At 43.8% G+C, this 115343-nt stretch carries 88 protein-coding genes and 3 pseudogenes (2 of these 91 running past the window's edge); 60 read left to right on the top strand and 31 right to left on the bottom strand.

Annotation, left to right across the window (positions count from 1 at the left end; translation table 11 throughout):
* The 7 genes and pseudogenes from spoVK to HWY38_RS09915 all read left to right on the top strand — a co-directional run.
* On the top strand, positions 1 to 155 hold the final stretch of the coding sequence (gene spoVK / locus HWY38_RS09885) for a stage V sporulation protein K (RefSeq protein WP_015417523.1). The gene continues 814 nt to the left of window position 1, outside the view; 155 of the gene's 969 nt are visible here — the last part of the coding sequence; its start codon lies off the left edge, out of view; the stop codon is at positions 153 to 155.
* Positions 156 to 284: 129 nt separating this feature from the next.
* On the top strand, positions 285 to 1547 hold the full coding sequence (gene hflX, locus HWY38_RS09890; RefSeq protein ID WP_224181734.1) for a GTPase HflX: 1263 nt from the start codon (positions 285 to 287) through the stop codon (positions 1545 to 1547).
* A 16-nt stretch (positions 1548 to 1563) separates the two neighbouring features.
* On the top strand, positions 1564 to 2829 hold the full coding sequence (locus tag HWY38_RS09895) for an aminotransferase class I/II-fold pyridoxal phosphate-dependent enzyme (protein WP_007410367.1): 1266 nt from the start codon (positions 1564 to 1566) through the stop codon (positions 2827 to 2829).
* A 109-nt stretch (positions 2830 to 2938) separates the two neighbouring features.
* Complete coding sequence (glnR, locus tag HWY38_RS09900) at positions 2939 to 3343, top strand: transcriptional repressor GlnR (protein ID WP_007611631.1); 405 nt, start codon at positions 2939 to 2941, stop codon at positions 3341 to 3343.
* Positions 3344 to 3400: 57 nt separating this feature from the next.
* Complete coding sequence (glnA, locus tag HWY38_RS09905; protein ID WP_007410365.1) at positions 3401 to 4735, top strand: type I glutamate--ammonia ligase; 1335 nt, start codon at positions 3401 to 3403, stop codon at positions 4733 to 4735.
* A 316-nt stretch (positions 4736 to 5051) separates the two neighbouring features.
* A pseudogene (locus HWY38_RS09910) lies at positions 5052 to 5313 on the top strand (ArpU family phage packaging/lysis transcriptional regulator); the annotation flags it as partial.
* Positions 5314 to 5421: 108 nt separating this feature from the next.
* Positions 5422 to 6051: a hypothetical protein gene (locus tag HWY38_RS09915; RefSeq protein WP_224181736.1), complete on the top strand. Its 630-nt coding sequence runs from the start codon at positions 5422 to 5424 to the stop codon at positions 6049 to 6051.
* 759 nt (positions 6052 to 6810) lie between these two features.
* Here the strand turns inward: HWY38_RS09915 and HWY38_RS09920 are convergent.
* The gene (locus HWY38_RS09920; RefSeq protein ID WP_224181737.1) at positions 6811 to 7905 is read right to left on the bottom strand and encodes a major royal jelly family protein; all 1095 of its coding nucleotides are present in this window, start codon (positions 7903 to 7905) and stop codon (positions 6811 to 6813) included.
* Between the two features lie 562 nt (positions 7906 to 8467).
* Between HWY38_RS09920 and HWY38_RS09925 the strand changes: the two genes are divergently transcribed.
* Positions 8468 to 9859: an MFS transporter gene (locus HWY38_RS09925; RefSeq protein ID WP_224181738.1), complete on the top strand. Its 1392-nt coding sequence runs from the start codon at positions 8468 to 8470 to the stop codon at positions 9857 to 9859.
* Between the two features lie 42 nt (positions 9860 to 9901).
* Positions 9902 to 11503 carry a xylan 1,4-beta-xylosidase gene (gene xynB / locus HWY38_RS09930; RefSeq protein ID WP_224181739.1) on the top strand — a complete coding sequence of 534 codons (1602 nt, stop codon included), beginning with the start codon at positions 9902 to 9904 and terminating at the stop codon, positions 11501 to 11503.
* Positions 11504 to 11646: 143 nt separating this feature from the next.
* Here xynB and HWY38_RS09935 read toward each other — a convergent pair whose 3' ends face one another.
* Positions 11647 to 12801, bottom strand: a complete 1155-nt coding sequence (locus tag HWY38_RS09935; RefSeq protein ID WP_224181740.1) for an ROK family protein — start codon at positions 12799 to 12801, stop codon at positions 11647 to 11649.
* 263 nt (positions 12802 to 13064) lie between these two features.
* Here HWY38_RS09935 and xylA point away from each other — a divergent pair, with 263 nt between their 5' ends.
* From xylA to ppsA, 3 genes are all read left to right on the top strand, one after another.
* Positions 13065 to 14402 (top strand): xylose isomerase, encoded by a 1338-nt coding sequence (gene xylA, locus HWY38_RS09940; protein WP_039063143.1) that lies wholly within the window; start codon positions 13065 to 13067, stop codon positions 14400 to 14402.
* Between the two features lie 135 nt (positions 14403 to 14537).
* On the top strand, positions 14538 to 16037 hold the full coding sequence (gene xylB, locus HWY38_RS09945) for a xylulokinase (protein ID WP_224181741.1): 1500 nt from the start codon (positions 14538 to 14540) through the stop codon (positions 16035 to 16037).
* 174 nt (positions 16038 to 16211) lie between these two features.
* Entirely contained in the window at positions 16212 to 18809 is a 2598-nt protein-coding gene (gene ppsA, locus HWY38_RS09950; RefSeq protein ID WP_224181742.1) for a phosphoenolpyruvate synthase, read from the top strand.
* A 548-nt stretch (positions 18810 to 19357) separates the two neighbouring features.
* Here ppsA and HWY38_RS09955 read toward each other — a convergent pair.
* Together HWY38_RS09955 and HWY38_RS09960 are read right to left on the bottom strand one after the other, a co-directional pair.
* Entirely contained in the window at positions 19358 to 19456 is a 99-nt protein-coding gene (locus tag HWY38_RS09955; protein WP_003154037.1) for a YjcZ family sporulation protein, read from the bottom strand.
* A gap of 513 nt (positions 19457 to 19969) precedes the next feature.
* Entirely contained in the window at positions 19970 to 20392 is a 423-nt protein-coding gene (locus HWY38_RS09960) for a hypothetical protein (protein WP_224181743.1), read from the bottom strand.
* A 309-nt stretch (positions 20393 to 20701) separates the two neighbouring features.
* Here HWY38_RS09960 and HWY38_RS09965 point away from each other — a divergent pair, with 309 nt between their 5' ends.
* The 3 genes from HWY38_RS09965 to HWY38_RS09975 all read left to right on the top strand — a co-directional run bounded on the left by HWY38_RS09965 (position 20702) and on the right by HWY38_RS09975 (position 22944).
* A complete protein-coding gene (locus HWY38_RS09965; protein WP_003154035.1) occupies positions 20702 to 20887 on the top strand; it encodes a hypothetical protein in 186 nt (61 codons plus the stop codon).
* A 577-nt stretch (positions 20888 to 21464) separates the two neighbouring features.
* Positions 21465 to 22379: a helix-turn-helix transcriptional regulator gene (locus HWY38_RS09970; protein ID WP_224181744.1), complete on the top strand. Its 915-nt coding sequence runs from the start codon at positions 21465 to 21467 to the stop codon at positions 22377 to 22379.
* Between the two features lie 64 nt (positions 22380 to 22443).
* Positions 22444 to 22944 carry a DinB family protein gene (locus HWY38_RS09975; RefSeq protein WP_224181745.1) on the top strand — a complete coding sequence of 167 codons (501 nt, stop codon included), beginning with the start codon at positions 22444 to 22446 and terminating at the stop codon, positions 22942 to 22944.
* A gap of 137 nt (positions 22945 to 23081) precedes the next feature.
* Here the strand turns inward: HWY38_RS09975 and adhP are convergent, their stop codons facing one another.
* On the bottom strand, positions 23082 to 24098 hold the full coding sequence (adhP, locus tag HWY38_RS09980) for an alcohol dehydrogenase AdhP (protein WP_224181746.1): 1017 nt from the start codon (positions 24096 to 24098) through the stop codon (positions 23082 to 23084).
* A gap of 587 nt (positions 24099 to 24685) precedes the next feature.
* On the opposite strand from adhP, the gene HWY38_RS09985 reads away from it, so the two are divergent.
* The 6 genes and pseudogenes from HWY38_RS09985 (at position 24686) to HWY38_RS10010 (ending at position 30073) form a co-directional block, all read left to right on the top strand.
* Positions 24686 to 25102 carry a UPF0715 family protein gene (locus HWY38_RS09985; RefSeq protein WP_224181747.1) on the top strand — a complete coding sequence of 139 codons (417 nt, stop codon included), beginning with the start codon at positions 24686 to 24688 and terminating at the stop codon, positions 25100 to 25102.
* Positions 25103 to 25138: 36 nt separating this feature from the next.
* Positions 25139 to 25900, top strand: coding sequence for an N-acetyltransferase (locus HWY38_RS09990; RefSeq protein ID WP_224181748.1), 762 nt, complete (start codon positions 25139 to 25141; stop codon positions 25898 to 25900).
* Between the two features lie 218 nt (positions 25901 to 26118).
* Positions 26119 to 26660 (top strand): annotated as a pseudogene (locus HWY38_RS09995) (GNAT family N-acetyltransferase).
* Between the two features lie 665 nt (positions 26661 to 27325).
* On the top strand, positions 27326 to 27946 hold the full coding sequence (locus HWY38_RS10000; protein WP_224181749.1) for a DUF3885 domain-containing protein: 621 nt from the start codon (positions 27326 to 27328) through the stop codon (positions 27944 to 27946).
* Positions 27947 to 28171: 225 nt separating this feature from the next.
* Positions 28172 to 29245, top strand: a complete 1074-nt coding sequence (locus HWY38_RS10005; RefSeq protein WP_224181750.1) for an LLM class flavin-dependent oxidoreductase — start codon at positions 28172 to 28174, stop codon at positions 29243 to 29245.
* Positions 29246 to 29452: 207 nt separating this feature from the next.
* On the top strand, positions 29453 to 30073 hold the full coding sequence (locus tag HWY38_RS10010) for a lytic polysaccharide monooxygenase (protein ID WP_003154023.1): 621 nt from the start codon (positions 29453 to 29455) through the stop codon (positions 30071 to 30073).
* A 164-nt stretch (positions 30074 to 30237) separates the two neighbouring features.
* Here HWY38_RS10010 and HWY38_RS10015 read toward each other — a convergent pair whose 3' ends face one another.
* Complete coding sequence (locus tag HWY38_RS10015) at positions 30238 to 30336, bottom strand: YjcZ family sporulation protein (RefSeq protein ID WP_003154022.1); 99 nt, start codon at positions 30334 to 30336, stop codon at positions 30238 to 30240.
* Positions 30337 to 30477: 141 nt separating this feature from the next.
* On the opposite strand from HWY38_RS10015, the gene HWY38_RS10020 reads away from it, so the two are divergent.
* The gene (locus HWY38_RS10020) at positions 30478 to 31017 is read left to right on the top strand and encodes a GNAT family N-acetyltransferase (protein WP_224181751.1); all 540 of its coding nucleotides are present in this window, start codon (positions 30478 to 30480) and stop codon (positions 31015 to 31017) included.
* A 338-nt stretch (positions 31018 to 31355) separates the two neighbouring features.
* On the opposite strand, the gene HWY38_RS10025 is transcribed toward HWY38_RS10020, so the two are convergent.
* The 3 genes from HWY38_RS10025 to HWY38_RS10035 all read right to left on the bottom strand — a co-directional run bounded on the left by HWY38_RS10025 (position 31356) and on the right by HWY38_RS10035 (position 34954).
* Complete coding sequence (locus HWY38_RS10025) at positions 31356 to 31892, bottom strand: hypothetical protein (protein WP_007611706.1); 537 nt, start codon at positions 31890 to 31892, stop codon at positions 31356 to 31358.
* A gap of 285 nt (positions 31893 to 32177) precedes the next feature.
* Positions 32178 to 32369, bottom strand: coding sequence for a hypothetical protein (locus HWY38_RS10030; RefSeq protein WP_411908471.1), 192 nt, complete (start codon positions 32367 to 32369; stop codon positions 32178 to 32180).
* A 167-nt stretch (positions 32370 to 32536) separates the two neighbouring features.
* Positions 32537 to 34954 (bottom strand): peptidase G2 autoproteolytic cleavage domain-containing protein, encoded by a 2418-nt coding sequence (locus HWY38_RS10035; RefSeq protein WP_224181752.1) that lies wholly within the window; start codon positions 34952 to 34954, stop codon positions 32537 to 32539.
* Between the two features lie 379 nt (positions 34955 to 35333).
* On the opposite strand from HWY38_RS10035, the gene HWY38_RS10040 reads away from it, so the two are divergent.
* Positions 35334 to 35768: a dUTP diphosphatase gene (locus tag HWY38_RS10040; RefSeq protein WP_003154017.1), complete on the top strand. Its 435-nt coding sequence runs from the start codon at positions 35334 to 35336 to the stop codon at positions 35766 to 35768.
* Between the two features lie 88 nt (positions 35769 to 35856).
* Here the strand turns inward: HWY38_RS10040 and HWY38_RS10045 are convergent.
* Positions 35857 to 35964: pseudogene (locus tag HWY38_RS10045) on the bottom strand (DUF4177 domain-containing protein); the annotation flags it as partial.
* Positions 35965 to 36173: 209 nt separating this feature from the next.
* Between HWY38_RS10045 and HWY38_RS10050 the strand changes: the two are divergent.
* The 3 genes from HWY38_RS10050 to HWY38_RS10060 all read left to right on the top strand — a co-directional run bounded on the left by HWY38_RS10050 (position 36174) and on the right by HWY38_RS10060 (position 38070).
* Positions 36174 to 36995: a poly-gamma-glutamate hydrolase family protein gene (locus HWY38_RS10050; protein WP_224181753.1), complete on the top strand. Its 822-nt coding sequence runs from the start codon at positions 36174 to 36176 to the stop codon at positions 36993 to 36995.
* A gap of 108 nt (positions 36996 to 37103) precedes the next feature.
* Positions 37104 to 37253 (top strand): hypothetical protein, encoded by a 150-nt coding sequence (locus HWY38_RS10055; RefSeq protein ID WP_007410334.1) that lies wholly within the window; start codon positions 37104 to 37106, stop codon positions 37251 to 37253.
* Positions 37240 to 38070 (top strand): prohibitin family protein, encoded by an 831-nt coding sequence (locus HWY38_RS10060; protein ID WP_069007440.1) that lies wholly within the window; start codon positions 37240 to 37242, stop codon positions 38068 to 38070. The genes HWY38_RS10055 and HWY38_RS10060 overlap by 14 nt, the downstream gene beginning before the upstream one ends.
* Before the next feature lie 27 nt (positions 38071 to 38097).
* Here HWY38_RS10060 and HWY38_RS10065 read toward each other — a convergent pair whose 3' ends face one another.
* Complete coding sequence (locus tag HWY38_RS10065; protein ID WP_003154009.1) at positions 38098 to 38547, bottom strand: YndM family protein; 450 nt, start codon at positions 38545 to 38547, stop codon at positions 38098 to 38100.
* A 153-nt stretch (positions 38548 to 38700) separates the two neighbouring features.
* On the opposite strand from HWY38_RS10065, the gene HWY38_RS10070 reads away from it, so the two are divergent.
* Positions 38701 to 39129, top strand: coding sequence for a hypothetical protein (locus HWY38_RS10070; RefSeq protein WP_224181754.1), 429 nt, complete (start codon positions 38701 to 38703; stop codon positions 39127 to 39129).
* 338 nt (positions 39130 to 39467) lie between these two features.
* On the opposite strand, the gene lexA is transcribed toward HWY38_RS10070, so the two are convergent.
* Positions 39468 to 40088 (bottom strand): transcriptional repressor LexA, encoded by a 621-nt coding sequence (gene lexA, locus HWY38_RS10075; RefSeq protein ID WP_007611720.1) that lies wholly within the window; start codon positions 40086 to 40088, stop codon positions 39468 to 39470.
* A 156-nt stretch (positions 40089 to 40244) separates the two neighbouring features.
* Between lexA and yneA the strand changes: the two genes are divergently transcribed.
* The 6 genes from yneA to HWY38_RS10105 all read left to right on the top strand — a co-directional run bounded on the left by yneA (position 40245) and on the right by HWY38_RS10105 (position 44596).
* Positions 40245 to 40556 (top strand): cell division suppressor protein YneA, encoded by a 312-nt coding sequence (gene yneA / locus HWY38_RS10080; protein ID WP_003154001.1) that lies wholly within the window; start codon positions 40245 to 40247, stop codon positions 40554 to 40556.
* Positions 40557 to 40571: 15 nt separating this feature from the next.
* Positions 40572 to 41222, top strand: coding sequence for a recombinase family protein (locus tag HWY38_RS10085; protein WP_003153998.1), 651 nt, complete (start codon positions 40572 to 40574; stop codon positions 41220 to 41222).
* A 68-nt stretch (positions 41223 to 41290) separates the two neighbouring features.
* A complete protein-coding gene (locus tag HWY38_RS10090; RefSeq protein ID WP_003153997.1) occupies positions 41291 to 41524 on the top strand; it encodes a DUF896 domain-containing protein in 234 nt (77 codons plus the stop codon).
* A 166-nt stretch (positions 41525 to 41690) separates the two neighbouring features.
* On the top strand, positions 41691 to 43694 hold the full coding sequence (gene tkt, locus HWY38_RS10095) for a transketolase (protein WP_007611727.1): 2004 nt from the start codon (positions 41691 to 41693) through the stop codon (positions 43692 to 43694).
* A gap of 151 nt (positions 43695 to 43845) precedes the next feature.
* Positions 43846 to 44292, top strand: coding sequence for a sporulation inhibitor of replication protein SirA (gene sirA, locus HWY38_RS10100; protein ID WP_003153995.1), 447 nt, complete (start codon positions 43846 to 43848; stop codon positions 44290 to 44292).
* Positions 44293 to 44377: 85 nt separating this feature from the next.
* The gene (locus HWY38_RS10105) at positions 44378 to 44596 is read left to right on the top strand and encodes a YneF family protein (protein ID WP_003153994.1); all 219 of its coding nucleotides are present in this window, start codon (positions 44378 to 44380) and stop codon (positions 44594 to 44596) included.
* Positions 44597 to 44669: 73 nt separating this feature from the next.
* Here the strand turns inward: HWY38_RS10105 and HWY38_RS10110 are convergent, their stop codons facing one another.
* On the bottom strand, positions 44670 to 44843 hold the full coding sequence (locus HWY38_RS10110) for an aspartyl-phosphate phosphatase Spo0E family protein (RefSeq protein WP_012117647.1): 174 nt from the start codon (positions 44841 to 44843) through the stop codon (positions 44670 to 44672).
* A gap of 201 nt (positions 44844 to 45044) precedes the next feature.
* Between HWY38_RS10110 and HWY38_RS10115 the strand changes: the two genes are divergently transcribed.
* From HWY38_RS10115 to HWY38_RS10125, 3 genes are all read left to right on the top strand, one after another.
* Positions 45045 to 45752 (top strand): cytochrome c biogenesis protein CcdA, encoded by a 708-nt coding sequence (locus tag HWY38_RS10115; protein WP_087920767.1) that lies wholly within the window; start codon positions 45045 to 45047, stop codon positions 45750 to 45752.
* A gap of 84 nt (positions 45753 to 45836) precedes the next feature.
* Positions 45837 to 46199, top strand: coding sequence for a response regulator (locus tag HWY38_RS10120; RefSeq protein WP_224181755.1), 363 nt, complete (start codon positions 45837 to 45839; stop codon positions 46197 to 46199).
* A 79-nt stretch (positions 46200 to 46278) separates the two neighbouring features.
* Entirely contained in the window at positions 46279 to 46770 is a 492-nt protein-coding gene (locus tag HWY38_RS10125) for a CcdC family protein (protein WP_224181756.1), read from the top strand.
* Positions 46771 to 46797: 27 nt separating this feature from the next.
* Here the strand turns inward: HWY38_RS10125 and HWY38_RS10130 are convergent, their stop codons facing one another.
* From HWY38_RS10130 to sspO, 4 genes are all read right to left on the bottom strand, one after another.
* A complete protein-coding gene (locus HWY38_RS10130) occupies positions 46798 to 47226 on the bottom strand; it encodes a DUF2621 domain-containing protein (protein WP_007410325.1) in 429 nt (142 codons plus the stop codon).
* Between the two features lie 233 nt (positions 47227 to 47459).
* Positions 47460 to 47831: an Hsp20/alpha crystallin family protein gene (locus tag HWY38_RS10135; RefSeq protein ID WP_224181757.1), complete on the bottom strand. Its 372-nt coding sequence runs from the start codon at positions 47829 to 47831 to the stop codon at positions 47460 to 47462.
* 94 nt (positions 47832 to 47925) lie between these two features.
* Positions 47926 to 48072, bottom strand: a complete 147-nt coding sequence (locus HWY38_RS10140) for a small acid-soluble spore protein P (protein WP_003153984.1) — start codon at positions 48070 to 48072, stop codon at positions 47926 to 47928.
* Positions 48073 to 48101: 29 nt separating this feature from the next.
* On the bottom strand, positions 48102 to 48248 hold the full coding sequence (sspO, locus tag HWY38_RS10145) for an acid-soluble spore protein SspO (RefSeq protein ID WP_032875047.1): 147 nt from the start codon (positions 48246 to 48248) through the stop codon (positions 48102 to 48104).
* Between the two features lie 231 nt (positions 48249 to 48479).
* Between sspO and acnA the strand changes: the two genes are divergently transcribed.
* The 7 genes from acnA (at position 48480) to HWY38_RS10180 (ending at position 53276) form a co-directional block, all read left to right on the top strand.
* Entirely contained in the window at positions 48480 to 51206 is a 2727-nt protein-coding gene (acnA, locus tag HWY38_RS10150) for an aconitate hydratase AcnA (protein WP_032875049.1), read from the top strand.
* A 61-nt stretch (positions 51207 to 51267) separates the two neighbouring features.
* The gene (locus HWY38_RS10155; RefSeq protein ID WP_224181758.1) at positions 51268 to 51777 is read left to right on the top strand and encodes a TlpA family protein disulfide reductase; all 510 of its coding nucleotides are present in this window, start codon (positions 51268 to 51270) and stop codon (positions 51775 to 51777) included.
* Positions 51778 to 51855: 78 nt separating this feature from the next.
* Positions 51856 to 51981: an FbpB family small basic protein gene (locus tag HWY38_RS10160; protein ID WP_012117651.1), complete on the top strand. Its 126-nt coding sequence runs from the start codon at positions 51856 to 51858 to the stop codon at positions 51979 to 51981.
* A 63-nt stretch (positions 51982 to 52044) separates the two neighbouring features.
* Positions 52045 to 52191 (top strand): acid-soluble spore protein N, encoded by a 147-nt coding sequence (locus tag HWY38_RS10165; protein ID WP_003153977.1) that lies wholly within the window; start codon positions 52045 to 52047, stop codon positions 52189 to 52191.
* 24 nt (positions 52192 to 52215) lie between these two features.
* Positions 52216 to 52458: a small acid-soluble spore protein Tlp gene (gene tlp / locus HWY38_RS10170; protein ID WP_007410320.1), complete on the top strand. Its 243-nt coding sequence runs from the start codon at positions 52216 to 52218 to the stop codon at positions 52456 to 52458.
* Positions 52459 to 52544: 86 nt separating this feature from the next.
* Complete coding sequence (locus tag HWY38_RS10175) at positions 52545 to 52961, top strand: YbgC/FadM family acyl-CoA thioesterase (protein ID WP_003153973.1); 417 nt, start codon at positions 52545 to 52547, stop codon at positions 52959 to 52961.
* 15 nt (positions 52962 to 52976) lie between these two features.
* Complete coding sequence (locus tag HWY38_RS10180) at positions 52977 to 53276, top strand: hypothetical protein (protein ID WP_007611759.1); 300 nt, start codon at positions 52977 to 52979, stop codon at positions 53274 to 53276.
* Between the two features lie 31 nt (positions 53277 to 53307).
* Here the strand turns inward: HWY38_RS10180 and HWY38_RS10185 are convergent, their stop codons facing one another.
* Positions 53308 to 53595 carry a HesB/YadR/YfhF family protein gene (locus tag HWY38_RS10185; RefSeq protein ID WP_007410318.1) on the bottom strand — a complete coding sequence of 96 codons (288 nt, stop codon included), beginning with the start codon at positions 53593 to 53595 and terminating at the stop codon, positions 53308 to 53310.
* Positions 53596 to 53683: 88 nt separating this feature from the next.
* Positions 53684 to 54265 (bottom strand): glycerol-3-phosphate 1-O-acyltransferase PlsY, encoded by a 582-nt coding sequence (plsY, locus tag HWY38_RS10190; protein ID WP_014418024.1) that lies wholly within the window; start codon positions 54263 to 54265, stop codon positions 53684 to 53686.
* Between the two features lie 152 nt (positions 54266 to 54417).
* Here plsY and HWY38_RS10195 point away from each other — a divergent pair, with 152 nt between their 5' ends.
* The 3 genes from HWY38_RS10195 to parC all read left to right on the top strand — a co-directional run bounded on the left by HWY38_RS10195 (position 54418) and on the right by parC (position 59642).
* Entirely contained in the window at positions 54418 to 54825 is a 408-nt protein-coding gene (locus HWY38_RS10195) for a CoA-binding protein (RefSeq protein WP_007410316.1), read from the top strand.
* A 423-nt stretch (positions 54826 to 55248) separates the two neighbouring features.
* A complete protein-coding gene (gene parE, locus HWY38_RS10200) occupies positions 55249 to 57216 on the top strand; it encodes a DNA topoisomerase IV subunit B (protein WP_007611767.1) in 1968 nt (655 codons plus the stop codon).
* Between the two features lie 2 nt (positions 57217 to 57218).
* Positions 57219 to 59642, top strand: a complete 2424-nt coding sequence (gene parC, locus HWY38_RS10205) for a DNA topoisomerase IV subunit A (protein WP_224181759.1) — start codon at positions 57219 to 57221, stop codon at positions 59640 to 59642.
* Between the two features lie 53 nt (positions 59643 to 59695).
* On the opposite strand, the gene HWY38_RS19150 is transcribed toward parC, so the two are convergent.
* Together HWY38_RS19150 and HWY38_RS10210 are read right to left on the bottom strand one after the other, a co-directional pair.
* On the bottom strand, positions 59696 to 59821 hold the full coding sequence (locus tag HWY38_RS19150) for a hypothetical protein (protein WP_007410313.1): 126 nt from the start codon (positions 59819 to 59821) through the stop codon (positions 59696 to 59698).
* A gap of 24 nt (positions 59822 to 59845) precedes the next feature.
* Positions 59846 to 60199, bottom strand: coding sequence for a hypothetical protein (locus tag HWY38_RS10210; RefSeq protein ID WP_033574808.1), 354 nt, complete (start codon positions 60197 to 60199; stop codon positions 59846 to 59848).
* Between the two features lie 376 nt (positions 60200 to 60575).
* Between HWY38_RS10210 and HWY38_RS10215 the strand changes: the two genes are divergently transcribed.
* The 11 genes from HWY38_RS10215 (at position 60576) to HWY38_RS10265 (ending at position 72357) form a co-directional block, all read left to right on the top strand.
* Positions 60576 to 61994 (top strand): alanine/glycine:cation symporter family protein, encoded by a 1419-nt coding sequence (locus HWY38_RS10215; RefSeq protein WP_224181760.1) that lies wholly within the window; start codon positions 60576 to 60578, stop codon positions 61992 to 61994.
* Positions 61995 to 62196: 202 nt separating this feature from the next.
* Positions 62197 to 63153 (top strand): sugar kinase, encoded by a 957-nt coding sequence (locus HWY38_RS10220; protein ID WP_224181761.1) that lies wholly within the window; start codon positions 62197 to 62199, stop codon positions 63151 to 63153.
* A 29-nt stretch (positions 63154 to 63182) separates the two neighbouring features.
* Positions 63183 to 64202 carry a zinc-binding alcohol dehydrogenase family protein gene (locus tag HWY38_RS10225; RefSeq protein ID WP_224181762.1) on the top strand — a complete coding sequence of 340 codons (1020 nt, stop codon included), beginning with the start codon at positions 63183 to 63185 and terminating at the stop codon, positions 64200 to 64202.
* 13 nt (positions 64203 to 64215) lie between these two features.
* Positions 64216 to 64851: a bifunctional 2-keto-4-hydroxyglutarate aldolase/2-keto-3-deoxy-6-phosphogluconate aldolase gene (locus tag HWY38_RS10230; RefSeq protein WP_101670688.1), complete on the top strand. Its 636-nt coding sequence runs from the start codon at positions 64216 to 64218 to the stop codon at positions 64849 to 64851.
* A 1-nt stretch (position 64852) separates the two neighbouring features.
* On the top strand, positions 64853 to 65929 hold the full coding sequence (uxuA, locus tag HWY38_RS10235) for a mannonate dehydratase (RefSeq protein ID WP_224181763.1): 1077 nt from the start codon (positions 64853 to 64855) through the stop codon (positions 65927 to 65929).
* Positions 65926 to 66762, top strand: a complete 837-nt coding sequence (locus HWY38_RS10240; RefSeq protein ID WP_224181764.1) for an SDR family oxidoreductase — start codon at positions 65926 to 65928, stop codon at positions 66760 to 66762. Before uxuA ends, HWY38_RS10240 begins: the two co-directional genes overlap by 4 nt.
* Positions 66763 to 66845: 83 nt before the next feature.
* Positions 66846 to 67847 (top strand): substrate-binding domain-containing protein, encoded by a 1002-nt coding sequence (locus HWY38_RS10245; protein ID WP_224181765.1) that lies wholly within the window; start codon positions 66846 to 66848, stop codon positions 67845 to 67847.
* A gap of 77 nt (positions 67848 to 67924) precedes the next feature.
* Positions 67925 to 69196, top strand: coding sequence for an MFS transporter (locus HWY38_RS10250; RefSeq protein ID WP_224181766.1), 1272 nt, complete (start codon positions 67925 to 67927; stop codon positions 69194 to 69196).
* A 118-nt stretch (positions 69197 to 69314) separates the two neighbouring features.
* Positions 69315 to 70130, top strand: a complete 816-nt coding sequence (locus tag HWY38_RS10255) for a hypothetical protein (protein ID WP_224181767.1) — start codon at positions 69315 to 69317, stop codon at positions 70128 to 70130.
* Positions 70127 to 70735, top strand: coding sequence for a DUF4166 domain-containing protein (locus HWY38_RS10260; RefSeq protein WP_043867165.1), 609 nt, complete (start codon positions 70127 to 70129; stop codon positions 70733 to 70735). The genes HWY38_RS10255 and HWY38_RS10260 overlap by 4 nt, the downstream gene beginning before the upstream one ends.
* Positions 70729 to 72357: a YndJ family protein gene (locus HWY38_RS10265; RefSeq protein WP_224181768.1), complete on the top strand. Its 1629-nt coding sequence runs from the start codon at positions 70729 to 70731 to the stop codon at positions 72355 to 72357. The genes HWY38_RS10260 and HWY38_RS10265 overlap by 7 nt, the downstream gene beginning before the upstream one ends.
* Positions 72358 to 72530: 173 nt before the next feature.
* Here the strand turns inward: HWY38_RS10265 and HWY38_RS10270 are convergent, their stop codons facing one another.
* Positions 72531 to 72806 (bottom strand): hypothetical protein, encoded by a 276-nt coding sequence (locus HWY38_RS10270; RefSeq protein WP_155759321.1) that lies wholly within the window; start codon positions 72804 to 72806, stop codon positions 72531 to 72533.
* A 36-nt stretch (positions 72807 to 72842) separates the two neighbouring features.
* On the opposite strand from HWY38_RS10270, the gene HWY38_RS10275 reads away from it, so the two are divergent.
* Positions 72843 to 73157: a hypothetical protein gene (locus HWY38_RS10275; protein ID WP_224181769.1), complete on the top strand. Its 315-nt coding sequence runs from the start codon at positions 72843 to 72845 to the stop codon at positions 73155 to 73157.
* 144 nt (positions 73158 to 73301) lie between these two features.
* On the top strand, positions 73302 to 73571 hold the full coding sequence (locus HWY38_RS10280) for a hypothetical protein (protein ID WP_014418037.1): 270 nt from the start codon (positions 73302 to 73304) through the stop codon (positions 73569 to 73571).
* 269 nt (positions 73572 to 73840) lie between these two features.
* Here the strand turns inward: HWY38_RS10280 and HWY38_RS10285 are convergent, their stop codons facing one another.
* Complete coding sequence (locus HWY38_RS10285) at positions 73841 to 74977, bottom strand: choline esterase (RefSeq protein ID WP_224181770.1); 1137 nt, start codon at positions 74975 to 74977, stop codon at positions 73841 to 73843.
* 246 nt (positions 74978 to 75223) lie between these two features.
* Complete coding sequence (locus tag HWY38_RS10290; RefSeq protein ID WP_224181771.1) at positions 75224 to 76720, bottom strand: cellulase family glycosylhydrolase; 1497 nt, start codon at positions 76718 to 76720, stop codon at positions 75224 to 75226.
* 458 nt (positions 76721 to 77178) lie between these two features.
* On the opposite strand from HWY38_RS10290, the gene HWY38_RS10295 reads away from it, so the two are divergent.
* On the top strand, positions 77179 to 77490 hold the full coding sequence (locus tag HWY38_RS10295; RefSeq protein WP_014418041.1) for a DUF4870 domain-containing protein: 312 nt from the start codon (positions 77179 to 77181) through the stop codon (positions 77488 to 77490).
* 49 nt (positions 77491 to 77539) lie between these two features.
* On the opposite strand, the gene HWY38_RS10300 is transcribed toward HWY38_RS10295, so the two are convergent.
* From HWY38_RS10300 to bamA, 7 genes are all read right to left on the bottom strand, one after another.
* Positions 77540 to 78940 carry a sensor histidine kinase gene (locus HWY38_RS10300; RefSeq protein ID WP_222836061.1) on the bottom strand — a complete coding sequence of 467 codons (1401 nt, stop codon included), beginning with the start codon at positions 78938 to 78940 and terminating at the stop codon, positions 77540 to 77542.
* Positions 78941 to 78942: 2 nt separating this feature from the next.
* Entirely contained in the window at positions 78943 to 79650 is a 708-nt protein-coding gene (locus tag HWY38_RS10305; RefSeq protein WP_029325937.1) for a response regulator transcription factor, read from the bottom strand.
* A gap of 143 nt (positions 79651 to 79793) precedes the next feature.
* Entirely contained in the window at positions 79794 to 81065 is a 1272-nt protein-coding gene (locus HWY38_RS10310; RefSeq protein WP_224181772.1) for a glycoside hydrolase family 30 beta sandwich domain-containing protein, read from the bottom strand.
* 51 nt (positions 81066 to 81116) lie between these two features.
* Positions 81117 to 82655, bottom strand: coding sequence for a glycoside hydrolase family 43 protein (locus HWY38_RS10315; protein ID WP_224181773.1), 1539 nt, complete (start codon positions 82653 to 82655; stop codon positions 81117 to 81119).
* Between the two features lie 324 nt (positions 82656 to 82979).
* Positions 82980 to 90830, bottom strand: coding sequence for a non-ribosomal peptide synthetase (locus HWY38_RS10320; protein ID WP_224181774.1), 7851 nt, complete (start codon positions 90828 to 90830; stop codon positions 82980 to 82982).
* Positions 90831 to 90918: 88 nt separating this feature from the next.
* Positions 90919 to 107004, bottom strand: a complete 16086-nt coding sequence (locus HWY38_RS10325) for a non-ribosomal peptide synthase/polyketide synthase (RefSeq protein WP_224181775.1) — start codon at positions 107002 to 107004, stop codon at positions 90919 to 90921.
* 44 nt (positions 107005 to 107048) lie between these two features.
* Positions 107049 to 115343: the 3' portion of a bacillomycin D hybrid PKS/NRPS BamA gene (gene bamA / locus HWY38_RS10330; RefSeq protein WP_224181776.1), read on the bottom strand. Its footprint extends 3654 nt past the window's final position; 8295 of the gene's 11949 nt are visible here — the last part of the coding sequence; its start codon lies beyond the right edge, outside the window; the stop codon is at positions 107049 to 107051.

The raw sequence follows: 115343 nt of genomic DNA on the forward strand, positions 1-115343 counted from the left end.
TCAGCAACGGGCGCTTTGTCAGAAACGTGATTGAAAAATCGATCCGCGCTCAGGCTATGAGACTTTTAATGGGAGACCAATACTTAAAAAACGATTTAATGACGATCAAGAGCCAGGATTTACTTATAAAAGATGAGGCGGCAGCTCACGAATAGACCTCTCAGCCGGTCTGAGGGGTCTCTTTTTTATTTCTCTCTTTAAAACCCGCCGGATGTGTGGTATACGCCCTGCGGGTTTGGTATGATAGTACTACTGCCCAATACGACACAGAAAGGAACATCCATTTGAACGAACAGGAAGGAAAAAAAGAAACGGTCATTTTGGTCGGCTGCCAGCTTCCGCACATGACAGATGAGCACTTTGAACATTCCATGGAAGAGCTTGCTTCATTGACAATAACGGCTGACGGAACGGTGCTGACCCGGATTACGCAAAAACGGAACAGAGCGGATGCCGCTACATATATAGGCAAGGGGAAAGTAGACGAGCTGAAGGCGCTGTGTGAAGAGCTTGAAGCAGATCTGGTCATTTTTAATGATGAACTGTCACCGAGCCAGCTTAAATCACTCGCCACTGCAATTGAAGCGAAGATCATCGACCGCACGCAGCTTATTTTGGATATTTTCGCAAAAAGGGCGAAGACGAGAGAAGGAAAGCTTCAGATCGAATTGGCCCAGCTTCAATACGCGCTGCCGCGTCTGAGCGGACAAGGAATCAATCTCTCAAGACAAGGCGGCGGAATCGGGACGAGAGGGCCCGGTGAGACAAAGCTTGAAACAGACCGGCGCCACATTAGAAACCGCATACACGAAATTAACGTGCAGCTTTCAACGGTTATCCGCCACAGAAGCCGTTATCGGGAGAGACGAAAAAAGAACGGCGTGCTTCAGGCTGCGCTCGTCGGGTATACCAATGCCGGAAAATCAACATGGTTCAATCAATTAACGAGCTCAGACAGCTATGAAGAAGATCTGCTGTTTGCAACACTTGATCCGATGACGAGAAAGATGGCGCTCCCAAGCGGCTACAGCGTCCTTTTGTCTGATACGGTCGGCTTCATTCAGGATCTGCCGACGACGCTGATTGCCGCTTTCCGCTCAACGCTTGAGGAAGTGAAGGAAGCAGACTTGATCATTCATGTCATTGATTCATCCAATGAAGATTATGCCGGACATGAACAGACTGTCCTCGGTCTGTTAAAAGAGCTTGAGGCAGATGATATTCCGGTGCTGACCGCTTATAACAAACGTGATGAGACACTTCCTGACTTCATCCCGACAGCGGGAGAAGGCCACATCATGATCAGCGCCAGAATCGCCGGGGATGAAGCAAAACTAAAAGCGGAAATCGAAGCTTATTTGCGACGGGAGCTGATGACGCCGTATGAAGTTCATGTGCCTGCCGCCGAAGGCAAATTGATGTCACGCATCAAATCAGAGACCATGATCGACAGCCTTTATTTTAATGAAGAAAATGAACGCTACGAAGTCTCAGGTTATGTACAGGAAGAACAAAGCATACTCGGAGAACTGAAGAAATTCATGTAAGGAAGGTATACACAACATGTTTGACACACTGACCCATGGCGCTCTTTTACAAAAAACCGCCGAAGAAACAGAAGCGGAAATCTCCGCCGTTCATAAAAGAATAGAAGAAATCAGTGAACGGAATGAATGGAGAGTCCTGCAAAGCTACAGAAAACATAAAGTAAGCGATACGCATTTTACGCCTTCAACCGGATACGGTTATGATGATATCGGACGAGATACACTGGAGAAGATCTATGCGGATGTGTTCGGAGGAGAGGCGGGACTCGTGCGGCCGCAAATCATTTCCGGAACGCACGCGATTTCAATCGCGCTCTTCGGTGTGCTGAGACCCGGGGACGAATTGCTTTATATAACAGGCAAGCCTTACGATACACTCGAGGAAATCGTCGGAGTAAGAGGCGGGGAGTATTCAGGCTCGCTAAAGGAATTTCAAATCGGATATAATGCAGTCGATTTAACATCAGAAGGCAGAGTTGACTTTGAAGCGGTCCGGGCTGCAATCCGGCCGAATACAAAAGTGATCGGCATCCAGCGTTCAAAAGGATATGCGAATCGTCCGTCTTTCAGAATAAATGAAATTGAAGAGATGATTCGTTTCGTAAAGGAAATCAAAGAAGATGTCATTGTTTTTGTGGACAATTGCTACGGAGAATTTGCAGAAGAGCGGGAACCCTGCCACGTCGGAGCGGATCTTATGGCCGGCTCCCTGATTAAAAACCCGGGCGGCGGCCTTGCTAAAACGGGCGGCTATCTTGTAGGGAAAGCCAAGTGGATTGAGGCCTGCTCTTACCGGATGACCTCCCCGGGAATCGGAAGTGAAGCCGGGGCTTCGCTTTATTCGCTGCAGGAAATGTATCAAGGTTTCTTTCTCGCTCCGCATGTAGTGGCGCAAAGCTTGAAGGGAGCGGTATTTACCGCCCGTTTTCTTGAAAAGCTCGGCTTTACGTCAAACCCTGCTTGGAATGCGCCGAGAACGGATCTGATTCAATCAGTTGAGTTTCAGGACCCTGATAAGATGATCGCTTTTTGCCAGGCGATACAATATGCTTCCCCGATTAATGCGCATGTGACGCCTTATCCGAGCTATATGCCGGGATATGAAGACGATGTCATTATGGCAGCGGGCACTTTCGTACAGGGGGCAAGCATTGAATTATCAGCAGATGGACCTATCAGACCGCCTTATGTCGCTTATGTCCAAGGAGGATTAACCTACGCGCACGTGAAAAATGCGATTTGCAGCGCCGTAAATGCTTTAATGGAAAAAGAGCTGATCTAGGCCGTTTGCAATTTTCAAAGAATTCGATGTTAAGATTCCTTACATTGTGTTGACACAAAATATAACATCACCTATAATGAGACTAAGATAAGAAAAGGAGGAAATTGAGATGAGTGATAACATTCGCCGCTCAATGCCTTTATTTCCAATTGGGATTGTCATGCAGTTAACAGAACTTTCTGCCCGGCAAATTCGATATTATGAGGAAAATGGATTGATATTTCCAGCGAGAAGCGAAGGAAATAGACGATTATTTTCATTCCATGATGTAGATAAACTGTTAGAAATCAAAAATCTGATTGAACAAGGCGTTAATATGGCGGGGATCAAACAAATTCTGGATAAGGCATCTGCCGAACCGGAAGAAAAATCCGAAAAAACCGCCAAACCGATGAAGCACGATCTGTCTGATGACGAACTCAGAAAGCTTCTGAAAAACGAACTGATGCAGGCAGGCCGTTTCCAGCGGGGAAATACTTTCCGCCAAGGTGACATGTCCCGATTCTTTCATTAATCCGTTAGCAACTGTTTTGCTATATACATTTACCTTTTAGAGGAGGAGTTTTACGAAATGGCAAAGTACACAAGAGAAGACATCGTAAAATTAGTAAATGAGGAAAACGTAAAGTATATCCGCCTTCAATTCACAGACATTCTCGGAACGATTAAAAACGTGGAAATTCCTGTGAGCCAGCTTGAAAAAGCACTTGATAATAAATGCATGTTCGACGGTTCTTCCATCGAAGGTTTCGTCCGTATCGAAGAGTCTGATATGTACTTATATCCTGATCTGAACACATTTGTAATCTTCCCATGGACGGCTGAAAAAGGTAAAGTAGCTCGCTTCATCTGTGACATTTACAATCCGGACGGCACGCCGTTCGAAGGTGACCCGCGTAACAACCTCAAACGGATTCTGAAAGAAATGAAAGAACTCGGTTTCAGCGATTTCAATCTTGGACCTGAGCCTGAATTCTTCCTGTTTAAATTAGATGAAAAAGGCGAACCGACGCTTGAATTGAACGATAAAGGCGGATACTTCGACCTGGCTCCGACTGACTTGGGAGAAAACTGCCGCCGCGATATCGTGCTTGAGCTTGAAGAAATGGGCTTTGAAATCGAAGCATCTCACCATGAAGTTGCTCCGGGCCAGCACGAAATCGATTTTAAATATGCCGGTGCCATCCGTTCTTGTGACGACATCCAAACTTTCAAATTGGTTGTCAAAACGATCGCCCGCAAACACGGTCTGCATGCGACATTCATGCCAAAACCGCTGTTCGGCGTAAACGGTTCCGGTATGCACTGCAACCTATCACTCTTTAAAGATAGCGTTAACGCATTCTTTGATAAAGACGCTGATCTTCAGCTGAGTGAAACAGCAAAACATTTCATTGCCGGTATCGTAAAACACGCGACAAGCTTTACGGCTGTCACAAACCCGACAGTGAACTCTTACAAACGCCTTGTTCCGGGCTATGAAGCACCTTGCTACGTGGCATGGAGCGCGCAAAACAGAAGCCCGCTGATCCGTATCCCGGCTTCCCGCGGCATCAGCACGCGTGTTGAAGTCCGCAGCGTAGACCCGGCGGCAAACCCGTACCTGGCGTTAAGCGTATTGCTTGCAGCAGGCCTTGACGGAATCAAAAATAAACTTGAAGCACCGGCTCCGATTGACCGCAACATCTACGTCATGAGCAAAGAAGAGCGCATGGAAAACGGCATCGTAGACCTTCCGGCGACACTGGCAGAAGCTCTCGACGAATTCAAATCAAACGAAGTCATGGTTGCAGCGCTCGGCGAGCACCTGTTTGAACATTTCATCGAAGCAAAAGAAATCGAATGGGATATGTTCCGCACACAGGTTCATCCGTGGGAGCGCGAACAATACATGTCTCAGTATTAATCTCTCAATCCCTTGGCACTATTGGTGTCAGGGGATTTTTTGGTTTCTTAACAAGTTTAATAACTTAATATAAATCAAGTATCACCCACAAAACACCCAAAAAAAACAATAAAAAATCACTCCAAAATTGTAGAGATATAATCCTCATTCATATGCTACACGTAAAAAAAGATATGTCATCGCTATTGATAAACTCCATATTGTATTCACGTTTTTTATTTGTTTTGATGATCCATTCGTTTTTCTTTTTCAGCTACAGCCAATTGAACCTCTTTTTTGTGGAAAAACCACGCTTAGACTTTTCTTTAAATTTTTGAAGGAATCGGTTGACGCTGGTATCAGCCTGTTTCCTTCAATCAGAGATTCTATCATATTAAATGAACTGAAGGTTAAGCAGATGGAAAGGGCGTTAGAAAACAGCCTGGACGATGAAGAACGCATGATCATTGAGAAAAAATACTTAGCAGCCAGCCAAACGAAAGACATTCATATTTATATGGAACTCGGCATGAAGAAGGACACCTATTATGAAACAGCGTGCCATTTTACGCATTGCTACAGCACTCGGAATAATCTGAGTGCTTTTTTGTAGTAAGCAGTTGTGTAGGTGAGATTTCCTATTTTAACGTTATATGGTGTATTTTTCATTATGACTATGTTAGTCTCCTTAAAGGAGGGATAATAATTTGAAAACAAAAATAGTAAGCTTGCTTCTAGTATTGAGTTTAGTCTGCGGATTTGCACTTCCTTCTTATGCTAAGACATCGATGAATGAAAAGGTAAAAACCAATGTTTCTGGAATGAATGTTATAAGTCAGTCTGAAGGTGAAGCATCTTATACAATCGAATATGGCGGAAAACAGTATTTTATTGATCAAAAAACTCTAGATAAAGGAACCTCTAAAGAGTCGATTAAAGTTGATCAATATTTGTTAACTGATGGCCATCGAACACTAGTCGATTCTGCTACAGTTAATATTTCTGATGAATCAAGTGAGATGTCAACTCTAGCAAAATGTAGAGGGAAACAAGGTGTTTCGGTAGCAATTCCTATAGTCAAGGTGAGCATGAATTCGTGTGTAATTAAAAAATTCTTAGATATTGTTGAGGATGCTGACGGTATAGCAGGGGCTATCGCCGGGATAGCAGCATTGATAAAAAAAATACCTGGGATTTCAGTATATGCTGGAGCAATTGCAGGGGCAATGTTTGCTGGTAAGTATGCCATAAAAAAAGTATCCGATAATGGAAAGTACGGAATTTCTTATAATTGGATAATTGGTACCCCTGTTGTTGTACCTTGGAGAAATGGTTAATTATTAAGGTGGTAATGTCAAATGAATCGTATATTAGTCTCAATAGCTATTATTATATTCCTGATTGAATATATTGTAGCTCCACTCACAGATATAGATACCGGAAAATACGGCACGTTTATAGGCTTAATATTATTGAGTATTACGGTTCTAAGGCTATCTGATAATGACAAATCATAAACTTTTGAAGGGAGCAGACTTCGGTCTGCTCTTTTTTGTTTATTTTATTTGGGTTAAAACGAAAAATAAGCGACAAATTCCCGACAAAACAGGGGACTATATATTCTTCATAACAATCAACTGACGAATTTTCAAGTTTCTCTGAGATATGGGAGTACATGTCGGAGGTGATGGTTATTTTTTTATGTCCAAGTATTCCCTGGGTAAATTTCATTGTTGTCCCAGATTCAAAAAGAAGAAAAGCGTGACAAACTGTAAAATACAGACGGGTTACAGTGTTTTTCCCTTAATAAAAAGACCGGGGTATCACCCTGGCTCTGTAATAAAAGCTGCCCATCAAAGGGCTTGCTCATCTGATATTCATGATAGACCTATTCCTTCAGGTTCTGAGGTTCAAGGGAGGTCTGTTTTTTTCTTATATACGTCAACAGTGCGTTATAAACGGCTCGAATAAACCCTTTATATTTAAATGAGGGTATTATATGATTTCCTTCATTTTCATTTGAAATTTGATTTCTTTTAGGATGAAGGCTAAATGAAGCCAATTATGTTCTAAAATTGAACCGGCCATTTTTATTTTCAAAAAGCAGGAGCAGGAAATTCATCAATTTTGATACGAAGTAAACTATAAGGTTTCTGTCGTAAGTCCTTTCCATAATGAAATCTAGCCTGCCGATGTAATTGGTTCACGATGACATATAAGTATTCATCCGGACCAATCGAAAAAGTATCCGGCCATAAAATTCTCGGATCATGTGCGATGGTTTGCATTGTGCCATTCGGCAGTATTTTTCGAATACTATTGTTCTCGTAATCTCCGGCATAAATGGCTCCTTTTGCATCTGTAATCATTCCATCAGACGCACCTTTTTCTCCCCAATACGCCACATGATAAAGTAAATCCATGTCCGGTATATTTCTATCTCTCAGGGCTTCTGTTGAGATTGAGAACAGATGACGGCTGGTCAGTGGACAAAAAAATAATACCTTTCCGTCAGGAGAGATCGCAATACCGTCGGATGCCAGCCTAAACGGGGAAGTTGAACCATCCCTGTTACGATTCATCAAAATTTTGCCTTCTATTTTCGGTATAAAATAGGAATCCGGTGAAGTTGGATTTGCTCCATTTAACCGTCTAAATGCGTTTCCGGTTTCTAAATCAACGACGATAATAGCGCCTGGTCCTTTGGAAGAAGAATCCGTTATATAGGCATAACCTGCAGTTCCAACACGAAAATCAAATCGGACATCATTCAGGTAAGTTGTTGGAAGAACAACATCTTCTGTAAAGGTATAAACTCTTCTGATTGTATTGGTTTTTAAATCAACAGCGACTAATTTTGCCCCGCCTTTAATTGGTTCAGAAAAATTGGGTGCCGCTGTATCTAGTACCCAAAGGGTTCCTCTCCCATCATTAACTACACTTTGGACACTGATGAAAGTCATTTTGATATTCTCAGGGTTAACCAAATTGGTTTGTAAATCAGGATAAGGGTGCAATTTATCCCCAATTATCTCCGCCACCGTAAATTTAACATCGTCTCCCCATTTCGGAAAACAAATGAAAATACGACCAGTTTCTGAAACAGTAACACCGGTAGGCATAGCTCCATAAAATGTATAAACCAGTTCTAAATCCCCAAAATATTTTTCAAAAGGCAGCATAGGTTTCATCATATCCTCCTCAACCAATTAAACGGGATATCACTTATATATGATTCGCATTTTTTCTAGTGCATGTTTCTTAATAAGTTTTTCTAAACAAAAGATGATGAAAGTGCTTATCATTTAATAAGTCAGTCAGGTGACACAGGGGGTTTTTACTTAACGTCTGTCGAAGCAGCCGGCAATTACAACATGGTATGTCCTTTGTTCGGTTTTAAATTCTCTGAAAAAAGAGTTGAAAAAGCAGAAAAGATTTTATAATATGAAATCAAGTTAGTTTGTTCGGCCAACAAACTAATAAAACCACTTTAATTGTCCATCATGTAAAGGTCTTAAATGGGAGGGGGATAAGAGGCTCGATTTAATTGGAGGTATATAAAAAGCGAAAGCCAAGCTTTTATCCTGTTCACTGCTATCTGATCACCATTTGGATGATGAAAATGCTCTGTGAAAGTAAACCGCTGTCATTTTTGAAAGCGCTTTTATGCGCCGCTCACTGGCCGATAATTTTAAAGAAATGTTATACCATTCATCATGTTCCTTATGTAAAGGATCGAAAAGGGGAGAAATCATGCTCAGTGAAAATGTAAAGAAGATCAGCATGGTTGAAAAAGTTGGATATGCGTCTGGAGATTTTGCTTGTAATTTAATTTATGCAACAGTGTCTACGTATCTTTTGTTCTTCTATACAGATGTTTTTGGTTTATCGGCAGCAACAGCCGGTACGATGTTTTTAGTGGTTAGAATCATCGACGCTCTCGCTGATCCTTTTATCGGAACAATAGTTGACAGAACAAATAGCAGGTTTGGCCGCTTCAGACCGTATCTTTTATTCGGAGCTTTTCCCTTTGTCATATTGGCAATACTCTGTTTTACAACCCCGGATTTTTCGGATATGGGGAAATTAATATATGCCTATATCACCTATGTCGGCTTATCGCTTACATACACCATGATAAACGTGCCATATGGCGCGTTAACATCTGCTATGACCAGAAATAATCAAGAAGTTGTTAGTATAACGTCTGTCCGTATGTTATTTGCGAATCTTGGAGGACTTGTCGTTGCATTTTTTGTTCCCTTACTGGCTGCTTATTTAAGCGATACTTCCGGCAGCGAATCTCTTGGCTGGCAGCTAACCATGGGTATTATGGGAGTTATAGGCGGGTGTCTTTTAATCTTTTGTTTTAAAAGCACAAAAGAGCGTGTCACGCTTCAAAAATCCGAAGAAAAAATTAAATTTTCGGATATATTTGAGCAGTTTCGTGTTAATCGGCCTCTAGTTGTATTAAGTATTTTCTTTATTATTATTTTTGGAGTGAATTCAATCAGTAATTCGGTTGGCATCTATTACGTAACGTATAATTTAGAAAGAGCGGATTTAGTGAAGTGGTACGGTTTGTTGGGAAGTTTGCCTGCTTTGGTCATTTTACCGTTTATTCCAAAGCTTCATCAATTATTAGGGAAGAAGAAATTACTAAACTATGCATTATTACTGAATATGATCGGCCTCTTAGCTTTACTGTTTGTTCCGCCAAGTAATGTATTCCTGATACTTTCCTTTCGATTGCTGGCCGCTGCAGGAAGTCTCACTGCCGGGGGATATATGTGGGCGCTTATTCCTGAAACAATAGAATATGGAGAGTATAAGACCGGGAAAAGAATGGGCGGTCTCATATACGCTATTATCGGGTTTTTCTTTAAATTCGGCATGGCCTTGGGAGGGGTTGTACCGGGTCTGGTTCTTGATCAGTTTGGATATGTGGCAAATCAGGCACAAACCCCGGCGGCATTAACGGGAATTTTAATTACAGCAACCATTATTCCCGTGTTCCTACTGGTTCTGGCCATGATTGATATTAATTTCTATAACTTAGATGAGAAAAAATATAAAAGCATGGTTCGAGAATTAGAGAATAGAGACAAAGTTTATTTGGATCATATTGACGATTTCAAAGCTTAAAACATGATGGGTCAACAGAAAATAGCTGAGGAGGAGTTCAAAATGAAGATTATCAATCCAGTACTTAAAGGATTCAACCCCGATCCGAGTATTTGCAGGGTTGGAGAGGATTATTATATCGCTGTATCTACATTTGAGTGGTTTCCGGGAGTCCAGATACACCACTCAAAAGATTTAGTCAATTGGCACTTAGTTGCACATCCATTACAGAGAGTATCGCAATTAGACATGAAAGGAAATCCTAATTCAGGCGGGGTCTGGGCGCCATGTTTAAGTTACAGTGACGGAAAGTTTTGGCTGATCTATACGGATGTTAAGGTCGTAGATGGCGCCTGGAAAGATTGTCACAATTATTTAGTGACTTGTGACACGATTAATGGTGATTGGGGGGAGCCGATCACATTAAACAGCTCGGGATTTGATGCTTCTTTGTTCCATGATACGGATGGGAAAAAATATTTATTAAATATGTTATGGGATCAGCGTATTGATCGGCACTCCTTTGGAGGCATTGTCATGCAGGAATATTCTGATAAGGAGCAAAAATTAATTGGCAAACCGAAAGTGATATTTAAAGGAACTGAAAGAAAGTTGACAGAAGCGCCGCACCTTTACCGTATCGGGAACTATTATTATTTATTAACCGCAGAAGGAGGAACGCGGTTCGAACACGCTGCTACAATTGCCCGTTCTGCAAATATTGAAGGCCCATATGAAGTTCATCCTGATAATCCAATCTTAACGTCATGGCATGCGCCGGAAAATCCGCTGCAAAAATGCGGACATGCATCGATCGTACAAACACATACAGGCGAGTGGTATTTAGCTCATTTAACGGGACGTCCCATTCATCCGGACGATGATTCAATTTTTCAGCAGAGAGGATATTGTCCTCTGGGCAGAGAAACAGCTATTCAAAAGCTCTATTGGAAAGATGGCTGGCCTTATGTAGAAGGCGGAAAAGAAGGGAGCTTGGAAGTGGATGCGCCTTCTATACCAGAAACAATGTTTGAAGACACGTATCCGGAAGTTGATGAATTTGAGGATGCAACATTAAATATTAATTTTCAAACGTTAAGAATTCCGTTTACGGAGAAATTAGGATCATTAACTCAAGTGCCAAATCATTTACGATTATACGGCCATGAATCCTTAACTTCGACATTTACTCAGGCATTTGTAGCCAGACGCTGGCAAAGTCTCCATTTTGAAGCGGAGACGGCTGTTGCGTTTTATCCGGAAAATTTTCAGCAAGCCGCTGGTTTGGTGAACTATTACAATACAGAGAACTGGACGGCTCTTCAAGTCACGTATGATGAAGAACTTGGCCGTATTCTTGAATTAACGATATGTGATAACTTTTCTTTTTCACAGCCATTAAAAAATAAAATTGTGATTCCTCGTGAAGTCAAGTATGTCTATTTAAAAGTGAATATTGAAAACGAAAAATATTATTATTTGTATTCATTTAACAAAGAAGATTGGCACAAAATCGACATTGCATTGGAATCGAAAAAATTATCAGATGATTACATCCGCGGCGGGGGATTCTTTACAGGAGCTTTTGTAGGGATGCAATGCCAAGATACGAGCGGTCATCATATTCCGGCCGACTTCAGATATTTTCGTTATAAAGAAAAATAATTAGCACATGAAAAAGGAGATTTCTATTTTAGAACTCCTTTTTCATATTAGAAGGTGCCTATGTCAGTATTTATTCAGAAATACGCCTAGAATAAAAAAACCCATCTTTAAAGATGAGCGTAAAACATAGAAGTATGTACATTTCAGTTATGAACCATGTCGAGAAAATGATCAATAACAATGGAGGACATTCCTAGAGCAGGGGCATTTTTTCCTAAGATAGATGGTAATAATTCATAGCTATTGTCTAGTTGGGAATAAACCCTGGATGACACTTCACTTTTAATTGAATGTAAAACCATAGGATGCGATTCAATGATGCTGTTTCTTAAAATGATGGCTTGCGGATTAAATGTATTTAAAATATTGGTCAGGCCTATTCCTAAATAGAAACCAAAATTCTGTAATGCCTGTAAAGTTCCAACATCATTCAGATGGGCGAGGTCTATGATATCTTGGCTGGACACTTTTTTCTCTTTCGTCTGAAGAGATGTTAATAAAGCCTTCTCTGAAGCATACAATTCCCAGCAGCCTCGGTTTCCGCAGCTGCATTTAGGGCCCTTAAAGTCTATTGTCATATGTCCCATTTCTCCGGAGAATCCGCCAACCCCTCTATATAAATGATTGTTGATCATAACGCCGATCCCTATTCCTGTACCGATACTTGCATAAATAATGTTATCGTGATTTTTTGCAGCACCAAATACTTTTTCTCCATATGCGCCGGCATTTGCCTCATTTTCAATAAAAACGGGCACATTGAACTTTTCTTGAATGAAAGATTTTAAGTCAATATCTCTCCAGTTGGAGTTCGGAGCGAAAACAATTTTTTGATTTTTGTCAATCAGCCCGGGCGCGCATATCCCTATACCAATAAGACCGTATGGAGATTGCGGCATATTTGCAATAAAGTGATGAATCATCTCAATTAAAATATCTTTAGTGATTTCTGGAGAATTGCATTCCAAATGATGGTGTTGATCAAGGACGATCGTCCCTTCAAGATCTGTTAAAATGCCATTAACATAATCCACGCCAACATCTATTCCTACGGAGTATCCTGCTTTTTTATTAAAAACAAGCATGACGGGTCTTCTGCCGCCGCTTGATTGTCCCTGACCTATTTCAAATACGAGGTTTTCTTTCATTAATGTGTTTACCTGTGACGAAACAGTTGATTTATTTAATCCGGTCATTTCGGATAATTTTGCTCTTGAAATAGGAGAATTCTTAAGTATTTCGTTTAGTAATAACTTTTGGTTAACTTTTTTGACAAAGGCTTGATCAGCGATATCCACTTCATCCACTCCATTTGTATAATCTTTAAATTAAGTTGAACGTTCTGTGTTATCGTGCGAAACGCAGTACATAGCGAATCCAACCTTTATTATATCTAATGTGTTCGTAAAAAACTAAAAAAAATATTGAAAATACTGATGAGGTTATATAAGATGAAAATAAGTTAGTTTGTTTGGGCAACAAACTAATGTGCAACATGACATAAAAGCATCTGTATTTGAATGATCATGTTTAGAATTTATTTTTAAGGGGGAAATCACATATGGCTCACTCTCATTCCGGTTCAGTCAACTATTTTGAAAGCGCAAACAAAGTGATTTACGAAGGGAAAGAATCCACGAATCCTTTAGCATTTAAATACTATAATTCTCAAGAAGTAATTGGCGGAAAAACGATGAAAGAGCATTTGCGATTTTCTATTGCCTATTGGCACACATTTACCGCTGACGGAACAGACATTTTTGGCGCAGCTACGATGCAGAGACCGTGGGATCACTATAAAGGCATGGATCTGGCGAGAGCGAGGGTAGATGCAGCGTTTGAGCTGTTTGAAAAACTGGATGCGCCATTTTTTGCTTTTCATGACCGGGATATCGCACCGGAAGGAAGTACGTTAAAAGAGACAAATCAAAATCTGGATATAATCGTGGACATGATAAAAGACTACATGAGAACCAGCGGCGTTAAGCTATTATGGAATACTGCAAACATGTTTACGAATCCCCGTTTCGTCCATGGTGCGGCGACTTCTTGTAACGCAGATGTATTTGCGTATGCCGCAGCCCAAGTAAAAAAAGGATTAGAAACAGCAAAAGAGCTTGGCGCCGAGAACTATGTATTTTGGGGCGGACGTGAAGGGTACGAAACTTTGTTAAATACCGATTTAAAATTTGAGCTTGATAATATGGCCAGATTTATGCATATGGCAGTGGATTATGCGAAGGAAATCGGGTATACAGGGCAGTTTTTGATTGAACCAAAACCAAAAGAGCCGACCACCCATCAATATGATACGGATGCAGCAACAACCATTGCCTTTTTAAAGCAATATGGCTTAGACAATCATTTTAAATTAAATCTCGAAGCCAATCATGCCACATTAGCCGGGCATACATTCGAACATGAATTACGCATGGCGAGAGTGCATGGCCTTCTTGGCTCTGTTGACGCGAATCAGGGTGATCCGCTTTTAGGCTGGGATACAGATGAATTTCCGACAGATTTATATTCTGCGACATTAGCAATGTACGAAATTCTGCAAAATGGCGGTCTTGGAAGCGGAGGATTAAACTTTGACGCAAAGGTCAGGAGATCTTCTTTTGAGCCTGATGATTTACTATATGCCCATGTTGCAGGGATGGATACATTTGCAAGAGGGTTGAAAGCCGCCCACAAATTAATCGAAGATCGTGTGTTTGAAGATGTGATTCAACACCGTTACCGCAGCTTTACTGAAGGGATTGGTCTTGAAATTGCAGAAGGAAGAGCTGATTTTAAGACACTTGAGCAATATGCGCTGAACAATCAGCCAATTAAAAACGAATCAGGGAGACAGGAGCGGTTAAAAGCGATATTAAACCAATACATTTTAGAGGTATAACAAATGAAAAAAGAAGCTCCGGATCCCGCTGTAAAAAGATGCAGGCAGCCAAGTTCCCGGAATTGCCCGTCATGAAGTTACTGTTATGGCGGGTCATTTCAATGAGGATCTATTTAGAGAGGAAGGAGTGAAAAAATGAAGTATGTCATTGGAATAGACCTTGGAACGAGTGCCGTTAAAACCATTTTAGTCAATCAAAACGGCAAGGTTTGTGCAGAAACGTCCAAAAGTTACCCGCTCATCCAAGAAAAGGCGGGATATAGTGAGCAAAATCCTGAAGACTGGGTGCAGCAAACAATTGAAGCATTGGCTGAATTGATTTCGATATCCAACGTTCAAGCCGGGGATATTGACGGGATTAGCTATTCAGGACAAATGCATGGGTTAGTACTGCTTGACCAAGATCGGCGGGTGCTGCGTCATGCGATTCTTTGGAATGATACCAGAACGACGCCTCAATGTAACAGGATTACCGAGACATTTGGCGATCATCTGCTTGATATCACAAAAAACCGTGTCCTTGAAGGGTTTACATTACCTAAAATGTTATGGGTGAAGGAACATGAGCCTGAACTTTTTAACAAAACCGCTGTTTTTTTGCTTCCGAAAGACTATGTGAGATTCCGCATGACTGGCGCCATTCACACCGAATACTCCGATGCGGCGGGAACGTTACTGTTACATATGACCCGCAAAGAGTGGAGCGATGAGATTTGCAATCAATTTGGTATTTCAGCGGAAATTTGTCCTCCGCTTGTTGAATCCCATGACTGTGTAGGATCGCTGCTTCCGAGCGTTGCGGCGGAGACAGGGCTGTTGGAAAAAACAAAAGTGTACGCCGGGGGAGCAGACAATGCTTGCGGTGCTGTCGGAGCCGGTATTCTTTCTTCCGGAAAAACATTATGCAGTATCGGGACGTCAGGAGTCATACTTTCCTGTGAAGAAGACAAAGAAAGGGACTTTAAAGGGAAAGTGCACTTTTTTAATCATGGAAAGAAGGATTCTTTTTATACGATGGGAGTCACGCTCGCTGCAGGGTACAGCTTGGACTGGTTTAAAAGAACGTTTGCGCCAAACGAATCGTTTGAACAATTATTGCGGGGAGTGGAATCTGTTCCGATAGGAGCAAATGGACTGCTGTACACTCCTTATTTGGTCGGTGAAAGAACGCCACATGCTGATTCATCTATTCGGGGAAGCTTGATCGGAATGGACGGAGCCCATAAAAGAGAGCACTTTTTGAGGGCGATAATGGAAGGCATCACATTCTCTTTATATGAATCAATTGAGCTATTCCGTGAAGCGGGAAAATCAGTTGATACGGTTGTCTCTATTGGCGGGGGAGCTAAAAATGAAACGTGGCTACAAATGCAGGCTGATATTTTCAATACGAGGGTGGTTAAGTTAGAGAATGAACAAGGTCCCGCCATGGGGGCTGCGATGTTAGCTGCCTTCGGAAGCGGGTGGTTTGACTCTCTTGAAGAATGCGCAGAGCAGTTCATTCATGAAGCAGCTGCATTTTATCCAAAAGAACAAAATGTTCAAAAATATAAAACACTATTCAAGTTGTATAAGAACATTTACGTTCACACAAAAAATCTCAATACAGCTTTAAAGAGCTTTAGACAAAAATGAAGAAAGAACCTCGCCAAATTGGCCAGGTTCTTTTTATATTGCACAAAAACAGACACGGTGATATAATCAGAACACGCGCGCTTTCTTTGTGAAAAGTCATAGATATCCATCTTATATTATGATTATATCATGCTGAAAAGCTCTTGTCAAATTTTTTTGAAGGGGAGATATAGAATGAGTCCTTTGGTTCTCGGCATTCACGAAATTGAAAAAACACAGCCTTTGCTCGTTGGAGGAAAAGGGTTACATTTAGGGGAATTATCAAAAATTCAAGGAATACAAGTACCGGAAGGATTTTGTGTCACAACCGCAGGATATCAAAAAGCCATTGAACAAAACGAAACGTTACAAGCGCTGTTGGATCAACTGACCATGCTGAAAGCGGAGAATCGGGATCAAATTGGTGAAGTCAGCAAAAAAATCCGGCAAAACATTATGGAAGCAGAAATTCCTTCAGATGTAGTCAAAGCAGTTGCTTGCCATCTCTCCCGGTTCGGCGAAGAACATGCCTATGCCGTACGTTCCAGTGCGACAGCTGAGGATTTACCGCATGCCTCTTTTGCCGGTCAACAAGACACCTATTTAAATATTACCGGCGTCGATGCGATCTTGCAGCATATCAGTAAATGTTGGGCGTCCCTATTTACGGATCGCGCGGTCATTTACCGTATGCAAAATGGGTTTGATCACAGCCAAGTTTATTTATCCGTTATCATCCAAAGGATGGTGTTCCCTCAGGCTTCGGGAATTTTATTTACCGCTGATCCGATGACCGGAAATCGAAAGCTGCTGTCCATCGATGCCGGTTTTGGACTTGGTGAAGCACTGGTCTCCGGCTTAGTCTCTGCCGATTGTTATAAAGTACAGGACGGGCAAATCGTCGATAAGAGAATAGAACCCAAAAAATTGGCTATCTATGGACGAAAAGAAGGCGGAACGGAAACACAGGAGATCGCTCTTGATCAGCAAAAGATTCAAACACTGACTGATGAACAAATTTTACAGCTGGCACGTATCGGGAGACAGATCGAAGCTCATTTCGGCCAGCCGCAAGATATCGAATGGTGTTTGGACCGCGATACTTTTTATATTGTCCAAAGTCGTCCGATCACAACGTTATACCCCGTTCCTGAAGCGAACGATCAAGAAAATCACGTCTATATCTCTGTTGGTCATCAGCAAATGATGACGGATCCCATAAAACCCCTTGGGTTGTCTTTTTTTCTGTTGACGACTGCTGCACCCATGCGTAAAGCCGGCGGAAGGCTATTCGTTGATGTCACACATCAACTGGCATCTCCTACTGTCAGAGAAGTTTTCTTAAAAGGCATGGGGCAGCACGATCCGCTCTTAAAAGACGCACTTATGACCATAATAGAGCGAGATGATTTCATTAAGCCGATACCTGATAAAACGGCACCGAGTCCCGGCAAAGGCAATGCAGATATGCCGGAACAAGCTGAAAACGATCCGGCCATTGTTTCTGGTTTGATTAAGAGCAGTCAAGCATCGATAGAAGAATTAAAACAAAATATCCAGACGAAATCAGGATCTGATTTATTTCGTTTTATTTTGGAAGATATCCAGGAATTAAAGAAGATTCTATTTAACCCAAAAAGTTCGGTGTTGATTCGAACTGCAATGGATGCCTCATCATGGATTAACGAAAAAATGAACGAGTGGTTAGGTGAAAAAAACGCAGCAGATACGCTTTCTCAATCTGTATCCCATAATATTACTTCAGAAATGGGGCTTGCGCTATTGGACGTCGCCGATGTGATCCGCCCTTATCCAGAAGTAATTGCCTATTTAGAGAATGTAAAAGATGATCACTTTTTGGATGGGCTGGTGACGTTTGAAGGCGGGCAGGAAACCCGTGACGCGATCTATGCTTATCTCAACAAGTACGGAATGCGATGTGCCGGAGAAATTGATATGACAAGAACTCGATGGAGCGAAAAACCAACTGCACTTGTCCCTATGATTCTTAATAATCTCAAAAACTTTGAGCCAAATGCCAGCCAGCGGAAATTTGAGCAAGGGCGGCAGGAGGCGTTGAAGAAAGAACAAGAGTTATTAGACCGATTGAAGCAATTACCGGATGGTGAACAAAAAGCCAAAGAAACCAAACGAATGATCCGCATCATCCGGAACTTCAGCGGGTTTAGGGAATATCCAAAATACGGCATGATCAGCCGCTACTTCGTTTATAAGCAGGCTTTACTGAAAGAAGCCGAACAACTCGCAGAAGCGGGCGTTATTCATGAAAAAGAGGACATATACTATCTCACTTTTGAAGAACTTCAGGAAGTCGTACGCACACATAAATTGGATTACCAAATCATCAGCACACGAAAAGGCGAGTACCAAGTATATGAAAAACTATCTCCGCCGCGTGTTATCACATCTGACGGTGAAATCGTTACAGGCAAGTACAAACGAGAAAATCTCCCGGCCGGAGCGATTGCAGGGCTGCCCGTTTCCTCGGGAGTCATAGAGGGGCGGGCACGGGTTATTTTAAACATGGAAGATGCCGATTTGGAAGATGGGGATATATTAGTTACCCCTTATACTGATCCCAGCTGGACACCATTGTTTGTATCCATAAAAGGCCTGGTCACTGAAGTTGGCGGACTGATGACCCATGGAGCGGTTATCGCGCGTGAATACGGCTTACCTGCAGTTGTCGGAGTTGAAAATGCAACCCAATTGATAAAAGATGGGCAGCGAATACGCGTTCATGGAACAGAAGGCTCTATTGAAATATTATAATAGCGGGGGTGTGCAGCACGTCACCAGATATTTCCCGCATTTTAACTAAAAAAGACCGGAACCTCTTAAAGGAGGAATCCGGTTTTTTTTATGTGAAAATGACTTGATGTGTGAACACCGTATTTTGTGGGCGGACCCTTTTTACGGACCCTTTTTAAATGAGTGTAGAAGGCCGCTAAGATACCAAACAAAAAAGATTCAGTGACTAAATCTAACGAATGACAATTTTATAAGGGTGAGTAATATCCTTTTTAAGTTCACAACATCTGTAATCCTGATGAATTAAAAACGCCTTAGTTTTTTAACAACTATTTAGGGGTTTTGTTCATGAACAAGTTTTTATTCCGAATTGGATTGTTCGCCTCATTCTTCATAGCGGCAATATTGGCGCAGGCAGGGGAGGAAACGCTCCCGCTTACCAGAGTAAAAATAAAAAATGGTTATCTTAGATTGATTTTTTAAAAGTAAAAACGCCATAAAACTTCTTATGGCGTCTGTCCGAACTAAGGGATGCAATGTTTGGGAGACGAATATAAATCGTCAATGTGCTAAAAAAGGAATGCAGCACCTACAATGATTAACAAAATGAACAGCACAACGATCAATACGAAAGAACTTCCACCGTAATTTCCACCGTAGTTCCCCATATTATTGCCACCTCCTGTTGTTAGGATAGTACATAATATGCCGGACGATAAATTTCGACATAGATTTAAGTCTAAATAAGAAAAAATGGATGTTATGTCTAAAATGAAGAGCTTCTAAGAATATAAAATAATGGAAAGTTAACTGAAAGAGAGAAATGGATTGGACGGTTTGCTATTTAAAGAGGAGGGATATGGCTAAACATGCAATGAAACTGTGTATGAAAGTGGTGAGCCATGAAGCTACTTCATCATGCAGAGCCACATACGAAGAGGTACAGGGAAATTACAGTTAACGAAAATATTCATCATTTCCCGGGCAAGCGCAGTATACGACAAATCAAAACAAATCACAAAGGGACGGAAGGTACGATACAAGGAGGCTGCTTGCGGGTTTGTGGTGCAGATAAAGTTTCCGTTTCAAAAAGGTCATATGTTTATTCCAAACTTTACGTTTATTCCTGCAGAATGCTTGTAAAAGAAAGTCGGCAAAACTGCCGACTTTCCTAACGAAATTTAGATCTCAACAGATCTAAAGAAACCATCGACACTATCACCGGTGCCGCTATCATATTTCAGGATGTATTCTCCTTTTTGGTTAACGCTGAATTCCTGAATGAACGTTTTCCCCGCATTTAATGTCGTAGAGGATAAGAGTGTATTCCCATTAGGATAATTAATGGTGAATTTGAAAGATTTGCTGCCGTCATTCGCAACAAAAACTCTGATTTTTCCTGGAGAGCTGCCTTGATAGTTGAATGAAACCTTACCGGTACCGCCAGAAAAAGGCTGACAGACAATATACGGAGCGTCACATGACCAACCAGCAGGTTTCATGATTTTATCTTGATTTGGCAAAGGTTTTGCAGAAACATCTGCAGTCCCCATTAGTGGAATTAACCCAAAAGCAAGAGCGCCGGCAATAAATTTCTTTTTCATTCGTATATCTCCTCTTAATAGTGAATGGGATACAGCTATAAATTTACAATATTAATTTTAAGAGGACAAATAAATGTCACAAATTTACAATCCATACACTGCAGTAAACTGGTCAAAGCATGAAGATGATTCCACTTAAAATGAAAAAGCGGCCTATTGGGTGGGGTATATTTGTAGACAACGATGACCGGGGCGGCTGCGGATCAATTGAAACGAAGTATATTCCCAGGCAAGGAGTATTTCTTTAACCTGAAACTTTTATAAAGCATTAACGTATTACTTTATAAAGGTAAATAAGGAGGCTTCTGAATGGGATTAAAAAATTTCTTTAATACTGAGTTAAAATGCTCTATCTGCGGAAAAACATTAAAATCAGGGGATGAGATAACAGCTTATCTTACACTTCCGAGTGAGAAGAAGATGCCTGTGGGGAGAATGGACAAAGTGTTAAGCAAACACTCTGATAAGGTCTGCTGTAAAAAGTGCAGTGAGTAGGTTTTTAGTGTTATGAGGAACCTCTGGCGGGTTTCCTCATAACAAATATCAACCAATTAAATTAGAAAAAAGCGAAATTGTGATGATTAAAGTAGATAAAGAACTGAGGGATACCAAAGGGATCATTTTTCGTTTACTTTGTTTTTTTGAAGGTTTGTTTAGCTCGTGGATCACTGCACCCCATAAAAGCATGGATGCTAAAATGATAAGACTCATATGTAACAACACTCCCTTGTTTTTATGAATTTTACCATATTTATCACAAGGATGTCGATAGAACGAACATCTCTATAAAAAGAAGATTTTTATCTTAAATTGGGCCTCAAATTACTCAGTGAAGATGAAGCTGTATACATAAGCAAAGGTTCAACAGGCGTTTTATTGAATATCAAATGAAGCGATAGAAGGGTTTATCGGGGTCGCAAAGTATAAAGTATATGGTAATTCGCGTATTAATGCGGTTAGGTGGAAAAATTAAGCTTTCTGCGTGGTTTCTTGAAGTGACAGGAGGTGAGCGGCATAAATGTGTCAGAGCCAAAAGAGCACTTCCAACCCTAATAAGGAAAGGAATTGAGAATTGAAATTAGAACGTTTGTTATCAATCATATTCAAGCTCTTACATAATGAAATTTTATCTGCTTCCAGTTTAGCTGATGAATTTCAAGTATCAACGCGGACAATTTATAGAGACATCGAAGCGATTTGTGCAGCTGGAATACCAGTCGTTTCATACCAAGGGGCTAACGGCGGTTTTGGGATAATGAGAGGATACAAATTTGATAAAAGTTTAATCGGTTCTCATGATGTATTGAATTTAATTACAGTATTAAGCAGTTTGTCGAGTGTTTTTGAAGATAAGGAAGTTGAACACACGATAGATAGATTAAAATCTCTGGATACAAGCGAAAGCAGCAGGACTTTGTATGTTAACTTGGAAAACCTTAGAACAGAACCGAATTCATTAATCCGGCTGCGAAAAGCTATACAGGAAAAAAAGGCAGTACGCTTTGATTATGTCAGTAATAAAAATGAATTTACCTCACGTGAAGTAGAACCTATCCACCTTCATTATAAGTTTCGTAATTGGTATGTATATGGCTTCTGCAGAGAACGTCAAGACGATAGAGAATTTAGAGTATCACGTATGATGAATATAACGCTTACTCAAGAAGAGTTTTTGCGCAGTCACAAAGTGAAAGATGAACCATCTTATTCAGAATCCAATGCGGAAGGGTTTGAGGATGTTGTCATTTGGGTTGATCCCAATTCTCTGGCAAAAGCTTTAGATCAATTTCAGAACGCGTCTAAAGTCATGAACAGTGATGGAAGTATGACGTTTACCATTTCTGTTTATCAGCCTCTTCATGCCGGATGGCTTATATCAATTCTCTTAAGTTTTGGCAGCGGAGCTAAAATGATAAAACCGGTGCAGCTGCAATCAAAATTAATCGCTGAAGCCAAAAAAATAATGAAAGTTTATCAAGATGTATGACGATCTGCTGTCATATATCTTTTTTTATAATCATAAGCATCAACTTTAAAGGAGAAGATGTTAAATGAACCATGCGAAAAATATGTATCAGTACCATGTTTGGGCGAATAAAGCGTTATTAGAAAGAATAAAGGAATTACCAAGTAACGTTCTTTATAAAGAGGTTCGCAGTTCATATCCTACAATTGCTCAAACGTTCAGTCACATCTTCGCGGTGGATGCTATGTGGCTGCAAGTACTTAAAGGAATAGACATGCAGGAAGCAGTGGAAGGTTCTGCGGCTTATGCAGAAAGGGCTCATTTATATTCTGCAGATGAATTTGCGGCGTCTTATGAAGAACTGGCTTCACAGTTTGAAGAATGGATGAATAGCCAAACAGATTTAGAACAAAAAATGAACTTAAATAATCCTTGGTTAGGTTACAGAGAAACTGCTTACTCAGAAATTTTATTCCATGTTGCCAATCACGGAACTTATCATCGGGGCAGCATAACAACTATGTTAAGACAGCAGGGCTACGCTTCGGCAATGAATGACCTTGTATTATATTGGTATCAGGATTAGTTCAGAGAATACTTGCAAAATGAATAACCGCTGAATGGTCTGTAAAGTTTCTTTTCTGAACTAAATGACATCTGGGTGGGGCGCTGAGCAAGAATAGAGATCAAAGGCTGCCGTATCATTCCCGGCAGCCTTAATGATTAGGAAGTAAAATCGATAACCATACGGCCGGTCACTTTGCCTTGCTCCATTTCTTCAAAAATATCATTCACATCTTCAATCGGGCGTTTTGTCACTTTAGGTACAACTTTACCGTCTGCAGCAAATTGAAAAGCTTCCTTCAGGTCTTCTCTGGTACCTACTAATGAACCTACTACCTGAATTCCATCTAACACGAGACGGGGAATATCTAAATCCATTTTGTCCACCGGTAAACCGACGGCGACTACGCGAGCTCCTGCTTTTACAACATCAATCGCTTGATTGAAAGGGGTTTTAGAGACAGCCGTGATGACCACTGCATCAAGCCCTAAATCGTTAGTCACTTCTTTTGCTTTAGCGACGGGGTCTTCGTTTAAACTGTTTACAACCGCATCAGCGCCTAAGCTCTTAGCAAAATTCAATTTTTCATCGCTAATGTCGAAAGCGATCACTTTAGCGTTAAAGACGTTTTTTGCATATTGAACAGCCAAGTTGCCTAAACCGCCGACTCCAAATACACCGATCCATTGACCTGGCTTAATTTCACTGACTTTAACGGCTTTATAAGTTGTTACACCTGCACAAGTAATGCTGCTTGCTGCTGCAGGATCTAAATTTTCCGGCACCTTTATTGCATAATCAACCGCTACGATTGCTTCTTCAGCCATTGCGCCGTCAACTGTATAGCCGGCATTTTTTACATCCCGGCACAAGGTTTCACGGCCAGTTAGGCAATATTCGCAGCGGCCGCAGCTTTCAAACATCCAGGCAATAGAGACGCGGTCTCCCTTTTTTAAATTTGTTACGCCTTCAGCAATCTCAGTTACAATGCCTATTCCCTCATGACCTAAAGTGACGCCAGTAACATCCCCGAAATCAGCATTTTTAACATGTAAGTCAGTATGACATACACCGCAGTATTCCATCTTAACTTTGGCTTCACCATGTCGCAAAGGACGTAATTCTTTTTGTACGATCGCTATACTTTTGTCTTTTGTTGCTACTACTGCTTTCACATCATACACCCCTTTTTATTATTCACAGAAAATTGTTACTTATCTTACAATTTAGCACATCGCTCTTGTTTTGAAAACCCTTACATTACTTTGCGGACAGGTGCTTGTGCAAAAATTGAGGGTGCTATTCAGGAAAGATCCTTTGGATGATTTGTCATCCGAATGGTGTTTAAATGGGGGATTGTCGTCTCCAAATGCACAGAATGCTTTGAATTTGTGGACATAATCTTTCTGTCGATATTTGACTTGCACTGCAGAGAATTACACTGGCAGGATATGATTTTATCCTTAGTGAAAAGAATTTCACGGATAATCATTTGAACTTGAGCGCGGCTGATAAGGTGAATGGTGATGCAAACAGGGATCATTTCTTAAAGATCACAAAAAGAGCCGGATGCAGATTGGTGAGCGATACACAGTCAAGGTATTTCCTTGACCTTTTTAATGATATAAAATTTGCAGATAGAATTGCTGATCTGCAAAAAAAGATCAAAAAACATAGATCTTTTAAAGTGATGGATATATACTGATTTTAAACAATAGGAAAAAAATGAGAAATGTATTTTTATATAAAGCAGGTGAAATATATGGGAGCGGCGACTTGGAGCAAAAGGCAAAGCTATACCTACACATTGGTTTTTTCAAGTTTGTCGTATGGTTTGATCTTCGGGCTATATATGTTTGTATACTCGGGTTTTGTGCCATTTGCATTGGTTACTGTGGTTATCATTGCTTTTTATGCATTTATTACTTACTTTTTGTTTGCTGTTCCTGTGCAACTATGGCTAAGAAAGAAGCCTAAAAAGTTTAGTTTGATTCATCTTTTCATTTATACAGCAGTCGCTTTTTTAGCCGTGTTCTTGTTCTGGCACATAGGCAATCCGTCAATTGATTTCACAGTTTTCAGAAGTTTCATTTATTACATAATGAGCTTTGTTGCTGCGTTCATATATTGGTTCTGGGACTCTATATTTCTGAGAAATTACAATGTTCACTGCAAGTAAAGCTGATGTTTCCAAAAGAAAGCGGGTGAGGAAAAAATGGAATACATTGAGTTGACTAGGGACAATATTGATGACAATCATATTTGCTGTGCATTAGGTGCGAAACAATATGAGGATGCGGTAAATGAAAAGAAGAGCTGGCTCAAAGATCGAATGATTGATGGCTTGGTGTTCTATCGCCTAAACGAACGGGCAAAAGTTTTTATTGAATATTTACCTGCAGAAGAAGCATGGGTTCCGGTAAGCGCACCTCATTTTATGTTTATTAATTGTCTTTGGGTCTCAGGTAAATATAAGAATAACGGGCATGCGAAACACTTGTTAGAAAAATGTGTGTCAGATGCAAAATCCCGCGGTATGGATGGGATAGTTCATATAGTGGGGAAGAAAAAACTCCCTTATTTAAGTGATAAGCATTTCTTTGAACATATGGGATTTGCTGTGCAAGATGAAGCGGAACCCTATTTTCAGTTGGTGTCACTGACGTGGAATGAACATGCATATCCTCCTGTATTTAAAAAACAGGTGAAAAGTAATTTCGTTAATGATGAGGGAATCACAATATTTTATACAGCTCAATGCCCGTTTGCAGTCGGATTGTTAAAGGATTTAAAGGAACTGACTGAAAAGAAAGGACTTCATTTTCAGGCCCGGCGAATAACGTCAAAAGATATGGCACAAAAATCCCCGGCAGTTTGGACGACTTTCAGCGTGTTTTATAATGGGACATTTCTCACTCATGAGATGATGAGCGTGAATAAGTTTGAAAAAATACTCAATAAGCTTTTAATGGCTTAACTTTGTTTTAATTACTATTGCTCGTTTCTATATTCGATACTGAGGGTTTTTCACGAAAATTGTTCAGTACTTTACATCGCGGGCGGCAAATGAATGATTACTGTTTTTGACAAAGATGATAACGTCTATCATTATATTAAAAATAGATTGAGATAAGTTCTTCAACAAACGAAGAAGATCTTTTCAATGATCGATAACAATGAAACAGGAGACTGCAAATGCAAAAAATTGAAACCCATCGCTTAATTTTAAGAAATTTCACCGAGAGAGATTCGCAAGGTCTGTGGAATATTCGGCACATCCGAGAGTGAATTGCTTTCTTGATGACAGAATGTCTACGTTAGAAGAAGCTGCCGTAAACGTTCAAAAAAGAAGCCGGGATGACTCTTATATTGCAGTTTGTTTAAAAGCCAGTAATGATCTAGTCGGAGAACTATTTTATTTAAAAGAAGAGCCAGATACCTATTCTGTTTGTTGGAATTTCAATGCCCGTTTTGAAGGGAAGGGATACGCAAGTGAAAGTGCGAACGCTTTCTTTGAGTATCTCTTTATGCAAAAAGAAGCAAGAAGGCTTTATGCATATGTTGAAGACGATAACTGCAGGTCACAAAAACTATGTGAAAGATTAGGAATGCGTAAAGAAGGTTATTTTCTTGAATTTATTTCATTTACTGCACACGAGGATGGAACACCTAAATATGAAAACACTTACCAATACGCATTGCTAAAGAAAGAATGGTTAAAACAAAAACATAGTTAATAGAATTTGTGGGGAGATAACCTCTCCTTTACCGAAAAAACCTTGCTAGAAGCAGGTTTTTTTGTATTTAAGTTAAATACTTCATTAGGTTACCTAGTAACGATCAAAAAGATTCAGCTTGAAGGTTGGGAAAAACATGAAAATCATTATAGCAATGTTGTAAAATTAGAGAGAGGATGATTGTGATGGACATTTTGCAGTTTAACGACAGAAGGAGCGGGAAGTAATCGAATCAGCAATGTTCAATTCTTTTTGATGAATTTAAAGAAGCGCTCGAGAATGGAAAAGTGGTTGATAATCAAAATGTTAAAAGCTGTTCAGAGTCAAGACCTATTTTACGGTGAGACTGAAAATATGCTCTTAATCTTCTGATGTTGTTCAAAGCTGACTCCTCTTGATGCTTATGTAAGAAAATAACACCATTGAAATATATGTAATATCAATGAATAGGGTTGGAAACGGAGGGGTTCAAAGTTGGGGCGATCTTGTGTAAAAGAAAGGATCAGGATGAATGTGACCAGCATCCACCCTGATCAATGGGGTTCACAGTGTTCTATTTCATTGTATTCCAATCGGAATAATATAACAAGGGTGAAAAAGAAATAAGCGGAATGTTTTCGGCTTCTTCTGCTTCTGGAGCGGGAAAAGGAAAGTGAGATGTTTGAATGAAAATAAATGATTATCTGAAGGAAAGGTTTCCGACTTTAAAATTAGTGCCCGGCATTTATCATCAATGGGACGTGGGAATTCATTTTTCTCTCGGCGGCAATATGTATCAATTTAATGAAAGCGGTGCTTTGAATCTTGAGTATTTTCAGCTTGTTCATCATCAAACCGCCGCACTTTTCAATGAGCTGTTTGAACATAGCGATGACATGTTCCTTGTTGCCAACGTGTATAAGCACAAATCTCAAGGTCATCACCCGAGAAAATTAAAGGTTTATCAGCCGTTTCTGAAGTGTAAGGATGATTTATATCGGATTCAAGTGAAGACCTGTCCATGCCCGTTCGAAGAAGAATATGAAATGCAGCAGTTTTCTTTATTATGTAAACGGAAAGATCTGCGTATCCCCCAATTACTTAAGGCAGCCGTCCACGAAGATTTTCCGCTGAAGCCAAGGTTCGGGGGCCGTTCCGTTGGGTATCCTGATGTTTTTTTTGTGAATATGACAAAGGATATTATTTTCTTTCTGTATGATGACAGAGGGGGTGAAGTCATTGCTCTTGATGCCGGAAGAATACGAAAGCTTTATGATCAATATCACGATTGGATTGAATTGGACTGAATATGCACACATGAATTCAATTCCGCTTGTGCCGGCTTTGTTCTTGCCTAGTCGGGCTGCATGAGTGTAATGGGCAGAATTGAAGGGCGCCGGAAACTTTTTTTCCTCTCATACCGACCTTCTGCATGTTAAGCTTCTGTATTTATTTTGAACGAATTCCTATTTGTAAAACGGCTGAATAGAATAACATAAAAGCTTTTTTATACAGTGCAGGAGGAGAGAAATGTGAGGGCTGAACACCGTGATTGTATGGAAATTGGAATTTATTCATTTGCAGAATTATATCCCGACCCTCTGACAGGGAAAACAGTCAGCGCAAAGCAGCGGATAGATGAATTGATGAAGCTGGCGAAACTGGCTGACGACGCAGGGCTTGATGTATTCGGTGTAGGCGAGCATCATCGTCTTGATTATGCGGTATCTTCGCCGCCGGCCATCTTATCAGCGATTTCACAGATCACTGAAAATATTAAGCTGACCAGTGCCACGACTGTATTATCCACCGCAGATCCCGTCCGTTTATTTGAGGATTTTGCAACGCTTGATCTGATTTCAGACGGCCGGGCGGAAATCATTGCGGGACGGGGCGCATTTTTAGACTCGTTTCCTCTTTTCGGTTATGACGTAGGCCATTATAAAGAACTGTTTGAAGAACACATTGACCTCTTTTTAAAATTAAATTCCGGGGAAGAATCGGTTACCTGGAAAGGACGTTACCGGCCGCCGCTGCGCGAGGCAGAAATTTCTCCTCGGCCTTTTCGCGGAAGCATTCCGCTATGGTTAGGTGTTTCGGGGACTCCGGAAAGCGCAGAACGGGCCGGGCGTGCAGGCGCGGGGTTGGCATTAGCTGTACTGAGCGGTGATCCGGTGTCATCTAAGCCGCTTGTTGACAAATACCGGGAAGCGGCTTCTAAAGCCGGTCATCCTCCGGAAAATGTGAAGGTTGCGGTAACCGGACATATGTTCATTTCAAAAACGAATGAACAGGCAATACAAGAATTTTACCGGTATCATTCAAATTACTGGTCTCACGTTCATTCATATCACGGGATCGATGAGCCTTTAACGAAGGAAGATTTTGAGCGGGCGTCCGGAAAAGAAACAGCTTTATTTGTGGGAAGCTCACAGCAGATCATTGAAAAAATCATGCATCAATACGAGTTATTCGGACATCAGCGATTTCTCGCGCAAATCGATATAGGAGGTATGCCGTTTAAAAAAGCCGCGGAAAACATCGAACGATTAGCAGCGGAAGTAGCACCGGTTATCCGAAAAGAAACCGGCAAATCCAGCGAATGAAGTTCTGAGCAAAAGGGGCGGGCCGGTCAATCGCGGATTCGACAACAGAATCGGCCCGGCTTTTTCTTTATGATTATAAAAAACAAAGGGGAAAGCGCCAACCTCATTGCTTTTTCCTATCAAGAAAAGGAAGGTCATTTCATCCTCCATCGTGAAGTGTATATACCGAAAGGTTTTTATTATCAAAAGAGGGAGGATGATGCAGTAATGAAGGGTTTAGTCAAAGCTGCAGTTTTAACTGTTACTCTTGGTATTGGAGGCGCTTTCTATTCAAGTGATGCATCTGCGCACGGGTATATAAAAGAGCCCGTCAGCAGAGCGTACATGGGAGCATTAGAGAAACAAACATTGGGCTGGACGGCCGCTGCGCAGAAATATGGCTCCGTCATTGATAATCCTCAGTCTGTAGAAGGGCCGAAAGGATTTCCGGCTGCAGGTCCGCCGGATGGAAGAATTGCGTCTGCAAATGGAGGATCGGGACAAATTGACTTCGGTTTAGACAAGCAGACTGCAGATTATTGGGTAAAACAAAACATTCGCGGCGGTTTTAACACCTTTACTTGGTACTACACGGCCCCTCATGCGACATCAAAGTGGCACTATTATATCACCAAGAAAAACTGGAATCCGAATAAACCTTTGTCAAGAGATGAATTCGAATTAATCGGAACGGTAAACCACGACGGCTCCAAGGCAGATACGAATCTGACTCATAAGATTTTTGTGCCGACTGATCGAAGCGGGTATCATGTCATTTTAGGGGTATGGGACGTTGCGGATACTTCCAATGCCTTCTATAACGTCATCGATGTAAACCTTACACAATAATCTATGAATTACTGATCGGCTGCATGTTGATACATCGGCCGATCTTTTTAGTTTTAATGTGTGAATGAAAAGGGGAAAAACAGCAGAGCGCCATAAACATTTCATTTATGGCGCCGTACGATCATGGAGGTGGTGCTGACATGGATGCGGAGGTAAGAGGATTCTTAATAACCGCCGAGGAAAGAAGCCCCGACGATGATTAATAAAATGAATAGCACCACGATTAACGCAAAGGAGCTACCATAACCACCTGAGAATCCCATATAATCTCACCTCCTAAAGAGGATTAATACATATTATGCTGAAATGTAAAGTTTGATAGGGATGCTAGTTTACTTTTTAAAAAAAGGGTTTTAGTCTGCATATATTTTCTTTTCACATTTCTTTTAAAGGGGGGACCGTAAATGCTTCCTGTAATAGAAACGGACAGACTTATTCTTAGAGAAGTTGAAAAGACAGATGCAAAGCAAATATTTGCTTGTTTTTCAAATGCAAATGTAACACGCTATTATGGTTTGGAACCTTTTGATTCAATGGAACAGGCTGAAAAAATGATTGGCTGGTTTAAAGACCAATATCATGATAAAAAGGGAATGCGATGGGGAATCGAGAGAAAAGATGATAAGGGAATAATTGGAACTATTGGTTTTAACTCTTGGGTGCCCAAGCATAAGCGGGCGGAGATCGGTTATGAGATTCATCCGAATTATTGGAGGAATGGCTATGCTTTTGAAGCGTTGGAGAATGTTCTTTCTTTTGGGTTTGAAAAGCTTGGGCTGTATCGTATAGGCGCTGTTGTTTTCATTGAGAATGCAGGGTCTCATCAATTACTGATAAAGGCGGGGTTTCAATCTGAAGGAATTTTGAGAAGATATATGTATCAAAACGGGCTGCCCCATGATACACGTGTATATTCTATACTGAATGAGATCGTTAACGAATAAATTGAAAATTCGTCGTTTTGTCAAGTGTTCTGCGGTAAATAAAAAAAGCCGATGAAGGCTTAACATTGATTAGAAGCCATAAAGCATTTTTTTGCTGCGCTTTCTGCAGACGGAGTTTGATTGTAAGAAACGATTCCGAGAATCACTAACAAGATGATGAACACCAATATGCTCCACAACATTATTTTTAAAGACTTTGACATGGCATACCCTCACTTTGAAAGACTTTACCGGGGCTGCGTTCGGAGCCCGCACTTCAAGTATAGTCGTTATAACGGTGAAAAATGTGCAGTCCAGTTAAAAAAAACTTGCGGGCGCTGCCGCAAGTTTTCTCCGTATTAAGGTCTGTGGAATTCAATATGCTGATTATCACGATCGAACCACCCTCTGAATGCCCAATTGATCCAGCCCCCGTCTCCTTTGTTATCGAAGGACCCGTCTTCGAAGACCCAGATTCCGTAAGTAATACCGTCATAAACGGCTGATCCGTAAAACTGAACGCCGTTAAAGCGGTCTTCATATTCTTGATTTAAATTGAACACCATGACGTTGTACTTCTGTCCTGATGCGTAAAATGTTGTTTCCATGACATTTTTTACCCAGCCGGTTCGGTTTTGATCTGACTTAACCGCTTCAGCAATGCGATCTGAGATTCCGAGAACATCTACGTTTACGTTCAGCCCGGCATCAACACCTGCTGCTTTTACGTTTTGGTCTGCTGTTTGGGATAATTTACTTTCTAGCGGATTTGCAACGGGTGAAACGTGAGGCGCGTTTGCGTGTTCAGACTGACTGGCTGCTGAGGCACTGGCTGTGAAAGGAATTGTTAGAGATAAAGCTAAGCATGATCCGACTACCGTTCTGGCGATTTTCATGGCTATGACCTCCTGAGGAAATTTTTAAAAAATGTTGCAAATTCATGGTATCGCAGAAAAATTGACCAAGCAAAGAGTAGATTTTCTCAAAAGTCATGTCATTCTATTTGTGTTGTTTTCTGTAAATGAAATACTTTTAATTAGGCGAAAAGGGAAGAAAATAATAGAGTCTTTTTATGTATTGTGATAGGATGACCGGATTTTGGGTGAAAATAGCCCGGAGAAACGCCATAATAAGAAAAACACCCGGAGTTTACCGGGTGTAAAAAGTGTTGATATGTCAAGTTAGCAGCATTTTTTACATTTTTTGCATTTTCTTTTATAAACAACGATGTAATCATAATCAAGATGCTTTTTATCTTGTTTCTTCTTTTTTTGTTTAGGCTGCTTTGGGTGGTGATCATAATGTCCGTTCATATCCATGTCCATATCCATATCCATATCCATATCCATATCCATTTCCATACCCATATCCATACTCATATTCCTCCTTTTTCATCTGACGGTAGTATTCTATGACAGAAAGCATGGATGGCTTGGACAAATGAAACGGTATGTTGAAAAAGAGGCATCTCATTCGGTATAAAAAACAGGATCATATCCGCCAGATAGAAAAGAGAGAAGATGATCCTGATATTGAGACCCTATTTGATAACCGCAATTGCAATGCCGTACCCTTTTTCAGAACTGTATAAGGCTGTCAGTTTCAATACCTTCCAGCCTTCCGCGGCTTTAGTCCCGATTCCGTTATGGGCTGTGATATAATCTCCCGGGCTGACCGTACTGTCGACCCGTACGTAATGCCGGCCGTTGAGTCCGACAATGTGCCATTCGTCTCTGGCCGCGCGTGCTTCATAGTCAGCTTCAAGAGCCGGACTGCAGTCCGGATTTTGTTTCGGCACGCGTACCGTTTCTCCTGTTTCTTCGTCAGTCACATTTTCGTATATGAAACCGCCGAACTCGTTTGTCAAAAAGCGGCTTTGCCATCCGAAGCTTGCGGCTCCTGAGATAAAAGCGGCTGTTTCTGAAATGACGCCGAGCATGTAATCTCCGACGTGAGCCGATTCAATTTTTTCGCCTTTCACTGTGACAATCGTCCCGACGGGAATTGTCTGGCCGGTTACACTTTCAAAATATTCTCCGTACCCAGACAGGGAAGAGGTGACAGCTCCGGCGAACGTACCGTGGCCGCCCGCTGAATCCAGTTTCCATTTGATGGACTGATGCCCTCCGGCAACCGTGTATGGTTCTTCCAATGTAATGCTTTCTGATGACAGAATCGTTCTGGAGACTTTGCTGCCCGTAATATGGACATTGTTTGAAGCGGCGATAAAGGCCCTTGAACCTTCAGAACTTGAACCTCCGGAAGAGCTGATGATCGCATTTCTGTCACCTCTGGCCGTAATATCGCCTGTTCCCGCAATAACAGCGCTTGTCGGGTTGAATGCAAAACCGGAGCTGGTCGCGAGCTGTGCGCCTCCCTTTAAATTGACGGGGATCTGCTCATAAGTCTGTCCTTTTATAGATGCGGCCGCGCTGTAACCTTCCGCTTGCACCCCGAGAATGACGGCCTGACTGTTAGGGGACGTAATTCCGACGGAACCGCCGTCTCCGATCATCGTACCGTTCATAATATTTACGTTATATTGGCCTCCGCCGATGGAGATGCCTTTAGGAGAAGACTTGTATATATCAAAATTTAAAATTTTAACATAATCGGTTTTATTTGATCCGCCGGATATATTGATGTCAACACCTGCTTGTGTAAAGCCGCGTATTTTAATGCCGTTGATCGTAATATTTTGACTGCGGTATTGAAGAGCCACGACTGGATTCCCGCCATAGTCGTATGAGGGATCACCGATAGCTGTGAATCCGTTTACATTAACGTTTTTATAGGCAGAGATGACCAGCGCCCTCGGGGTCACACCGTCATAGAGAGCATTAAACACCGGTTCAATCGCGGTGCAATCGGTTAAAGTAACATCATAAGCCGTCGTGCTTTCGGGGTCTGATGCCTGATGATGGCCGATATGACGAATATCAAATGAACGTACATCACGATACGAAACATGACCGATAATATGAACATTTTGAGAAGCCGGCCACAGGCTGTGCGCCTTTACCTCAATCCCGCGGATATTTCCGCTCGTATAGTTATTTAAAAGCCACACATGTTTAGAGCCGTCGTCAATTTCAATGCCGTTCGAGTTTGCGCTGCCCTCAGCATGCTCTGTGCCGCGGGGGTTTCCGGAATGGCAGTTCGAGATGAAAATATACTCGCTGTAATGGGTGGTAATGCCGTCGTCTCCGGCGCCGTATGCCACACAGTTATCAATCCATATATATCGGCATCCGTCTTTCGTCCATTCTGTTTCAGGCAAATGATCGTAAGTCGGAGATGTAATATCAATACCATGGAGACCCGCGTTAACCGTTTCAACATTCTTAATCCAGCCGTATTGCACATTAGCAAACGTTAAACAGCTGGAAAACTGTCCTCCGGGGTTCCTGACCCCGCATTGACGATCAGGATTCCAGTCTAAAGTCATGTTCTGGACAAAAATATTACGGTTTCCATTTTCGTAATCATCGTTAGTAATGACCCATTCGTATGCGGGAGTGTCCTCATGAAGCTTTAGCACGGTAATCCCTTGTCCCTCACCGGAAATAGTGGTCCATGAGGGGAGTTTTATCCCTTGAACCAAAAATTCTCCTGCGGGAACATTTACTTTGACCCGGCCGTTCCCGATCGCTCTCCGAAAGGCTTCCGTATTGTCCCGGCCGTCAGGGATCGCTCCGTAGTCCTCCACATTCACTTCCCGGGTGATTTTATTCTTAAGCATTTCGTATTCTGTATCAAGCCGTTCTTTTAAAAGTGAGGTGACCATTCCTTCCGCCGTCACCCGGGCATCTGCGATCTCAAGATTATCATCCGTTGCGGAATGCTTAATAAAATTCTGCATCCTTGCTTTGAGATGCTCCAATTCAGAGGGCTGTGCAGGGCGAGACTGCAATGGGGCGTTTAAAGACGGATCAGGAAAGTTTTTAAATTGAACCATTCTAAAGACACCTCTTTCTTTTGATATAAGCGCCTGAGGCAGGGGACAGAAAAGAGTCGCACGCCCTTTAAGCGCTTATTCTTCAAATTCTTTATTCAGAACGAAATTCCTTTTGAAACCAAGGTGAAATTTTAAAAAAGCTCTGTTGAAACAACGGATATAAAGCTTTGCATTATTGTAATTGAAGCTGTCATGTGAAAATGAAGGAAAAAACTGATAGGAGGGGCCCTCATTTTAGGTTTATTCTCATGGACCTCGCAGTGCTTCTTCTTCGGCTGCATATACACCAAAAACAACATTCTTATCAGTTAAATGGTATAATGGGGCACGGATTGGTCATCAATACGACTGAAATAGGGAAGCAAAAGGAGCAGCGAAAATGACTTTACAAATCAAAATTAAATATTCAGATGATACCCAAACGAGAATCAGTAAAATTGAACAGGGCGATTGGATTGATCTGCGGGCAGCTGAAGATATAACAATCAAAAAAGGTGAATTCAAACTTATCCCGCTTGGAGTTGCGATGGAACTGCCGGAAGGATATGAGGCCCATGTCGTACCGCGTTCAAGTACATATAAGCATTTCGGTATCATTCAGACAAATTCAATGGGAGTCATTGATGAATCATATAAAGGCGACAATGACTTTTGGTTTTTTCCTGCATTCGCGCTTCGGGATACCGACATATCCAAGGGGGAGCGGATCTGCCAATTCAGAATCATGAAGAAAATGCCTGAAGTGGAGCTGATCGAAGTAGACAAGCTCGGGAACAATGACCGCGGCGGACTGGGATCAACAGGCACGAAATAAAACGAAAAAAGACTGCTTAACAGCAGTCTTTTTTTTATGGAAACAGCAGTTACATTCAATTTGTTTCGGTGATTCTTGAATTGGGAAATCATACGTCACGTTCGAATTTGACTTCGAAATAAGCGGCCGCTCCGTAACCGTTTATGCCGGGAGCAAATATTTGAGCCGGACGCCAGCCCAGCTCAGCATATTGATAAAATGATTTCCCAGCAGTCTTCACTCTCCTCCAAAACTAAGGAGAAGGGTTTCATTATCATTTAAGCTTTCCGTCTCTTTGACAGAAAGACTTTTTTAAGTTAAAGGATAGAGGTTGTTTTGATGTTTTTATTCTCCAAGATGAACGGAGGTTTTGTCCAACGTATATAATATTGTGACAAAAGTGTAAACAAAAGAAAGGATGATGTTATGGCAAAAAGGGTTAAAAGAGTAGAGCGTAAAGCAGCTGGCAAAGAGGCAGAGCAGAAGAAACCGTCCAAAGTCACCCTGTTCTGCCGTTCGCTTCAAAGGCTGAAGCATTTGTATTGTAACATAAACATACAAATGCCATCAATAACCAAAAAAGGAATTTTAGTTTTGATTTTACCGTTTTTGCTCCTGCCGTTCTTTCAGGCTAATGCCGCTTCAGATATTTACGGCGGTTTCGAGGAATTAAAGCTGAATGAAGATCCTTCCGATTTTTCCATTTCAACGCGAGAGCATAACCCTTCTGTCCTCATATTAGCTATACACGGCGGAGGCATAGAGCCGGGGACCAGTGAGTTAGCCAGAGAAATTGCCGAAAACCGGAGTTTATATTTATTTGAAGGGTTAAAATCAGCCGGTAATGCGGCTCTGCATTTGACAAGTTCGCATTTCGATGAACCGAAGGCCGTGCAAATGGTGAAAGAGCACTCTAATGTCATTTCATTGCACGGTTACGGCAGTGACGATAAAAAGATAAAAATCGGCGGTACAGACAGAGAGCGGGCCGAACTTTTGACCGATGTGCTGAAACGGCACGGGTATCCTGCCGTTCTTCTTGGCATAAATGATAAATATGCAGGCGTCAGTCCGAACAACCTTGCCAATCAATCTTCATCCGGATTGAGTATTCAAATCGAAATGAGCACCGGCTTCAGAAAATCACTATTTGACACTTTTACGCTGAAAAGCAGAGCATCCACACAAAATGGGACCTTTTATCAATTCACAAAAACGATTTCTGATTTTATCAGTGACAATTATTAATAAGCACGCCTATTTTGTTGGCGGGGCTTTTTCTTTTGAAATTTATGAAACTTTAAGTTCTTAAGATCGTATACATAATTGACAGGATGAAAGAAAAGAGGTGGGCAAATGAAAGTGATGATCGGGTCTATCATTCTTCTTGTCATCATCGGATTCGGTTTATGGCTGATGCTTAGTCCAATCTTTAAACAAGTGGGAAGCGGAGCCAAAAAATTCAAAAAGTCATGGGAGGAAGAAGATCAGCATGAGCGAAAATAAGCGCGGAAACACAAAAAAAATTATCGGCGGTGTGATTATAGGTGCAGCCCTTTTAATTGCGGGCGTTACAGCGTCACTATTCATTGAAAAAATACCGAACGGTTATGTCGGGGTTGTATACTCACCGAATGGCGGGGTAAAATCCGACACATTGGACCAAGGCTGGCACTTAGTCGGATTATTTAATAAAGTAACGGAATATCCGGTGCGTATGCAGACAGTGAATAATGAAAATATAAAAGTGGCAACCTCAGACGGTAAAAATATAGAAATGGATATCGCTTACAACTATGTCGTGCAGCCTGATAAAGTAGTCGATCTGTTTAACAAATTCGGCGCGGTAGACGTTGAAACGATCGAAAATACATATTTAAAAACAAGGCTGTGGGATGCGGCGCGAAAATCAATCAGCAAATACTCGGTTATTGACACATACGGGCAAAAATCTGCAGAAGCCGCTGCCGATGTTCAAAAGAGATTTGCTGATGATATGAAGAGTCTTGGATTTTTAATTGATGATCTGACGCTTGGCGTACCGAAGCCGGATAAAGCCACACAGGAAGCTATTGATGCAAGGGTGAAGTCTTCACAGGAACTTGAACGGACACAAACTGAAATTAAAATAGCCGAAGCCGAAGCGAAAAAGAAAAAAATTGAAGCGGAAGGGATCGCTGATTACAACCAAATCATAAAGAAATCAATGTCAGATGAAATGATCAAATATAAATGGATTGAAAAATGGGACGGAAAAACGCCGAAAGCGACAGGCACAGACTCACTGCTGCAGCTGCCGCTAGACGATCAGAAGCAAAAATAAAAAGAGAAGGAGGCGATTGCCTCCTTTTTATGTTTTTTCCTGTGGGTCTTTTTCCGGCACTAATTCTTCAGACGCCTCGGTTTGATAGCTCCATAGCGTGCTATCCGTCTCTGTTGTGTCCTGATAATCTTCGGGAAGTACATATTGCTGCAAATACCGGTGAAAAAATGCCTCAAAAACAGAAATGCAAAGTGCAGAGATAACCGATGCCGCGGCAGGCGAGACATTAAATCCGCCAATATTCATAAGGAATATCCATAATATAATGAATGAAATTCCGAAATCAGCTGCAACGGCTGTGAAATTGCTTGTTCTCGGCAGAATCATGCAATCACCCGCAAAATAAGTGATTAAACTTAAGATCACTGTAATAAACAGAACGTTTAAAAAGGTTACTTGGTACATAAGATCCAGAACAATGTACAGTAAAGCAAGTGTGAGCGCCGTTTTGGAAGCGAAAGCAATTACGTGTTTCATTTGAACCACCTTCGTTATTTCGTTTAGTCTTCATTGTAAGCAATCCGCAAATTTTTAAACTGGTATATAGTGGTTATAAAGGATACGTTTTAATAAAATGTGAATAGACATCACAGGATTCACAAGTTAAAATATGTAAAAAGGGGGATGCAAATGAAAAAATACTGGATATGTATTGCTGTTTTTTTATTATGTTTTAGCGGAATACACTCAGCTAAAGCGGCTACCATTGAATTCGGATCAAAAACAAGCTTCACTTTGGAGGGAAATGCAAAAGAGTTTCATATTGAAAATCCGGGGGCTGTAGCTGCCGACGATTACTTTTTAGGATATAAGTTCACCATAATGAACAACTCTTCGTGCGGTTTAAGCATGAAACTCCAACGGATGGCGCTGAACGGAAATTTTTATACATTAAGTTCTAAAAACTACAGCGGCAGCTGGTTAAACCTCAGTGCCCAGGATAAAAAATCAATTGATCCGTATCACAAATACAGGATTCTGGTCGAAAGTTCTTCAAACGTCTGTGGCCCCGTCTATATTAAAGGGTTATACGGTGTAGAATATTATCATTTTGATTGAAAATAGATACTCGCTAAAGGCAGCGGGTTTTTTTATATTTAAATATAACTTATCGTACTATGTACTAAATATTCATATATAAATTTTGATGCACCCGCCCAAAGAAAAGATAAACAAAAGCAAATTCATCACGCACAAATATACAAAGTTGAAAAGTGGATGAAAAGTTTCTTGAGGGAAACATTATTAGTTGACTTCAAAAGTGTGATGTCGGATAATAAGAATGTAAGTTTTTCCTCCTTAGCAGATTCGTTTCTTAAGCCAGGGCGAATCTGCTTTTTTTATGCAAAAAAACCCCTTACAGAGGGGTTTTTTACGATAAATGAAGTTTAATAGAATTAATGTACGGCTCTGAATACGCCGATAACTTTCCCCAAAATGCTTACGTTTTGCAGGATAATCGGCTCCATCGTCGGATTTTCCGGCTGCAGTCGCACATAATTGTCTTCTTTATAGAAGCGCTTGACCGTCGCTTCATCATCTTCGGTCATAGCTACGACGATTTCTCCGTTATTAGCCGTGTTCTGCTGTTTGACAATGACGTAATCTTTGTCAAAAATGCCGGCGTCAATCATACTTTCTCCCATGATTTCTAACATAAAGACATGTTCGCCCGGAGGAACCATCCGGTCAGGAAGCGGAAAATACTCGTCGATATTTTCAACAGCCGTAATCGGAATACCCGCCGTCACTTTCCCGATGACCGGAACGTTTACGACCTGGCTTTTCGGAATTTGGACTTCTTCTTCATCCAATACTTCAATCGCCCTCGGTTTAGTAGGGTCCCGTCTGATCAGGCCTTTTGTCTCCAGCCGCGCCAAATGGCCGTGCACGGTTGAACTGGAAGCCAGTCCTACTGCTTCTCCTATCTCTCTTACAGAAGGCGGATATCCTTTCGTTTTTACCTCTTCTTTAATAAAACGCAGGATATCAAGCTGCCTTTTTGATAGCTTCGTCATATTTCGCACCTCAAAACGTCGATTTTAAGTAGATTATAGCATGATTTTCCTGACAGTACAAACATAGGTTCGAAAAAAACGATTGACAGAAACGTTTGTTCGTATATACTGAAAGGTATAAAAAGCGAACAAACATTCTTATCGGAGGTTGTTTACATGGCGAAAGAATCTATTATATTTGTCGGGCTGTTTACTGCGATTTTAAGTGCCGCTATTTTACTTGTCTCATGTGCGGGGAATGATCAGTCCCTCAGCCAATATGTTAAAATAAAGGTTCAGGACGGCGATACACTCTGGTCACTTGCGGATCATGTAGCAGAAAAGAAACACATTAATAAAGAAGATTTCATTGAGTGGGTGACGGAGAATAATCATCTCCAAACTGCTGATATAAAGCCCGGAGACGAGCTTATTCTTCCGGTTAAGAAAAAGCATCCGGCCGTATATCAGCTGGCCATTGTCAATTAGAGAGGAAAGAGAGAAATGAAGGCGCTCATTTATGCCCGCGTAAGCACAAACAAAGAACAGCAGCAAACATCATTAAAAAGACAGGAAGAGGAGCTCAGTGAGATCGCTGCTGCAAACGGCATGGAAGTCGTGAAAGTCATTTCTGAGAAAGCCAGCGGTTACGAAATGGACCGCGACGGAGTATTTGAAATGCTTGATGAAATTAAAAAATCACATATTGACGCGATATTGGTGCAGGACGAAACGAGATTGGGAAGAGGAAACGCCAAGATTGCGCTTTTGCATTGTATTTACAGGGAGAATGTGAAAATATATACGACGGCTCATAAAGGTGAACTGGAGCTTTCTGAAGCTGATTCGATGGTACTCGAAATCGTCAGTATTGTTGAGGAATATCAAAGGAAAATTCACAATATGAAAATCCGGCGGGGAATGAAAAGAGCCGTGAAAAACGGCTACAAACCTGAACGGAATCTGAAAAACAGGCATGAAAACAGCGGAAAAGAAAAAAAAGAGGTTCCGGTTTCGGAAATTATCAGGCTGAGAGCCAACAAGCTTACCTTTGCAGAAATCGCAGCGACCTTAAGGGGATTCGGCTACGATGTGTCCAAAGCCACGGTTCACCGGCGGTTTCAGGAATATACCGCAGACACAGAAGGCAGCTGACGCGCATCAGTTGTAAAAAAGACTGCGTTTTAGTAGTATATAATCAACACGCACCAAAGGAGCTTATTATGATTTCTAAAGAAAAAATCGCAAGAATTAACGAATTGGCTCAAAAAGCTAAATCAAACACGATAACGGATGAGGAAAAAGCTGAACAGCAAAAGCTTCGCCAGGAGTATTTGAAAGGATTCCGCTCCTCAATGAAAAATACGTTAAAGAGCGTAAAAGTGATTGATCCGGAAGGCAACGATGTCACCCCTGAAAAATTAAAAAGAGAACAACAGAAAAATAATCTTCATTAAACAGAAAGAATACGGCAATACGTATTCTTTTTTCGTATATACTAATATCAGGATGTGCTTTACGACAATTTTCAACAAGTTTATCTCAAATTTAAGCTGAAAGAGTTGAGAAAAAGTCAGCATCGCTTTATGATGAAAAGGTACAACAATATGGAAGGGGATTATAATGGATACAATTGAAAAGAAATCAGTTGCCACCATTCGTACACTATCTATAGACGCAATTGAAAAAGCGAATTCCGGACATCCGGGCATGCCGATGGGAGCTGCTCCGATGGCATACACGCTGTGGACGAAATTTATGAATGTAAATCCGCAGAATCCGGGCTGGTTTAACCGCGACCGCTTTGTTTTATCAGCAGGCCACGGTTCAATGCTTTTATACAGCATGCTGCATTTAAGCGGATATGACCTCAGCATTGAAGACTTGAAACAGTTCCGTCAATGGGGAAGCAAAACACCGGGACATCCGGAGTTCGGACACACAGCCGGAGTAGACGCAACGACCGGGCCGCTTGGACAGGGTATTGCAATGGCAGTGGGAATGGCAATTGCAGAACGCCATCTGGCTGAGACATATAACCGTGATTCTTTCAACGTAGTTGATCATTATACATACAGTATTTGCGGAGACGGTGATTTAATGGAAGGCATTTCTTCCGAAGCCGCTTCTCTTGCAGGCCATCTTGAATTAGGCCGCCTGATCGTATTATACGATTCTAATGACATTTCTTTAGACGGCGATTTAGACCGTTCTTTCTCTGAAAATGTAAAGCAGCGTTTTGAAGCAATGAACTGGGAAGTTCTTTATGTTGAGGACGGAAACAACATCGCTGAATTGACGGCTGCAATTGAAAAAGCGCGCCAGAATGATAAAAAACCGACTTTGATTGAAGTGAAAACCACGATCGGTTTCGGTTCTCCAAACCGCGCGGGCACATCCGGCGTTCACGGCGCTCCGTTAGGACTAGAAGAGAGCAAGCTGACAAAAGAAGCGTATGCTTGGACGTTTGAAGAAGATTTTTATGTTCCGGAAGAAGTATACGGGCATTTCAATCAAGCTGTAAAAGAAGCCGGTTCGAAAAAAGAACAGGAATGGAATGAACTGTTCGCGGCTTATAAAGAAAAATATCCTGAGCTTGCTGAACAGCTGTCACTCGGCATGAAAGGCGAGCTTCCTAAAGACTGGGATCAGGAAGTTCCCGTTTATGAAAAAGGCAGCAGCCTTGCTTCCCGCGCATCTTCAGGTGAGGTGCTGAACGGGATCGCTAAGAAAATTCCTTTCTTTGTCGGGGGATCTGCTGACCTTGCGGGTTCAAATAAAACGACAATCAAAAATGGAGGAGACTTCACGGCCAAAGACTACGCCGGGAAAAACTTCTGGTTCGGTGTCCGTGAATTTGCGATGGGCGCTGCATTAAACGGAATGGCGCTTCACGGCGGCCTTCGCGTATTCGGCGGCACATTCTTTGTGTTCTCTGATTATTTAAGACCTGCCATTCGTCTGGCGTCATTGATGGGTCTTCCCGTCACTTATGTATTCACACATGACAGTATTGCCGTAGGAGAGGACGGGCCGACTCACGAACCGATTGAGCAGCTTGCTTCTTTACGCGCACTTCCTAACCTTTCTGTGATCAGACCTGCTGACGGAAATGAAACCGCAGCTGCATGGAAGGTTGCCGTTCAAAGCCAAGATCATCCGACAGCTCTTGTATTGACACGCCAAAACCTGCCGACGATTGATCAGCAGGCTGAAGAAGCGTATGCGGGCGTGGAAAAAGGGGCTTATATCGTTTCCAAAGCCCAAACGGAATCACCGGCCGCTCTTCTTTTAGCGACAGGTTCTGAAGTCGGACTTGCGATCGAAGCTCAAGCGAAACTGGCTGAAGAAAACATTCACGTATCTGTAGTCAGCATGCCGAGCTGGGACCGCTTTGAAAAACAATCGGCCGAGTACAAAAACAGCGTGCTTCCTCCGAATGTGACGAAACGTCTTGCGATCGAAATGGGTTCAAGCTTCGGATGGGGTAAATTTACCGGTCTTGAAGGAGACGTTCTCGCAATTGACCGTTTCGGTGCTTCAGCTCCGGGAGAAACAATTATGAAAGAATACGGGTTTACTGCAGAAAACGTGGTTGACCGTGTGAAAAAACTTTTAAACAAATAACGAGACAAAAGAGGATGAGTCAAATCATCCTCTTTTTCCTGTTTATGCGACAAAAATAGAAGGGGCGGCGTAACAGTAATAGACAATTCTTTCTTTTCTCCTTTTGTATAATAGAAAGCAATAACGAAGCGCTGTAAAAGGGGATGAGGAAATGGAACGTCATTACTATACGCACCTGATAAAGGATGAGTTTGCGAACCACTACTTCGGGCGGGAAACGGCTATGTTTGAGTTGTTTCGAGACTATCATTGGACAGACCTGACACCCCAGGAATATCAAATGACAGAAAAGCAAGTTCAATATATAACGGAACCGATTCCGGTGATACATATGCATCAGCGTCTCCAGCTGCATTTAAACCGAATGAGTTACAGCCGTTTGGATTCCATTTACCGGCTTACACTGCCCGGAGAAAAGGGCCGCGCCACCTTCATGATGAAAGACAGTTTAATTGAGATTGCAGCTTCGGGAGATTATGAGGCGGAAACGATTTTCTTTGAGATTCTGCGTAAAATCAGCCCCTGTTTTCTTGCAATGGATTTCAAGACACGGCGCTACGGGTGGTTAAATCCGGTCAGAGAAAGAAATTTTGTCTAAAAACGAGGAAAAAGAGATGTAAATGTTGTATAATAGCCTTTGGTTTAGTACACTTTAAACTAGACAACATGAAGGAGGAAATAAAATGACTTTATGGGTTGGCATCCTAGTGGGCGTTGTCGCATTGCTCATAGGTGTTGCACTCGGGTTTTTTATTGCTCGTAAATATATGATGAGCTATTTGAAAAAGAATCCGCCTATTAATGAACAAATGTTACGCATGATGATGATGCAAATGGGAATGAAACCTTCTCAAAAGAAAATTAATCAAATGATGAAAGCCATGAATAATCAAGCGAAATAATACGTACAGATTATGATATAGAGATACATGGTTATAAAAATAAAAAACCCGGAGAGGGTTTTTTATTTTGACGTCATGTTTCACCCCAACTGCCGGTGTGCAGTTCTTTTTGGTATTGTATGAGAAGGTGGTCAAGCTCCTGGCTGAGTTCTATCGTAATGTTTGATGTCATTCCGTTTGTCATGACGATTTTAAGCAGCTCTGCCCGTTTTTTTTCAATTTCATTTAATAGATGCTCTCTAATCACAGGGATATATCCTTTCATACATAAATCTTTCACCTGAGTCGCTATTATTATATCCACATTTATACTGTTTTTCAAATAAGAAGGAGTATAATATCTCGATGTCAAATTAAATTATATAAGCTTTTTCTATAAAAAGTAATCCTTCTCGGGAAAGTGTTAAAAAAATGAAATGATTTTGTCATAACTCGAAGGGAGTGTGTCATCGTGAGTTTTAATTACTTTCTGACGTTTGGGGCCGGATTTCTGTCTTTCATTTCTCCATGCTGTCTGCCGTTGTATCCCGCTTTTTTGTCTTACATAACTGGTGTCAGTATGGACGAGGTGAAAACAGAAAAGGTGATGCTGCAAAAGCGCGGCCTCGTGCATACACTTTGTTTTTTGCTTGGTTTCTCCGTGATTTTTATCGCATTGGGATATGGAACTTCGTTTATCGGCAGTTTTTTTACCCAATATCATGAAGCGATCCGCCAGTTTGGCGCTATCATGCTGATCCTTTTCGGGCTGGTTACTGCCGGTGTGTTTCAGCCGAAATTCATGATGAAAGAGCGGCGCATTCACTTTAAGCGCCGTCCGGAGGGGTTTATCGGTTCGGTTCTGATCGGTCTTGCGTTTGCAGCCGGCTGGTCGCCGTGCAGCGGGCCTATTTTAGGAGCCGTGTTTTCGCTGGCCAATACAAATCCTTCTTCAGCAGTGCCGTATATGTTTTTATATGTTCTCGGATTTGCGATTCCTTTTCTTGTTCTTTCATTTTTTATTACCAGAATGAATTGGATTCGCAAGCATCAGCTGCTTATCATGAAAATCGGCGGCATTCTTATGATTCTGATCGGAGTTATGCTGTTTTTTAACTGGATGAGCTACATTCTGATCGTTCTGTCAAATCTTTTCGGAGGATTTACGGGTCTGTAACGGATTAATAACTTTTGAACTATTATATACCCTTTTGTTTTTGGTACAATAAGACTAGTTAATGTTAAATATGTGGAGGGGAATATGACACGAGTTTTAGTTGTAGATGACGCCAAGTTCATGAGGGTGAAAATCAGAGAGATTCTGGAATCGGCGAATTACACAGTGGCCGGGGAAGCGGCTGACGGTGAGGAAGCTCTGGCAGTATATCAAAGAATCCGTCCCGACCTGGTGACTATGGATATTACCATGCCGGTCAAAAACGGTATACAGGCGCTGCAGGATATTTTAGCTTTTGACCCGAAAGCCCGGATCATCATGTGCACCGCCATGCGGCAGCAGCGGATCGTTCTGGAAGCGATTGAATTAGGCGCTAAAGACTTTATCGTTAAACCGTTTGAAGCATCTAAAGTGCTGGAGGCCGTAGGGCGGGTAACGGGAACGTAAACGTGTTCTCTTTTCAAATTGGTTTTTTTTATGTTTTTGGAGTATAGTATATAGTATCAAACTCCGTGCAAGCAAAGGAATGATAAAGATGATGATTATAATTTCATCCGTTATTGCAGCGGCCATGGCAATTTCCGTGATGATCGTCAGGATTAAATCCTCCGACAAGCCCGCTTCATCTAAAAAAATAATTCTCCCGCCGATTTTCATGAGTACGGGAGCGCTTATGTTCCTTTTTCCGATTTTCAGAGTGACGGGCGAAGAATTTTTGGAGGCCATTACGCTGGGCGTGATCTTCTCTATTTTTCTGATTAAAACATCTAAATTTGAGATTAAAAATAATGAAATCTACTTAAAACGGTCAAAAGCGTTTGTGTTTATCCTGATTGGTTTGCTGGTTATCAGAATCGCTATGAAATCCATTTTGAGCACGACGATTGATTACGGAGCTTTAAGCGGAATGTTTTGGATTCTTGCTTTCGGAATGATTGTCCCGTGGCGCATCGCGATGTTTTTGTCTTACCGCAAACTTTCGAATGAACTGAAGACCGCTGATATTCAGATGAATTAAAACCTTTCCGTCCGCCGGAAAGGTTTTTTATTTGAGCAGTGCTTGATAAGGAGTAAGATCAATCTGTTTTTCACGGAGATGCTTTTTTAAAAATTGATGATCACGCTTAGGAGTGGCCAGTATGTAACCCCTGATGATTAAATCACGGTTTATTTGTTCAGCTTCCTCCGCTAAGGAAAGTTCACCGATTTTTCCGGCGATTTTCGCTTTGGCTACATCCCGAAAGAGCTCCGGCACGGGGGCGACCAATTCATCCAAAAACGCCTTGTCACCCTCATTCCATAAGTGCCTGCTTTTTTCAATATAATAGTCCTGCCAATCCAGTTCTGACCGGCCGTCTTCTTTCGGTAAACGTTTTAAAAATTTTCGAAACATAAAAAATCCGCCGATAGACAGCAATCCGATCATCACGATGACCCAAAATAAAATAAACCACATAAACCAGCCTTCCAGCATTGTTCTATCTCCTCCTTACTTTAACCATATTGTAAACGAAGACAGAATAGAAGAACACATGAAAAAAAGAATAGAAAAAATGATAGATGTCCAGTCATTCCGGTTGCTAGAACATATTCTATCGTATAGTGATTCTGCTATTTGGCCATGGGAGATTCACTTTGAGGGTATATGACTGATATGACCGGACAAAAAAGCCGCTTCCATTGAGGGATGAAAGCGGCTTTTTTATGTTATAGAGGAAATTGAAAGGAAAAAGAGGCAGGAGTCTCATTTGGCTCCTTGTTCATGGAGACGGTCAGAATATGGTTGGTGAAATCAGTGAAAATATGTTTGTCATTCAGATAAAAAGGAAGCACCATTTGTTTGTTTAACGTCCGTTCAAGCGTTTTAACAGAGAGCATAAACTCATTTCCCGAAAGAGTGACGGTTATCGCTTGCACCTGTTTCAGCGCCGTCAGGTCGGCTTCAATGATATATTCACGGCTTGTTTCATATAGATCGATCGGCAGCGTCTCATCATACCAAGCATACGGATCCTCGTAAAACTGCCGCAGCCATTCTTCCGTATCATCAAATTCTTCAGCGTTTTTTGAGTGATTCATGGAAGCATCCCTCCATATTAAAAAGCCTTGCTATAACGTATGCAGAAGCTTTGAATGGGTGAATGGCACAAAAAAACAGACACCGGGGTCTGTTTTACATATCGTGGCTTGTATTATGTTTTTGTCTTGTATGGTTGCGGTTTTTCACTTTTTTGCTTCCGCTCAGCGGTTCCGGCTGGCCGGGGTTATGGCCCTTCGGAGCATTTTTATGCATATCTTTACTCGTATTTTTATTTGTCATGTTAAAGCCTCCTTTTTAAGGTGTTCCGGCTATTGGTTTGTTTTTCTTTTTTTATTGTTCTGCCGTTCCTCTTCCGTCAAAACGAGCTGGTCATTTTCTATATAGCCCGCGCCTTTGCCTTGGCTTTTCGCATCATTCATGCCGTTCATTACATGATTGGCTTTCCGTTTTACCATGATCATCACCTCAACATTAATATGGCTCTTTACAGCCCGTTGTATGAGGCGGAAAATCGGACAAAATTTACCGAAAATCATGCTGATAAGACGATCTTATTGTATTTAATAAAAACATTGATATTTACTTATGTATGATTTTATACTAAGATGAAATTGTGAGAAAATTGTGATGGAATGTGAACATTCATCTAAAGAACGATCTTGATCATTGAAGGGGGATTTTGGAGAATGACAAATCAGCAAAAAGTCGCAACACAAGACGTTTTCCAAGCAAGAAAAACATTTTCTTCAAATGGGAAAACATACAACTACTATTCATTAAAAGCATTGGAAGACGCAGGGGTCGGCAATGTTTCAAAACTTCCTTATTCTATTAAGGTTCTTTTGGAATCCGTTTTGCGTCAGGTAGACGGACGCGTCATTACAAAAGAACATGTTGAAAATTTAGCAAGATGGGGTACTGCTGAATTAAAAGATATCGATGTGCCGTTTAAACCGTCACGGGTTATTCTACAGGACTTTACCGGCGTTCCGGCCGTAGTTGACCTGGCATCTTTAAGAAAAGCCATGGCCTCTGTCGGCGGAGACCCTGATAAAATTAATCCTGAAATTCCGGTTGACCTGGTCATTGACCACTCCGTACAAGTCGACAAAGCCGGTACGGAAGACGCGTTAGCCATTAATATGGACTTAGAATTCGAAAGAAATGCAGAACGTTATAAATTTTTAAGCTGGGCAAAGAAAGCGTTTAACAATTATCAGGCGGTTCCGCCTGCAACAGGTATCGTTCACCAGGTAAACCTTGAGTTTTTGGCAAGTGTCGTTCATACGAAAGAGGAAGACGGAGAACTTGTGACATATCCTGATACATTGGTGGGAACAGATTCCCATACAACGATGATTAACGGAATCGGCGTCCTCGGCTGGGGTGTCGGCGGTATTGAGGCGGAAGCGGGAATGCTCGGCCAGCCTTCATATTTCCCTGTTCCTGAGGTCATCGGCGCGAAACTTGTCGGAAAATTGCCTAATGGAACGACGGCGACTGACTTGGCGCTGAAAGTCACTCAAGTGCTGCGCGAAAAAGGTGTAGTCAATAAATTTGTTGAATTCTTCGGTCCTGGTGTTGCTGAGCTTCCGCTTGCGGATCGTGCGACTATTGCCAATATGGCGCCGGAATACGGAGCGACTTGCGGATTCTTCCCGGTTGACGAGGAAGCACTTTCTTACCTGCGTCTGACCGGCCGTGAAGAAGAGCAGATCGATATTGTGGAAGCATACTGCCGCAACAACGGTTTATTCTATACGCCTGACGCGGAAGAGCCGATTTTTACAGACGTTGTGGAAATTGATCTGTCAAAAATCGAAGCGAACCTTTCAGGACCGAAACGTCCGCAGGATTTAATCCCGCTTTCCGTTATGCAGGAAACGTTTAAAAAACATCTTGTCAGCCCGGCCGGCAACCAAGGATTCGGAGCGGATGCTGCTGAAGAGAACAAAGAAATTTCATTTAAACTTAACAGCGGTGAAGATGCGGTTATGAAAACAGGGGCGATTGCAATCGCCGCTATTACAAGCTGTACGAATACATCAAACCCTTTTGTATTAATCGGTGCCGGATTGGTAGCCAAAAAAGCGGTAGAATTAGGCTTGAAAGTGCCGAATTATGTTAAAACATCACTTGCACCGGGGTCTAAGGTTGTTACTGGATACTTAGTCAACTCAGGCCTGCTTCCTTACATGAAGGAGCTCGGCTTTAACCTCGTAGGGTATGGCTGTACGACATGTATCGGGAACTCCGGCCCGCTTTCTCCAGAGATTGAAGAAGCGGTTGCTAAAAATGATCTCTTGATCACTTCTGTCTTGTCGGGTAACAGAAACTTTGAAGGCCGGATCCATCCGCTTGTCAAAGGAAACTACCTTGCGTCACCTCCGCTTGTTGTCGCATACGCATTAGCAGGCACTGTGAATATCAACCTGAAAACGGATCCGATCGGTGTCGGAAATGACGGACAAAATGTTTATTTCGATGACATCTGGCCGTCCATGGATGAAATCAATTCTCTCGTCAAACAGACTGTTACGCCGGAATTATTCCGCAAAGAGTATGAAACGGTATTTGACGACAACCAACGCTGGAATGAAATCGAAACGACGGATGAAGCGCTGTACAAGTGGGATCAGGATTCCACTTACATTCAAAACCCGCCGTTCTTTGAGGAAATGTCTGTAGAGCCGGGAAAAGTTGAGCCTTTAAGAGGACTTCGCGTTGTCGGCAAATTCGGCGATTCCGTGACGACTGACCACATTTCTCCGGCCGGAGCGATCGGAAAAGACACACCGGCGGGCAAATACCTGCAGGAAAAAGGCGTTTCTCCTCGTGACTTTAACTCTTACGGCTCACGCCGCGGAAACCATGAAGTCATGATGAGAGGAACATTCGCCAATATCCGCATTAAAAACCAAATCGCACCGGGTACAGAAGGCGGATACACAACACATTGGCCTACCGGGAAAGTGACATCTATTTATGATGCCTGCATGCGGTATAAAGAAGATAAAACGGGCCTTGTCGTCCTAGCTGGAAAAGATTACGGAATGGGCTCTTCACGTGACTGGGCTGCAAAAGGAACAAACCTGCTCGGCATTAGAACAGTCATTGCCGAAAGCTTTGAAAGAATTCACAGAAGCAACCTCGTCTTTATGGGTGTGCTGCCGCTCCAGTTCAAACAGGGTGAAAACGCGGATACACTCGGCTTAACCGGTAAGGAAGTCATCGAGGTGGATGTTGATGAATCTGTACGTCCGCGCGACTTGCTGACTGTCAGAGCAATCAGTGAAGATGGTACGGTAAAAACATTTGAAGTTGTTGTCCGTTTTGACAGTGAAGTGGAAATTGATTACTATCGCCACGGCGGCATTTTACAAATGGTGCTTCGCGATAAAATGAAACAGTAGCAGAATGAACAAAGGAGAGAAAGCAGTCTGCTTTCTCTCTTTTTATGCGGGAGGCCTTGAGATGCTTGCGAAATGGCTGGGCGGAATGTTACTTATCGGGTTGTTAGTGTATGCGGGCTGGAACATTTATTCTGTACAAAAAAGTCCGAAAGAAGGGACGGAAGAAGGGATGAAAGCCCCTGACTTTACACTTGATACATTGTCAGGAAAAAGCATCTCCCTTTCTGATTATAAAGGAAAAAAAGTGCTCCTCAATTTCTGGGCGACGTGGTGCAAGCCGTGCCGAATGGAAATGCCCGATATGCAGGAGCTGCAGAAAGAATATCCTGATATTGCGGTAGCAGCCGTTAATTTTACATCCTCTGAAAAAAATATACAGGCTGTGAAATCATTTGCTGATCATTATCAGCTGACCTTTCCTATTCTGATTGACAAAAGCGGAATTAACGGAGATTTCAACGTGCTTTCTTATCCGACAACATACATATTAGACGAAAAAGGAACCATTCAGCATATTCGCGTAGGCACGATGACAAAAAAAGAAATGAAAGAAAAACTGGATCTCGAATAGAGGTTCAGTTTTTTTATTGTGAAGGGCTTAGGTTTTAAAAAATTGGAAAAAATGAATGAAAACACGGAGGTGAGAAGATTGAAAAAAATGCGAAAACGTTCTTTTCATGAATTGGTTATGGAAAATAAACGTGAGCTGATGACCAATACGGAATATTTGAATCAGCTTGAAGAAAAGCTGGAGCAGCGGTTCAAACAAAAATAACCTTTAATTTGCAGTCATGTTTGCACCTCCTTTTGCAAAATATACTCTTAAGGAGGGATGAACATGGGCATAAACAAGAAAGACGGCCAGCCGCAATACGCTCCGAGCCACTTAGGGACAAAACCCGTTAAATATAAACGCAACAAAGGGGAAAAGTTTCATGACAAGTCAAACGGACATCCGATTGTCATGCAGACGAAAGGCGAATAACATCATCAAAGGAGAGCAGACATTATGACAAACAATTATCAAAAACCGAATCCGGATGACCGCTCCGATAACGTTGAAAAGCTGCAGGATATGGTGCAGAATACAATTGAAAATATAGAAGAAGCCAAAGAATCAATGGAATTTGCGACAGATGAGGAAAAACAGCGTATTCAAGAGAAGAATGCCAGACGCAATGAAAGCATTGAATCGTTCCGCAGTGAAATCCAGGATGAATCGGCTGCAAGAGAAAACGGCTATCAATCATAATAAAAACCAGGGAAACCTGGTTTTTTTCTCTTTCCGGCTCGTTGTGATAAAATGGGGCTAATCTGATAATAAGGGAGCAGAGAACGTTGCATGTGTCAAAAAAAGAAATAGAAGTGCGTTATGCGGAAACAGATCAAATGGGCATCGTCTATCATGCCAATTACTTAGTCTGGATGGAGGTCGGCAGAACGGCGCTGATTAAGGAACTCGGATTCCTTTACAAGGATATGGAAGATAGAGGAGTGCTGTCCCCTGTATTGGATATCAGCATTTCTTATAAAAAGCCGCTCCGCTACGGAGAAACGGCTGTCGTACATACTTGGATTGAAGAATATAACGGATTTAAAACCGTTTACGGCTACCACATCTATAATCCGGATCAAGAACTTGCCATCAAAGCGACATCCTCTCATATATGCGTTGATAAAGAGAGCTTCAAACCGATTCAGTTTCGCAAGGCTTTTCCTGATTGGCATGCCGCTTACGAAAAGGCAAAAAAATAAGGAGCGGCTGAAGTTATGGCATTTGGAATTACGCGTAAGGAACTGGAAAGATGGAAGCGGGATGTATCGGAAGGGAAAATCGCTTTTTTAACGCATTACTGGCTGGACGACCGCTTTCCGGAGGCTAAGACCGTGACGAAGGCCGGTTCAAGCGACCTCAATAAACTGATCAGATGGGGAGCGGAGTACGGGCTGAAGCCGGAGTGGATTCACCATAAAAATGAATTTCCCCACTTTGACCTGCTCGGTGATACGCAAAGAAGCATATTAGAAAAAGAACGTCTGACTGATCATCTCAAAAGGTTCAGGCTGTAAAAAAAAGAACGCATCTGCTGCGTTCTTTTTTTTACACGTAATCAAATACCGGCTCTTCCGCCTGATCTGAATATGTGACTGACAAATCATGATTATCAAAGTACCATAAGTCGCTTTCTTCAATAAAAAAGGTAATGCCTTCAACTTCCGTGCTGGTGCCGATGTTCATCGGCCGGTCTTTTAAAATGCCGAGAGAAAAGCCTTTCTGAACGTTGCTGCATCCCCCGTAACGGACAAAGAAACGGACATGGTCGCCTGTTTCCAGATCGAGCTCTTCTTTGTACCAATCCAGCGCGCCTTTCGTTACTTTCATGTTCATCCGGAACACTCCCTTTTTGTTTCTCATATAAAGAAATTATCTCTATTATAAACGCATATGGCATTTTGATGTCAAAATTGAAGTTTCATCAAAACCATTTGATCTTCGGTTCTGTTTTGTTTATAATCCGTTTGATGTTTGCCCTGTGTCTGTAGATAACAAACGCGGTCAAAAGCGTCACTACGATTAATAAATAAGGGTCTTTTACAAACAGACAGTAAATAATCGTATAAATCCCTGTTAACATTGAAGACAGAGAAACAAATTTCGTAAGGAATAAAAATACGAAAAATACTGCAACCATCGTAACGAATAACAGCGGAGCATAAAACAGCAGGACGCCCCCTGATGTGGCTACGGCTTTGCCTCCTTTAAACTTTGCGAACACGGGGAATACATGGCCGATCACTGCTGCCACCCCTGCGAGAAGAGGATGAATGGGGACGTGCAGTAAATATGGGAGCGCCGCGGCCAGGGTGCCTTTTAAAATATCAGCTGCGATGACAACAGATCCCGCTTTAACGCCAAGCGTGCGAAAAGCATTTGTAGCACCCAAATTGCCGCTTCCGTGTTCTCTAATATCGATCCCTTTCGCAAGTTTGCCTACGATTAAACCTGACGGGATGCTGCCTATTACATAGGCCAAAATAATCAATAAAGCAATCAACATCTACATTTCTCCTTTTCAATGTCCCTTCACTCTATTTTAACACGAGTTGTTACCGTCTGATGACAAGTTTTTTTGAGAATTAAGCTGACAAAGCGCTTTTTTTGATTCCGGCGAAGCGGTCATGTACAATATATCAAAAGGAGATGGTAAAGATGCAAAATCCTTCAAAATCAGAGATTAAAGAAATTCTGGACCGGAGCAAACGGATCGCAGTCGTCGGGCTGTCAGACCGTCCCGACCGGACTTCTTACATGGTTTCCAAAGCGATGCAGGATGAGGGGTATGAAATTATTCCCGTCAATCCAACGATTGATGAGGCGCTTGGCGTTAAAGCCGTCGCTTCATTAAAAGACGTGGAAGGACCGATTGATATCGTGAATGTGTTCAGACGCTCTGAGCAGCTTCCCGGCGTCGCAGAAGAATTTTTACAGACGGACGCTCCCGTTTTTTGGGCGCAGCAGGGTCTTGCAAATGAAGAAGCGTATCGCATGATTACAGACAAAGGACGGACGGCTGTTATGGATTTATGTATAAAAGTCGCCCGCGCTGTTATAAAATAGGAACAAAAAAGGCAAAAATCCTTGGCAAATCAGGGGTTTTTGCTTTTTTATTGAAAGAATACTCTTTGCGTATGATGATGAAACAGATACAATAAAGCATGAACAGCTTTTTTAGAAACCCCTTTATACAGGGGTTTACAGTCTGTTTGCGATGGCCCGCATAAAGCTATATAATAGAAAGCGAACTCATGTTCTTATCCGCCGAAAAGGGCACCAAAAAGATGAAAAGCCATTCGAATGTATGTCTTGCGGCCTAAAAAACGAGCCATCCACTTAAATATGTTGCGAAATCAAGCATATTGGTTATAATTGTGAGTCCGAGGAGAATTGGACCGAAGCTTGCGCATACTGAAAAACAAAGACATGAAAACATTTAAAAAAGAGAATGATTAAGAGCAGGTTTTTTGAAAGGGGTTTGTACGTTTGGCTAGAAAACAGCAATTTGATTACAACGAAGATGCCATACAGGTGCTTGAAGGCCTGGAAGCCGTCAGAAAACGACCGGGAATGTACATCGGTTCGACGGACGCACGCGGCCTGCACCATCTGGTATATGAGATCGTCGACAATTCCGTCGATGAAGTTCTTGCCGGCTACGGAGATCATATTATCGTAACGATACATAAGGACAACAGCATCTCTGTACAGGACAGAGGACGCGGAATGCCGACCGGGATGCATAAGCTCGGAAAGCCGACGCCGGAAGTTATTTTCACCGTGCTGCATGCCGGGGGGAAATTCGGACAGGGCGGCTATAAAACAAGCGGCGGTCTGCATGGTGTCGGCGCATCTGTCGTAAACGCATTATCGGAGTGGCTGACAGTTACTATTGAGCGTGACGGATATGTTTATAAACAGCGGTTTGAAAACGGCGGCAAGCCCGTGACTTCACTTGAAAAAATCGGAACGACCAAAAAAACGGGAACGCTCACCCATTTTAAACCTGATCCGTCAATGTTCAGTGCAACGGTTTATAATTTTGACACGCTGTCAGAACGTCTGCGCGAATCGGCTTTCTTGTTAAAAGGTTTGAAAATAGAATTAATTGATGAACGGAACGGCGTAAAAGAAGTATTTTATTATGAGAACGGAATTGAAGCATTTGTCGCTTATTTAAACGAGGAAAAAGACGCTTTATGCGAAGTGGTTTCCTTTGAAGGCGAGCATCATGACATTGAAGTCGATTTCGCGTTTCAGTTTAATGACGGGTATTCAGAAAATATGCTGTCATTCGTTAATAACGTCAGAACAAAGGACGGCGGCACCCACGAATCAGGAGCCAAAACGGCAATGACAAGAGCGTTTAACGAGTATGCGCGAAAGGTCGCCCTTTTAAAAGAGAAAGACAAGAACCTTGAAGGCGCCGATATCAGGGAAGGTTTGTCCGCAATCATTTCCGTGCGTATCCCGGAGGAACTGCTGCAATTTGAAGGCCAGACGAAAGGGAAGCTTGGCACAAGTGAGGCGAGATCCGCCGCGGACGCCGTCATTTCCGAGAATCTTGCTTATTTCTTGGAAGAAAACCGCGATACGGCGACCCTGCTTGTCAAAAAAGCGATTAAAGCCAGCCAAGCCCGTGAAGCGGCCCGTAAAGCGAGAGAAGAAGCGAGAAGCGGCAAAAAGCGCAAAAAATCAGAAGCGACGCTGAGCGGAAAACTCACACCGGCCGGTTCCAGAAATCCGGCGAAGAATGAATTGTATCTTGTGGAAGGAGACTCTGCGGGAGGTTCTGCAAAACAGGGAAGAGACCGGAAATTCCAAGCCGTGCTGCCCCTTCGCGGAAAGGTCATCAACACAGAGAAAGCAAAGCTTGCAGACATCTTCAAAAATGAAGAAATCAATACGATTATTCATGCGATCGGAGGCGGTGTCGGCGCAGATTTTGAGATAGACGACATCAACTATGACAAGATCATTATCATGACGGACGCGGATACCGACGGCGCACACATTCAAGTCTTGCTGTTAACGTTTTTCTACCGCTATATGAAACCTTTAATCGAGCACGGAAAAGTCTTCATCGCCCTTCCGCCTCTTTACAAAGTGAGCAAAGGAAGCGGTAAGAAAGAGATTATTGAATATGCTTGGTCCGACGAAGAAATGGACGGCGTTTTAAAGAAAGTCGGCAAAGGGTATACCATCCAGCGCTATAAAGGTCTGGGAGAAATGAACGCAGACCAGCTCTGGGAAACGACGATGAATCCCGAATCGCGAACGCTCGTCAGAGTCAAGATCGACGATGCGGCACGGGTAGAGCGCCGTGTAACGACATTAATGGGAGACAAAGTAGAACCGAGAAGAAAATGGATTGAAAAGAATGTTGCCTTCGGATTAGATGAGGAAAGCAATATTTTAGAAAATGAAAACTTGTCGGTCGCTGAGGAGGTTTAATAGTGGCACAGCCAGAATTATTTCATGATTTACCGTTAGAAGAAGTAATCGGCGACCGTTTCGGACGCTACAGTAAATACATTATTCAAGACAGGGCGCTGCCCGACGCTCGTGACGGTTTAAAGCCGGTGCAGCGGAGAATTTTATACGCCATGCACGCAGACGGAAATACATTCGATAAAAATTTCCGTAAAGCGGCGAAAACGGTCGGAAACGTTATCGGTAATTATCATCCGCACGGTGACAGTTCCGTTTATGAAGCGATGGTGCGGATGAGCCAGGATTGGAAAGTGCGGAATGTGCTGATTGAGATGCACGGCAACAATGGAAGCATTGACGGTGATCCGCCGGCTGCCATGCGTTATACGGAAGCGAGATTATCTTCTATCGCGTCAGAGCTTTTGCGTGATATTGATAAAAATACGGTTGAATTCGTTCCGAACTTTGATGACACTAGTAAAGAACCGGTTGTTTTGCCCGCCATGTTCCCTAACTTGCTTGTCAACGGATCAACCGGGATTTCGGCGGGCTATGCGACTGATATTCCCCCTCATCATCTGGGTGAGGTCATTGATGCCGTGATTAAACGGATTGAATCTCCGGATTGCACCGTCGATGACTTGATGCAGGTGATTAAAGGGCCTGACTTTCCGACAGGAGGCATTATTCAAGGAGTCGACGGCATTCGGAAGGCTTATGAAACCGGTAAAGGCAAGATTATTATCCGCGGCAAGGCTGAAGTGGAATCCGTAAGAGGCGGACGGGAGCAGATCGTCATTACAGAAATTCCGTTTGAAGTAAACAAAGCCAATCTCGTAAAGAAAATGGACGAATACCGCATAGACAAAAAAGTCGAAGGCATTTCTGAAGTCAGGGATGAAACTGACCGCACGGGGCTTCGGGTGGTCGTTGAGTTAAAGAAAGAAGCCGATGCAAAAGGCATCCTGAATTTCTTATATAAAAACACTGATCTGCAGACAACATATAACTTTAATATGGTCGCCATACATAATCGCCGGCCGATGCTGATGAGTCTTACGGCCATCCTGGATGCGTATATTTCCCATCAGAAGGAAGTGGTGACAAACCGCTCCGTTTTTGAATTGCAAAAAGCAAAAGAGCGGCATCACATCGTTGAAGGACTGATGAAGGCACTGTCTGTGTTAGATGAGGTCATAGCCGTCATCCGGGCAAGCAGCGACAAGAAAGATGCGAAGCAAAACTTAATGTCTAAATTCGCATTTACGGAGCCGCAGGCCGAAGCGATCGTATCCTTGCAGCTGTATCGTCTGACAAACACGGATATTACGGCGTTAAAAGAGGAAGCGGAAGAGCTCAGCAAGAAAATTCAGGAGCTCGAAGCCATTTTAAGTCATGATAAAAAGCTGTTAAAAGTCATTACAAGCAGCCTGAAAAAATTGAAAAAGACCTATGCTGACAGCAGACGGTCTGTCATTGAAGAAAAGATTGAGGAAATTAAAATCAATCTTGAAGTCATGGTTGCCTCTGAGGACGTATATGTGACAGTCACAAAAGACGGCTATGTAAAACGAACAAGCCAGCGGTCATTTGCCGCTTCTAACGGCCAGGATTTCGGTATGAAGGATACTGACAGGCTGATTCACCAATTTGAAATGAATACAACGGATGTTCTCCTGCTCTTTACCAATAAGGGAAGCTATGTTTATTGTCCGGTTCACCAGCTTCCTGATATCAGGTGGAAAGACATGGGGCAGCACGTAACGAACATCATCACGATTGACCGTGATGAAACCATCGTGAAAGCTATACCGGTAAAAGAATTTGATCCATCTTCATATTTATTGTTTATGACGAAAAACGGCATGGTGAAAAGAACTGAAATGACGCATTACAAAGCGCAGCGTTACTCGAAAGCGCTTGTTGCCCTTAACCTTAAAGGGGACGACGAGCTGATTGATGTTCATGTCACAGACGGCGGCAGCCAGCTGTTTATCTCCACCCGCCTCGGGTACGGCTTATGGTTCGGTGAAGATGAAGTAAATGTAGTCGGTGCCCGTGCGGCCGGCGTAAAGGGCATAAATTTAAAAGACGGTGATACCGTCGTATCAGGACAAATCCTGCATGAGACAGATTCGCTTATCCTCGTCACACAGCGGGGAGCAATCAAGCGGATGAACCTATCTGAATTCGAAAAAACATCCAGAGCGAAGCGCGGTGTCATCATGCTGCGTGAGCTTAAAAAGAACCCGCATCGCGCAGTCGGCGTATTCGCGTGCGCTTTGGCCGACATGATCGCTGCGGAAACAGAAAAAGGCGAGAGAATCGAAATCGCCGTGAAGTCCTTGCGGGCGAATGACCGATACAGCAACGGTTCCTTCTTTACCGATGAAGATGAGACAGGGCCGGTAACAGATGTATGGCGTATCCCCGCGTCTGATGTTTAAGAGTAAAAATAAAATAAAAAAAACCTCCGCTCATTGAGCGGAGGTTTTACTATTTAGCTTTCATGGTTGCCGAATAAGTCAGTGATAGCGTGAATGACTTCGATTCCCTGCCATACAAATAAATTCAATGCGGTGAATGAAAACAACCCTAAAATCACCATTCGTAAGATAAACAACATGTTTAACAACCTCCTCATTTTATGTTATATAGATAGGCGATGTTGAACATGAAGCTCATCGAAATACGAGGACTGATAAAATTTAGCGATTAAAAAGCTTTTCTTTCGCTGTCTTCTCCGAGAAGCGGGGCGTCTCCTGTCTGATATCACGATCAGTGAGACAGAAGCGGCAAAAAGCGCCGTCAAGATATATGAGCCCGTCAGCGATTTTTTCTCATCATCAGCATTTTGGCCGGCCTTCATTTCGTGCATTTCCTGCTGGTCGGCTACCGCTTTAAAATGATGAGCAGTATCAAACGCATGGGGAATGGAGAGCAAATGAAAGCTTGCAATCGCTAAAAATAAAATAGAAGCTTTTAAAAACAAGATTTTTTTCAAATGTTCTCCCCCCTTCATAAGTCTGAATATTTTTATTATAATACCCTAATTTAAATGTAAAGTAAACCTATTTATTAAATTTAAAAAATTATTATCCTGGTTAAGTATATACCATTCCATCCATCTTTTCATCTCTTTTTTCTTAAAGACCTATTTGTTATGATATGCACGCATTCCTTATGACGTGACAACATTTTTCGGGCTGTAAGATAAAAAACGGGGCATGACAGCAAAAGACGTGATGAAGAAACCGAAACATTTTCTTAAAAAAACTTCTCAACCACTGTTGTTGTGATATAATAATACTCGTTATGTTAAAAGATCTAACATATGCAGCAAAAATGACAGTAAAAGATATGTAAAAGGGAGGTTAAACATGGAGGCTTTCATCAGTGAAATCATAAATGTTCCAAATGATTTTATTTGGAAGTATCTTGTTTATATTTTAGTCGGGATCGGATTGTACTTTACGTTCCGTTTTCGCTTTATTCAATTCCAATACTTTATTGAAATGTTCAGAATTGTCGGGGAGAAGCCGCAAGGAAATAAAGGAGTGTCTTCAATGCAGGCATTCTTTATCTCGGCCGCTTCTCGTGTCGGAACCGGAAACTTGACCGGCGTCGCGCTGGCGATTGCAACAGGCGGTCCCGGCGCAGTATTTTGGATGTGGATCGTAGCGATTGTCGGTATGGCTTCCAGCTTTGTGGAAAGCACCTTGGCGCAGCTGTATAAAGTGCGTTCCGGTGACGAATTCCGCGGCGGTCCGGCATATTACATGGCAAAGGGACTGGGCGCCCGCTGGCTCGGTATTTTATTCGCCGTATTGATTACCGTTTCTTTCGGACTTATCTTTAACGCCGTGCAGTCAAATACGATTTCTGTCGCGTTTGACGAAGCATTCCATGTGAATAAAACAGTTATCGCAATCATTTTAGCTGTATTAACGGCTTTCATTATATTCGGCGGTCTGAAACGTGTTGTTTCCGTCTCGCAATTAATCGTTCCGGTTATGGCGGGACTGTATATTCTGCTTGCGCTGTATGTCGTGATTGTAAATATTACGGCGGTACCTGAGCTGTTTGCTGCGATTGTGAAAAATGCGTTCGGTCTTGAGCAGATCGTCGGCGGAAGCTTAGGAAGCATCATTATTATCGGAGCGCAGCGCGGCCTGTTTTCTAACGAAGCGGGTATGGGAAGCGCGCCGAATGCCGCAGCAGCTGCACATGTGACGCATCCGGCTAAGCAAGGATTAATTCAGACGCTCGGCGTGTTTTTTGATACATTTATCGTTTGTACATCGACTGCCTTTATCATTTTATTGTACAGCTTTACACCTAAAGGCGACGGCATCCAAGTGACGCAAGCCGCACTGCAGCACCACCTCGGCGGCTGGGCATCGACATTTATTGCAATTGCGATGTTTTTATTCGCATTCAGCTCTGTCGTCGGCAACTATTACTATGGTGAAACGAATATTGAATTTATTAAAACAAGCAAAACTTGGCTTAATATTTACCGCGTATTCGTCGTCGTGATGGTGGTATACGGATGTTTGGCTGACTTCCAGATCGTCTGGGATATGGCAAACTTGTTTATGGGACTCTTGGCTCTCATTAACTTAGTGGCAATCTTACTGCTGAGTAATGTAGCCTACAAGATCTATAAGGATTATGCCGCTCAGCGTAAAAAAGGTCTTGATCCCGTATTCAAAGCCGAGAATACTCCGGAGCTCAAGCATATTGAAACATGGGCGGAAGAAGAAGGTACAAGCCCCGAACGTAAGACTGCTAACTAAGGAAACATGCATACAATTTTCAAAAACCCCTTACATTTTGTTGTGAGGGGTTTTTTTATGTGAAAAACCGGGTTATTTTTACCGAAAATAGATTTTTTTGAATTTATTGTATTTTTCTCTTGATCGTGTAAGGGTTTTCATATAAAGTTTTACTAAACCGGTTTACCAAACCGATTTAGTCTTAAAAGAAAGGAGTATTGATGTGGCTTCTGATTATGGCATTTTTACGATCGGTGATGCGATGATCACCTTAAATCCCGCAAGCACAGGGCCTTTGCGTTTTGTTACCCATTTTGAACGAAAAGCAGGAGGAGCTGAACTGAATTTTGCGATTGCATGCGCCAGATTGAATCTGCACTCAAAGTGGGTCAGCAGACTGGGGAAGGATGAGTTCGGCAGAGTGATTTATCAGTTTGCCAGAGGAGAAGGAATTGATGTGACTGACGTCTCCTATGTTGAAGGCTTTCCTACATCTTTAAATGTCAAAGAGATCAGAAATGACGGTTCAGGCAAGACGTTTTATTACCGTTTCAATTCACCAATTCTGACTCTTGCACCGGAAGATATAACAGAGAATATGTTTGCCGGCATTCACATCGTTCATCTTACCGGTGTGTTCCTCGCGCTTGATAAGAAAAACCTTGAAATTGCTGAAAGGGTGCTTTCCATCGCCAAAGCAAGAAAGATTCCCGTATCTTTTGATCCGAATATCAGGCTGAAGCTGTGGACGATTGAGGAGGCGCGTGCGGCATTTCATCAAATCTTTCCGCATACTGATATTCTTCTGGCAGGCCGGGACGAAATGAAACAGCTGACAGGTATAGGGGAAAATGAAGCATTAGCCCGGTTTGCAGAGACCTATTCAATCAGTCAGCTCGTCATAAAAGACGGTGAAGCAGGTTCTGCGCTGTATCATGATCATAAGTGGGTTCACAAAGAGGCTTTCCCGGTTGCGCCTGTTGACACGGTAGGAGCGGGTGACGGCTTTAATGCAGGCTACCTGTACAGTTATCTGCATGGTTTTGAACCGGAAAAACGTCTGGAGTTTGCCAATGCGGTCGGTGCGCTCGTCACTACAGTTTCCGGTGACAATGAAGGGCTTCCCTATCTAGAAGAGGTTCTGTCATTTGTAAACAAAGAGACTGTGATTGAACGGTAGCAAGCACAACTTAAAAAGCGGGTGAGAAAATGAAAGCGGTTCAAGTACGGAAAGCATTTGATCTGGTGGTGACGGAATGTGAGAAACCGTCTGTTGTCCATGCGGATGATGTTCTTGTCAAGGTGAAGCGGGTCGGAATTTGCGGATCAGATTTGCATATTTATCATGGGACAAATCCGTTAGCGTCCCTGCCGAGAGTAATCGGACATGAAGTCACAGGGGAAGTCGCAAAGACCGGTTCTCATGTCCGGCGTTTCAAGCCGGGTGACCGCGTAGTGGTTGAACCGATATCTTATTGCGGAACATGCTATGCCTGCCGGAAAAGACGTCCGAACGTCTGCAAAGCGCTTTCGGTGTTCGGCGTTCATGAAGATGGCGGGATGCGGGAATATATCGTCGTTCCGGAAAAGCAGCTGCATGCCGTTTCGCCCGATCTGCCCTGGGAGGAAGCGGTCATGGCAGAACCATATACGATCGGCGCCCAGGCCGTTTGGAGAGGCCGTGTCGAGAAGGAAGATACCGTTTTGATTCAGGGAGCGGGACCGGTCGGAATCTGCATATTAAAAATGGCAAAGTTCAAAGGTGCTTCCGTCATGATAACCGACTTGAATGAGGAACGCTTGGCATTCGCTGAAAAAAACGGTGCGGACGTTACCGTCAACGCGCAAAAAGAAGATCCCGTTTTGCGGGTGAACGAATGGACAGAAAATGAAGGCGCCAATGTTGTCATTGATGCCGTCTGTCTCCCCTCAACGTTTGAAACGTCCATTGGTGCGGTTTCTCCGGCCGGTCATGTGGTTGTGCTTGGTTTTGATGAGAGGACTGCCGGCATTTCTCAGCTTCCGATCACAAAAAAGGAAGTCACGATAACCGGTTCAAGATTGCAGACGAATCAGTTTCCGTACATTACAGACTTACTGAATAAAGGCCTGTTAACGCACGGCGGTCTTATTACACATACATTTTCAGCAGATGACGTCCATCAAGCATTTCAGTTGATCGAACAGCACCCGGGCAAGGTGGGAAAAGCAATCATTACGTTTGATTAAAGGAGGAGCGAGAATGCTGCCTAAGTACGCCATTTACGAAAAACTTCTGCATGCACAAGTGGTGGCTGTCATAAGGGGACAAAACAGCCAAGAGGCGCTTGAAGTTTCAAAAGCGGCCATTTCAGGAGGTATCAGCGCCATTGAGCTTACATACACAACTCCTGAAGTGGAAGATGTCTTTAAGGAACTCCGGCATCAAGATATTCTTCTTGGAGCCGGCTCTGTAATGGATACAGAAACGGCGAGACACGCCATTTTATCAGGCGCCTCATTTATCGTCAGCTCTCATTTTGTAAAAGAGATAGCATCTCTATGCAACCAGTACAGCGTACCGTATCTCCCGGGATGCATGAGCGTGTCTGATATGGCTTTGGCGCTCGAAGCCGGATGTGATGTGGTAAAGCTGTTCCCCGCTAATTCGTTTGACCCTTCATTTATCAAGTCGGTCAACGGCCCTCTGCCGAATGTCCGCATTATGCCGACCGGGGGTATCTCATTACACAGCATGAATGACTGGCTCTCTGCCGGAGCGGTCGCGGTCGGTGTGGGAAGCGACTTGACAAAAGCATATCAAAAGGGCGGCTATGAAGCTGCCGTATCCCTCAGCAAAGAATACGTCTGCCGAAAAAACGAATATACAGGGGTGTAACATGAATATCACGTTTCGCTGGTACGGCCAAGGTAATGATACGGTGACTCTTGAACATGTCAGACAAATTCCCGGGGTCAAGGGCATCGTCTGGGCTCTTCACCAGAAACCCGCGGGCGAAGTATGGGAAAAGGAGGACATTGAAGCGGAAGTCAGATACATTCAATCCTATGGGTTTCATGCAGAGGTCGTGGAAAGCGTGAATGTTCATGAAGCCATTAAACTCGGTCATGAAGAACGCGGACAATATATTGAACACTATAAACAGACCATTCGCAATCTGTCCGAATTCGGCGTGAAAGTCATCTGTTACAATTTCATGCCGATATTTGACTGGACGCGTACCGATATGTTCCGCGCGCTGGAGGATGGGTCAACCGCTTTGTTTTTTGAAAAAGCGAAAGTGGAAAGTCTCCCTCCGGAGGAACTCATCCGCACGGTTGAAGAATCTTCTGATTTGACGCTTCCCGGGTGGGAGCCGGAGAAAATGGCCCGGATCAAGGAACTGTTTGAGGCCTATCAAACGGTCGGTGAAAAACAGCTTTGGGCCAATCTTGAGTTCTTTTTACATGAAATCCTTCCTGTAGCGGAGGAACACGGCATTCAAATGGCCATTCATCCGGATGATCCGCCCTGGTCAATTTTTGGCCTGCCCCGTATTATCACCGGTGAGAAAAGTTATGAAAAGCTGCGAGAGATTTCAGATTCACCCGCCAATTGTATTACGTTATGCACGGGTTCGATGGGGGCGGATCCCGCCAATGATATGGTGAAGATCGCCAAACACTATGCGGGAGCTGCGCCGTTTGCCCATATACGAAATGTGAAAATCTGCGGTAACGGTGATTTTACGGAAACTTCGCATCTTACCAGTGATGGGTCCATTGATATTACCGGTGTGGTAAAAGAATTGCACGGCCAAGACTATAAAGGATATGTACGGCCTGATCACGGCCGTCATATCTGGGGCGAACAATGCCGGCCGGGTTATGGTTTATATGATCGTGCCTTAGGAATTATGTACTTGAACGGACTGTGGGATGCGTTCTCGTCTCATAAGAAAGAGGTGAAGAGATGAGACCGATTCATGAACGTTTATCAGGAAGAACCGCTGTCATAACAGGCGGGAGCGGTGTTCTCTGTTCAGCAATGGCAAAGGAGCTTTCACGGCAGGGGATGAAAATTGCGATCGTCAGCCGGAATGCTGATAAAGCAGAGCGTGCGGCGGGCGAGATTGCTGACGCTGGAGGAACCGCGGTTTCTGTACCGGCTGATGTTTCAGCCCGTGATTCGCTCGAAAAGGCAAAAGACGAGATTATCAGCCGGTTCGGTTCTGTCAATCTTTTAATTAACGGAGCCGGGGGAAACCACCCTGATGCGATCACTGCCAGCGAGACGTATGAAGAGGATGAGCAGGGCACATCCTTTTTTGATATGGACGAAACGGGGTTTTCCAACGTATTTTCAACCAACTTTACCGGTGCATTTCTGGCATCGCAAGTGTTTGGAAAAGACCTTTTGAAGGCGGAATGTCCCGCGATTATTAATATTTCTTCTATGAGTGCGTATACACCGATGACAAAGGTGCCCGCCTACAGCGCGGCCAAGGCGGCGATTCAGAATTTTACGATGTGGATGGCTGTTCATTTCGCAAAAAAAGGGCTGCGGGTGAATGCCATCGCTCCGGGTTTCTTTTTGACTGCGCAAAACCGTGGGTTGTTATTACAGGAAGATGGAAGTCTGACAGACCGATCCAATAAGATTATGGCACATACACCGATGAAACGTTTCGGGAAACCGGAAGACCTTCTGGGAACGCTCTTGTGGCTTTCGGATGATTCATGCTCAGGCTTTGTCACCGGGGTCACAGTTCCCGTCGACGGAGGTTTTATGGCTTATTCCGGAGTGTGACAGAATCCATGTCCCTGTCAGATTGTAAACTATTTACTTCTGACTTATACTAGTGAAAAATGAAGACAGACGGGGATGAGTCTATGAAAACCATTACAATTTCTGATGTGGCGAAATATGCAAACGTATCTAAAAGCACCGTATCTCAATTTTTAAATCAGCGCTATGACTATATGAGCGAGAAAACGAAACAAAAAATAGAAGCGGCCATTCAAGAGCTGAACTATCAGCCGAATTTCGTCGCCCGCAGCTTAAAACAGAAATCAACATTTACGGTAGGTGTGGTGGTGGCTAATATTCTTCACACCTTTTCCACTCAGGTCATCAGGGCGGTTGAAGACTATTTTCATGAACAAGGATTTCATATTATTGTCTGCAATGCGGATGATGAACCGGAAAAAGAAAAGAAATATATTGAAATGCTGCGGGCCAAGCAGGTGGACGGAATTATTATTTTTCCGACGGGCGAAAATCTCTCTTTATATGAAAAGATGAAACGCGATACGTTTCCGGTCGTGTTTATGGACAGAACCATTGAAGAACTCGGGATTCCGACAGTGATGCTTGATAACCATCATGCAGCCGGTCTTGCCGTTGACCGGTTTATCGAGAGCGGCATTAAGAGAATCGCGATTATTACGACGTCCATTATTCGGGAAATCAGTCCGAGGGTAGAACGGATTGAAGGGTATAAAAAGGCGCTTGACCGCCACGGGATGATGGTGCGGAACGAATATATCAAAACAGCCGATGCGGCTGATATTTCCAATGTTTTGTCAGAGCTGTTCTCACTTCAGGAGCCTCCGAAAGCGATATTGGCGGCAAACGATATTGTTCTTGTTGAGGTGCTGAAATATATGAAGGAGCATGATATGACAATTCCGGATAAGGCTGCCGTCATCGGGATTGATGAAGTTCCTTTTGCGGGTTTTTTTACTCCTCCGATTACGACGATCGTCCAGCCTGCGGCAGAAATGGCGCGAAAAGCGGGAAGCATTCTTCTTCGCCAGATACAAGAAAAAGATGGCGGTGAAAAACGGATTCACCGCTATAAACCGGCGCTGCTCGCAAGGCAATCCGGATAACCGGTTTCATTGCATAAACCGGTTTACTCCGGCAATTTAAATGTCTGAATATTATGAAATGATGAGAGGGGGATTTTATGTTCTCAAAGGATAGATTCCCTATTATTCTTCTTTTATTTTCTGCCGGGGTGATTAACTATTTAGACCGCTCAGCGCTGTCTATTGCAGCGCCGTTCATACAGCAGGATCTCACATTGTCGGCAACCCAAATGGGGCTGATTTTCAGCAGTTTTTCTGTCGGATACGCTGTGTTTAACTTTCTCGGCGGTGTTGCATCTGACCGGTACGGGGCTAAATTGACATTGTGTACGGCGATGATCGTTTGGTCTCTTTTCAGCGGAGCGGTTGCGCTTGCTTTCGGATTTGTAAGTCTTTTGATTATCCGTGTTTTATTCGGTATGGGGGAGGGGCCGCTGTCGGCTGCCATAAGCAAAATGGTCAACAATTGGTTTCCTCCGTCTCAGCGCGCCACGGTCATCGGCCTGACAAACAGCGGCACGCCGCTCGGCGGAGCGATCTCCGGCCCGATTGTCGGGATGATTGCTGTGGCGTTCAGCTGGAAGGTTTCCTTTGTCCTGATCATGATCATCGGTTTAGTCTGGGCGATCATCTGGTTTAAATTTGTCAAAGAACGGCCGGCGCCGACGGAAGACGCCCCGGCAATGATTACGGAGATTCAGTCGCATGAGCAGCATATCCCGATGACCTTTTATTTGAAACAAAAAACGGTTCTCTTCACGGCTTTTGCCTTTTTCGCCTACAATTACATTTTATTTTTCTTCTTAACATGGTTTCCGAGCTATCTGGTGAAAGAACGCGGTTTAAGTGTTGAATTTATGAGCGTAGTGACTGTTATTCCCTGGATTCTTGGATTTATCGGTTTGGCGGCAGGCGGAATGATTTCTGATTATGTATTCAAAAAAACCGTCGGAAAAGGGGTTTTGTTCTCACGGAAAGTCATTCTTGTCACTTGTCTGTTCGCTTCCGCTGTACTGATCGGATTTGCCGGACTTGTTACCACTGCCGTAAGTGCCGTTATTCTCGTTGCTTTATCAGTTTTCTTTTTATATATAACGGGCTCTATCTATTGGGCGGTGATTCATGATGTGGTTGATCAAAGGAATGTCGGGTCAGTCGGCGGCTTTATGCATTTTCTTGCAAACACGGCCGGTATTATCGGGCCTGCTTTAACCGGCTTTATCGCGGATAAGAGCGGATCATTCTCGGGGGCGTTTTTACTTGCAGGCGGATTAGCCGTTTTGGCCTCGGCTGCGGTAATCCGTTTTGTGCGTCCGATTATCATTCAATCCGCTTCTGAAGATAAAAAAAACACGATACCTTATTCATAAGTCATCAAAGCCACTGAGGCTGTCCTGCCGATAACGGGATGGCCTTTTCGTTCTGCCGCTTGATCTGTTCCTATGATAATATAGGAATTGTTTACAAAAGAAGGGAAGAGGAGGGGGCATGAAACAGAAGCCGATATATGTCGAAATCAATATTGCATCTGATATAGAAACGCTTTGGGAATATACGCAAAACCCGCATCTTCATAAGGAATGGGATCTGCGTTTTTCTGACATTACATATCTTCATAGGCTGCCAGATGAACCGCAGAGATTTCTATATGAAACACGAATCGGTTTTGGGCTGAAGGTATCCGGCACGGGCGAATCAATAGGTGACATAAGGCCTCGCTCGTCAGAAAGAGTGTCTTCGCTCGCTTTTGCCTCTGATCATCCGCTGTCACTTATAAAAGAAGGCAGGGGCTACTGGAAGTATATAGAGCGGGATAACGGACAAACCGCATTTTTGACTCAATATCAATATGAAACGGCCCGCGGTCTGCCGGGAAGCTGGATAGACCGTTTTTTATTTCGTCCTCTGCTAAGCTGGGCTACCGCATGGAGCTTTGATGCGTTGCGGCTTTGGATAGAACAAAACAGACATCCGAAGATATCAGTCCGTTTCGGATTTGTCTATGTCTTTATGTGTCTCGTATTCAGTCTGTATTGGTTTTTTCAAGGCTTTCATGATGGCTGTGCCGATGCAGAGATCGTGAGGGGAGCGCTGGAGACAGGGTTAGGGGTATTATGGCTGATTCCCATGCGGAGAAAGTGGCTGATTCACGCCGGGCAGTCAGTCTTCTTTTGTGTAACGGCACTGTTATACTCCGGCGGCGGATTCTTGATCTCATTAGGAGTGCTTACGATAGCCGCAATGATTCTTAATCTCAAGCTGCCGAGCGCCTGGCATACAAAACGAAAGAGAGAAGTGAAATGACGGATTCAATGTATGAAAAAGCGATTACTCATTATCAATCACTGCACCCGATGCTGCAGAAACGGTACAGATTTGACGGATCACGCACGTTTTGCGGAGAAGGCGTTATGTCAGAAATAAAGGGAGGTTCTTTTCTTGTCAGAATGCTTTTAAAGACAGGTGTTTTTTTCAGATGTTTTTTCTCAGAGAGGGGAAACGATATCCCTTTCACTATCGAAAACAAAAACAGGCAAAATGGCGTGGAATGGAACCGTACCTTTTTCTTTAAAGGCAAAACGCGTTTTTTTGATGCGGTCATGGAATACGATGAGCGGGAAAACAGAATTCTTGATTACTTCGGAAAACCTCACATCCTACTGTCTGAACTGCATTTAGAAGCGTCTTCAGACGGAGGGCTTGTTATTACATCCGGAAGGCAGTGGCTCCTGATAGGCGGAAAGAAAATCCCGCTTCCGGCATGGCTGTGCGGCAGTTCAACCGTTTATGAGGCTTATGATGAGGAAATGAATTGCTTCAGCATAAAGGTTCATGTGAAAAACCGGATACTCGGCACTCTTTTCTCTTACCGGGGGACTTTCCGGGAAACAGAGGGAGAAACATGCTGAATCGTCATCTCATGGTCAGCGTGATTTGCTTTTTGGGATTTATGGCGGCTGAAGCTCCGCATATATCAGCTGCTGAGACGTTTGTTTTATTTTCCGTACTTTTTTTCGTTCCCGCTGTATTCGATTTTGCTTTTCGGCCGTCAAAGACCTTAGAGAATGTGTTATTACGGAGTTATCCTGTTGCCGCTTTATGTGCGGTGCTTGCGCTTGTCACAGACTTAAGTTTTTTTGCCTTTGTGTGGCTCATTTATACGCTTGGGCTGGCACTGTATGCTGTCCGGCGGCTGATGAAAACAAATATTCACAGAACAGAAGAGATGTCTGTTATGGCGGGTTTCATTTATTTGGCCGGGGGCGGATTCTGGTTCTTCGCATATGTCCTTGAGATTCCCGTCATGAATTTCGGCCCGCTTATCGTTCTGCTGACGGCGGTGCACTTTCACTATTCCGCTTTCCTCATTCCGATCTTTAACGGATTGCTCGGCAGGATCAGACGGGAGAAACGCGAACTTTACCAGTGGAGCACGGTCATTATTTTGATTTCGCCGATCCTTATTGCCTTGGGGATTACATTTTCAAAGACACTTGATGTGATTGCTGTCGCTCTGTATCTGGCGGGTCTGTATGTAAATGCATATCTCGTCTTTACGGCACCGTTTGTTACGAAAACAGGCAGGGTCTTGATCAGGAGTTCATCGGCTGTGTTAATGATCACAATTGCTTTTTCTTTGATATATTCGTACGGTGTCTACCGCGAGGAGGCAACGCTCACGATCAGCCAGATGATTTGGATTCACGGGGCCGTCAATGCATTCGGCGTTATCCTGCCAGCTTTGGCGGGGTGGAGGTTGGAAAATCCGAGACCGTTTGATGAGGGCAGCGAAAGAACGTTCAGCCGTATTTACGGGAAGAGAACGATAGGCAAAGAATTTTTGACTGATATTCATGCAGCAAATGACATCCATTATACCGGCCTTCTGGATCAGATGAGAGAACTGCATTCTGAAGACTTTTCAACTGAAAAACTGGCGCCGGCCGTTATTTCCTTTTATGAAGAGACAATTGATTATGACATCATGGCAAAAGTGACGTGGAGCAGATGGTTTCGTCCGTTCGCGCGCCTGTACGAGCCGTTCAGCAGAAGAGCGGGGCAGATTCACCTGTCCATGAATCCGGATTGGTATATCATGCACAGTGATATTATAGGAGTTGACTCTGACAAAGACGGCAGAAAAAATGTCCGTGCGTGGATCAGAACAAATGAAAAGCAGGAAACCGTTTTTACTGCGCTGTATTCAGCGTACAGGTCAAAAGGAGAAGGATACATGAATATCTCTCTTCCGCTGCCGTACGGCCAAATGACGGGCATTTTAAAACCTTATGCGCGTAAGCAGAATCTTGTTTTGACAAGCAGACGGCGAAAAAGCGGAGCGGGTGATGAAGGGATTTATCTGCAGACGAAATGGGGGGCGTGTCATCTTCCGCTGGCAGAGACATTTCTTATTTCAGCCCAGAGCGAAACAAGCCTGAAGGCCGTTCATCATATGTGGCTGTTCGGACTGAAATTTTTAACTGTGCATTATCGGATCACTCATGCTTCCGCAGGTAACCGAAGCAAATAACAAGCTGCAGAGCCGTCTGTTCATCAGGCGGCTTTTTCTCATCTACATGGGTTATATTCACCATTTTATTTGCGAGCTATTTTGCGGCGGATGACACGAAAGGAGTCATGCGCTGGATCTCATTTATTCTCGTGTTAGCTCAGCTGTCCGGGATGACATGAGCGGTTATGTTGTCAGTGAATGAGGATAGGACGCAGCCTCGGTCTTGCCAGTCTTTGCCTGTCTTTCATGATTCGCGAAATGAAAACGACCGCAAAGATACCTGTTACATTAAGCGGTATGGTGAAGGCAGCCGGGCATATGTCCTTGCTGAAAATCTCGTTTTTATCCATTTTAGCCCATGACATGATTTTTACGAAAATGTTTGGCTTCACAACGGCATATGCGCTGCGTATAGGTGTCAGTGAGAAAGAAATCAGCTTGTTGTCTTTTCGTTTATGACTCCCCACGCACTGGCTCCGCTAGTGATAGGAACGTTAGTTCGCATGTGCGGAAACTGGGTAACATTAAAGCTGTTTTATTTACTCGCAGCCGTTTTTATTTTTATCATTCCTTTTACCATCAGCCCGATGGCGCTTTATGCACTCGGTATTTTCGGAGGACCTTTGGTCGAGGGATTTTTTAACGATTGGCTGGGGCTCAGGGCCGGATTTTATTTCGCGGCAGTGCTCGGGCTGGCGGCTGTCATACTTGCTCAGCTCATATGTGAGGAGCCGATGCGAAAAAATCGTCGGAGTATTACCAGACATGATTTTATTTTTGTGTACGCTTTCAAAAAAGAAGAGATCTTATTCGGGTAAAATTCATCACAATATATGTATTTTTAGTGAAAATAAGTATCTTATCTACAAAATATGACAAATTCCCTTTGTACAAGATGGTAAAATCAGATTACCTGCTAAGTGAGAAAGCAGCAGGCAATAAATCATAAGGGGGCAATATTAATGTTAAAAAGTAAAATTAAAAAAATAGCCGGTGCGGCTGTAATTGCTGGAGCATTATTGGTTTCTGTGTCGCCAGCAAAAGCAGAAACTCTTCCGGGATTGATCTGGGTCATGGACAAATATACTGACGCTTTTAAATTCGACATGTTTATTAAAAACGGAAATGAAAAATGGGTTTATGTTTACACAAGATTATCCGATGGCAAAGTTGATGTGGAAGAAGTAAAGTGTGAAACAATTTATAAAGATCGATGCTATGTAAAGCAGTAAGAAATAAATACAAATCGTAATACATCCTATTTTTTTAATTCTGTCTCATCAACTAAGTATACTTAAGATAACGAGACAGAATTTTCATTAAAGATTTAACTTCCTAGAATATATATTATGTAAACTAGAAATTGTGAAGAGAATATAAAAGTGGATTCATATTCTAAGAGCATCCCCTTTTTGTAAGGTAATATTAAAAAATCTCTACGTGCTTAATAAATTAAATTGGTCATAAAGGTTTTTCAGTTTGAGTATTTTAATCGGTTATGTCACTTGTTGCTGGTCTTCTTGATCAAGTCCACGCCATCGTATCCCAGACTTTCCACACTTGCAGCCTTCTGCAGTATATAATGATCAAAAAAGTTCTTCGTATAGTCTGTAACAAGATTTCGCATCTCCATGGCATCCCGTTCGCCTCTAAGTTCCTCATTCACACTGGTAAACACGATGTCGCAGTAATCTAAATGCGCAGCACGATCAACAGAGAAATAATAGGTATCCATGCTATTGTTAGCGCCAATGATCGCATTCATGTTATAGTTCGGTTCAGAAAACAGCAGCAAAAAGGGTTTCTTAAGGTCGCTGCCCTGAAGGCCGAACGCTCCGCTATCCAAGCCAATCCCGCAGGCGAACCGGTCGTCGTCCCGGCAAACAATCGCCGTCGTAGCCCCTCCATAAGAATGTCCGACTATGCCCATACCGATGTCAAGCAACAATCTGCCCTTAAAGATGGAATTCAGCTCTCCAGAGTCCAATTTGACAAGATAATCGGCTGCATACCTTACATCTTCTGCCTGTAATTCACTATATTCTGTTAACTTTTCAAGTATCGGCAGTGTAAGCACGTTTTGGCACATCTCAATGGCAGTTTCGTCGTCAGGACGCATCTCCATCTTACCAGCCAACGCCATCATCTCCGGATCTTCAGAAAACGCCATAATAACATCCGAAAAATCCTTTGATATATTAAACAGGCGCCCATCTTTACGCTTATACATCGTGCTATTCTGATGGCCGATGCTTACCACAACATATCCCATGCTTGCCAAGTCTGTACAGATCACTGTACCCCATTCTGGAGAACCGCCCCCGCCGCAAACATAAAATAACACCGGATAGCGTTTTTCCATCCCGGAGAGAGCAAGGCCGTCGTAACATTGGGTCTTGATATCTATAGAGTAAGCATCCTTCAACGCAGTGAGAAGCGGCTGCTCATCAAGCATTTCACAGACTTCAGGAAACATGTACGTTGATGTAGTCTTCCCTTCGCTGCTGTCAGACGGATAGTACACAAACGCCGTCAGTTCTCTTTTTGCATGATCTGATGCCGTGTACTCAAAATCCATCTGGGTTCGGCCGACAGTATAGCCGCCAATTGGCTCTGGAAACGCCTCATACCTTTTCATTCTCTTGTTCCCCCTTAAGTAATAAAAGTGGCGGATGTGAAATACATACATTGCGCTACAAACGCTTTTCATTACATCATATGTTCAGTGAATCATAGCTACTCCTTGGCTTTCTTGAGATTGCTAACAACATTTGTACAGGCCCATACACTGTTTCAGAGTTTCATCCGCCACGTAAACCTCCTTGTATTGCTGTTTTAAGATAATAAAAGCGGACATCATTGCTGATGTCCGCCTAAAGCTTAACTAATTGGGTTCTGTTCCCCAAATCAGTTTTCCTTGATGATATAATGTGATTTTTTTCGTTGTTTTAAACGTATTTGATTGGAAAAAGGAATAATCGCCGCTTTGTGCATAATTGCTCCAGTCATCGTTGTGAAGACGAAGCTGAATATTCCCTGTGCTTTCTCCCGGTGACAGCGTTCCTTTTTTAAACCCCAGTTCCAGGTAGGTATCTGCGCCTTGCTTAAGTTTATGCAGCGTCACAAATTTGTGGGTCAGATTGCCGCATCCAATCTGCGCATAGTCACAGTCAAAGTTTTGGCCTTTGTTTTTCGCGTTATACCAGTAACGGGCAGTGACACCTTTTAAATCAACCGTGGTATTCCCGTTATTTTTTATGTGAAGCTGCGGGCGGATTTGGTTGCTGTTCACACTCCCATCTGCTTTGTATTGTACAGAAACGCCTTTTTCCTGTGTGGGAGTATCTTGTGCTGGCGTTTCAGGGCCGTCCTTCGTTGAATCTTTGTTGCCGCGAATGTTTTCTCTTACGAAGGTTCCTGAAGCAGTTAAATCTGACAGCGGCCAGCCGCCTGTTTTAGATGCTCCTGGCTTTAACGCTGAGGATGATTCCTGCTTATCAGAAAGATTCCAGTTCACCCAGCTGATTTTCTTGCTGTCGAGATAATTCAGCCATTCCCGCGACTGGTCAAGGAATACACCGCCATTTCCAGACGCGTCGCTTGTTCCCCATTCCGTCACGAAAATAGGCGCTCCTTTACTGAGTGCATAGTTTGCTTTATCCCGTAAAGATTGGCCGTGTGTGCCGGCATAAAAATGAAGCGCGTACATGACGTTTGCATCTTTTAGTTGGTCATCGGCAGCATCATTCACATCCTGGCTCCATGTACCGGTTCCGACAATGATGGGATTGTCGGGGTCATTTTTGCGGATAACGGAAATCACTTCTTCCGCATAAGGTTTAATATCACGCTTCCAGTTCACGTCACCGTTTGGTTCGTTTGCAATTTCATAAATGACGTTTGGCGTGTTTCCGTAAAGACTTGACATTTCCTTGAAAAATTCTTTCGCCTTCTCTTTATTTTGGTTTGGGTTGCCGTCATTTAAGATATGCCAGTCAATGATGACATATATCCCAAGTTCTTTTGCCGTTTCAACCGCTTCTTTTACTTTATTTTTCACGGACGGGTTGTCAATATAACCGCCGTCTGCTGTATACATTGCCGCGCGGAAAACGGTGATGCCCCAATCGTCTCTCAGCCATTTTAAGCTGTCTTTATTGACGAAATCGCCATACCATTGCAATCCATGTGAACTGATCCCTTTCAGTTGTACCGCTTTGCCGTCTCGATTTACAAGTTGTGTACCTTTTATGCTAAGCTGACCATTCTTGGCTACTGGCGTTTTTGTCCCTGCTGCTGATACCGGTGAAGCCGGCAAGCCGCTCATTGTCAATACCGTAATCAATAAACACGTAATAAAAATAGAAATTGACCGTTTCATATCTGATCTTTTCCTCCTTCGCATCATTTTGGCTCTTTCTTATGAGCTCGAACTCATTGTAAAAATCTTTCTCATGATTGTCTATCAACCTAATTTCTTGTTTTTGGGAGGTGTAAAAGCCTGTCAATTTGCTCTATCTCTATTGAATAAGACACACCTGACACATATAGTACAAAGAAAACCGGACTGAATCGGGACTTTACACGTCATTTTTCAATCGAATCGAAAAATTAAATTTATTTCCAACGTAGACACGCTGAATGTGATGAGTCTCAATATGGCATTGAATCTTAGATTGCTGTAAGAAGACGAGCCCTTGCCCGTCCTTGTTAATTTAAGGTTGATGTAAGGTTCGGATTAATACGGGTTAAGGTTGGAGTTGTACAATAAGATTGTACTTCAGTGAGGGATTCAGCCAGAAGAATTCCCCCTTCAATAAATCATAGAGGTGAAAAGGTTTGAGAGAAAATAAAATTTTGTCTTCATTATGTTACTTCAGTATATTTTTTGCGCCATTTCTGTTTCCGATTATCGTCTATTTTTTGGGTCAGGACGATGTGAAATATCATGCGAAAAAATCTTTGTGGACGCATCTGATTCCTTATTTGATCTTTGTAATTGGCATCATCGCTTCAGGTTTACTTGGTATGAATGACATCAGGCACGCCGGGCCTTTCCTGCTTGCGACGTATGCTGTTACATTCCTTGTGGCGATCTACTTTTTCATTTGGAACATTGTCAAAGGAATCAAAGTGTTTTCGGAACAATAGGAAAAAAAGGTTCTGTTATTGATCAACAGAACCTTTTTTTGTATAGCCATTATGATAATTGTATATCTATCGTTGTCCCTTCTCCCGCGGTGCTGTGAATGGTGATGTCCCCTCCGTGCTTTTGGATAATATCCTTTGCTATGGCCATTCCAAGACCAGAGCCTGCATGCGTCGTTCCTGTATTTGTGCCCCTGTAATAGCGATCAAACACTTTTTCCAGCTCCTCTTCTTCTATCCCTTTGCCGTTGTCCTTAATTGTCACATGAGTTCGTTCTTTTTGTTCAAGCTGTACAACGATCTTCACATCAGGATCATTGTGAACGAGGGCATTTAAAATGAGATTCGTGACCGCTCTCCGAATCAATATCGCATCAAGGTTCAGCATCAGCTTTTCCAGGTTCGTTTGAAGTTCAATGGATTTATCCGCATATCTAGAATCGTTTAACATATCAATTAACGTTTCCCGCAGCAGCGATACAAGGTTTACCCGCTCTGTATGTAACATCACATCGTTGTTTTTCAGCCTTGTCGTTAAATTTAAATCTTCCATCACATCTTTCATATAGAGGGATTTACTCTCGATGATCTGGGCGTACTCTCTGATCTGTTCGACTGTGAGATGGTAATTTGGATCTTGGATGATTTCTGCATAGCCTTGAATAGATGCTAATGGTGTTTTAATGTCATGAGAAATATGACTGATCCACTCTTCACGCATTTGCTCTAATTTATCTTTTTCTTTTTTGCTTGAAGATAGTTGTTCCGATAAATGATTGACATTATAGAAGACATCTTTATAAATGCCTTTGGATTTCATTTTGATCGTATAATCTCCATTAGCTAACCGCTGGATTCCTTGAATGACACGGCCGAGCGGTTTTGTGAGCTGCCGGCTGAATAGATAGCCAATGAGTAACGCGATCAATGCATCTATTGATAATAATATGATGGTCCCTGCATTGAACTTCGTCACAAATTCCTTGGTATCATATGAGAGGACATATTTTCCGAGAGAGGGATTTTTAAACCCTATAAAGTAACTGTACTCCTTGCCGTTTACTTTTTTTCCGCCGGCGTAAATGGTTGATAATAATCGTTCATCCTTATATTTATGTAAATTTACAATTTCAATAGGCGTATATTTTTTCTTCAGTCCTTTAGGTTCTCTATCATGATAAACATCCTGTCCGTTTTCATCTAATATTTGAATCCATGCATTCTGCTCTTTTAAAGCTTTTTGGCCCTCTTTGTTTACTGTGATACCATTGTTCGATAACGTGACATATTGTCGGAATGATCTTGTGAAAGTTTCCGGTGTACTTTCTTCGTCATGTTGGCTGTTCGCCTGGAAAACGAGCCAAAACATAAAAATAAATAAATTAATGAAGACTGTAATGATGGTCACGATAATGACAGAGACCATATACCTGCCTGTTAATCGCCAATTCATCCTTACGCATCCTTTACAGCAAATTTGTAGCCTAACCCTTTCACAGTGACGAGAAAGTCTGGTTTTGATGGGGTGTTTTCTATTTTCTCACGGAGCCTGCGTATATGAACCATCACCGTGTTGTCAGAACCGAAGAAATCTTCTCCCCATACAGCTTGATAGAGTGTTTCTTTACTGATCACCCGATTGGGATGCTGCAGAAAATAGGTCATAAGCATAAGTTCTTTAGGTGTTAACTCAATAGCCGCTCCATTTTTGGTAAGCTCGGCTTGTTGTTGGTTTAATTCAAATGGCCCTTTTTTTATCACGGTTCCGGTTTGAGAAGGCTGTAAGTAAGAGACCCGTCTCAGCTGCGCTTTGACCCGATATGCAACTTCCTTAGGGCTGAAGGGTTTTGTAATGTAGTCGTCTCCGCCGATGGCAAGTCCTACAATTTTATCCGTTTCCTCCCCCTTTGCAGACAAAAAGATAATAGGAACGTGTGAAATGTCTCTTATTTGCTTGCAGATATCATAGCCTTCACCGTCTGGCAGCATGATATCCAATATCACAAGATCGGGATTTTCTTGATGAAATTGAGCCAATCCGTCACGGGCAGTCGAAGCGGTGATCACGCGATCAATGCCTTCTCTTATTAATACGGTTTTGATCAGTTCCAAAATTTCTTTTTCGTCGTCTATGATTAATACTTTGCTGTGAAGCCGTGACATATATTGATCACTCCTTGAAGTCATTGTCATTATTATACCCAATGTCTGTGTATCGTTAAAAAAATCAACACTTCTACCCCACAGAAAATAAGCCAATTTTCTTTTTCAAGTAAGAAAATTGGCTTATTGCGATGCTGATGCCTTTAACGCTTTACAACAAATGTTGTCACGCTTTGAGCCGGAAGATGGGCCCAAAAATGATTGTCCGTTACTTTGAGATCGGTTCCAGGCTGAAGATTGCTGCTGCTGCTCGTGACCCATCTGGATACTTGCGAAGCAGTTCCATTCTTCAACACAAAGTTTTGGTTGACCCCTGTGTTATTTTTATTAATGGCAACAATCACGACTTTATTGTCTCCTTTATAGGCTGACACGTAAACATTCGGTTCAGGATTTTTCGTTGCATCAATCCTTACATAGCCAGGGCGCACAAATTTTGAGAAATGAGCCATATTGTATCCGCGTTTGCTGATCATCCCATCTTCTTTCATAGGGCCGTATGATCTGCGGATGTACCACCACACATAAGCTTGAAAATCTCCCTCCACCATTGAATGGTGAATATGCTCTGAAACACCTAAAGCCTCAGGCCAGCGATCCGCTGAATTGTTGTCACTATTCGGATAGTATACCTCCGTCATCCATAGCTCTTTCCCTCCTCCTTTTTGTTTGAAAAGAGGATAAGGAAACTGACTGACCTGAGTGCCGTATAGGTGGGTTCCGAGGATATCCATATTCCTAAGCGCCTGCGGATCGTTCAAAATGGGGTCCGATATATTTTTCAGGTATTGAAATGATTCCGGCGCAAGCACGCGGGCATTAATGGAACCGGCATTCTCTCTCATGAAACGCAGGATTTCTTGGGGCGTCCACCATGTCCATTCGTGAGCGTAATCAGGCTCGTTTTGCATAGAAATCGCATACAGATTGACACCATTACTCTTCATGAAATTAACGAAATCGTTAAGATGCTGCGCGTATGCGGCGTACTTATCGTATCTCAGCCGCTTAGCTGATGTGTCACCATTATGATTGAAAGTCTCAACCATATCGTTTGGCGGATTCCAAGGGGAAGCAAAAACGATTGCTCCATGTTTGATCGCACTCTTTGCAGTCTCCACTTCCTTGTACCAATTGTTTCTATTTTCATCTACATGAATTCTTAAGACCGAAAAACCTAACTGATTCTGTCCATTGCCAAAAGCGGTCTCCCGTTGAGGCGCAGTCAAATCTCCAATCCAAGCCGGGTGGTTCATTCCTCCAAAACCGCGAATCACTTGTCTATCTGCAGATATATTAACTGTTGCATCACTCGCTGCTGAAACTTCAGTAACTCCCGGTCCTAAGAGCATGACGGACATCATTGTGAAACATACCAATAATACACAAATTGTTTTTTTTACGCTCGACATCATTTTTTCCTCTCTTTCATATGTCTTTTATGGACTTAGAAAACGTATCTTTGCTTATCTTTGTGTAAACTGCCAGTAATCAACGTTAAACAAGTTTCCTGTACCAGTTCCCGTAAATACAAAGAATACGTTGTGAACACCTGTTGCGCCGCTTATCGCAGTTTCTATTTCTCTCCAGGATTGCGTTCCGCCTGTGGAAGGGACATTCAAGGTTCCGACAAGCTTACCGTTTGCACTGTCTAGCCGCACTTCTATTTTCCCGCCAAGAGCGGACGCTACATTTGCTTTAAACGTCCTGGCGCCGCCTGAGCCGAAGTCTGCATTTCCAACAGCAATCCAGTCTCCGTTATGAATGTTTGTGACATGTTGATTATTGACCGGCCCGCCGGGTGCTGAGGATGCCTCTGTCAAAATCCGTCCGTTCCAGGCAAACGTTTCCGCTTCTACCCGGTTATATGGATTCAAGTTGGATAGCTGTTTGACACCTGCAAAATTTGCCGCTACCTCTTGCAGGGAGCCATCTGGATTATGCACAAGCTTATTAATATGGGGAGAACGGTATCCTTTGCCGGCTCCGTAAAGAGCGGAGCTGACAGTTTGAGTATGATACACCACATACCACTCGTTTTTAAAATTGAAAACAGCATGGTGATTGTTCCCGCCGCCTCCGAAAAATGCTCCCGGATTTTTCAGAAAGTGCCCTCTATACGAAAAGAAACCCATGGGACTTGAGCTGGTCATATAGCCAATCTCACCTGGAGGTTTATCGGCTGGGTGCGCGCCCCCGAAATTGATACAATAGGAATAGTAATATTTCCCGTTATACTTATGCATCCCTGAGTCTTCAAACATAAATGGCGCATCAATGGTCGATGCACTTCCGGCAACACTGGTCATATCAGGACCTAATTTCATGACTCTTGCTGTTTTAGGATTGGCCCATTGCCCCTGCGTTGGATTTGAACCGCCCGGAACGCCTCCGCCGGCATATAGGTAACCGGTACCGTCATCATCTACGAATACTGCCGGATCAAAAAGCCATACAACACCGGACATTCCTGGCGTATTTGGCGTTACCAGCGCTTTTCCGATCGGATCTGTCCATGGGCCGGTCGGGCTGTCTGCGGTGAGAACCCCGATACCTCCGCCGCCGTTTGCGAAATAAAGGAAAAATTTATCCTTACCATTGATCTTTTTCACCGCGGCTGACGGGGCCCATGATGCTCCTGCCCATTTGGCAATCCCCCGGCCGCCATTCGCCCCATTGGCACCCGCTGCGGGAATCGCTCCGTGATCTGTCCAGTTCACCATATCCGCTGAAGATATGACGGATATTTTATTCAAATTGGCGAATGAATTATCCTTAATCGTTCCGTCGCTATTATATTCATAGTCATCGCTTGACATATAGATGTAGACTCTTCCGTTATAGGTCAGCGCAAACGGATCTGCTCCCAAATGATGGTCTATAAGCGGATTTGAATTCCCAACATGTTTTGCAATTGGAGTGCTGGCAGCATACGCAGACTTCCCAGTGAAGCAACTCAATAATAAAGCAAGGACCCATAGGCATACCCAACATTTTTTACACATAACTTAACGCTCCTCCTTTTTCTTTAAATTTAGGGAACTTTTACCATTAGAGAACAAATTGCTGTACCGGCAGTAAAAAGCAGACTCCGCAGTTAAGCAACTCAATAATAGAGCTAGTACCTATAAACATACGCTACACTTTTTTCTAATAACTTGACATCCTCCTTTTTCCTTAAAATGTATGATGATTTTTTTACCATTTGATGACAACTGGTCATGGAGAACGGCTCTGGAGTAAGCCTTGCGAACACAGGAGTATGACTCTCGCCTTTTTAATAAAAACGCCGCTGAGTGCCAGGCCAGCGGCGTTTTACACTTGATCATTTACATTTTGTCAAACTTTGCGTCTCCCGCAAACGATCCCATTGACAGTTGTTCTTCAAGAACAAGTCCGTGATGATGCCGTTCTTCAATCCTTTTGATAATAGATCGAATTGTATCCGTATTTTCTTCAATATTGTGAGGGTCAAAGATCGTCACATGGTCTCCTTTTAATTTGTACTCAAGGTAATGCTGTGCGGTTGATTGCTTCCATCCTCTATCGGTCAACTCGCCGCATAGAAAATGATGAATGTTGGCGTTCACCGCGCCGGAATTGATCAGTTTATTGTGATATGTGAGATAGCTTCTGATTTTATCCTTAATGGAAGGAATGGTTAATAATTCTCTATAATAATCCGGAATGATATCCAGATTCCGATGAATGATCTCTTCGGTTTCCTTTTCCGAAATATAATTCACCGATACGGCTCTTTTAGAATCAAGCATCATAATGTCCGATACGATGCGTCCGCGCTTCTCCAAGGCTTTGGCAACCTCAAAAGCCAAATTCGACCCCGAGGAGTACCCGAGTAAAACAAAGGGCCCTTGTTCCTGAATGCCTATCATGCTTTCTGCATACCGGTCAACGATCTCTTGCTCGTAAGACGGCTCTTCTAGGAAATCAGCGGCATAGACGGTGCAGCGGCCGTCAAGTCTTTTCGCCATTTCATTATAGACCAGCCCGTACCCGAATAAAGGCGGGAAACAGAACACAGGGATTGAACCGTTCTGATTCATCTTGACGAAGACGTTATCCGTTCTGGACTCGAAAACTGCCGCTTGTATGGCGCGTGCCATTGTTTCAATGGTAGGGAAATCGTATACGGCTTGATAATGCATTTTGATTCCCATACGGTCGTTGATTTGATGAATAACTTGCAATACTTTGAGCGAATGGCCGCCAACGTCAAAGAAGTTATCTTTAATTCCCGGGTCACTGATAGCTAAAATATTCTTCCATATCTCGGCCAGCTGCTTTTCAATTAATGTTCCGGGCGCTTCGTATTCGATTCCGGTGAGCCTATTTCCCTCAGGAGCCGGCAAAGCTTTTCGATCGATTTTTCCATTTGCGGTTATCGGCATCTTCTCCATTTGGACAAAGTAAGCCGGTATCATATAAGCGGGCAGTTTGTTCAGTAAATGATGCTTCAGCTGCGCCGTATTTACTGACCCGTCTCCTGACAAGTAGGCGCACAGCTGCTTTGAGCCCTCTTCTTCAATTGCGATGACGACCGCTTCTTTGACAGCATCGAGTTGTAATAAAGATGCTTCGATCTCGCCGAGTTCTATCCGGTAGCCTCGGATTTTCACTTGATGATCGATTCGTCCCAAATACTCGATATTACCATCGGGCAGCCATCTTGCCAAGTCGCCTGTCCGGTACATCCGCTTCCCTGCTTCAAATGGGTGAGCCGCAAACTTCTCAGCCGTCAGCTCCGGGCGGTTCAAATAGCCCCGTGCGAGCCCGTCTCCGGCGATACACAGCTCTCCTGCCACACCGAGCGGTTGAAAATATTCCGATTGGGGGTGTACGATATACAATTGAATGTTGGAAATCGGTTTACCTATCGGAACTGAGTTAAGCGTTTCTCCCGCTTCGCATTCAAAATACGATACATCGATCGTCGCTTCGGTCGGCCCGTATAAATTGATGATTTGAACCTCACCCGCCGGTGTGATCAAGCGATGAAACCCGGCAACGTGCGCAGGCGTCAAAGCCTCGCCGCTTGCAAATACATATTTTAATGATGCCAGCTTTCTCTTTAATTCCTCGTCGGATTTCTGCTCCATGGACTCAAGAAAAGCATGCAGCATCGCAGGCACAAAATGCATGACGGTGACATTTTTCTGCGCAATCGTATCTAAGATGACGTCAGGGTTCTTTTCCCCTCCGTTTGGAAGCAATACCGCTTTAGAACCAGTCATCGACCACCAGAACAACTCCCACACCGATACATCAAAGGTGATTGGGGTTTTTTGCAGAATGACATCCTGCTTATCCAGCGGGTAATGTTCCTGCATCCAAACGAGACGGTTGATTACGGATCGGTGTTCCACCATAACCCCTTTCGGTCGGCCTGTTGATCCCGAAGTATAGATAACATAAGCTAAGTGATTCGGTCCGGCCGTCTGTTTCAAGTTTGAACCATCTTCCCAAGAGAATCGCGGATCTTCCAGGTCAAGCACTTTTCCCGTAAAAGGCACGCTTTTCCTCAAGTGACTCTGTACTAACAACAGCTTCGTATCCGAATCCTCCAATATATAGTGAATCCGTTCTTCCGGATAGCTCGGATCGATCGGCACATACGCGCCGCCGGCTTTTAAGATTCCGAAGAGTCCTACGATCATTTCCAAGGAACGTTCGGCCATAATCCCGACCGGCTGATCCGGCTGCACGCCTTCTGATTGCAATGTCCGGGCAAGTTGATTGGCTCTTTCATTCAGTTCCCGGTATGTCAGCTGGCTTTCCCCGTATACGACAGCCGTTTGATCAGGCGTACGCTGTGCTTGTTCCTCAAACAATTTATGAAGCGTCTTTTCCTTTGGATAATCTGCTTCCGTATCATTAAATGCCTCTATAAGGAGCGAACGTTCACCCCCCGTAAGTATATCCAAGTCTTGGACGCGAATCGCCTGACTGTTCACCATCTGCTTAATGATTTGCATAAAATGCTCTTCCATCCGCTTGACACTTGCATGATCATAGACGTTGCTATTGTATACAAAATGAATGTCGATTTCTCCCGCGGGCATGACAATGAAATTGAAATCATAATGGGTATGCTCTTCCATATGGAAATTGATAATGTCCAGCGCGTCACGATTCGGTTTCATATGCTCCATTTGTTTCTCGACCGGATAATTTTCAAATACCATGATATGACTGATCAGCTGTTGCTTTTGTTCGGTTTGAGCCTGAATTTCATACAACGGAAATGTATCATACGCCTGAGAAGCCAATGCCTGCTCCTGGCTCATTTTCAACACTTGTTCCACAGTCATTTCAGGCTGAGCGGTAATACGTACGGGAATGGTGTTGATAAATAAACCGACCATGGATTCAATACCCGGAATTTCTGCCGGGCGGCCGGATACAACCGACCCGAAAACGACATCCTGACTGTTGTTGTATCTTTGCAGCAATAGTCCCCACGCACTTTGAATGAATGTATTCACGGTGACGTGATGCTTGCTTGCAGTCTGTCTGATTTCTTCTGACAGCTGTTTTCCGAGCCGGCTTGCAAGCCTTTGTTTTTGATATCCTTTGCCTTGGTTTGAATCGGTTTTTTTCAGCAAAGCGGTTTGTCCTTCATAACCATCCAAATATTTCTGCCAATAGGCTGAAGCGTGCTTATGATCCTGGTTTTCCAGCCATTCGATATATCGGCTGTACGGAGTGACGGCTTCCCGCTCCGCTTTTCTTCTATCAAGAATCGCATAATAGGTTTCAAATACTTCATTCGTAATAAGAGGCAGACACCAGCCATCCATTAAAATATGATGGAAGCTCCATATCAACCGGACTTGGTCATCCTCTGTACGAAGGATTGATACGCGCATTAACGCATCTTGGGTAAGGTCGAATCCTCTTGCCTTATCTTTTTGTACAAAGCCAGCAATGAACTCGTTTCGTTGTTTATTCTTCATGCTTCGAATATCTTCAACAGTTATTTCGATCGGTTTTTTTCGGAATACGATCTGCAAAGGCTGATCTTTCCATTCCGTATAAAAATGAGTCCGGAGAATCTCATGTCTTTCCGCCAGCTGCGACAAACTCATTGTAAATGCCTCGATATCCAAGTCGCCTTTGAGATCAAAAGCGGCTTGTTCAAAGTAAGCTCTGGAAGCCGAATCGATTAAACTATGGAACAGCATACCTTTCTGCATGGGAGTTAAAGGATATATATTTTCAATGTCGCCGATATGCTGTGTTTGCTGAACAAATTGATCTAATTCCTCGATTGTTATGTCCTTCAGCGAGATATCGCTTGGCGTCAGGTGAATGTCTTCTTGAGCTGCGCAATGTTCGATGACTTCTTTTAGGCTGTTCTTTAAGAGAGCTGCGCATGTTTCCATTGTTTCTCTTCGATATTGTTTACCGCTGTAACTGATGGCCAATGACAGCCGGCCGTCTGAGATCATGCCGTTAATGTCAAGCGTATAGGCAATGGGATGTCTGTCACTTGCAATTTTCCCTCCGGAGTAAGGAGATACCTCGATTCCTCCATTTTCGAAATCTTGATCAAATTGTCCTAGGTAATTGAAGCTGATTTCCGGATGTCCGGTCCATTCTGATGCCTTCGGATGATCGGACAAATATTTCATCAGGCCATATCCTATTCCTTTTTGGGGAATCTGACGCAGCTGTTCTTTCACCGTCCTAATCCGCTGGGAGATGTCCCGGTCCGCCTGAATTTGAAGAGAAACCGGGTATTGGGTTGTGAACCAGCCCACCGTACGTGAAATATCAACGTCTTGAAAAATAGATTCCCTGCCGTGTCCTTCCAGATGAACATGAATTTCTTCATGCTCCGTCCAGCGATGAACAGCCATTCCGAGTCCGGTCAGCAATAAATCATTAATGTCAGTCGTATAGGCCCGGTTCGATTTTTTTAATAAACGCTCGGTTTCTTCCTCTGTCCATTGGACGATGATCGTTTCCCGGTCTTCGGCCAGACCGGTCTCCTGCTCATTGTCCTTTGGCAATTTGTGTTGCGAGATATGTTTCTGCTCAAGCCAATATTGATTTTCCGCTTCAAATTCCGGACTTTCTGCATAACGTTTCAATCGTTCAGCCCATAACAGATAGGAATCCGTCTTCTTAGGGAGCGTGATCGCTTCTCCGTTTTGGAGCTGCTCATAAGCTGACGTTATATCCTCAAGTAAAATCCTCCACGATACGCCATCTACAACCAGATGATGAATCGCAATCAGCAAATGATCGCCATCTTGACATTGAAACAATCCCAGTTTCATGAGCGGTCCATCGGCTAAATGGATGGATTGCTGAATGTCATTGGCTATCGTTTCAATCGTTTCGGCTGGGTTGTTTTCTTCGAGTAAAGAGAACACGTCGAGGCTGAATAATTCTCCTTCACTGATCCCGCGGGTTCTGGCTTCGTATTCATGATCTCCTTGAACATAGACCATGCGCAAAGCATCGTGATGCTCGGCCATCTTCTTCATGACTTTCTGAAGCTTCGATTCGTCCAACCCCTCTTTAAAATAAAGCGTGACAGATTGATTATAATGGTGCGGATCAGGGTATTGCCGGGTGAAAAACCAATGCTGAATCGGCGTCAATAAGGTACGGCCTTTGATTTCCCCTTGTTCTGCGATTCGGGTAACGGGCTCAATAAAAGGAGCAAGCCCGGAGATCGTCGGGTGTTTGAACAAGTGTTTGATGTCAAGCTTATACCCGGCTTGATATAAGCTTGAGGTCACCTGAATCGACTTAATCGAATCTCCTCCCAGCTCAAAGAAATGATCATCGATTCCGACCTGTTCTGCGCCTAATACCGATTCCCACACCCCGGCCAGTATCTTTTCCAATTCTGTCCGCGGAGCTGTATAGGGATTGCCAGTGAGATTTCCCGTTGGAGCAGGCAGCGCCTGGCGATCTATTTTTCCGTTGGAAGTAAGCGGCATCGCTGCCAGCTGTACAAAATAAGCAGGGATCATATAGGACGGAAGCTGCCGGGACAGGTGCTCCTGAATTTCGCCTGCGGTTAAAGAATGCTGTGCGGTATAATAGGCGCACAAGGATGTTTCCCCGTTGGTTTCTTGTGCCATAACGAGAGCTTCTTGAATCGGCGGTATTTGGAAAAATGCGGATTCGACTTCCCCGATTTCAATGCGGTAACCGCGGATTTTCACCTGGTGGTCGATCCGGCCTAAATATTCGATATTTCCGTCCGGGAGTCGCCTTGCTAAATCTCCCGTCCGGTACATTTTCACCTCTGGCACAAAGGGGTGCTGCAAAAATCTTTCCGCTGTTAATTCCGCTCTGTTCAAGTATCCTCTGGCGATGCCGTCCCCGCTGATATAGATTTCTCCCGGGACGCCGGCCGGCACCGGCTTCATGCTCTTATCCAGCACGAAAATGTTCATGTTGTCCGCGGCGGTTCCGATCGGCACTGATTCCCGTCTGTCGTTTTGCGGATCAAAGGAATAAATCATACAGCCGACGACTGTCTCTGTAGGCCCGTATTCGTTAAAAATTTCGATTTTTCCGCCGAATTTCCCGCTGATGCTTCGGGCGAGCCGCGTGCTTAAATTGTCACCGCCGACAATGAATTTCCGAATGGTGCACTCAGCAGGGATATTCATCTCTTTCAATAACTGCAGGTGCGCCGGGGTCAGCTTGATAATATCCGTCCTTGAATCCTGAATAATGCAATCAAGCAAGGCAGCACTGTTTTCTCCTCCGTAGACAATAATGGAATTTCCTGAAACAAGCGGAGTGAAAACAGACGTTATCGTCAGATCAAAAGCGATGGACGAATATAGGGGAAAGTTGGTTTTTTCCCCTTTGACATAGACCCGGCGGGCCCACCAAATATAATTGGTTAAGCCCTGGTGCTCAATTGCCACTCCTTTAGGCTTGCCTGTGGAGCCTGACGTATAAATGACATAAGCCAAATCCTTCGTACTGCTGATCGGTTCCAGGTCAGAGCCGTCTTCGTGGTAAGAGCTTTCTTGATCGAGGAAAACCATTGTGCCCGCAAGTTCCAACTGTTTTTGAAGATGGCTCTGCGTCAGGATGATATCAGCTTGGGAGTCTTCTGCTATATACTGTATGCGATGCTTTGGATAATCCGGATCAATTGGCACATAGGCCCCTCCCGCTTTTAAAACGGCCAGTATTCCCACGACCAATTCGATCTCATGTTCGCAAATAATCGCAGTGAGCCGGTCCGTCTTTACCCCCTTTTTCCTTAACGTTCGGGCTAATTGATTGGCACGTTCATTGAGCTGGCGATATGTGAATTGCTTTTCTCCGCAAATAACGGCTGCTTGATCCGGTGTTCGTTTCATCTGTTCTTCGAATAACTGATAAACCGTCTTATCCCGCGGATATTCAGTTTTCGCAGTTTGATTGTCAACGAGAAGTGTATGTGTCTCCGATTCTGGCAAAATATTCACTTGGCCGAGGGGGAGGTCAGGCTGAAATAATATGACAGAAAATATCCGGTTTAAATGTCCGAGCACCTGCATCATATACTGACGGTCATAGACTTGTTCATTAAAACATAACTTTAGGTCAATCAAGTCTTCACCCATAGCAAACTGAAATAAAGCATCTGCAGCAGCCGTTTCTATGAAACCATCAGAATGAATTTGCTCTAGTGAAACGACTGTATGGATGATCGGCAAATGATTTGCATTGTAGTTCAGCCTCAGCTGTCCGGCCATTTTATCAAAGGGAACGTCCTGATATAAGATCGCTTCGTCCAGCGTATGTTTCAATTCATGGAAAATTGATTTAAACGTACTGCCGGAATTGATATGCTGTTTGATTAACATGAGCTGGTCTGAACGAAGATCTTCATCAGTTTCGTCTTCAAAGGTTGGAACCCCTGTAATCACGCCCTCTTCCCCCGTGTATTTGTATAAAAGGGATTCAATTCCGATCAGGAGAACCAGATAGACGGCCATTGGCGTTTGGTTCGTCATCGTCAGGATGCGCTGTGATACATCCGCACTCAATGAACTGTGAATACAGTCAGATCCGCTTGTTATATCACGCTTTACTGTTGAGTCGGACACTTGAAACGAAGGGAATGCACTGGGACGGTCTTCCGTGTGAAACATTCGGCCCCAGAACAACTCCTGTTGTTTGAATTCTGACATTCATATCCCTCCAGTTGGTTTCATTCCTGTTTTCAGGCGGCTGGCGGCAGCCGCGGCATTCATGCCGGGACAGCCGCTGCCCCTGTGATTAGAAATCCAGTTTGATTGTGCTTGCGAGATGTTTACTTTTGTTTACTTTTTCGCTTAATTGAATGTCTTTTAAAGGAATGGATGGGTTTCTCATAATCGCCGAAAGGATCATGACGTAATCCTTGGCCAATACAGCAATGGTTTTCTTTTTAAATAGTTTTGTACAGTAATCAAAACTGCCCTGAATCTCATCTTGATCTATTAAGAAGTTCAGCTGTAAATCAAACTTGGCTGCCGTCTCCGTTTGTTCATAAGGCCTGACTGCGAGAGAGTCCACTTCAATATCCGTTTGTTCGGTATTTTGCAGGACAAACATCGTATCAAACAATGGATTGCGGCTTAAGTCCCGTTTCACACCCAGTTTTTCAACTAATTCTTCAAAAGGATACTCTTGATGTTCAAAAGCCTTCAGCATGGTTTCTTTCGTTTCCGTTATATAATCCAAAAATGTCCTTTCTGCCATCGGAGCGGTGCGGATGGCTAATGTATTGACAAACATTCCGATAATGGGTTCCAAATCCGCATGCGGTCTCCCCGCAATAGGGGTGCCGACGACGATATCATCCTGACCGCTGTATTTTGCCAGCAGTATGGAATAGGCCGAGAATAAAATCATGTAAGCGGTCGTTCCAGTCAATTCTTCCAGCTGCTTTATCCCTTGGGTGACAGTCTTATCGAGCGTAAAATTGTGCCTTTTCCCATCAAAGCTTCTAACCGGCGGTCTCGCAAAATCTTTCGGAAGCTCGAATGACGGGAGCTCTTCATGAAATACACCAAGCCAATACTCTTCCTGCTTCTTGATTCGTTCTCTTTGCTCTTTTTGATGTTTCCATTCCGTAAAGTCTTTGTACTGAATACGGAGCGGAGCTAACTCTTTGCCGTCGTACAATTGAATCAGTTCTTCGACAAAAATATTCATGGAGGCGCCGTCCGTGATGATGTGGTGCATGTCAAACATAAAAATATTCAGGTCTTGTTCTAACTCGATGAGTCCAGCCCTAAGTAATGGAGCCTGGCTGAGATCGAACGGCCGCACGAAGGTGCGGAAACATTCCTCAACCTCGTCAGCTGTTGCCTTGTATCTTTCCATCGAAAACTCCACTTGCGGTTTGATCACCTGCACCGGTTCTCCGCGGACCATTACAAAACCGGTACGCAGCGATTCATGACGCTGGATCAGTTTTTGGAAAGCGGTTTGCAGGCGATTCATGTCGAGTTTTCCTTCTAATGTAAGGATTCCCGGCATATTGTAGCTAAGTTCTCCGCCTTCTATTTGTGTTGACAGGTAAACCATCTTCTGCACGGAAGATACAGGATAGACATCTTTTGCTTTGGCTTTCGGAATGTAATCCGGCCCGTTGGTTTCAGCTTCTGCAATAGCCTTTGCCATTTCTTCAACTGTCGGACATTGGAAGACTTCTCTTAATGAAATATTTTTGCTGAATTGCTTATGAATTTTGGCGATGAGCGTCATCCCCCGCAACGAGTGGCCGCCCAAATCGAAAAAGTTATCTTTTACACCTATTTCTTTTACCTTTAAAACGTCTTGCCAGATGCATATCAGCTGCTCTTCCATATTCGTCCGCGGAGCAACGTAATCGGTCCCCGTTTGCAAACCTGCTTCAGGCATCGGTAATGCTCTTCGATTTACTTTTCCATTGCCGGTTAGCGGCAGTTTCTCCAGCTGGATGAAGTATGAAGGGATCATGTATCCCGGTATTTGACCAGCAAGTTTTTCTTTCAGCTGACTGATCGAGAGTGATTGCTCCGCTGTAAAATAGGCATATAAATCACTTTGGCCATCGGTATTTTCTTTTGCTAGGACAACTGCTTCCTGTACGTGCTTGAGAAGAGCGGCCTCCACCTCACCGAGTTCAACCCGGTAACCGCGGATTTTGACCTGATGGTCCCTCCTTCCCGCATATTCAATGTTTCCGTCAGGAAGGTAACGGGCCAGATCGCCTGTTTTATACATCCGCTGACTCGAGTCATATGGGTGCGGAACAAAAGTTTCGAGCGTCAAAGACTCCCTGTTATGATAGCCTCTGGCCAGGCTCACTCCTGAAATACAAAGTTCACCGACGATTCCGACAGGCTGAAGCGTTCCGGCTTCATTCAAAATGAACATCTCCGTATTTGAAATCGGTTTGCCGATCGGCTGAAGCTCCTGATCTGTATTCGGATCAACGGTATACATGGTCACGACATGCGTCTCCGACGGACCGTAATGATTATGCAATGTGACTTGATGGCGCGCCAGCTTGTCACGCAGCATACTTGTTACGATGAGCTGTTCTCCCGCAGCGATGATGTGATCTACGCACTCGGCAAATGGTTCGAAATAGTGTTTCTCCGAGGCAAGAAGCTTAAGGAACGCTGTCGGAAGAAATGCTGTTTGTATCCCGTGCGTTCTGACAAAATCATTGAGCTGACGTATGTCACGTTTTGCCTCATTGCCGATGATAAAGAGTGTTCCTCCGCTTGAAAGCGCGGAGAACATTTCTTGATAGCAGACATCAAAGCTCATTGCGGCAAATTGCAGCACTCTGTCAAACTGCAGCTGCGTATGATCCTGCTCATAAGCGAGCAGATTCGTCATGGTCTTGTGCTCCAGCTGAACGCCTTTCGGCTGCCCCGTTGTGCCTGACGTGTAAATAACATACATTAAATCATTTTCCGAGCAGGAAAGATTAAGATTGTCTGCTCTGCCTTGATATATCATCGGATCATCAAGCAGAAGCACTTCTTCTTCAAAGAGCGGCGGAATAGCGTGACCTGCACAAGTCAAAAGCACGTCGGCACCGCTGTCTTTCAGCATAAAAGCCCGCCGTTTTTCGGGAAGCTCCGGATCGATAGGGAGAAATGCTGCGCCGGCCTTTAATATGGCTAAAATGCCGATGATCATATTTGCTGAGCGACCCGTGAGAACGGCAACCACCTGATCAGTGCCAACACCTTTATCTTGAAGGACGCGCGCCAGCTGATTAGAACGCTCATTCAGCTGACGATAAGTCAGCGTCTGATTTCCAAACATGATGGCTTCATGGTCCGGGTTAAGCACAGCCTGCTGCTCAAAAAGCTGATGAACCGTAGTCGGAATACGTGTTCCTGCTGCAGTATCGTTAAAGAGCTGATGGATGTCTCTTTCCTCTTCCTGGGTCATCATATTCAGACGAGCCAGCTCGGCATCAGGCTGTTTAATAATCGAATCAATCAGCTTCACAAAATGCCCCATCATACGTTCGATCGTTTCCGGTTTAAACAGGGCCGTCAAGTATTCCATCGTGAACTGAATACCCGCCTCTTCTTCCACAGCAGTTAAAGTTAGATCAAATTTCGCCATCGTATGTCCGTTTGGATATGGTTTGAAAGTGACGTCATTTATCTCTAATTGTTCCTGCTCCGTGTTTTGAAGCACAAACATGGTGTCAAACAACGGATTACGGCTCAAGTCTCTGGCGATATTCAGTTGATCGATCAGCGCTTCGAACGGATAATCTTGATGTTCATAAGCTTTTAATGCATTCTCCTTCACCTCGGACAGATACTGAGAGAACGTCTTCCCTTTTTCAGGGTAATTTCTCATGGCCAATGTATTGACAAACATTCCGATAATCGGTTCCAAATCGGCGTGCGGTCTTCCCGCTATAGGACAGCCGACAATAATGTCTTCCTGGCCGCTGTATTTTGAAAGCAATAATGTATAAGATGCAAGGAGCACCATATATAAAGTCGATTCAGTTTGGGATGCCAGCTGCTTTAACCCATCGCTTTTTTGCTTATCAAGCGTAAACTGCATTGTGGCTCCCGCAAAATCCCGTGCCGACGGCCGGATATAATCGGTCGGCAGATGAAGGACAGGGACGTCGCCGCTGTACAGCTCTAACCAATAGGCTTCTTGTTTTTGAATCTGCTGTAATCTCGCTTCGCCGGTCTGCCATACTGCGTAGTCCTTGTACTGGATGCGGAGGGGCGTTAATGTCTCTCCTTCATAAATGCGGATAAATTCTTTGATCAATACGCTCATGGACGTTCCGTCAGAAATAATGTGGTGCATATCAAACATCAGAATTCCGCGGTCAGGTTGAAGTTCAATCAGCCCCACGCGAAGCAGCGGCGGCTCATCCAGGTGAAAAGGACGAATAAATTGGCGGATATAAAGGTCCGCACCATCTTCTTCCCCTTGGTACCACTCTGTTTCAAACGCTGCATGATCCAAGACATACTGAACGGGTTCTCCGTCAGCCATTTTAAAACCGGTGCGCAAAGATTCATGGCGCAAAATCAGCGTGCGGAAGGCTTGCTGCAGTTTGTCACGGTCAAGCTTGCCTTCGACAGCCATCAGTCCCAGCATGTTATAACTGAGTTCTCCGCCTTCCAAGTGATTCAGGATGTACAACCGTTTTTGTGCTGAGGATACCGGATAATAAGGTCTTTTTTCAATTGCAGGAATCGCAGCATATCCGGTCAGCTCCGTCTTCGTGATCGTCTGTGCGAGCTGTTCAATGGTTGGGAAACGGAAGACGTCCCGCAAAGGAATTTGGACATGCAATTGCTTTTGTATTTTTGCAACCAGCGCCGTTGCCCGCAGGGAGTGTCCGCCGATCTCAAAAAAGTGATCTCTGATCCCCACCTGCTCTAATCCGAGGACATCCTCCCAAATTGCTGTCAGCTGGATTTCTGCCGAAGTTTGCGGCGGGACGTACTCTATGCCGCTGTCACGCTTTTTGACCGGAGCTGGCAATAACTGGCGATTCAACTTCCCGTTTGGCGTCAGCGGCATCTTATCCAACTGAACAAAATGAGCCGGGATCATATATCCCGGTAAATGCCGGGCCATTCTTTCGCGAAGTTCACTGATCTGTATTGTCTTATCCGCAGCAAAGTATCCGCACAAGTAATATTCATCATCTGCATCTTTAAGGGCAGCTGCGGCGGCTTCTTGAATATCAGGAACGTTCAGCATCACCGATTCGATTTCACCGAGTTCAATCCGAAAACCTTGAATTTTCACCTGATGATCAATCCGGCCGATATATTCAATATTTCCATCCGGCAGAAGGCGGGCCAGATCACCGGTTCTGTACATTCGGTCCTCCGGTACAAACGGATCGGCAACAAATTTTTCGTCCGTCAGTTCCGGCAGGTTCAAGTAACCCCGCCCGACACCGTCCCCTGCAATATACAGTTCGCCTTGGACGCCCGCCGGCTGCAGCCGTTTTTTTGAATCAAGAATGTACATGCGGTTTCTGCCTAACGGCTTGCCTATAGGGACATAGTTTTGGCTGCGTGCCCACGCATCGGAAGAACATTCAATGTTGAACAGAGACGCGTCTACGCAAGTCTCCGTAGGCCCATATACATTGGTAATCCCAGGCGCAGCGCCATGATCGCCGAATAATTGCATGAGCTTATTTACCGTCGTTTTGGAAAGAGCCTCTCCTCCGATTAAAAGATGCCGAAGCGTGACTCCCTGCAAATCACCTGCAGCTATCAAAAGCTTTAAGTGGGCAGGTGTTCCGTCGGTGATGTCAATCGAATGCTGCCGGTAGTAACGGCATAAGGCAGCACCGTCTGACACAATCTCTTTCGGCACAATAAACAAGGTATGTCCTGACAGCAAGGAAGCATACATTTGCTGAACAGAAGCATCGAAATAATATGGAGCGAGCATGGCTACATTCAGCTCCGCCTCATAGGCAGAGTAAATTTGGCGTCGAAGTCCTTCAATCAGGTGAATGACCTGGCGATGTTCAATTAACGTGCCTTTAGGCTTGCCTGTCGTACCAGAAGTATAAATGGCATAGGCCAGTTGACTGGACTGATAAGAGAGTGCAAGACTGCTGTCTTTTTCGTGATAGAAATGTTCCTCCATGAGTTCGATACATGTTCCTGAGAAGCCGATGTCATCCTGCAGCTTCCCGCGGTAAAGCAATACGCTGAGACTTGAATCACTCAAAATATAACGGATGCGTTCAGACGGAGAATCAGGATCTATCGGCAAATATGCGCCGCCCGCTTTTAAAACTCCCAAGATGCCTACAATCATCTCAAGCGAGCGTTCAGTCATAATACCGACAAGCTGATCGTTCCGCACACCTTTTGCCTGCAAGGTTCGCGCAAGCTGATTGGCACGCCGATTCAGTTCTCCGTAGGTGAGTTGTTTATCCTCGAATACAACCGCTGTATTGTCCGGAGTACGTTGCGCCTGTTCCTCGAACAACTCATGAATCGTTTTTTCACGCGGGTATTGCATGTCATTAGACTGAAAGCGGCTGAGCAGATGTTCTTTTTCTTGTTGAGAGAGAAGCTCCAATTCTTCTATTTTGACAGACGGCTGCTGTAATACTTGCTGCATGAGCTGTTCAAAATGTCCGCAGAGCCGTTCCACTTCTGATTTTTCATATTCATTTTCATTAAAACCGAAATGAACGGCCAGCTGTTCGCCAGGAATAACAACCACATTCAAATCATAGTGGGAGTGTTCCTGCATATGAAAATTCGTAATGTTCAGCTCCGTACCATGATGTCCCGTCTCTTCGACCTGCTGCCCTATCGGATAATTTTCAAAGATCATGATATGATCAATTAAGTTTTGCTTTTGTTCCGTTTGGGCCTGAATTTCGTATAAAGGATAGGTATCGTACGATTGGGAAGCCAGCGCGTTTTGTTGAACCATTTGCATCGTATCAGCAAAAGTGCTGTCCTCCTCGCAGCGGATGCGAACCGGAATCGTATTGATGAACAGGCCGACCATCTGTTCCACATCAGGAATTTCCGCCGGCCTTCCCGACACGACACTGCCGAAGACAACGTCTGCGGACCCGCTGTATTTCTGTAATAATACTCCCCATAACGTTTGGATCAACGTATTTAATGTAACCTGATGCTGATTTGCGATCTGCTGTAATTGTTTTGTCTGTTCGTGATCAAATCGGCAGGTCACATTGGCATAGGCGTATTCTTTTTGTTCATGCTGCGCTATTTTATGAAGAAGCGTGGTTTCACCTTTATATCCTTCAAGATACCCGCTCCAGTACCGCTTTGCCGCTCCCTGATCTTGGCGGCCAAGCCACTCGATATAGTCGCTGTAAGGAGCTGCCGATGGCGGTTCTGGTTCTCTGCCTTCCTGTAAGGCGCGATAATGATCAAACACTTCCTTCGTGATAAGAGACAGGCACCAGCCATCCATCACAATATGATGGAAGCTCCAAATCAAATGATATTTGCGGTCTTCCATACGGAAAATCGCTATGCGCATCAGCGGATCCCGAGCCAAGTCAAATCCTTTTGCCTTGTCCTCTCTTTGATAGGCTGCGATCGCATCCTCACGCCGGTGCTCCTCTATATCACGCAAATCTGTAAAATGAATTTGCGGTGTTTGCGTTTTATAGACAATTTGTAAAGGAGTATCGTTCCAGCCGCTGTAAAAACGGGTTCTGAGCACGGCGTATGTTTCAAATAATCGTTCAAGGCTTGCTTTAAACCAATCAATCTTTAACTCTCCCTGCAAATCGAACGATGCTTGTTCAAAATAAGAACTTGAGGCCTCGTCCAGCAGGCTGTGGAAGAGCATTCCTTTCTGCATCGGAGTGAGCGGATACACGTTTTCAACCTCACCTGCATGCGGCAGTTGAATGAGGAGCTGATCCAATTCGTCAATGGACATGCCTTTTAACAAAATATCGCTTGGCGTCAGTTCCGATTGTTCTTTATGAACGCAATGCGTAATGATGGTCCGCAGGCGGCTTTGAATCGTTTCCGATAACCGCATGATCGTTTCTTTTGCGTACTGTTTGTTGCTGTAGCTGATCGTAAGCTTCAGCCGGCCCGCTGTGATCATTCCGTTTATATTCAATACATACGGTCTTTCTTGATTTTCGCTTGAGTCTGAACCGCAAGAATAAGAAGATAATTGAACCCCATGCTGCTGTAAATCTTGGTCAAACTGTCCCAGGTAGTTAAAGCTGATCTCAGGATTGAGTTTCGATGGCATTCCGCCGCTTAAGTACCTTGCTATTCCATATCCGATCCCTTTATGCGGAATTTGACGCAATCCTTCTTTGGTCGTCTTGATATAATCAGAGATTTCTTTGCCTGGCTGCGCGTGCAGCACAACTGGATACAGACTTGTAAACCACCCGACCGTGCGGGAGATATCTATATCTTGTATAATCTGTTCTCTGCCGTGTCCCTCTAAATGAATCGGAATTTGTTCCAGTCCTGACCAATGCGATATGGAAAGACCCAGAGAAGTTAAAAGCAAATCGTTTATTTCCGTGTTATAAGCGCGATTCGCTTGTTTTAATAGCAGATCCGTTTCCTCTTTCGTCCATTCCACAGTTGCTGTTTCACTGTCTTTTGCAGTTGTATGGGTTTCATGAAAATCTTTAGGCAGCGGTTTGACTTCGGTTTGTTCGATCTTTGTCCAATATTCCTGTTCTTGTTTTATGGTTTCACTTTGCGCGTATTCTGAAAGTCTCTTAGCCCATAATTGGAAAGAGTCTGTTTTTTGCGGCAGTTGAATTACTCGCCCGTTCTCGGCTTGCTTGTAGCCGCTAACGATATCTTCCAGTAAAATGCGCCATGAAATCCCGTCTATAATCAAATGATGGATGGCAATGAGCAGATGATCTCCATTTGCGCATTGAAACAACCCGGCTTTCATTAACGGCCCATCACTTAAACGCATACTGCTTTGTATCTCATCAGCCTTGGCTTCAATTGTACGCCCCGGATCGGGATCTTCTTTCAGATTCAGGACTTCTAAGTAGTACAGTCCGCTTTGGGCGATTTCTTCATTCTGCGCCTCACAGCCATTTTCCGTAGTCCGGAACGTCATGCGGAGCGCATCGTGATGTTCAGCAAGCTTTTGCAGGGTTTGACGAAGCGGCGTTTCCTGAAAACCTTCCGGCGCATGCAGCATTACGGCTTGATTATAATAATGCTGATCTGTTGTTGTTTGTTCGAAAAACCAATGCTGAATAGGAGTCAGGCTGACTTTTCCTTTGACCTCACCTTGATCGGCTATACGCAGATTCTGCTTGATATGCGGACTCAATTCTGCAATTGTTGCATATTGAAACAAGTCTTTGATTTCCATTTTGTATCCTTGCTGATTTAATCTGGAGGATACTTGAATGGATTTAATGGAATCCCCGCCAAGATCGAAGAAATTATCAAGAATACTGACGTTTTCAGCGCCTAATACCGATTCCCAGGCAGAAACTAATATTTCTTCAGCTTTTGTTCGGGGAGCTTTATACTCTGCTCTGTCCTGCAGTTCGAAATCCGGAGCCGGCAACCCTTTTCTGTTTATTTTTCCGTTAGAAGTTAAAGGCATTTCATCAAGCTCGATAAAATAAGCCGGAACCATATAACTTGCAAGGGTTTGAGACAATTGTTTCCGGAGCCGGGCTGCCGTTGTTTGCCCGCCGCTCACGTAATATGCACACAATTGTTTAAAACCGTGGACATCCTCTCTGGCTGTAACGACAGCTTCCTTGATCGCTTCTTTTTGAAGCAGTGCCGCCTCGATCTCGCCTAATTCGATACGATAGCCTCTGATTTTCACTTGTTCATCTATTCTGCCCGCATATTCAATGTTTCCGTCCGCCAGCCACTTCGCCAAATCTCCGGTCTTATACATCTTCGCTCCGGGTTCAAACGGGTCATCGACAAATTTCTCCGCCGTTAATTCGGGACGGTTTAAATATCCTCTAGCCACACCGGCGCCGCTGATATAGATCTCTCCCGGCACTCCGATCGGCGCGGGTTTCATATTCTCATCAAGAACGTAAATGCTCGTGTTTGCCGCAGCGGTTCCGATCGGTACCGATTCCCGTCTGTCCTTTGCGGCATCGTAACGGTAAATCATGCAGCCGACAACGGTTTCCGTCGGTCCGTACTCATTGCATATTTCAATCCGGCCTTCGAACTGTTCATGAATGCTGCGGGCTAACCGGGTGCTTAAGTTTTCCCCGCCCACAATCATTCTTCTGACAGCCGTTTGATCGGCAATGTTCATTTCTTTCAAAACCTGCAAATGGGCCGGGGTCAATTTAATGATATCCACCCTCGGGTCACGCACAATCGATTCAAGCAGAGCTGTTTTATCCTCTCCGTCATAGACGATGATTGCATTTCCTGTGACAAGCGGCGTGAAAATAGAAGTCACCGTCAGATCAAAAGAAATTGACGAATATAATGGGAAGTTGGCTTTCTCGCCTTTTACATAAACCTCTTTCGCCCACCAAATATAATTGGTCAAGCCTCCGTGCTCGATTAGTACGCCTTTTGGCCGGCCTGTGGAACCTGACGTATAAATGACATATGCCAAATGGCTCGCATCAATTATCGGAGCAAGATCAGAGTCATCTTGGTGATAAGAACTTTCATCATCAAGTAAAACCGTGGCGCCTTCATAGGCAAGCTGTTTCCTGACGTCCCGCTGCATTAAAACGATTCCGGCTTGGGAGTCATCCAGCATATACCGGATGCGGTCTTGCGGATATTCCGGATCTATAGGGACATAGGCTCCGCCTGATTTTAAAACGGCAAGGATTCCGACCACCGATTCGATGCTGTTTCTTGTGATGATGGCTACAGGCTGATCCGTCTGCACTCCTTTCGCTCTTAACGTTCGCGCCAGTCGGTTGGCCCGCTTATTGAGCTCTCCGTACGTGAGCTGCCTGTCCTTATCAATGACGGCTGCTTGATCGGGCGTACGCTGCGACTGCTCTTCAAATAATTGATGAACCGGCGTCTGCGGAAACGGCGCGGCCGTGTCGTTCAGCGTCTGCAGAAGGGTTCTTCTTTCGCCTTCCGTTAACAATTCCGCTTGATCCACCCGGATATCCGCATTTGTCACGACTTGATGCAGGATTTGCATGAAATGTTCCCGAACCCGCTCTATGCTTGCCCGATCATACACATTTGCATTGTATTCAAAAGAGATGTTCATCTCGTCGCCCGGTATAACGGTCAAATTAAAATCGTAGTTGGTCTGTTCTTGCATTTGTACGTTGGAAATTTTGATGGATGTTCCGTTCTGGCGGCCTATACTTTCCATATACTGATCAACCGGATAATTTTCGAATATCATTAAATGTGTAATTAAATCTTGCTTTTGCGTTGTACGCGCTTGAATATCGTACAGCGGGTGTGTCTCAAATTGTTGAGACGCTACAGCCCTTTCCTGCGCCTCTTTCATAAGCTCAGCAAACGTTGTCCCGGCTTCACATCGGAACCGGACGGGAATGGTGTTAATGAATAAGCCGATCATGGTTTCCACGTTTGGAATTCCAGCAGGTCTTCCGGATACAACACTTCCAAACACAACGTCCCGGCTACGGTTATATTTCTGCAGCAAAACCGCCCATGCCGTCTGCAGCAGCGTGTTCAGCGTGACATGATGCTTGCCTGCCGTCCGCTTCATTTTCGAAGTGAGATCGGAGCTTATGTCACACGTCACTTTTTCAGGAACGTATCGTCCGTCTTCCGCTGCATGGTGATCCTTAGGAAGGCCGGTTTGCTCCTCATATCCCTCCAAGTACTGATCCCAATAAGCCGCGGCCTCTTTCGCATCTTGCCGGCCGAGCCATTCAATATATTGACTGTACGGAGTAATTGATGATTGTTCAGGCTGCTTTTGCTGAAGCAAGGCAAAGTAATTCTCGAATATTTCTTTTGTAATCAGCGGCAGGCACCAGCCGTCCATCAAAATATGGTGGAAACTCCAGATAAAACGGTATGTCTTTTCATCGGTACGAAGGATGAATAACCGCATTAACGCGCCTTTTTCTAAGTCGAACCCCCGCATCTTATCTTCTCTGGCATACTGCTGAATCATCGCTTCTTTTTGTGATTCCTTCATCTCTCGTAAGTCATTGAATTGAAAACCGATTTTTTTCGTTTTGAATATGATTTGGAGCGGCTGATCCTTCCAGCCTCTGTAAAAATTCGTGCGGAAAATATCATATTTTTGCGATAAGCCGTCCAAGCTTTTTGAAAATGAATCAATCTCCAGATCTCCATGCAGATCAAACATCGTTTGCTGAAAATAAGCACCTGAATTCGGATCAAATAAGCTGTGAAACAGCATGCCCTTCTGCATCGGCGTTAATGGATAAATATTTTCCGCTTCGCCTAATTCACGCGTCTGCTCCAAAAGCTGTTCCAGTTCGTCGATTGAGATATCTTTTAACAGGATGTCACTTGGTGTGAGAGAAGTCTGCTTCCGGCTTACGCAATGTGCAATGACTTCTTGCAGACTTTCTTTCAACCCTTGGGCAAATTGCGCCATAGTAGATCTTTCGTATTGTTTGCTGCTGTAGCTCAGTGTCAGTGATAATGTCCCTTCGGTAATCATGCCGTTCAAATCAAGCACGGCCGTTCTCTCTTGGTTTTCGTTCATCGATAACCCTGTGGAATATGGCGATATGTGCAAAGCCTGATGCTTCAGGTTTTGGTCAAATTGTCCCAAATAGTTAAACGATATCTCCGGATTCAGCTGCAGGCTGTCGGCTTCCGGATGCCCGGATATATATTTGATGATGCTGTAATTCATTCCTTTATCAGGGATCCGGCGCAGCCCTTCTTTCACGATCTTGATCCGCTGCGACAGGTTTTTTCCGGCTTCCATTCTCAGGACGACAGGGTACTGGCTTGTGAACCATCCTATCGTGCGGGAAATGTCAGCATCCGGAATAATCGGTTCTCTCCCGTGGCCTTCCAAATTCACGACAATGTCTTCCGTGCCTGTCCACTTGTGAACGGCCAGCCCTAACGAAGTCAGCAGCAGATCGTTGATATCCGTGTTGTAGGCGCGGTTCGCTTGTTTTAATAATTGCTCCGTTTCCTCTTTTGTCCATTGAATCGTCACTTCTTCGCTGTCTCTTAATAACGATCCTTCGCTGATAGTGTCTTTAGGCAATGGCTGAGGCTTTATGCTTGAAAGCTCAGTCCAATACGCAATCTCCTCTTCCATATCGGTTTCCGCCGCATACTTGGACAATTGATCGGCCCAGAATGGAAACGAATCTGTTTTTTGCGGGAGCTGGATCGTTTGTCCGCGTTCTGCCTGCTCATAACCGCTTACAAAATCCTCGAGCAAAATACGCCAGGATACTCCGTCAATCAGCAAATGATGAATTGCAATCAGCAAATGATCTCCGTCCGGACATTGGAACAAACCGAGCTTCATCAATGGCCCTTTGTCTAATACCATGCTGCTTTGAATCTCATTCGCTTTATCGGCAATCGCTTGAGCCGGATCGGTTTCCCCTTTATAATTCATCACTTCCAGATGGTATAGTTCACTTTCATCTGTTCCTGTAATTCGCGGAGCGTATCCATCCGGCGTTTTTTCAAAAATCATCCTCAAGGCATCGTGATGCGACGCGATCTGTTCTATCGTCCGGCGAAGCGGAGCCTCTTTAAAGCATTCCGCCGAATATAACATGACGGCCTGATTGTAATGGTGTGCATGCGGCATGTTTTGTTCAAAAAACCAATGCTGTATCGGGGTCAGCTTGGTTCCGCCATTCACTTCTCCTTGATCAGCCACCCTGCTGACCGGCGCTACAAACTGACTAAGTTCAGCAATCGAGGGGTGTTTAAACAAATGCTTCATATCAACCTTGTATCCGGCTTGATACAATCTGGATGATACCTGAATTGATTTAATCGAATCTCCGCCAAAATCAAAGAAATTATCCAAAATTCCTATACGTTCTGCCCCTAATACTTCTTGCCAGATAGACGCCAGCAGTTCTTCTATTGTGTTCCGCGGGGCTATGTATTCGTATTCCGCCCGCGTATTTTCGTCAGCAGCAGGCAAAGCTTTCAGATCAATCTTCCCATTGGAAGTGAGCGGAATGCGTTCCAATGGGATAAAGCGGGAGGGAATCATATAATTGGGCAGTTCCCGGTATAATTCTTTTCTGAACTGCGCTGCTGTCAAAGAAGGCTCGCCGACATAATAGGCATACAATTGTTTGGACCCGTCTGCGTCTTCCCGCGCGACGACTGCGGCTTCACGAACGTTTTCCAGATTGAACATGGCTGCCTCTACCTCGCCGATCTCAATCCGGTAGCCGCGAATTTTTACTTGATGATCAATCCGGCCTAAATATTCGATTCTTCCATCCGGCAGCCATCTGGCGAGATCCCCCGTTTTATACATCTTTTGACCAGGGACATGCAGATGCTCCACAAATTTTTCCTCCGTCAATTCAGGGCGATTGAGGTAGCCGCGGGCCACTCCCGCTCCTCCGACATACAGCTCTCCCGGTACGCCGATCGGCTGGATTTGATGGTGCGCTCCTAAAATATAAGCTTGATGGTTGGCCACCGGGCTGCCGATTGTGATCTGTTCATCAGCGGACTGAACAGGGTGAAATGTAGATACCACGCTGTTTTCTGTCGGTCCGTATTCATTATTAATCCGAATGCGAGGCTGCAGAGAATGCAGCTTCTCAACTGTATCTGTTTCCAGCTGCTCACCGCCTACAACAACATGCTGAACATGGATGAAGTCCTCTGCATTCATCTGTTCGATCATCGTTTTCAGAAGACGGGGAGAGGTTGAGAAATGAGTAATTCTCTCTTGTTTTATGGCATTTTGAATGGCGAAAGTTTCTTTATTCTCTTCATTAGGCAATAGGTGCAAAGTTGCCCCCGAGATGAGCGGGCCGAAGAAATTTAAAATGAACGCATCAAAAACATACGGGTACAAGACAAGCACGCGATCCGGCGGAGAATGTTTAAAAAACGCCTTCTTCCATTGGAGCGAATTCACAATGCCGCCGTGTTCAACCATGACTCCTTTCGGCTTTCCTGTTGTACCCGACGTATAAATGACATAGGCTAAATGGCTGTGTCCCGCTGCTGGTGATAACAATGAGCTATCGGCATGGTATGATGTTTCATCATTCAAATCAATCACCGGGCCGTCAAAGGTGAGACTGTTTTTTAAATGACGCTGAACAAGGAGAACGTCTGCATCCGCATCATGAAGCAAATATTGAAGCCGCTCTTTTGGATATTCAGGATCCAGGGGCACATAAGCGCCCCCTGCCTTCCAAACGGCTATAATGGATACGATCATCTCTAATGAACGATCAGCGAGAATGGCGACTAACGTATCGGGTTGAACCCCGCAATTACGCAATGTTCTTGCCAAACGGTTCGCCTTCTCATTCAGTTCCCTGTACGTCAAATGGTCGTTTTTAAACTTGACGGCCGCATGCTCAGGCGTTCTTTCTGCTTGCTCTTCAAATAATTGATAGACTGTTCTGCTCCCGGAGAAATCTCTGACGGTGTCGTTAAAATCAAACAATAGCTTCTGTTTTTCCGCTTCCGGTAAAATCTCTGCCGTATGGATCGCGGCTTGAGGCTGAAACAGGATCACAGACAGCAGCTGATCCAAATGGGATACAATTTGATTGATATAGCGCTCATCGTACAGATTGCCGTTATAAAAAAGCTTCAAATGAACCCCGTTGTTCTCCAAATCAAAGTGAAACAGCGTATCGGCTGCAGTATCTTCTTTAAATTGCAAGGAATGAATTTCGTTAAGCGAAACGACGGTATGAATCAACGGCAGATGCTCGTCATTGTATTGCACGCTCAGATGCTGAACCATTTTTCTAAACGGCAGGTTTTGATTTTTCAGAGAATCATTAACGGCTTCTTTCAGCTGCCCGAATACGGTTTTAAATGTACTCTCGTTTGAAAGCGTATTTTTTAAGAGGACAATGTTGTTAACGGCTGACTGGCCGGCTTTTTGCTTCGATACCGTCGGAATGCCAAGAATCAGGCTCGTTTGATCCGTATATTTATATAACAAGCATTCAATACCCGCCAATAAAATCAGATAGGCCGCCATATCGGAATGATTCGCCATTGTCATGATTCTTTGGGATACTTCCGGAGATAAGGAACGGCAGATGCATTTTTCCTGGTAGCCGGTACGGGCCAACGACGCTTTATCCGCTGCTTTAAAGTAAGGGAATGCGCTTAGTCCGTCTTCTTCATCAAACAGGTTTTCCCAGTACGTTTCTTGGTTTTTAAATACCGACATTGGAGCACCTCATTTTATATAATTTAAAGAAATAATGCTTTTCCCTAAAAGTTCAATTGAATAGAATCAAGCGCGTTCTCTTCTTCCTCATTGCTGCCGCTCAATCCGATATGTTCAATTAGAATGCTTGGCTGTTCCAAAATCGCCGATAGAATGTGTAAGTAGTCGTTTGATAAAACCTCGATTCTGCTTTTCTTAAACAGTTTTTTCGAATATTCAAACAGTCCGTGATAGTTGTCTTGGTCCGCCTGAATCGACAAGGTCAAATCGAATTTGGCAACCGGATGATGGAATGGATACGGCTTGAGTTGAAGAGAATCGAAAGTCAATTCAGCATGATCGAGATTTTGCAGCACAAACATCGTATCGAATAAAGGATTGCGGCTTGAATCTTTTGGAAGATGCAGATGCTGAATTAATTCTTCCAACGGATAGTCTTGATTTTTATAAGCGTTCAGCATGTTTTCTTTTACTTCGTTTAAGTAGGCATCAAATGTTTTACGGCCCGCCGGGTGATTGCGAATGACTAACGTATTGACGAACATTCCCACGACCGGCTCTACATCCAAATGAGTCCGCCCGGCAGACGGCGTTCCTACGATAATATCTTCTTGTCCGCTGTACTTGGATAAAAGAATCGTATAGGCTGCCAATAAAATCATATACAGTGTTGCTCCTGTGTCTTCTTCCATTTGGCTTAAACGCTGTTTCAAGTGTTCGGGTATAAGAAATTCAAATGATTCGCCTTCGTAATCGCGTATGGCAGGTCTCTCATAATCCGCAGGCATATCCAGTACAGGAATATCACCGTGAAACTGATCCAGCCAATACGCTTCCTGGCTCTTGATGTTCCGTTTCTGAATGTCCGATTGCTGCCAAACTGCAAAGTCTTTATATTGAATAGAGAGCGGGTCCGGTTCGTTCCCCTCGTAGATTCGGCTTAAATCTTTCATCAGAATATTGACGGACACGCCGTCAGAAATGATATGGTGCATATCAACCACAAGCACGTGCCGCGCAGGTTCAATTTCAATCAGTCCGGCCCGCATCAGCGGCGGTTTGGATAAGTCAAACGCTTTGATGAAATCAAGCACACGGTCTTCCGCTTCTTCTTCGCTTGCTTGAATCCGTTCTATCGTAAAGTCGACGTTCTGATGAATACGCTGTGCCGGCTCGCCTTCATATAAATCAAAGCTGGTCCGCAACGCTTCATGACGCGCGATTAATTTTCGGAAAGCGGCGTTTAACCGTTCGGGATCGATCGTCCCTTCCACATTCATGGCACCCGTCATATTGTAAGTCAGCTCGCCGCCTTCTGTGTGACTTAACAAATACATACGCCTCTGAGCTGAAGAAACCGGATAATATGGCATTTCCTTTGCAGCCGGAATCGGTACATATCGGTTTTTGTCCATGTGTAACGCCTTGTCAGCCAATTGTTCAATGGTAGGAAACTTGAATATGTCTTTGAGAGACAGATTCACATCCAGCTCTTTGTGAATTCTGGCGGCTAAGGCAGCCGCTCGGATGGAGTTGCCTCCGAGATCAAAGAAATTATGTTTGATCCCCGCATGGCTTATTCCGAGCACTTCCTTCCATAAATCTGTCAGTTTGGACTCCGTCTCATTACCCGGCGGAACATATTCAGCTGTCTGCTGCAGACTCGCTTCCGGTGCAGGCAGTGCCTTACGGTTTATTTTCCCGTTGGATGTTAACGGCATATGCTCCAGATGGACAAAATAGGTCGGAACCATGTAGTCCGGAAGCCCCGATGACAATTGTTCCCTAAGCTGCGCAGCCGCTATAGGCTTGTCGCTTACGTAATACGCGCATAATTGTTTTAAGCCGTCTTCTTCTTCTTTCACTGTAACCGCGGCTTTTTGCACCGCTTCCGCGTTATGCAATGCTGCTTCAATTTCACCAAGCTCGATTCGGTGTCCCCTGATTTTGACTTGTTCATCAACGCGCCCAATATATACAAGATTTCCGTCCTTCAATCGCTTAGCCAAATCCCCTGATTTGTACATCTTCGCTCCCGGGACATACGGGTTTTCAACAAATTTCTCTGCCGTTAAATCCGGGCGGTTCCAATACCCTCTGGCAACACCCGGTCCGCTGATATATATTTCGCCGATTACCCCGATCGGAACCAGATTTTTGCTTGCATCAGCCACATAAATATCCGTGTTGGCAGCCGGGGTGCCGATCGGTACAAATTCCCGCTTGTCCCGTTCTGCGTCGAAGTGATAAATCATACATCCGACGACAGCTTCTGTCGGTCCGTATTCATTGAAAATGTCCAGCCGGCCTTTAAACTGCTCGCTGACACTTTTGGCCAGACGGGTGCTTAAATTTTCTCCGCCGACAATCATTTTCCGTATTGCGGTGCCGCCAGCGATGTTCATCTCCTTGATAACGTGCAGATGTGCCGGGGTCAATTTGATCATGTCTATTCTTGAGTCCCTCATAATCTCAGAAAGCACAGCGCTTTTGTCTTCGCCGTCAAAGACAATGATGGTATTTCCCGTAACCAGCGGTGTAAATATCGAGGTCACAGTCAGATCGAAAGAGATGGAAGAGTATAATGGGAAGTTGGTTTTCTCACCTCTTACATAAACCTCTTTCGCCCACCAAATATAATCAGCCAGCCCCTGATGCTCAATGAGTACACCTTTTGGATTTCCCGTGGAACCTGACGTATAGATCATGTAGGCCAAATCATGCGCATCGCTGTCCGATTCAAGATTCGAGTGATCCTCATGGTATGAGTTTTCCTCATCCAAAAGCACAATGTCACCATCATACGGTAATTGATCCAGCAGGCTGCGCTGTGTCAACACAACCTCCGCTCTTGAATCTCTCAGCATATATTGAATCCGATCTTCCGGATATTCAGGATCAATGGGCACGTATGCGCCGCCGGCTTTCAGAACAGCCAAAATTCCGACAATCAGCTCGATCCGATGCGGGCAGATGATAGCAACGAATTGATCCGCCTGTACGCCTTTTGTCCGTAACGTCCGCGCCAATCGGTTCGCCCGTTCATTGAGCTGTCTGTACGTATACCGCTCATTGCCAAAAATAACGGCTTCATGATCGGGACTCTGTTCCGCCTGCATTTCAAACCACCGATATACCGTTTCCTTATGCGGATACGGCGTCTTTGTGCCATTACACTCCGTCAGCAGTTGATGACGTTCGGTTTCAGACAGCATAGGAACAGAAGACAATGTCATCTCCGGCTGCTCAGCAAGGCTGTTTAAAATGGCGGTATAGTGTCTGGTGATCTGTTCAATGGTGTCTTTTGTGAATCGTCCAGGTTTATAATCAAAATGCATCTCTATCTGTTGACCGGCATCTTCGATCGTGAGCATCAAATCATATAAAGAGACCCCTGGATTTCGTTCTTTCACTTTAAATGTACATTCATTGTGCCGGATTTCATGAAATTCAATGTTTTGAAACACAAACATCGTATTAAACAGAGACTTTCCGGTTGTTTCCCGCTGTACATTTAATTTCTCCACAAGCCGGTCGAATGGATAGTCTTGGTTTTCGAAAGCGTCAAGCGTCTGCCGCTTTACTTCTTCCAGATAATCCGTAAACGTTCTATTGGCGTGCGGCTTCGTCCGGATTCCAATGGTTTGTATGAAAATACCGATGATCTTTTCGATATCCGGATGATTTCTTCCTGAAGCAGGCGTGCCAACGACAACGTCTTCTTGTCCCGTATATTTATGAAGCAGCACATTATAGGCGGCCAGAAGCACCGTATAGAGAGTCGTTTCCGCCTTTTGTGCCAAGTCTTGAAGCGAACGGATGACATCCGGCTGTAAGGAGCATGTCACACGCTGTCCCTCAGAAGACCGTTCTGCCGCTTTTGAACCGTCTGTCGGCAGGTCAAGGATGGGAATTTCGTCTTGAAATTGTTCCAGCCAATATGTCTCCTGCCGCTTCATGGCATCGTCATTCATCCGTTGGTTTTGCCATTCTGCGAAATCTTTATATTCAAATTCAATGTCCGGTAATGGTTTCTGATGATATAAAGCCAGCAATTCATTTGTAAGGATGTTGACGGAATAACCGTCCGAAATGATATGATGCATATCGATGAGCAGTTCGGCCTGCTCGTTTTCAATCTTGATCAGCTCCGCACGAACTAACGGAGCTTGGTCCAGGCGGAACGGTTTTACAAACCGGTCTGAATAGGCATCAAATTCATCCCGGCTCATTGTCCGGACATGAACGTTAAAATCAACTTCGTTTTCAAGTTTCTGAACGATATCGCCATCTATAATGTCGAAATACGTGCGAAACGCTTCGTGCCGCTGCATCACTTGTTGAAGAGATGAGATCAGGGCTTGCTCATCGTACTTCCCTGTTATTGATATGTGGCCGAACATATTTTGCGCCAGCTGATCCGGTTCCAGTTGGTGCAGGAAATATACTCTTTGCTGCGCCGGCGATGTCGGGTAATACGCTTTTTTCTCGGCAGCCTTCATCGGGAGGTGCACGACTTTCGTTTCGTTCTGAATGAAACGTGCTAATTCCTTAACAGTCTGGTGATTGAAAAATTGTCCGATGGAAACCTTTTGATGAAATGTCTTCTGAACTTTGGAAAGCATAAGCGTCGCCTGGAGTGAGTTTCCTCCCAGAGCCAGAAAGCGATCTGATCTGCCGACCCGTTCAAGGCCGAAAAGCTCCTCCCAAATCCGTGCCAGCTGCCGCTCCGTTTCATTTACCGGCGCCTCGTAGGCTTCAGTAAAATTTGCCGTATTGCTTGCTATTGAAGAGACCCGCTTCTGGTGATCGGCGTAAAGTGCTTGTAAATCTTGCTGTTCTTCATCGGAAAACATCATCATGGCGTCAAGAGGGATTGAATCTCCCTCAACCATTTTTTGCAGCAATTTTGTAAAACCCGCTCCCCACTTTTTCATGATTTCCGGACTGATGACGTTCGTATTAAAGTCGAAATCAAGAACATATTCTTGATGCGCGTCAGTTATGTTCAGAAATAAATCGTACAGGGTGCATTTTACCGGGTATGCAACGGGCTCCGCCTCCGCCTTTCCGAAATGCAGCTTTCGAAAAGGCCTGTCTAAATTAAAGATAATACGCATATGCGGCACTTGATCGTGCGAAAGCTCTCTGGCCACCAATGTCATTGGGACGGCTTGGTGCTGCATTGCAAGGTTCACGCTTTCTTTCATACTGCCAAGATAACCGGATAAAGTGCTTTCTGAAGAAGATGTGTTCTTCACCGGAATCATATTGACGCAATTTCCAATCAGATCATGCTGTTTCATATGCGATTGACCTGCAGCGGGGATCCCGATCACAAGGCCTGACTGTTTGGTAAGCCGGTGCAGAAAAAGATGAAATGCGCCCAGCATTGTCACAAATACGCTATTTTTCATCTGAATGCTTAATGACCTTAAAGCCTCGCTCAATGGCCGTCCAAGCCTGACGGTACACCGGTCTCCCTCATACCCGTCCGGATAACGGACAGAATCTGTGCTCGGCAGAATTGGCTGCTGTATCGGTTCAGAGAAATGACGCCGCCAATAACGGACCCCTTCTTCATACTGGCCGCTGTCAATCTGTGCCTGCTGCCAGTCTAAGTATTGGCGAAACGAAACATCTGCCTCTTTCGGTGAAATCGATTTTCCTTGTACTATTGCCGCGTAGTTGCTCTCCAGTTCTTGAACAAAAACGGCGATTGACCATCCATCGGCAATGATATGATGGAACGTGAGCACAATCAGATGTTCATTGTGAGCCGATGTAAGTACATGGATTCTAAACAAAGGCTTTTGTTCATGGAAATGAAACGGCCGCTTGGCATCTTCTGTCAGCCATTTTTGGATTTCCGGCTCCTGATGTTCATGCGGGAGACCGGTAAAATCAATGACTGGTATTTCTATATTCATCCCTTCCTGCACTTGCTGTACCTCATCATCGGGATGAATCACCGTACGTAAAGCTTCATGACGGTCAACGATATGCCGGACGGCTTGTTTTAATGATGTATACTGCAGTTCGCCCTTCACTTTCAGCATAATGGACTGGTTTAAAGCGGCGGAAGCTTCATTCCCGTAATGGGATGCCATAACCAACTGCTTTTGTTCAGGTGAAAGCTCGCGCGTCCCGGACTTTTTACGGCCTCCGCCATCAGGGGAATCCGGGCCTTCCGGAATAAATCCGCCTCGGCGAAGATCCTCCACCGTGTCTTTCACCGCTTGAATAATATTTTCGATATCATCCTCGGTATGCGCCGCAGACAAGAAGCAATTGCGTCCCTCCCATACATAGACCCCTTTATAGTTGAGATGGTAAAAGAACAAGTCATTATCAAGCGATGAGACAAACCGGAATAAAGAACCGAATCGAACCATGCGGATAGGCACTTGCGCTTGTTCGAAGCAGTGATTCAGCTCATCGACCAGGTAGGCTGTTTTTTGATTAAGCTGCTCATACAGATGTTCTCCTTCGGTTTGTAAATGGCGAAGGACGGCTAATGACATCCTCATGGTAAGCGGGTGAGTATTGAAGGTGCCGGCCACAAACGTGCGTTTCGCCTCGTCTTGCGGGTAGGAATCGTCCCCATACTGCCAGGTACCCCCGTCGATCGCATTCATGAACTCAGCTTTTCCGGCAACTACCCCTAACGGCTGTCCGCCGCCGATGATTTTTCCGTAGGTCACTAAATCAGCCTGAATGCCGAACCATTCCTGTGCGCCGCCGAGACCGATCCGAAATCCGGTAATAATTTCATCCATAATCAGAGCTGTTCCGGATTGCTGCGTGATTGCCCGTAATTCTTTCAAAAATGCCTGCGGCTGCAAATCCGGTCTGCGGCTTTGTACCGGTTCCACCAGTACGGCTGCCAATTCATCACCAAGACTGCGGATCACGTCCAGCGAATCGGGATTGTTGTAATGTAAAATAATCAAATCATCCATAAAGCTCTGCAGTATGCCCGGAGCCAGCGGATTCGCAGACGCAGCCCCGCCTTTTGTTCCGGCAACCCCTAATACGCCGTCAAACGTGCCGTGATAAGATCCCGAGAACGCCACGACTTTCTTTCTTCCTGTTGCCGCCCGCGCCAAACGCAGGGCAACCATGACGGCCTCTGTTCCGGAATTATAGAAAGCGACCCTTTCCACTCCGGTACATGTGCGGATCCGGTCGGCAACTTCACCGGCGACATCTGACATCGGGCCGAGCGGAGGCAATGATGAACGGGTTGAATCATCGATAACCTGTGTAATAAAGGAAGGATGATGCCCGAAAAGGTTAACCCCGAATCCCATGGTGATATCGATATATTCATTTCCGTCAATATCCCACATTTTAGAACCGTCAGAACGTTCGGCGATAATCGGGTATACGATTTCCTTCCAATACGAACGGAAGCTGGACAAATTGCGGTTGTTTGCATGAGCAAATCGGGTGTTGTCCGTATATTGTTTGGAACCTTTCGTTTTATCTGCATATTTCTTGATGAAATCTTCTAAGTATTGTTTTTGCCGTGCGGTATAGTGTCCCTGATCATTCAGGTTCTGAGGCTGGAAAGGAACATAGGGTTTCGCTTCTTGAGCCGCTTTCTGTTCTGCATTGACGGTCGGAGGCCCCTGCTTGACAGAAGGAATTGATTTCTCTTGCGCTTTAGCGTATTCTTTCTCGTCGGAATGATGTCCGCTGTTTCTCAGCAAATTAAAGCTATTTAATTGAGCTTGCAAGGCATCCTGAATTAATTGATTTTGGGATGCGATTATTTTTTCGAGCGTATGCTCTTGATGACCATCCCTGCGATCCGATTCTGGCTGCGCTTCTGAAATGACCTGTTTTTCCTGCGCCGGAACATTCTCTTGAGGCGGAGCGGATGCAAAGGACGATGGAACGGTATCAGCCAAGTAATCTATGACACTTTGAAGGTTGGTCAACGTATCAAAAAAACGATCCATCGGGATATCTGCCCCAAATTTGTCCGCGATGGCTTTTTTGACCTGTGACAGCATGATAGAATCCATTCCGAGCCCGATAAAATGAGCATTCAGATCGAGTTCTTCCGCTCTGATCCCCGAAGCATTGCTGATTACAGTTTTCAGGAAGGATTCAATATGCGCCTTCGATTGATTGATATTCAATGCCGCTTCTCCTCTCTTTTCGCCCTCGTTTAAGCGCAATTGGTCAGCTTCAGCCCAGCATCGGCTCCGTTCAAACGGATACAGGGGCAATGGCGTCTTTTGTACAGTTTCACCGGAATAAAGCGCGCGCCAATCGATAACGGCTCCTTGCACAAATAATTCGGCTGCGCGATGCAGCCATGTGATCCG

This window comes from Bacillus sp. KS1 (genome assembly GCF_020075515.1).
GTDB lineage: Bacteria > Bacillota > Bacilli > Bacillales > Bacillaceae > Bacillus > Bacillus velezensis.

Excerpts from the sequence above, each read along its gene's own strand:
- HWY38_RS10010 (WP_003154023.1), top strand. The coding sequence starts at position 29,453 with ATGAAGGGTTTAGTCAAAGCTGCAGTTTTAACTGTTACTCTTGGTATT.
- HWY38_RS10105 (WP_003153994.1), top strand. The coding sequence starts at position 44,378 with ATGACTTTATGGGTTGGCATCCTAGTGGGCGTTGTCGCATTGCTCATA.
- HWY38_RS10135 (WP_224181757.1), bottom strand. The coding sequence starts at position 47,831 with ATGAATCACTCAAAAAACGCTGAAGAATTTGATGATACGGAAGAATGG.
- glnR (WP_007611631.1), top strand. The coding sequence starts at position 2,939 with ATGAGTGATAACATTCGCCGCTCAATGCCTTTATTTCCAATTGGGATT.
- xylB (WP_224181741.1), top strand. The coding sequence starts at position 14,538 with ATGAAGTATGTCATTGGAATAGACCTTGGAACGAGTGCCGTTAAAACC.
- HWY38_RS10125 (WP_224181756.1), top strand. The coding sequence starts at position 46,279 with ATGATAAAGATGATGATTATAATTTCATCCGTTATTGCAGCGGCCATG.
- HWY38_RS10155 (WP_224181758.1), top strand. The coding sequence starts at position 51,268 with ATGCTTGCGAAATGGCTGGGCGGAATGTTACTTATCGGGTTGTTAGTG.
- HWY38_RS09925 (WP_224181738.1), top strand. The coding sequence starts at position 8,468 with ATGCTCAGTGAAAATGTAAAGAAGATCAGCATGGTTGAAAAAGTTGGA.
- HWY38_RS10030 (WP_411908471.1), bottom strand. The coding sequence starts at position 32,369 with ATGGATATGGGTATGGAAATGGATATGGATATGGATATGGATATGGAT.
- HWY38_RS10300 (WP_222836061.1), bottom strand. The coding sequence starts at position 78,940 with ATGAATTGGCGATTAACAGGCAGGTATATGGTCTCTGTCATTATCGTG.
- HWY38_RS10055 (WP_007410334.1), top strand. The coding sequence starts at position 37,104 with ATGAAAGTGATGATCGGGTCTATCATTCTTCTTGTCATCATCGGATTC.
- HWY38_RS09960 (WP_224181743.1), bottom strand. The coding sequence starts at position 20,392 with ATGAAAAAGAAATTTATTGCCGGCGCTCTTGCTTTTGGGTTAATTCCA.
- HWY38_RS09990 (WP_224181748.1), top strand. The coding sequence starts at position 25,139 with ATGGAATACATTGAGTTGACTAGGGACAATATTGATGACAATCATATT.
- HWY38_RS10305 (WP_029325937.1), bottom strand. The coding sequence starts at position 79,650 with ATGTCACGGCTTCACAGCAAAGTATTAATCATAGACGACGAAAAAGAA.
- HWY38_RS10180 (WP_007611759.1), top strand. The coding sequence starts at position 52,977 with ATGGCATTTGGAATTACGCGTAAGGAACTGGAAAGATGGAAGCGGGAT.
- HWY38_RS10060 (WP_069007440.1), top strand. The coding sequence starts at position 37,240 with ATGAGCGAAAATAAGCGCGGAAACACAAAAAAAATTATCGGCGGTGTG.
- HWY38_RS10140 (WP_003153984.1), bottom strand. The coding sequence starts at position 48,072 with ATGACAAATAAAAATACGAGTAAAGATATGCATAAAAATGCTCCGAAG.
- HWY38_RS10020 (WP_224181751.1), top strand. The coding sequence starts at position 30,478 with ATGCTTCCTGTAATAGAAACGGACAGACTTATTCTTAGAGAAGTTGAA.
- HWY38_RS10050 (WP_224181753.1), top strand. The coding sequence starts at position 36,174 with ATGGCAAAAAGGGTTAAAAGAGTAGAGCGTAAAGCAGCTGGCAAAGAG.
- glnA (WP_007410365.1), top strand. The coding sequence starts at position 3,401 with ATGGCAAAGTACACAAGAGAAGACATCGTAAAATTAGTAAATGAGGAA.
- HWY38_RS09920 (WP_224181737.1), bottom strand. The coding sequence starts at position 7,905 with ATGAAACCTATGCTGCCTTTTGAAAAATATTTTGGGGATTTAGAACTG.
- HWY38_RS10165 (WP_003153977.1), top strand. The coding sequence starts at position 52,045 with ATGGGCATAAACAAGAAAGACGGCCAGCCGCAATACGCTCCGAGCCAC.
- HWY38_RS10315 (WP_224181773.1), bottom strand. The coding sequence starts at position 82,655 with ATGTGTAAAAAATGTTGGGTATGCCTATGGGTCCTTGCTTTATTATTG.
- HWY38_RS10240 (WP_224181764.1), top strand. The coding sequence starts at position 65,926 with ATGAGACCGATTCATGAACGTTTATCAGGAAGAACCGCTGTCATAACA.
- HWY38_RS10280 (WP_014418037.1), top strand. The coding sequence starts at position 73,302 with ATGTTAAAAAGTAAAATTAAAAAAATAGCCGGTGCGGCTGTAATTGCT.
- xynB (WP_224181739.1), top strand. The coding sequence starts at position 9,902 with ATGAAGATTATCAATCCAGTACTTAAAGGATTCAACCCCGATCCGAGT.
- HWY38_RS09975 (WP_224181745.1), top strand. The coding sequence starts at position 22,444 with ATGAACCATGCGAAAAATATGTATCAGTACCATGTTTGGGCGAATAAA.
- HWY38_RS09985 (WP_224181747.1), top strand. The coding sequence starts at position 24,686 with ATGGGAGCGGCGACTTGGAGCAAAAGGCAAAGCTATACCTACACATTG.
- HWY38_RS10310 (WP_224181772.1), bottom strand. The coding sequence starts at position 81,065 with ATGATGTCGAGCGTAAAAAAAACAATTTGTGTATTATTGGTATGTTTC.
- HWY38_RS10265 (WP_224181768.1), top strand. The coding sequence starts at position 70,729 with ATGCTGAATCGTCATCTCATGGTCAGCGTGATTTGCTTTTTGGGATTT.
- HWY38_RS10215 (WP_224181760.1), top strand. The coding sequence starts at position 60,576 with ATGGAGGCTTTCATCAGTGAAATCATAAATGTTCCAAATGATTTTATT.
- plsY (WP_014418024.1), bottom strand. The coding sequence starts at position 54,265 with ATGTTGATTGCTTTATTGATTATTTTGGCCTATGTAATAGGCAGCATC.
- HWY38_RS10245 (WP_224181765.1), top strand. The coding sequence starts at position 66,846 with ATGAAAACCATTACAATTTCTGATGTGGCGAAATATGCAAACGTATCT.
- HWY38_RS09895 (WP_007410367.1), top strand. The coding sequence starts at position 1,564 with ATGTTTGACACACTGACCCATGGCGCTCTTTTACAAAAAACCGCCGAA.
- uxuA (WP_224181763.1), top strand. The coding sequence starts at position 64,853 with ATGAATATCACGTTTCGCTGGTACGGCCAAGGTAATGATACGGTGACT.
- HWY38_RS10085 (WP_003153998.1), top strand. The coding sequence starts at position 40,572 with ATGAAGGCGCTCATTTATGCCCGCGTAAGCACAAACAAAGAACAGCAG.
- ppsA (WP_224181742.1), top strand. The coding sequence starts at position 16,212 with ATGAGTCCTTTGGTTCTCGGCATTCACGAAATTGAAAAAACACAGCCT.
- HWY38_RS10090 (WP_003153997.1), top strand. The coding sequence starts at position 41,291 with ATGATTTCTAAAGAAAAAATCGCAAGAATTAACGAATTGGCTCAAAAA.
- HWY38_RS10255 (WP_224181767.1), top strand. The coding sequence starts at position 69,315 with ATGAAACAGAAGCCGATATATGTCGAAATCAATATTGCATCTGATATA.
- HWY38_RS10275 (WP_224181769.1), top strand. The coding sequence starts at position 72,843 with ATGTGCGGAAACTGGGTAACATTAAAGCTGTTTTATTTACTCGCAGCC.
- HWY38_RS19150 (WP_007410313.1), bottom strand. The coding sequence starts at position 59,821 with ATGTTGTTTATCTTACGAATGGTGATTTTAGGGTTGTTTTCATTCACC.
- HWY38_RS10035 (WP_224181752.1), bottom strand. The coding sequence starts at position 34,954 with ATGGTTCAATTTAAAAACTTTCCTGATCCGTCTTTAAACGCCCCATTG.
- HWY38_RS10250 (WP_224181766.1), top strand. The coding sequence starts at position 67,925 with ATGTTCTCAAAGGATAGATTCCCTATTATTCTTCTTTTATTTTCTGCC.
- HWY38_RS10015 (WP_003154022.1), bottom strand. The coding sequence starts at position 30,336 with ATGGGATTCTCAGGTGGTTATGGTAGCTCCTTTGCGTTAATCGTGGTG.
- HWY38_RS10230 (WP_101670688.1), top strand. The coding sequence starts at position 64,216 with ATGCTGCCTAAGTACGCCATTTACGAAAAACTTCTGCATGCACAAGTG.
- xylA (WP_039063143.1), top strand. The coding sequence starts at position 13,065 with ATGGCTCACTCTCATTCCGGTTCAGTCAACTATTTTGAAAGCGCAAAC.
- HWY38_RS10130 (WP_007410325.1), bottom strand. The coding sequence starts at position 47,226 with ATGCTGGAAGGCTGGTTTATGTGGTTTATTTTATTTTGGGTCATCGTG.
- HWY38_RS10185 (WP_007410318.1), bottom strand. The coding sequence starts at position 53,595 with ATGAACATGAAAGTAACGAAAGGCGCGCTGGATTGGTACAAAGAAGAG.
- HWY38_RS10120 (WP_224181755.1), top strand. The coding sequence starts at position 45,837 with ATGACACGAGTTTTAGTTGTAGATGACGCCAAGTTCATGAGGGTGAAA.
- HWY38_RS09965 (WP_003154035.1), top strand. The coding sequence starts at position 20,702 with ATGGGATTAAAAAATTTCTTTAATACTGAGTTAAAATGCTCTATCTGC.
- lexA (WP_007611720.1), bottom strand. The coding sequence starts at position 40,088 with ATGACGAAGCTATCAAAAAGGCAGCTTGATATCCTGCGTTTTATTAAA.
- HWY38_RS10040 (WP_003154017.1), top strand. The coding sequence starts at position 35,334 with ATGACTTTACAAATCAAAATTAAATATTCAGATGATACCCAAACGAGA.
- HWY38_RS10195 (WP_007410316.1), top strand. The coding sequence starts at position 54,418 with ATGCAAAATCCTTCAAAATCAGAGATTAAAGAAATTCTGGACCGGAGC.
- HWY38_RS10290 (WP_224181771.1), bottom strand. The coding sequence starts at position 76,720 with ATGAAACGGTCAATTTCTATTTTTATTACGTGTTTATTGATTACGGTA.
- HWY38_RS10325 (WP_224181775.1), bottom strand. The coding sequence starts at position 107,004 with ATGTCGGTATTTAAAAACCAAGAAACGTACTGGGAAAACCTGTTTGAT.
- acnA (WP_032875049.1), top strand. The coding sequence starts at position 48,480 with ATGACAAATCAGCAAAAAGTCGCAACACAAGACGTTTTCCAAGCAAGA.
- tkt (WP_007611727.1), top strand. The coding sequence starts at position 41,691 with ATGGATACAATTGAAAAGAAATCAGTTGCCACCATTCGTACACTATCT.
- HWY38_RS10285 (WP_224181770.1), bottom strand. The coding sequence starts at position 74,977 with ATGAAAAGGTATGAGGCGTTTCCAGAGCCAATTGGCGGCTATACTGTC.
- sirA (WP_003153995.1), top strand. The coding sequence starts at position 43,846 with ATGGAACGTCATTACTATACGCACCTGATAAAGGATGAGTTTGCGAAC.
- sspO (WP_032875047.1), bottom strand. The coding sequence starts at position 48,248 with ATGGTAAAACGGAAAGCCAATCATGTAATGAACGGCATGAATGATGCG.
- HWY38_RS10320 (WP_224181774.1), bottom strand. The coding sequence starts at position 90,830 with ATGTCAGAATTCAAACAACAGGAGTTGTTCTGGGGCCGAATGTTTCAC.
- yneA (WP_003154001.1), top strand. The coding sequence starts at position 40,245 with ATGGCGAAAGAATCTATTATATTTGTCGGGCTGTTTACTGCGATTTTA.
- HWY38_RS10225 (WP_224181762.1), top strand. The coding sequence starts at position 63,183 with ATGAAAGCGGTTCAAGTACGGAAAGCATTTGATCTGGTGGTGACGGAA.
- tlp (WP_007410320.1), top strand. The coding sequence starts at position 52,216 with ATGACAAACAATTATCAAAAACCGAATCCGGATGACCGCTCCGATAAC.
- HWY38_RS10000 (WP_224181749.1), top strand. The coding sequence starts at position 27,326 with ATGAAAATAAATGATTATCTGAAGGAAAGGTTTCCGACTTTAAAATTA.
- HWY38_RS09955 (WP_003154037.1), bottom strand. The coding sequence starts at position 19,456 with ATGGGGAACTACGGTGGAAATTACGGTGGAAGTTCTTTCGTATTGATC.
- HWY38_RS10025 (WP_007611706.1), bottom strand. The coding sequence starts at position 31,892 with ATGAAAATCGCCAGAACGGTAGTCGGATCATGCTTAGCTTTATCTCTA.
- HWY38_RS10070 (WP_224181754.1), top strand. The coding sequence starts at position 38,701 with ATGAAAAAATACTGGATATGTATTGCTGTTTTTTTATTATGTTTTAGC.
- HWY38_RS10260 (WP_043867165.1), top strand. The coding sequence starts at position 70,127 with ATGACGGATTCAATGTATGAAAAAGCGATTACTCATTATCAATCACTG.
- HWY38_RS10065 (WP_003154009.1), bottom strand. The coding sequence starts at position 38,547 with ATGAAACACGTAATTGCTTTCGCTTCCAAAACGGCGCTCACACTTGCT.